This is a genomic window from Bilifractor sp. LCP21S3_F8, assembly GCF_052117805.1.
In the GTDB taxonomy this organism is placed as follows: domain Bacteria; phylum Bacillota; class Clostridia; order Lachnospirales; family Lachnospiraceae; genus Bilifractor.
Genome location: NZ_JBQKIK010000012.1, coordinates 1 through 81,222 on the forward strand (window position 1 = coordinate 1; position 81,222 = coordinate 81,222).

At 47.0% G+C, this 81,222-nt stretch carries 77 protein-coding genes and 4 pseudogenes; 9 read left to right on the forward strand and 72 right to left on the reverse strand.

The features are described 5' to 3' along the window. Positions 1-587: 587 nt before the first annotated feature. The 6 genes from radA to ACTQ3A_RS07155 form a co-directional block, all read right to left on the reverse strand. Complete coding sequence (gene radA / locus ACTQ3A_RS07130) at positions 588-1,991, reverse strand: DNA repair protein RadA (protein WP_441101049.1); 1,404 nt, start codon at positions 1,989-1,991, stop codon at positions 588-590. A gap of 183 nt (positions 1,992-2,174) precedes the next feature. Then, positions 2,175-2,588, reverse strand: a complete 414-nt coding sequence (locus ACTQ3A_RS07135) for an endosialidase (RefSeq protein WP_441101048.1) — start codon at positions 2,586-2,588, stop codon at positions 2,175-2,177. A gap of 195 nt (positions 2,589-2,783) precedes the next feature. Then, positions 2,784-5,357 carry an ATP-dependent Clp protease ATP-binding subunit gene (locus tag ACTQ3A_RS07140; protein ID WP_441101047.1) on the reverse strand — a complete coding sequence of 858 codons (2,574 nt, stop codon included), beginning with the start codon at positions 5,355-5,357 and terminating at the stop codon, positions 2,784-2,786. Between the two features lie 96 nt (positions 5,358-5,453). Next, a complete protein-coding gene (locus tag ACTQ3A_RS07145) occupies positions 5,454-5,960 on the reverse strand; it encodes an SEC-C metal-binding domain-containing protein (RefSeq protein WP_441101046.1) in 507 nt (168 codons plus the stop codon). Between the two features lie 137 nt (positions 5,961-6,097). Continuing rightward, a complete protein-coding gene (locus ACTQ3A_RS07150; protein ID WP_441101045.1) occupies positions 6,098-7,465 on the reverse strand; it encodes a hemolysin family protein in 1,368 nt (455 codons plus the stop codon). Positions 7,466-7,720: 255 nt separating this feature from the next. Next, positions 7,721-11,485, reverse strand: a complete 3,765-nt coding sequence (locus tag ACTQ3A_RS07155) for a phosphoribosylformylglycinamidine synthase (RefSeq protein WP_441101044.1) — start codon at positions 11,483-11,485, stop codon at positions 7,721-7,723. 345 nt (positions 11,486-11,830) lie between these two features. Here ACTQ3A_RS07155 and ACTQ3A_RS07160 point away from each other — a divergent pair, with 345 nt between their 5' ends. Continuing rightward, positions 11,831-12,673, forward strand: coding sequence for a glycerophosphodiester phosphodiesterase family protein (locus tag ACTQ3A_RS07160; protein ID WP_441101043.1), 843 nt, complete (start codon positions 11,831-11,833; stop codon positions 12,671-12,673). Positions 12,674-12,748: 75 nt separating this feature from the next. Then, the gene (locus ACTQ3A_RS07165) at positions 12,749-13,441 is read left to right on the forward strand and encodes a phosphatase PAP2 family protein (RefSeq protein ID WP_441101042.1); all 693 of its coding nucleotides are present in this window, start codon (positions 12,749-12,751) and stop codon (positions 13,439-13,441) included. 142 nt (positions 13,442-13,583) lie between these two features. Here the strand turns inward: ACTQ3A_RS07165 and ACTQ3A_RS07170 are convergent, their stop codons facing one another. From ACTQ3A_RS07170 to udp, 5 genes are all read right to left on the reverse strand, one after another. Further along, complete coding sequence (locus ACTQ3A_RS07170; protein ID WP_441101041.1) at positions 13,584-16,028, reverse strand: ATP-dependent helicase; 2,445 nt, start codon at positions 16,026-16,028, stop codon at positions 13,584-13,586. A gap of 45 nt (positions 16,029-16,073) precedes the next feature. Next, the gene (glf, locus tag ACTQ3A_RS07175; protein WP_441101040.1) at positions 16,074-17,174 is read right to left on the reverse strand and encodes a UDP-galactopyranose mutase; all 1,101 of its coding nucleotides are present in this window, start codon (positions 17,172-17,174) and stop codon (positions 16,074-16,076) included. Between the two features lie 121 nt (positions 17,175-17,295). Continuing rightward, complete coding sequence (locus ACTQ3A_RS07180) at positions 17,296-18,657, reverse strand: sodium-dependent transporter (protein WP_441101039.1); 1,362 nt, start codon at positions 18,655-18,657, stop codon at positions 17,296-17,298. A 223-nt stretch (positions 18,658-18,880) separates the two neighbouring features. Next, a complete protein-coding gene (locus ACTQ3A_RS07185) occupies positions 18,881-19,696 on the reverse strand; it encodes a purine-nucleoside phosphorylase (protein ID WP_441101038.1) in 816 nt (271 codons plus the stop codon). A 72-nt stretch (positions 19,697-19,768) separates the two neighbouring features. Further along, a complete protein-coding gene (udp, locus tag ACTQ3A_RS07190) occupies positions 19,769-20,551 on the reverse strand; it encodes a uridine phosphorylase (RefSeq protein WP_441101037.1) in 783 nt (260 codons plus the stop codon). 277 nt (positions 20,552-20,828) lie between these two features. Between udp and ACTQ3A_RS07195 the strand changes: the two genes are divergently transcribed. Beyond that, positions 20,829-21,317, forward strand: a complete 489-nt coding sequence (locus tag ACTQ3A_RS07195; protein WP_441101036.1) for a flavodoxin — start codon at positions 20,829-20,831, stop codon at positions 21,315-21,317. 420 nt (positions 21,318-21,737) lie between these two features. Here ACTQ3A_RS07195 and ACTQ3A_RS07200 read toward each other — a convergent pair whose 3' ends face one another. From ACTQ3A_RS07200 to ACTQ3A_RS07300, 21 genes are all read right to left on the reverse strand, one after another. Next, positions 21,738-22,382, reverse strand: coding sequence for an esterase (locus tag ACTQ3A_RS07200; RefSeq protein ID WP_441101035.1), 645 nt, complete (start codon positions 22,380-22,382; stop codon positions 21,738-21,740). Positions 22,383-22,442: 60 nt separating this feature from the next. Then, positions 22,443-23,240, reverse strand: a complete 798-nt coding sequence (locus tag ACTQ3A_RS07205) for a carbon-nitrogen hydrolase family protein (protein WP_441101034.1) — start codon at positions 23,238-23,240, stop codon at positions 22,443-22,445. Between the two features lie 22 nt (positions 23,241-23,262). Continuing rightward, positions 23,263-26,262 (reverse strand): EAL domain-containing protein, encoded by a 3,000-nt coding sequence (locus tag ACTQ3A_RS07210; RefSeq protein WP_441101033.1) that lies wholly within the window; start codon positions 26,260-26,262, stop codon positions 23,263-23,265. A 136-nt stretch (positions 26,263-26,398) separates the two neighbouring features. Next, entirely contained in the window at positions 26,399-27,496 is a 1,098-nt protein-coding gene (locus ACTQ3A_RS07215) for a GGDEF domain-containing protein (protein WP_441495274.1), read from the reverse strand. 213 nt (positions 27,497-27,709) lie between these two features. After that, positions 27,710-28,318 (reverse strand): sugar O-acetyltransferase, encoded by a 609-nt coding sequence (locus tag ACTQ3A_RS07220; RefSeq protein WP_441101031.1) that lies wholly within the window; start codon positions 28,316-28,318, stop codon positions 27,710-27,712. 166 nt (positions 28,319-28,484) lie between these two features. Continuing rightward, positions 28,485-28,883, reverse strand: a complete 399-nt coding sequence (locus tag ACTQ3A_RS07225; protein WP_441101030.1) for a VOC family protein — start codon at positions 28,881-28,883, stop codon at positions 28,485-28,487. A 421-nt stretch (positions 28,884-29,304) separates the two neighbouring features. Continuing rightward, entirely contained in the window at positions 29,305-30,645 is a 1,341-nt protein-coding gene (locus ACTQ3A_RS07230) for a glycoside hydrolase family 30 protein (RefSeq protein ID WP_441494854.1), read from the reverse strand. 35 nt (positions 30,646-30,680) lie between these two features. Then, positions 30,681-31,550 (reverse strand): carbohydrate ABC transporter permease, encoded by an 870-nt coding sequence (locus ACTQ3A_RS07235; RefSeq protein ID WP_441495275.1) that lies wholly within the window; start codon positions 31,548-31,550, stop codon positions 30,681-30,683. A gap of 35 nt (positions 31,551-31,585) precedes the next feature. Then, positions 31,586-32,482 carry a carbohydrate ABC transporter permease gene (locus ACTQ3A_RS07240; protein WP_441494852.1) on the reverse strand — a complete coding sequence of 299 codons (897 nt, stop codon included), beginning with the start codon at positions 32,480-32,482 and terminating at the stop codon, positions 31,586-31,588. Between the two features lie 146 nt (positions 32,483-32,628). Then, positions 32,629-33,903, reverse strand: coding sequence for an ABC transporter substrate-binding protein (locus tag ACTQ3A_RS07245; RefSeq protein ID WP_441494851.1), 1,275 nt, complete (start codon positions 33,901-33,903; stop codon positions 32,629-32,631). Between the two features lie 190 nt (positions 33,904-34,093). Then, entirely contained in the window at positions 34,094-34,219 is a 126-nt protein-coding gene (locus ACTQ3A_RS07250) for a hypothetical protein (protein WP_441495276.1), read from the reverse strand. Further along, complete coding sequence (locus ACTQ3A_RS07255; protein WP_441494850.1) at positions 34,216-35,697, reverse strand: AraC family transcriptional regulator; 1,482 nt, start codon at positions 35,695-35,697, stop codon at positions 34,216-34,218. Before ACTQ3A_RS07255 ends, ACTQ3A_RS07250 begins: the two co-directional genes overlap by 4 nt. 38 nt (positions 35,698-35,735) lie before the next feature. After that, positions 35,736-37,439 (reverse strand): sensor histidine kinase, encoded by a 1,704-nt coding sequence (locus ACTQ3A_RS07260; protein ID WP_441495277.1) that lies wholly within the window; start codon positions 37,437-37,439, stop codon positions 35,736-35,738. A gap of 55 nt (positions 37,440-37,494) precedes the next feature. Beyond that, positions 37,495-38,145, reverse strand: a complete 651-nt coding sequence (locus ACTQ3A_RS07265) for a YesL family protein (protein ID WP_441495278.1) — start codon at positions 38,143-38,145, stop codon at positions 37,495-37,497. A 1-nt stretch (position 38,146) separates the two neighbouring features. After that, on the reverse strand, positions 38,147-40,459 hold the full coding sequence (locus ACTQ3A_RS07270; RefSeq protein WP_441494847.1) for an alpha-L-rhamnosidase-related protein: 2,313 nt from the start codon (positions 40,457-40,459) through the stop codon (positions 38,147-38,149). A 372-nt stretch (positions 40,460-40,831) separates the two neighbouring features. Then, a complete protein-coding gene (locus ACTQ3A_RS07275) occupies positions 40,832-41,842 on the reverse strand; it encodes an NADP-dependent oxidoreductase (protein WP_441494846.1) in 1,011 nt (336 codons plus the stop codon). Then, positions 41,839-42,294: an Rrf2 family transcriptional regulator gene (locus ACTQ3A_RS07280; protein WP_441494845.1), complete on the reverse strand. Its 456-nt coding sequence runs from the start codon at positions 42,292-42,294 to the stop codon at positions 41,839-41,841. The genes ACTQ3A_RS07275 and ACTQ3A_RS07280 overlap by 4 nt, the downstream gene beginning before the upstream one ends. A gap of 2 nt (positions 42,295-42,296) precedes the next feature. After that, positions 42,297-43,109, reverse strand: coding sequence for a nitroreductase family protein (locus ACTQ3A_RS07285; protein WP_441494844.1), 813 nt, complete (start codon positions 43,107-43,109; stop codon positions 42,297-42,299). Between the two features lie 366 nt (positions 43,110-43,475). Further along, a complete protein-coding gene (locus ACTQ3A_RS07290; protein WP_441494843.1) occupies positions 43,476-44,789 on the reverse strand; it encodes an ABC transporter substrate-binding protein in 1,314 nt (437 codons plus the stop codon). Continuing rightward, the gene (locus ACTQ3A_RS07295; RefSeq protein ID WP_441494842.1) at positions 44,786-46,261 is read right to left on the reverse strand and encodes a GGDEF domain-containing protein; all 1,476 of its coding nucleotides are present in this window, start codon (positions 46,259-46,261) and stop codon (positions 44,786-44,788) included. Before ACTQ3A_RS07295 ends, ACTQ3A_RS07290 begins: the two co-directional genes overlap by 4 nt. 228 nt (positions 46,262-46,489) lie before the next feature. Continuing rightward, a complete protein-coding gene (locus ACTQ3A_RS07300) occupies positions 46,490-47,857 on the reverse strand; it encodes a diguanylate cyclase domain-containing protein (protein ID WP_441495279.1) in 1,368 nt (455 codons plus the stop codon). A gap of 432 nt (positions 47,858-48,289) precedes the next feature. On the opposite strand from ACTQ3A_RS07300, the gene ACTQ3A_RS07305 reads away from it, so the two are divergent. Then, positions 48,290-49,588 (forward strand): O-acetylhomoserine aminocarboxypropyltransferase/cysteine synthase family protein, encoded by a 1,299-nt coding sequence (locus ACTQ3A_RS07305; protein ID WP_441494840.1) that lies wholly within the window; start codon positions 48,290-48,292, stop codon positions 49,586-49,588. 104 nt (positions 49,589-49,692) lie between these two features. On the opposite strand, the pseudogene ACTQ3A_RS07310 reads toward ACTQ3A_RS07305, so the two are convergent. The 5 genes and pseudogenes from ACTQ3A_RS07310 to ACTQ3A_RS07330 all read right to left on the reverse strand — a co-directional run. Beyond that, positions 49,693-50,397 (reverse strand): annotated as a pseudogene (locus tag ACTQ3A_RS07310) (reverse transcriptase domain-containing protein); the annotation flags it as partial. 98 nt (positions 50,398-50,495) lie between these two features. Then, entirely contained in the window at positions 50,496-51,506 is a 1,011-nt protein-coding gene (locus ACTQ3A_RS07315; protein WP_441495025.1) for a site-specific integrase, read from the reverse strand. Next, positions 51,493-51,663 carry a hypothetical protein gene (locus tag ACTQ3A_RS07320; RefSeq protein ID WP_441495024.1) on the reverse strand — a complete coding sequence of 57 codons (171 nt, stop codon included), beginning with the start codon at positions 51,661-51,663 and terminating at the stop codon, positions 51,493-51,495. Before ACTQ3A_RS07320 ends, ACTQ3A_RS07315 begins: the two co-directional genes overlap by 14 nt. Before the next feature lie 207 nt (positions 51,664-51,870). Continuing rightward, positions 51,871-52,473 carry a tyrosine-type recombinase/integrase gene (locus tag ACTQ3A_RS07325; RefSeq protein WP_441495023.1) on the reverse strand — a complete coding sequence of 201 codons (603 nt, stop codon included), beginning with the start codon at positions 52,471-52,473 and terminating at the stop codon, positions 51,871-51,873. Beyond that, positions 52,466-53,701, reverse strand: coding sequence for a site-specific integrase (locus tag ACTQ3A_RS07330; RefSeq protein WP_441495022.1), 1,236 nt, complete (start codon positions 53,699-53,701; stop codon positions 52,466-52,468). The genes ACTQ3A_RS07325 and ACTQ3A_RS07330 overlap by 8 nt, the downstream gene beginning before the upstream one ends. Before the next feature lie 148 nt (positions 53,702-53,849). Between ACTQ3A_RS07330 and ACTQ3A_RS07335 the strand changes: the two genes are divergently transcribed. Next, a complete protein-coding gene (locus ACTQ3A_RS07335) occupies positions 53,850-54,530 on the forward strand; it encodes a group II intron maturase-specific domain-containing protein (RefSeq protein ID WP_441495026.1) in 681 nt (226 codons plus the stop codon). 375 nt (positions 54,531-54,905) lie between these two features. On the opposite strand, the gene ACTQ3A_RS07340 is transcribed toward ACTQ3A_RS07335, so the two are convergent. The 9 genes from ACTQ3A_RS07340 to ACTQ3A_RS07380 all read right to left on the reverse strand — a co-directional run bounded on the left by ACTQ3A_RS07340 (position 54,906) and on the right by ACTQ3A_RS07380 (position 60,174). Then, a complete protein-coding gene (locus ACTQ3A_RS07340) occupies positions 54,906-55,187 on the reverse strand; it encodes a type II toxin-antitoxin system YafQ family toxin (protein ID WP_441101016.1) in 282 nt (93 codons plus the stop codon). Beyond that, the gene (locus tag ACTQ3A_RS07345) at positions 55,188-55,460 is read right to left on the reverse strand and encodes a type II toxin-antitoxin system RelB/DinJ family antitoxin (protein ID WP_441101015.1); all 273 of its coding nucleotides are present in this window, start codon (positions 55,458-55,460) and stop codon (positions 55,188-55,190) included. A gap of 207 nt (positions 55,461-55,667) precedes the next feature. Then, complete coding sequence (locus ACTQ3A_RS07350) at positions 55,668-55,898, reverse strand: hypothetical protein (protein ID WP_441101014.1); 231 nt, start codon at positions 55,896-55,898, stop codon at positions 55,668-55,670. Beyond that, positions 55,867-56,022 (reverse strand): hypothetical protein, encoded by a 156-nt coding sequence (locus ACTQ3A_RS07355; RefSeq protein WP_441101013.1) that lies wholly within the window; start codon positions 56,020-56,022, stop codon positions 55,867-55,869. The genes ACTQ3A_RS07350 and ACTQ3A_RS07355 overlap by 32 nt, the downstream gene beginning before the upstream one ends. 39 nt (positions 56,023-56,061) lie before the next feature. After that, a complete protein-coding gene (locus tag ACTQ3A_RS07360; RefSeq protein WP_441101012.1) occupies positions 56,062-56,550 on the reverse strand; it encodes a nitroreductase family protein in 489 nt (162 codons plus the stop codon). A gap of 100 nt (positions 56,551-56,650) precedes the next feature. After that, positions 56,651-57,166, reverse strand: a complete 516-nt coding sequence (locus tag ACTQ3A_RS07365) for a pyridoxamine 5'-phosphate oxidase family protein (protein WP_441101011.1) — start codon at positions 57,164-57,166, stop codon at positions 56,651-56,653. A 674-nt stretch (positions 57,167-57,840) separates the two neighbouring features. Continuing rightward, positions 57,841-58,827 carry an NADH:flavin oxidoreductase gene (locus ACTQ3A_RS07370; RefSeq protein ID WP_441101010.1) on the reverse strand — a complete coding sequence of 329 codons (987 nt, stop codon included), beginning with the start codon at positions 58,825-58,827 and terminating at the stop codon, positions 57,841-57,843. A 21-nt stretch (positions 58,828-58,848) separates the two neighbouring features. Further along, positions 58,849-59,472, reverse strand: coding sequence for an MBL fold metallo-hydrolase (locus ACTQ3A_RS07375; protein WP_441495021.1), 624 nt, complete (start codon positions 59,470-59,472; stop codon positions 58,849-58,851). 3 nt (positions 59,473-59,475) lie between these two features. Further along, entirely contained in the window at positions 59,476-60,174 is a 699-nt protein-coding gene (locus ACTQ3A_RS07380) for a DsbA family oxidoreductase (RefSeq protein ID WP_441495020.1), read from the reverse strand. A gap of 117 nt (positions 60,175-60,291) precedes the next feature. Between ACTQ3A_RS07380 and ACTQ3A_RS07385 the strand changes: the two genes are divergently transcribed. Further along, complete coding sequence (locus tag ACTQ3A_RS07385; protein ID WP_441495019.1) at positions 60,292-60,900, forward strand: TetR/AcrR family transcriptional regulator; 609 nt, start codon at positions 60,292-60,294, stop codon at positions 60,898-60,900. Positions 60,901-61,097: 197 nt separating this feature from the next. Here the strand turns inward: ACTQ3A_RS07385 and ACTQ3A_RS07390 are convergent, their stop codons facing one another. The 16 genes and pseudogenes from ACTQ3A_RS07390 to ACTQ3A_RS07465 all read right to left on the reverse strand — a co-directional run bounded on the left by ACTQ3A_RS07390 (position 61,098) and on the right by ACTQ3A_RS07465 (position 70,070). After that, complete coding sequence (locus tag ACTQ3A_RS07390) at positions 61,098-61,793, reverse strand: DUF1648 domain-containing protein (protein WP_441495018.1); 696 nt, start codon at positions 61,791-61,793, stop codon at positions 61,098-61,100. Continuing rightward, positions 61,793-62,059 carry an autorepressor SdpR family transcription factor gene (locus tag ACTQ3A_RS07395; protein ID WP_441101005.1) on the reverse strand — a complete coding sequence of 89 codons (267 nt, stop codon included), beginning with the start codon at positions 62,057-62,059 and terminating at the stop codon, positions 61,793-61,795. Before ACTQ3A_RS07395 ends, ACTQ3A_RS07390 begins: the two co-directional genes overlap by 1 nt. A 158-nt stretch (positions 62,060-62,217) precedes the next feature. Next, positions 62,218-62,292: pseudogene (locus tag ACTQ3A_RS07400) on the reverse strand (helix-turn-helix transcriptional regulator); the annotation flags it as partial. After that, a complete protein-coding gene (locus ACTQ3A_RS07405; RefSeq protein ID WP_441495017.1) occupies positions 62,261-63,070 on the reverse strand; it encodes a DUF5131 family protein in 810 nt (269 codons plus the stop codon). The gene ACTQ3A_RS07405 and the pseudogene ACTQ3A_RS07400, both read right to left, overlap by 32 nt. Positions 63,071-63,095: 25 nt before the next feature. After that, entirely contained in the window at positions 63,096-63,632 is a 537-nt protein-coding gene (locus tag ACTQ3A_RS07410; RefSeq protein WP_441495016.1) for a 3'-5' exonuclease, read from the reverse strand. Positions 63,633-63,710: 78 nt separating this feature from the next. Then, entirely contained in the window at positions 63,711-64,139 is a 429-nt protein-coding gene (locus ACTQ3A_RS07415) for a helix-turn-helix domain-containing protein (protein WP_441495015.1), read from the reverse strand. Beyond that, a complete protein-coding gene (locus ACTQ3A_RS07420; protein WP_441495014.1) occupies positions 64,129-65,217 on the reverse strand; it encodes an acyltransferase family protein in 1,089 nt (362 codons plus the stop codon). The genes ACTQ3A_RS07415 and ACTQ3A_RS07420 overlap by 11 nt, the downstream gene beginning before the upstream one ends. 371 nt (positions 65,218-65,588) lie before the next feature. Next, on the reverse strand, positions 65,589-66,152 hold the full coding sequence (locus ACTQ3A_RS07425) for a DUF4298 domain-containing protein (protein WP_441101003.1): 564 nt from the start codon (positions 66,150-66,152) through the stop codon (positions 65,589-65,591). A 7-nt stretch (positions 66,153-66,159) separates the two neighbouring features. Further along, positions 66,160-66,477, reverse strand: a pseudogene (locus tag ACTQ3A_RS07430) (YaaA family protein); the annotation flags it as partial. After that, positions 66,474-66,563: pseudogene (locus ACTQ3A_RS07435) on the reverse strand (peroxiredoxin); the annotation flags it as partial. The pseudogenes ACTQ3A_RS07430 and ACTQ3A_RS07435, both read right to left, overlap by 4 nt. 101 nt (positions 66,564-66,664) lie before the next feature. Continuing rightward, positions 66,665-66,802, reverse strand: coding sequence for a hypothetical protein (locus ACTQ3A_RS07440; protein WP_441101002.1), 138 nt, complete (start codon positions 66,800-66,802; stop codon positions 66,665-66,667). A gap of 20 nt (positions 66,803-66,822) precedes the next feature. Beyond that, a complete protein-coding gene (locus ACTQ3A_RS07445; RefSeq protein ID WP_441495013.1) occupies positions 66,823-67,503 on the reverse strand; it encodes a DsbA family protein in 681 nt (226 codons plus the stop codon). Between the two features lie 31 nt (positions 67,504-67,534). Beyond that, complete coding sequence (locus tag ACTQ3A_RS07450; RefSeq protein ID WP_441495012.1) at positions 67,535-68,413, reverse strand: radical SAM protein; 879 nt, start codon at positions 68,411-68,413, stop codon at positions 67,535-67,537. A gap of 101 nt (positions 68,414-68,514) precedes the next feature. After that, a complete protein-coding gene (locus ACTQ3A_RS07455; RefSeq protein ID WP_044919614.1) occupies positions 68,515-68,829 on the reverse strand; it encodes an ArsR/SmtB family transcription factor in 315 nt (104 codons plus the stop codon). 254 nt (positions 68,830-69,083) lie between these two features. After that, a complete protein-coding gene (locus ACTQ3A_RS07460; protein ID WP_441495011.1) occupies positions 69,084-69,752 on the reverse strand; it encodes a B3/B4 domain-containing protein in 669 nt (222 codons plus the stop codon). A gap of 54 nt (positions 69,753-69,806) precedes the next feature. Then, the gene (locus ACTQ3A_RS07465; RefSeq protein WP_441495010.1) at positions 69,807-70,070 is read right to left on the reverse strand and encodes a helix-turn-helix domain-containing protein; all 264 of its coding nucleotides are present in this window, start codon (positions 70,068-70,070) and stop codon (positions 69,807-69,809) included. 379 nt (positions 70,071-70,449) lie between these two features. Between ACTQ3A_RS07465 and ACTQ3A_RS07470 the strand changes: the two genes are divergently transcribed. The 3 genes from ACTQ3A_RS07470 to ACTQ3A_RS07480 are packed head-to-tail and all read left to right on the forward strand — an operon-like array spanning position 70,450 to position 73,741. Next, a complete protein-coding gene (locus ACTQ3A_RS07470) occupies positions 70,450-70,989 on the forward strand; it encodes a nitroreductase (protein WP_441495009.1) in 540 nt (179 codons plus the stop codon). A gap of 59 nt (positions 70,990-71,048) precedes the next feature. Then, positions 71,049-72,410 carry an MATE family efflux transporter gene (locus ACTQ3A_RS07475; RefSeq protein WP_441495008.1) on the forward strand — a complete coding sequence of 454 codons (1,362 nt, stop codon included), beginning with the start codon at positions 71,049-71,051 and terminating at the stop codon, positions 72,408-72,410. Beyond that, complete coding sequence (locus ACTQ3A_RS07480) at positions 72,410-73,741, forward strand: MATE family efflux transporter (RefSeq protein WP_441476247.1); 1,332 nt, start codon at positions 72,410-72,412, stop codon at positions 73,739-73,741. Before ACTQ3A_RS07475 ends, ACTQ3A_RS07480 begins: the two co-directional genes overlap by 1 nt. 243 nt (positions 73,742-73,984) lie before the next feature. Here the strand turns inward: ACTQ3A_RS07480 and ACTQ3A_RS07485 are convergent, their stop codons facing one another. The 10 genes from ACTQ3A_RS07485 to ACTQ3A_RS07530 form a co-directional block, all read right to left on the reverse strand. After that, entirely contained in the window at positions 73,985-74,422 is a 438-nt protein-coding gene (locus ACTQ3A_RS07485; protein ID WP_441495007.1) for an Rrf2 family transcriptional regulator, read from the reverse strand. Between the two features lie 66 nt (positions 74,423-74,488). Then, positions 74,489-75,118, reverse strand: coding sequence for an NAD(P)-dependent oxidoreductase (locus ACTQ3A_RS07490; RefSeq protein ID WP_441495006.1), 630 nt, complete (start codon positions 75,116-75,118; stop codon positions 74,489-74,491). Between the two features lie 603 nt (positions 75,119-75,721). Next, positions 75,722-76,045, reverse strand: coding sequence for a hypothetical protein (locus ACTQ3A_RS07495; protein ID WP_004613237.1), 324 nt, complete (start codon positions 76,043-76,045; stop codon positions 75,722-75,724). Between the two features lie 122 nt (positions 76,046-76,167). Then, positions 76,168-76,692, reverse strand: coding sequence for a GNAT family N-acetyltransferase (locus tag ACTQ3A_RS07500; protein ID WP_090162423.1), 525 nt, complete (start codon positions 76,690-76,692; stop codon positions 76,168-76,170). A gap of 194 nt (positions 76,693-76,886) precedes the next feature. Continuing rightward, positions 76,887-77,153 carry a hypothetical protein gene (locus ACTQ3A_RS07505; RefSeq protein WP_441495005.1) on the reverse strand — a complete coding sequence of 89 codons (267 nt, stop codon included), beginning with the start codon at positions 77,151-77,153 and terminating at the stop codon, positions 76,887-76,889. Positions 77,154-77,732: 579 nt separating this feature from the next. Next, positions 77,733-78,641: a radical SAM mobile pair protein B gene (locus ACTQ3A_RS07510; protein WP_441495004.1), complete on the reverse strand. Its 909-nt coding sequence runs from the start codon at positions 78,639-78,641 to the stop codon at positions 77,733-77,735. Continuing rightward, positions 78,629-79,318, reverse strand: coding sequence for a radical SAM mobile pair protein A (locus tag ACTQ3A_RS07515; protein ID WP_441495003.1), 690 nt, complete (start codon positions 79,316-79,318; stop codon positions 78,629-78,631). Before ACTQ3A_RS07515 ends, ACTQ3A_RS07510 begins: the two co-directional genes overlap by 13 nt. Then, the gene (locus tag ACTQ3A_RS07520; protein ID WP_441495002.1) at positions 79,315-79,752 is read right to left on the reverse strand and encodes a radical SAM mobile pair system MarR family transcriptional regulator; all 438 of its coding nucleotides are present in this window, start codon (positions 79,750-79,752) and stop codon (positions 79,315-79,317) included. Before ACTQ3A_RS07520 ends, ACTQ3A_RS07515 begins: the two co-directional genes overlap by 4 nt. A gap of 135 nt (positions 79,753-79,887) precedes the next feature. Continuing rightward, the gene (locus ACTQ3A_RS07525; RefSeq protein WP_441495001.1) at positions 79,888-80,340 is read right to left on the reverse strand and encodes a GNAT family N-acetyltransferase; all 453 of its coding nucleotides are present in this window, start codon (positions 80,338-80,340) and stop codon (positions 79,888-79,890) included. A 413-nt stretch (positions 80,341-80,753) separates the two neighbouring features. Continuing rightward, on the reverse strand, positions 80,754-80,924 hold the full coding sequence (locus tag ACTQ3A_RS07530) for a hypothetical protein (protein WP_441495280.1): 171 nt from the start codon (positions 80,922-80,924) through the stop codon (positions 80,754-80,756). Between the last annotated feature and the right edge of the window lie 298 nt (positions 80,925-81,222).

Consider the following 81,222-nt stretch of genomic DNA (forward strand, 5'->3'; position numbering starts at 1 on the left):
AGCGTTCATCCTGAGCCAGGATCAAACTCTCATAAAAAAGATTGATTCGTTCAGAATTAACACTTGGCTAATTCATCCCTTTTTACTGTTTTAAAGGATCGTAATCAATTCGTTATCTCCCTGTGAACAGTTCGATAACCCGTTGAATACTTTCGATCGTTCAAACAAAAATTTTATAAAACTTCATTTGAATTTTCGAGGATGTGTTTTACTGTTCAGTTGTCAATGTTCATTCGTTTTCTATAACCAAATCGATTGTGTTGAAAATCTTTCAGCTCAATTCATTTTGGTTGAATTGTTTTGTCGCATCGCTGCAACGATGTATACTATATCATCATTGCGAATGTATGTCAACAACTTTTTTCATTTTTTTTGCGTCTTCTCAATTACAAAAGTAAATTCCATCTCGTAGTGGAATTTAACCCTTCCAAAACCCTCCGCATTTAAGGATGGAATCCTGCTATTGCGTATTGTAAAACTATCATCCTCCGCAAGACGGCCGGGCGACGCAAATTAAGATTTTCACAGAATCGTCGCCCTTCACAAGACAGCCGGGCGACGCAAATCAAGAATCACCTATCATATTTTCATGCTTTTTTGAGTGCATTGAGGTACCCGATGGCTTCCCCGATATTGGATACTGGTATCAGATTGATCGGTGAGCTTTCCCGGACTCCCGACAGAGCGCGCATACAGGATTTTGGAAGAATGACGGTCCGAAATCCCAATTTCTGGGCTTCACGGACTCTTTGTTCAGCCATTGCCACGGAACGGATTTCTCCGGAGAGGCCGACTTCGCCGAAGACTACCGTGTCTGCGGGGATGGCAATATCTCTTGCGCTCGACGCGATCGCGAGAAGAATGCCCAGATCTACAGCAGGTTCTGTCATTTTCACTCCGCCGGTGATATTCACATAGGCATCGCTTTGTGACAGATTGATGTGTACTCTTTTTTCCAGGACGGCCATAAGGAGATTTACGCGATTATAATCCGTTCCGTTTGCAGTTCGTCTCGGAAATCCGAAATTACTGCGACACACCAGCGCCTGAATCTCAATCATGATGGGGCGGGTACCTTCCATCGAACAGGCGACGACAGAGCCGGATGCGTCAGTCGGTCTGCCGTCCAGCATGTACTGCGAAGGGTTCGCCACCTCTTTGAGCCCCTCTGCGCGCATCTCAAATACGCCGATTTCGTTTGTCGAGCCGAAACGGTTCTTTGCCGCGCGGAGGATCCGGTAGGACTGACTTCTGTCTCCCTCAAAATAGAGCACGGTGTCTACCATGTGCTCCAGGACTCTGGGTCCGGCGACATTTCCCTCCTTCGTCATATGACCGACAATGAAAATCGGAATCAGCATGGTCTTCGCAATGCGGAGCAGCACCCCGGTCGATTCCCTGACCTGAGAGACATTCCCGGGCGATGACTGAATGTCCTCGTTGTACATCGTCTGAATGGAGTCAATGACAACCATGTCCGGCTTCTCATGCTCAATGACTCCCTCGATATCGGTAAGGTTTGTTTCGCACAACAGTTTGAGATTGTCGCTGAAAGTGCCAATGCGCACGGATCTCAGTTTGATCTGCTGCAGGGACTCTTCTCCCGACACATAGAGCACCCGGACGCCCTTTGCGGTGAGATGCTGACACACTTGAAGAAGCAGGGTCGATTTTCCAATACCCGGGTCTCCGCCGATCAGAATCAGCGATCCTTTTACGATACCGCCGCCAAGTACACGGTCCATCTCACCAATGTCTGTCCGGGTCCTCTGCCCGGATGAGACATCAATCTCCGAAAGTGATTTCGGTTTCAAGCGCTCGCTATTTCCTGCAGATGACAGCCCGGTGCTTCTTGTACCGGATTTCTTTGTCGAAACGAGTTCTTCCACAAACGTATTCCACTGGTGGCAGGAGGGACACTGACCCATCCATTTTGCGGATTCATATCCGCAGTTCTGGCAGAAATAAGCGCTCTTTTTGTCTTTGCTCATGTAAAATCTCCTGAAAAAGGCTCCGGAATCCTCCGGAGCCTGGTTTTTGTTCATATCAATTCCGCTTAACTTCGAGTCGGTTCGGACTTTCACTCAATCTTTACGTCCAAACAGGTTCGGACTTCATTCAATCTTCGCATTCACGCCTGTTCGAACTCATTCAATCTTTACGTTCAAGCAGGTTCAGACCTTTACAATCTTCACGCTTACAGATTTTCCTTCGCTGAGTTCAACACTGAAGGAGAGCTTTCCACCCATATTCGTGGTCATGTGTCCCACATTCACATCGTCGAGAAGAACCTGATATTCTGTATTCTCAGCGGCGCCAACCGTGATTTCTGCGTCTTCCGGTCCTTCCACAGAGAAGGAGATCTCCTGATCTGTGATCTTGAGATTTCTTACCGCAGTGCCGGGAACCGATTCATATACAAAGGTTTCGTTGCATTCCAGTTTTGTGATTTCCCGGTAGGTTTTTACTTTGTACAGATTGCCCTTGAATTCAAAATCTCCCAGCTTTTTCTTTGCGTCCAGCTCATAATTGCCAAAGCTCAGTGTTCCGTCATTTTCTGCGCGAAGCAGTTCCTTAACGACAGCCATTTTTTTGTACTCCTTCTGCTATAGAATATTCGTGTATCTGACTGACAGATACTTTCGGCGGTCCGCCTCCCCTTCTAACGCGGATGACGTGCCCGCCATTTAATCTTTGCAAATATTATACGATATTCGTGTTTTTTTCTCAACAGGCAGGATTGTGAAATTGTGATATACCGGCAGTTCGCTGTCCTTCGGCAATCATTTTTTCTGTGTCCGGAAGATAATCTTGTCATCCCGGCAGCTCACCGAGACGTGGTCTCCGCTCCGGATCGAGCCTTTTAGAATCTCCTCCGCAAGTGGATCCTCGATCCTGGTCTGGATGGCGCGTCTGAGCGGTCTTGCTCCGTATTTGCTGTTATAGCTTTTCTCAATGAGGCTATCCTTTGCCGACGCGGTGACAGTCAGACGAATGTTCATCTGATCGCTGCAGCGCCGGATCAGATCTCCGAGGAGAATATCGACGATCCGATGCATCTCCTTCTTGCCGAGGGAGTGGAACACCAGAATCTCATCGATACGGTTCAGAAACTCCGGACGGAACATCTGACGGATCTCATCCATGACCTGATCCTTCATATCGCTGTAATTCCGTTCTTCATTGTCCTCTGATAAAAATCCAAGATGCTTCGGCTGCACTATCCGGTTTGCGCCGGCATTCGAGGTCATGATGATGATGGTCTCCTTGAAGCTCACATTTCTTCCCTGCGCGTCGGTGATGTGTCCGTCGTCCAGCACCTGAAGAAGAATGTTGAAGACATCCGGATGTGCTTTTTCGATCTCATCGAAGAGGATGACACTGTACGGGTGACGGCGCACTTTTTCTGAGAGCTGTCCGCCTTCATCGTACCCGACATAACCGGGCGGTGACCCGATCAGCTTGGATACGCTGTGCTTCTCCATGTACTCAGACATATCCACACGGATCATGGCGTCCTCACTTCCGAAGATTGCTTCCGCCAATGCCTTGGACAGCTCCGTCTTGCCGACACCGGTCGGACCCAGGAACAGGAACGAGCCGATCGGGCGATTCGGATCCTTCAGGCCGACCCTGCCTCTCCGGATTGCCCGCGAAACGGCAGACACTGCCTCATCCTGTCCGATGACACGCTTGTGCAGAATACTTTCGAGTCTCGCCAGCTTTCTGGATTCCGATTCCGCGATTTTCGAAACCGGAATCCTGGTCCACATGGATACTGTTTTTGCGACGTCCTCTGCGGTAACCTGTTTTCTTCTGCCGGACCCCTTCTTCTCACTTTTTTCCAGACAGCTCTCCAGTGTATTCTGCAGTTTCTGAACCCGGGAGGCGCTTGCGAAATCGTTTTTCCGGATAAAATCTTCCTTGATGCGACGCATCTCAAGGATGCGGTCTTCCACAGACGCCCGGTCTGCGGCGGTCCGGGTAAGCTTTTGTACGCTCTGCTCGAGTTCGTCTACAGACTCTGACCCGACCCCGGCTTCGTCTGACGCAGTCCCCGGTTCATTCGCGGAGTCTGTTCTGCCATCGGCAGCTTCTGCCGCGCGTCTGAAGTCTCCCAGCTGGACGCTCGCGGACGCCTCATCGATAAGATCGATCGCCTTGTCCGGCTGGAAGCGGTCGTTAATATAACGGGTGCTGAGGCGCACGGCCGCGTCCAGTGCCTCGTCCTGTATCCTTACGCCGTGGTGTGCTTCATAGAGCGGGCGGATTTCCCGAAGGATCTGAAGGGTTTGCTCCGAAGTGGGTTCCTCAACGGTGACCGGCTGAAATCTTCGTTCCAGCGCGGCATCCTTTTCAATGCGCTTACGGTATTCCTCCGTAGTAGTCGCGCCGATCAGCTGAATCTCACCCCTTGCCAGGGACGGCTTCAGAATGTTTGACGCATCCAGAGCTCCTTCTGCTCCTCCCGCGCCAATAATCGTATGGATTTCATCGATGAAGAGCAGAATGTTACGGTCTGCGGTTACTTCTCCGATCACCTTCTTGATGCGTTCCTCAAATTCACCTCTGTACTTGGAACCCGCAACCATGGAAGAAAGGTCCAGTGTGACCAGGCGTTTTTCCGCCATAGCGTCCGGGACATTTCCCTCAGCGATTCTCTGAGCAAGGCCTTCAACAATTGCAGTCTTTCCCACACCCGGTTCACCGATCAGGCACGGGTTGTTCTTTTTCCGGCGGCTGAGGATCTCGATGACACGGGTGATTTCCCGCTCTCTACCGATCACAGGATCAAGGATGTGCTCCCGTGCCATTGCCGTGAGATCTCTGCTGTAACGATCCAGTGTCGGTGTTTTGCCGCTCTGCTCACCGGATTCCGAACGGATATCGTCGACTTCGCTCTGCATCTGTTCCTCCGTCAGTCCGGCGGTTTTCATCAGAGCCAGATAGAGCTTCTGCATATTCACGATTTCCGTGGAATGAAGCAGCTTGTAGGCGACAGAGTCGGAATCCCGGAGGATCGCCATCATGATGTGAGTGGTTCCTGCCAGCCGATGGCCCTCTCTGCCGGCAATCCGGACTGCCTCATCGAGTATCTTCTGTGCTTTTACCGTGAATTCCGGCTTGTAGCACACCGGAGAGTCCTCCGCCGGTACAATCATGGAGCTGATGAATTTGTTCAGAATTTCTTCCGTCACTCCAAAGCTTTTGAGCACAGCTGCCGCGGTGCTGTTCTTTGTCCTGACAAGCCCGAAAAGGATATGTTCGGTTCCAATGTAGGACTGGCTGTTGTCCGTTGCCATTTTTTTCGCAAGGGATAGAGCTGTGCGCGCATTCGATGTAAACTGATTGTTCATATTGTTATCTCTTTTTCACTTCTTTTCTCATCAGGTTTTCCGAACTTGATTTGAAAAAAGCCCGGGGATGCTTGTTCCCGGGCTGATCATTTCGGATTATTTGTTTCTGCCGTGACAGTATTTGTATTTCTTGCCGCTTCCGCAGGGGCAGGGATCGTTGCGGCCGATTTTCTTCGGCTTCACAATAGTGCCGGACTTCTTCTGTTCGAGATAGAGAGCTTTCTTCTTTTCCGCGGAAAAAATCAGGTCCCACTCCGGCAGGTTGTATAACCAGTCTGCCTTTGCGTCAACCATGTTCTTGTAGAGCTTTTCCTTGTCGAAGCCAAGGTTTACCTCGGTGTCCTCTGTCATGGTTTCAATCGGATTCGGCACCTTCAGGGAATCGTTGATCCCGTCCAGAAATCCGGTCATCGTCATAACGTCGATCTTGTATCTATCCGCAAGCTCCTTGACCGTACCCTTTACTACCTCATTCGGGTTCGTCAGAAGCTTCTCATATATTCCCTTCTCAACAAGGAAATAATCCTGCCAGAACTTCTGAAGTTCATTCTTATTTGTCTCTTTATTGTAGGCAATTGCCTGCCAATCCTGTAATAAGGCCATTTCAAAATACCATCCTTCTGTTTTCTAAATGCCGCGCGGCTGTCTTCGGATCCGCCCCAAACGATAGGATGCCGCAAGCATTCTAAAACAGTATAGATGAATCCGCATAGAATTTCAAGTCTGGAAACTTCTCGTTCTCATTTCTGCTTTGTCTGTGGACTTTTTTCTTCCTCTTCGGAAGCATCCCCGGTGTTTTCCATCCGTTCCGGCAGCAGCGTCACAAGGGTATTCTCGATCCTGTGATCCTGAATACGGTACACGCGGATATGCATGGCGTCCGTATCCAGCTCGAAATGGCTTCCGTCCTCGGGGACGTAACCGAGGCGGCCCAGAATATAGCCTCCGAAGGTGTCGTAGTCCTCGTCTGGAAGATTTCTGCCAAGGGCCTGATTCACCTCATCGAGGGATGCGCCGCCCTGGATTCGCCAGGTTGTCGGAGAAATCTTGATGATGTCGTCCGGTTCATCCGTCTCGTCGTCTTCCGTAAGATCCCCTACCAGAACCTCGAGCAGATCCTTCATGGTGATCACGCCGTCCATTCCGCCATATTCGTCCAAAACGATGGCGAAGTAATTGCCTGTGGTCTTCATGTGCTGAAACATAACATCCGCCTTGACCGAACCGGGTACGAAATAGGCAGGATCGACCGCGCGGGCCATAATTTCCTCCTGTGTTGCGCCGCGAAGGCGGAAATAATCCTTCGCATCCAGAACGCCAAGTACATTATCCGGAGTTTCCCGCACAACCGGGAACTGGTCGTGACGGCTCTCGTGAATGGTTTTCTCCCACTCCTCGAGCGGATCCTCCTCATACAGGCAGGCGACATCCTTCCTGTGTGTGCAGATCTCATCAACAGAGATGTCATCGAACTCGAAGACATTGCGGATCATCTCCTGCTCATCCGAATTGATGTTGCCGTGCATGGTTCCCCGGTCTACCATCATCTTGATTTCGTCCTCCGTCACATTCATTCTCAGACTCGCAGGATCGATCCCGTTGAGCCTGAGGATTCCGTTTGAGATGCCTGAGATGATTTCCGTTAACGGGAAAAAAATCACGCCGAAGAAGCGATACCATCCGGCCAGATCACACGCGGTCCTGGCCGTTTTTCTTCCGGCAAATGCCTTGGGAAGAATATTTGTCAGAATCATCAGAATGGCAGTGAACACAAGGACACAGATCACTGTGACGGCTGCCCGGGCAGCGCCATCGCCTACGCTTATTCCCAGTGCTCCGCAGAGCTTATCCAGGCAGACTGCGGTCAGCGCAGCTGAGCTCCCCACGATACAGAGCATATTCAGTGTGTGAATCGAAGTGAGAAATCTTCCGGAATTTCCCTTCAATTTCTGAAGATAGGGAACCGCCGTATTTTCTTCTTCCTTCAATTCATCAATCTGTGTGTCTGTCAACGCAAGTACGGCTGTCTCACAGGCGGTAAATACTGCCGAAAGCGCAATCATCAGGATCGTCAGGATAACGTACCATATCCAGGGACCACTGTCCATTCGTTATTTCCTCCAAATCAATCGTTCATAAGTTGTATAAAAAAGCATTGCCGTATGTCAAACGAGATAAAACACGCTGCGCGAGTTTTATCTCGCTATCGCGACGCTCGCCGCACACGAATACTTCGCATTCGGCTGCGGCTCACTGTTCGCGTAAACAAAGAGGCTTCCGAACCGGAAGCCTCTGATCCGAAATCACCCGATGAAATTTCAAACCTGAAACCATCTGATGAAATTTGAAAATTCCAAAGTGTATTATCTGAAGTAATTTACACCGGATTCAAAAAGCTTCATGTCTTTTTCACCGTAGATGTTGACGGATACCCCGTCTCCGCGGCGTTCCGCATGGCACATCTTGCCGTATACGCGTCCGTCCGGGCTGGTGATTCCCTCAATGTTGAAGTAGGAGCCGTTAATGTTCCAGTATTCATCATCGGTGAAGTTCCCATCGAGATCACAGTATCTGGTGGCAATCTGACCGTTCTCCTGAAGTCTGCGGATCCACTCGGAGTTCGCCGCGAATCTTCCTTCTCCGTGAGAAGCAGGCATCGTGTAAATGCCTCCCAGCTCTGTTCCGGCAAGCCATGGGGATTTATTGGACACAACCTTGACATATGCCATCTTGGAAATATGCCGATGAATGGTGTTGAAGGTCAGCGTCGGCGAGTCCTCCTTCTGACCGGTAATCTCGCCGTTCGGTACAAGACCGAGCTTGATCAGTGCCTGGAAGCCGTTGCAGATGCCCAGAGCAAGTCCATCTCTCTTCTGCAGGAGGTCATTTACCGCTTCCTTTATGCTTGCGTTCTGGAAAGCAGTCGCGAAGAACTTGGCAGATCCATCCGGCTCATCTCCGGCAGAGAAACCACCCGGGAACATGATGATCTGGGACTGTTCAATCGCCTTGCGGAACTCCTCCACAGAATCCACGATATCTGTTGCGCTCAGATTGCGGAATACCTTTGTGATGGTTCTGGCTCCGGCCGCCTCGAAGACTCTCGCGCTGTCGTACTCGCAGTTGGTTCCCGGGAATACAGGGATGAATACGGTTGGCTGCGCGAGCTTGTGGCCGCACACATAGATGCTGTCTGCTTTGAATAATCCCTTGTCCTCAACGCCGGTATCCTTTGCGGGAACGCCGGAAACGGTCTTGAACACGCCGCTCAATGTCCCGTTCCACGCGTTCAGAGCATCGTCCATGGAAATGGAGGTATTGCTGTAACGGAATACTCCGTCGCCATTTACCTCACCGATAACCGTGTAAGAAGAAGCAAGCTTACCGACCTGATCGGAAGGTACCTCAAGGATAAGGTCTCCGAGATACGGGCTGAAAAGGTCTCTCGCATCCACACTGTGATCAATGGTAACGCCGAGCTTATTACCGAACGCCATCTTGCTTACCGCGACAGCAATTCCGCTTCTCTCGACAACGTAGGCAGCCTTGACCCGTCCCGCCTCGGTGTCTTCATGTACCCTGCTGTACAGATCCATAACCTGATCATAGACCGGCAGCTCGTACTGATTCTTCGGAATGCGGATCCAGACCAGCTTGTCTCCCGGGGTCTTCAGTTCCGGTGTGATCACATCCTTCAGTTCCGCGACATCTACCGCGAAGGACACAAGCGTCGGCGGAACATCGATGTCATTGAAGGTACCGGACATGCTGTCCTTGCCGCCGATGGAAGCAAGACCGTACTCGATCTGCGCCTCATACGCGCCGAGAAGAGCCGCAAACGGCTGGCTCCATCTTTCCGGATCTTCTGTCATTCTGCGGAAGTATTCCTGGAAGGTGAAATGAATCTTGTGGAAATCACCGCCTGCCGCGACAATTTTCGCGATAGACTGTGTCACAGCGTAAACTGCTCCGTGATACGGGCTCCAGCTTGACACATAGGGATCGAAGCCATAGGCCATCATGGTGACGGTATTGGTCTTCAGATCCGGAACAGGAACCTTGGCGATCATGCTCTGCGTCTCGGTCAGCTGATATTTTCCTCCGTAAGGCATCAGAACGCTCGCGGCGCCGATCGAGGAATCGAACATCTCGACCAGACCCTTCTGAGAGCATGCATTCAGATCCTTGAGAGAATCCAGCCATTTTACCTTTACGTCGTCAATATCTCCGCTTCTCTTAAGAACGCTGTCTGCTTTATTCGGAATATCGACCTTTACATCGGTCTCCTGATGCGCGCCGTTGGTATCCAGGAAGGCGCGGGACAGATCCGTGATGGTCTTTCCTCTCCAGTTCATCACAAGGCGCGGCTCTTCCGTAACGACAGCGACCTTAACCGCCTCGAGATTCTCTTCGTGTGCGTACTTCAGGAACTGATCCGCATCCTTCGGAGATACTACCACTGCCATCCGCTCCTGGGATTCGGAGATTGCCAGCTCTGTGCCGTCAAGACCCGCATACTTCTTCGGAACCTTATCCAGGTCGATCCGGAGTCCGGGAGCAAGTTCACCGATGGCAACGGAAACACCGCCTGCGCCAAAGTCGTTGCACTTCTTGATGATGTGACTGACCTCCGGGCGGCGGAACATTCTCTGCAGCTTCCGCTCTGTCGGCGCATTACCTTTCTGGACCTCTGCACCGCAGGTCTCAAGGGACTGTGTGGTATGAATCTTGGAGGATCCCGTCGCTCCGCCGATTCCGTCACGGCCGGTTCTGCCTCCGAGCAGAATGATGATGTCGCCCGGGTCCGAATTCAGCCTCTGCACCGCTCTTCTCGGAGCCGCGCCCATCACCGCGCCGATCTCCATACGCTTCGCCACGTAATTCGGGTGGTAGATTTCCTTGACATAGCCGGTTGCAAGACCAATCTGGTTTCCGTAGGAGCTGTAGCCGTGCGCAGCCTGTCTCGTCAGCGTCTTCTGCGGAAGTTTGCCCTTCATGGTTTCAGAAACCGGAACGGTCGGGTCCGCCGCTCCAGTGACACGCATCGCCTGATACACATAGGTTCTTCCGGAAAGCGGATCACGGATCGCGCCGCCCAGACAGGTCGCAGCGCCGCCGAAGGGTTCAATCTCTGTCGGATGGTTGTGCGTCTCATTCTTGAAATTGATGAGCCACTCCTCATACTTTCCGTCTACATCGACCGGAACGATGATGCTGCAGGCATTGATCTCATCAGATTCCTCCTGATCGGTCAGCTTTCCATCCGCCTTCAGCTTCTTTGCTGCAAGGCATGCCAGATCCATCAGGCAGATATATTTTCCGTTTCTTCCTTTATAAAGGACGTCAAAATCATGACGATACCGGTTGTAGCTGTCCTCAATCGGAGCCCTGTAATCACCGTCACCGAAGGCAATGTTCTTCAGCTCGGTCGAGAATGTGGTGTGACGGCAATGATCGGACCAGTAGGTATCCAGCACGCGAATCTCGGTAACGGTCGGGTTTCTCTTCTCATCGTTCGCGAAATAATCCTGAATGAATTTGAAATCCTTGAAGGTCATCGCCAGGTTGAGGGACTGATAGAGATCCTGCAGCGCGTTCTCGTCCATCTCGATAAATCCGTCAAATACCTTCACATCTGCCGGCTCTTCAAAGCTCATCACGAGGGTTTCCGGCTTCTCGGCGGCACTTTCACGGGAATCAACCGGATTGATGCAGTGTCCCTTGATCACCTCCATGTCCTTGTCGCTCACATCTCCGTCAATGACATAGGTGGTGGCAGTGCGGATAATCGGCTGCTCATCGCCCTTCAGGAACTGTACACATTGCACGGCGGAATCTGCTCTCTGGTCGAACTGGCCGGGAAGGTATTCCACGGAGAATACATGGGCGTTCTCCGCCTTCGGAAAATCCTCTTTGTACAGAGTATCAACCGGCGGCTCGGCAAATACGACATGGCATGCCTTCTCGAATACCTCGTCGCTGATGTTCTCGACATCATACCGGATAAGGATTCTGACATCGTTCACACCGGAAACGCCCATATAATGACGGATCTCGTGGCTTAATTCCTTCGCCTGACCGGCAAATTCCGGTTTTTTCTCAACATATACACGTCTTACCTGGCTCATTCTTGCTGTCCTTTCCTATTTCTGAAAGTATAGACTGTTACGGCATCTGTATGGAAGGTCTTCATAAAGCCGGATTTTCCCGTCCCTGAAGGCCGATCCGCATATTCAGATACAGAATAACACAGTTTTACCGACAAGTAAAATCAAAAACAGGCGATCTGCCGGCCAATTTTTTTCATAAAAAATTCATCTTCTTCTCACCAACACGTTAAAACTTAATAAAATTTTATTATTTCATCTTTACAGAACGGGTCTTTCGAAGCAAAATATAGCTTGTCAATCAGAGTCCTGATACGTGACATTGAAATACGTCACATTGAAAAATACAGATTTTGGAGTTGGAATATGGTAATACATGCAGTTCTGCTTGCACTCGGCATAGTGGTTGGATTGTTTCTGTTCTATCTTTGGGGTATTCATCCGAGAATCGATGGAAAGAGAAAACAGAAAACGCTGGATCTGGCAAGATGGGATTTTGCCCACCGCGGCCTGTGGGATATGACGCAGAACATCCCGGAGAATTCGCTCCCCGCATTTGCGCGGGCGGCTGACCAGGGATACGCGATTGAGCTTGACGTGCATCTGACGAAAGACAAGAAACTCGTCGTTTTTCACGATGACTCCCTGATGCGTGTCTGTCATGTCCGGGGAACCTGTGAACGGATGAATGCGGAGGATCTCATGAAGCTTTCTCTTTCCTTCACTGAGCATCACATGCCGCTTCTGGAAGATGTCCTGCGCCTGGTAAATGGAAGGGTCCCGCTTCTGATTGAGCTGAAACTTCCTTCGGTCAGCACGGAACTCTGCTGCTATGTGTATGATCTTCTCAAGGATTATCAGGGTCCCTGCCTGATTGAGTCTTTCAATCCTCTGGGCCTTAGAAAATACAAGCAGCTGGATCCTGACGCGATTGTCGGCCAGCTTTCCGGTAAATACACGGCAAAAGACAGGCTGAATCCGCTGATCGCCCTTCTTTCCTCTTCGCTTCTGGTTAATGCGCTCAGCAGACCTGACTTTGTCGCTTATAACTTCCGCACGTCTGATGCTTTTGGTTTTTATCTGAATCAGAACCTGTTCCGGATTCCTGTTTTTGCCTGGACGGTGAGAACTTCCGAGGAATTTCGGAAATGCAGACATGCCTATGACGGAATCATTTTTGAAAAATTCCTGCCGGCTGAAATTGCATGATGAAAATTGAGGGTAAAATCAATGATTGAAGAACCGGGATACCTCAATGCCCTGAATGATTAAGGAGGATTTTTTATGCTGACATCTGTAGCGGCGTTTTTCCGATCCAGAAAACAGTTCTGGATTCTTCCCGCCTATGCGGTCTTCTATTCTCTTGTATTTCGTTATCTGGAGAAAACCATCCGGAATCCGGGAAGCTATCATCTGATCTACTGCCCGCTCGACCGGTATATACCTTTTATTGAATATTTTGTTGTGTTCTACTTTTCCTGGTTTGTATTCATGTTTCTTGTGTTCGGATTTTTCACCGCAATCAACCGGGATGTAACGGAATATCACCGCTTCCTCCTCTATCTTTTCTCGGGAATGACTATTTTCCTGATCGTCTCGGCGATCTATCCGAACGGGCTGGATATCCGTCCCGCAGCGCTTCCGAATCACAACATCTTCAGCCGGATGGTCGCAAGGCTGTATCAGATGGATACACCCACCAATGTTTTCCCGAGTATCCACGTATACAATTCCCTCTCCGCTGCCCTGGCAGTCAATAACTGCAAGATGCTGAAGAATTACAAGGGCCTCCGGATCGGAACCTTTACGCTGGCTTTTCTGATCATTCTCTCCACAATGTTTCTGAAGCAGCATTCCGTATACGATGTCGCCGGGGGAATCTTCATGAGCATTATTCTGTATCGTCTGATTTACCAACCGGCAGAAGCTGCGGAACCGCAGGCAGAGGCTGACAGCTTTGCCACTTCCGGGAGGTAACCGGTCTCAGGCAGCCGGCATCAGCCCGGTTCCCTATCAGCCGGGTTTGAATCCTGTCTGGTATTAAATTCTATTCAGAATAAATTTTCTACAGGATCGGGTTCCATGAATTCTATAAATCCAGAAATGACAAAGGCGGATATCAGATATCCGCCTTTACTTTCTTTAATTTGGCGAAGGATGCAAACATCCTCTTGATGCCGAAGTTTTCAAAATCGACCGTCACCTCGTAGTCTCTCGGCCCGTCCTTGATCTCTTTCACTGTTCCGATTCCGAACTTCACATGTCTGACCGTGTCTCCGGTCTGATAATCCAGATGATCCGGCTTTGATACCCGGAATTCTTCCAGGCGGAACCGGCCCTTCGCGTTCTTTCCGCCCGGGCGGGATACGGACGGATTCCGGTATCCGGAGCTGCCATAACCGGAGCTGCCGTAGCCGGACGCACCGAACCGGTTTTTCTCTGCTCCGGATGAGCCGTATCCGCTTCCGGATACTCCGCCCGACGTGCCATATCTGTTCCCGGATACTGTACTGCCCGACGTGCCATATCCGCCTCCTGTCCGGTCATATCCGCTTTCCTGTCTGCCCATGCCCATGATATCATCAAAGGACAGCTTCGGAGGATTCAGGAAATTCCGGGTGTCTGTCGTCTCCCGCTCCAGCTCGATATATTCCCGCGGGATTTCCCTCACGAATCGCGATGCCTTCAGGAACTGCGGCTCGCCTCTCACCATCCGCATGCGGACCGCCGTCATCGTGAGATCCTTTCTGGCCCGTGTGATTCCTACATAGCACAGGCGGCGCTCCTCTTCCATTTCCTCCGTGTCATGTTCACTGATCGAAAGGTAGCTCGGGAAGGTATTTTCCTCCATTCCGGCCATGTAGACATTGTCAAATTCCAGCCCCTTCGCGCTGTGCAGCGTCATCAGGAGCACATAATCGCTGTCCTCCTCTACGCTGTCGATGTCTGCCACGAGTGAGACCTGCTGCAGAAAATCCGAGAGCGAGGGTGTCTCCGCTGAGTTCGTGTAATCCTCCGTCTTTGAAATCAATTCATTGATGTTCTCGATGCGGGCCTTAGCCTCATCGTCTCCCTGCGCCTCCAGCTCCGCGACATAACCCGTCTCCGAGATGATCAGCTCGAGGATTTCGCGGACAGTGTAGCCGTCCGCGTTCAGGCTCCGGTATTTTTCAATCAGATTTGTGAATCCGCGAATCTTTCCCGCGGCACGTGACATGCCCGGGATCCGGTCCACCTCCAGAAGAGCGTCGTAGAAGCCGATGTTCTTCTCCTGTGCGTACTGCTCCACCTTACCGATGGAGGTCTGCCCGATTCCCCGCTTCGGGATGTTGATGATCCGTTCGACGGCGAGGTCATCGCTGCCGTTATCTACCGTCTTCAGATAAGAAAGCAGATCCTTGATCTCCCTGCGGGCATAGAAATTGATGGCACCGACAATCTTGTACGGGATATTCCGGGCGATAAATTTTTCCTCGAAGATACGGGACATCGCGTTAGTCCGGTACAGGACCGCAAAATCATGATACGCCATTCCATCCCGGCTGCATTTGCTGCTGATGTCGCGGGCAATATACTCTGCCTCCTGATATCCGTCGTCAAACTCACGAAAATGGATCTTTGATCCCTCTGTGTTCTCGGTCCAGAGCTTTTTCTTCTTTCGGCCGACGTTGTGAGCGATTACTTCGTTCGCCGCATTCAGGATGTTCTGCGTAGACCGGTAGTTCTGCTCCAGTCGGATCACCTTCGCGCCGGGATATTCCTTTTCGAAGTTGAGAATATTGCGTATGTTTGCTCCCCGGAACTTATAGATGGACTGGTCATCATCGCCGACTACACAGAGGTTGCGGTACCGCGAGGCCAGAAGCTTCACAAAAAGGAACTGAACGGTATTGGTATCCTGGTACTCGTCGATCATGATGTACCGGAATTTTTCCTGATAATAGGACAGGACATCCGGCTCCCGGCGGAACAGTTCGACGGTCAGTACCAGAAGATCATCAAAATCCAGCGCGTTATTCTCCTTCAGCCGCTTCTGGTAGGCATAATAGCATCTCGCATACTGCTTTTCGACCCATCCGGACGCATTTTTCTCATATTCCTCCGGTCCGATCATCTCGTTTTTTGCCGAGGAAATCTGACGAAGAATCGCCTTCTCCTTATAGACCTTCGGATCCAGCTCCAGCAGGCGGATTACCTCCTTCATGACCTGTCTGCTGTCATCCGTGTCATAGATGGTGAAGTTATTCTCGTAGCCGATAAGATTGATGTATCTCCTCAAAATCCTGCAGCAGGTGGAATGAAAGGTGGAAATCCAGATGCTCTCGGATCCGGCCGTCACCAGCTGATCGACGCGCTCCCGCATCTCTCCCGCCGCCTTGTTCGTGAAGGTGATCGCCATGATATTCCACGGGCTCACCTGTCTCTGGGAAATGAGGTACGCGACCCGACAGGTCAGCGTCCGTGTTTTTCCGGAGCCTGCGCCCGCCAGAATCAGAAGCGGCCCTTCCGTCGTTGTGACCGCCTCCCGCTGCGGGGCGTTTAAACTGCTCAATATGTCATTCATGAATCAATTCCTGTCTTTATTTTTGCGAAATTCCTCATCTGCGTTTTACGCAAATTCCTTTCCGGTTGCCTCGAGAGCCGCGGCAATGACCTTATCCATGTCGTAATACTTGTACTGCCCCAGCCGGCCGCCGAAGATCACGCCGGTCTCCTTGTCCGCCAGTGTCCGGTACTTCTGATACAGACTGTTGTTCTCCTCATTGTTCACCGGGTAGTACGGCTCCATGCCTACCCTCCACTCGGAGGAGTATTCACGGGAGATGACGGTCTTCGGCTGTGTCCCGAATTCAAAATGCTTGTGCTCAATAATTCTGGTATAGGGCACATCCCGGTCCGTATAATTCACCACAGCGTTGCCCTGGTAGTTCTCCTCGTCCAGAACCTCTGTCTCAAAGCGGACACTCCGGTACTGAAGCGGTCCGTAGCAGTAATCAAAATATTCATCGATCATTCCGGTGAACACGGTCTTCGCCGCGATATCCGGGTTGCTCTTCCGGAACTCGAAATAATCAGTTCCGGTCATGACATCACTGCCCTCAAGCATCTTCTCGATGATCTGCGTATAGCCTCCCATGGGAATGCCCTGGAAACGGTCGTTGAAATAGTTGTTGTTGTAGGTGAAGCGGCACGGGAGCCGGCGGATGATGAAGGCGGGAAGCTCGGTGCAGGGACGTCCCCACTGCTTTTCCGTGTAGCCCTTCACCAGCTTCTCATAGACATCTGTTCCGACAAGAGAAAGCGCCTGCTCCTCCAGATTCTTCGGCTCAGTGATGTGCAGACTCGCGATCTGCTCCGCGATTTTATCCTTTGCCTCCTGCGGCGTGCGGATATTCCACATCCGGCTGAAGGTATTCATATTAAACGGAAGGTTGTAGAGCTCATCCTTATAGACAGCAATCGGGGAATTGATATAGTTGTTGAATTCGGCGAACTGACTGATATATTCCCAGATCTGCCTGTCCGAGGTGTGAAAAATATGCGCGCCGTATTTGTGAACGTTGATTCCCTCAATCTCTTCCGTGAAAATATTTCCGCCGATGTGATCTCTTTTGTCAATCGCCAGACAGTGGAATCCCCTCTTCGTCGCCTCATGGGCAAAAACAGCACCGAACAGACCTGTTCCGACAATCAGATAATCATATTTCATTTTCCTATCCCTCCTGCAATTACTAATATATTTTTGTAACGATTCCGCACGTACAGATCTTTCAGATCATCATGGCGCCCATCTGCGAATTCAGTCATCCGATTCAGCGCGTACAGATCATTCAGATCGTCATGGCGCCCATCGTTGACAGAATCGAGCTTACCAGAATGGCAAGAATCCCGATCGGACAGAGATACCGGATCAGTACATAAAAGAACTTTTTCAGATGGAAGGTCACATTGTTCTGCTCGACCTCCTCGATCAACGCCTGCGGCTTGATGATGTAACCCACAAAAATGCAGGTCAGGAGCGCGAGTACAGGCATCAGGATGCTGTTGCTCACAAAATCCAGAAGATCCAGAATCGACATACCAAAGATCTTAAAGGAAGAAAAAGCGCCGTATCCGAGAGAGCAGACGGTTCCGATGATCATGCAGTATACCGTCATGATGACTGTCGTCTTCGTTCGTCTCCATCCGGTGCGGTCCATGACATTCGAAACAACCGCTTCCAGAAGGGAGATCGATGAGGTAAGCGCCGCAAAAAGTGTGAGCGCAAAAAACATCAGACCGATAAATCTCCCACCCGGGAAGGCATCAAACACCTTCGGCAGTGTGATAAACATCAGGCCGGGTCCTGCGTTCAGCATGGATTCATCACCACCCGAGAAAATGTATACCGACGGAACAATGATCATGCCCGCGAGGATCGCCACAAAAGAATCGAAAAATTCAATCTGGAATACCGATGTCTCGAGATTGTCTTCCTTCTTCATATACGAGCCGTACGTCACCATGATGCCCATGGCGATGGACAGGGAGTAAAAGAGCTGTCCCAGAGCACCGAGAATCATTTTTCCACTGAGCCTGGATACGTCCGGCTTCAGGTAATAGCGAAGACCCGCCGCAGCGTCCGGCCTTGTGACCACATAGACCGCGATGATGACGATCAGGGCCAGCAGAACCGGCATCAGAATCACGCTTGCCTTTTCGATTCCCTTGTCAACACCGAGGAATACAACCACAGCAGTCAATCCCAGAAAAACCGCCATCCAGAGGATCGGCTGCGCGGTAGTACTGATGTAGCTGCTGAAAAATCCGTCGTTCGCGGCTTCCATGTTCTGACCGGTAAGAAATACAGCAAAATATTTCGTGACCCAGCCGCCAATCGTGCAGTAGTACGGCGTGATGATCATCGGGATAATCATGCCGAGGATTCCGCAGATGTTGCTTTTTTGTCCCAGCTTCCGGAAAGCTCCGATAGAGCTCTGTCTGGTTTTTCTTCCGATCGCGATTTCGGCCAGAAGAAGTGCAAAACCGAACGTCACTGCCAGAATCACATAGGTTAAAAGAAAAATGCCGCCGCCATATTTCGCGGCCAGATACGGAAATCTCCAGAGATTTCCGAGACCGACCGCGGATGACGCCGCCGCCAGCACGAAGCCGATTTTGCTTGAAAATGCCGAACGCTGTTTTGTGTCCATCTTTTATACCGCCTTCACTTAAGATGTAGTCTTAGACATCTGCCGCAGACCAGAATGAATCTTCATGAATCTTCGTCTGCCAAAACAGATGGGTAAAAGTATAGCACAAAACTTTATGCGGCGCTATCCGCATCGCAGTGGATTTCATTTTTCTTTATCACTACGCCGCGTAAAACCTCTGCCGAGCTTTCTCGTCTTGGGTCGTTTACCAATGCGATCGTTATTACACCTTCTTCACGATGGCTGTGATCAGCCTGCTGAACTGATCCGCCACCCGATCTGCCGTTTCCTGCACCTCCCTGTGCGAAAGCGGTTTATCGGATATTCCGGCAGCCATGTTGGTGATGCAGGAAATTCCGCATATTTCCATGCCCATATGCCTTGCCGCGACCGCCTCACAGGCAGTACTCATTCCCACGGCATCGCCGCCCCACGCTCTGCACAATCTTACCTCTGCAGGCGTCTCATATGCCGGCCCGGTGAACTGCACATAAACGCCCTCACGAAGCCCGATTCCCAGATTTTCTGCCTCCATCCGGATGATTTCCTGCATGCGTCGGCTGTAAATCTCACTCATATCGGGGAATCTCGGACCGAGCTGATCCGGATTTTCACCGATCAGCGGGCTCGGAACCGCCGTCGCAATCTGATCCGTAATCATCATCAGATCCCCGGGCCGGAAATCAGGATTGACGCCGCCCGCCGCATTCGTCAGAATCAGCTTCTTCGCCCCCAGCAGGCCCATCAGCCTGACAGGGAGTACTACATCCGTCATCGGGTAGCCCTCATAATAATGTACTCTTCCCTGCATGATCACAACGGGGATATCCTGAATCCACCCGAAAACAAATCTTCCCTTGTGTCCGGCGACCGTTGAAACCGGGAAGCCTTCGATTTCCGAATAATTAATGATCTCAGATATCCGCACATGATCTGCGTATTCCCCGAGACCGGAACCGAGAACCAGGGCTGTATCCGGCACAAAATCTGTCTTGCTCCGGACACAGGCAAGACATTTTTCAAGTTTTTCCATAATCATCATTCGCCTCCCGATTTTTCTTTTCCCTACTGATCTTTGTGCTTTTTTCTGTTTCTGCAAGAATCCGGACCGCTATCTTCTCTCCCTGTCTTTCCGGATTAGATTCCGGACGGCACCGACTGCGGTCCGCACCGCCTGATCCGTATCCAGAACAACCGGATTCTCAAGTCCCAGCTTCTCCCTCTCCTGATTCGCGATTACCAGAAAGCAGGCGCCCGCCCTGGCCCGCAGCTTGCCGGCACAGATAAACAGTGCCGCCGACTCCATCTCGGACGCGAGACAGCCCATCATCTTCCATGCATTCCATTTCTGAATCAGCTCATAACCGGCCGGCATCTTCTCCGGCTCGTGCTGTCCGTAAAAAGCATCCTTACTCTGCACAACACCGTAATGGCATCGAAATCCCTGCTCCTGTGCTGCGCTGACCAGGGCATTGGTCACATCAAGATCCGGTACCGCAGGATATTCGATCGGCGCATATTCCCTGGTGGTGCCTTCCATCCGCACCGCTCCTGTCGCGATGACGATATCTCCGCTTTTGACATCCGTCTGTATGCCTCCGCAGGTGCCGGTCCTCACAAAGGTATCCGCGCCGCAGCGGTACAGCTCCTCCATTGCGATCGCCGCCGACGGCCCGCCAATTCCGGTCGATGTTACACTGACCTTTTCACCGTCCAGATATCCGGTGTATGTCGTAAACTCCCGATTCTCTGCAATCTTCTCGGGTTTATCCAGATATTGCGCAATTTTTTCACAACGCTTCGGATCACCGGGCATAATGACATAGCGTCCCACCTCGCCCCTGCAGGTCTGAATGTGATACTGCCTCTCCGGATCCTTCGAATAATTCTTCAATGAAAAAACCTCCCTTCCGGATGATCATTACCTGATGCTATTTTACAACAAATCCATATCTCTGCGGGCAGAAAATGCAGCGCTGTGCGCCTGTTATTGAACAAAAAGCGCTTCCTGAAATCTGTTTCACTTTATGTCACGATGCGTTATAATGATAAACAGGTCCTGCAGTATTATAGATGCTGAATTGCAATGGTTTTCCGACTGCGGAGCCCGGCCGTTATGTTAATCGAAACAGAAAGAACATCTTACAGATGGTGAGAAGGAGGATTTTTGTATGAGCAAGACTTTAGTCGCATATTTTTCCGTAAGTAATACAACCAAAGCAGTTGCGGAGAAGATCGCGGAAGAGGAAAAAGCAGATATCTTCGCGATTGTTCCTGAGAAGCCTTACACAAAGGAGGATCTGAACTGGAAGGACAAGCAGGCAAGATCTACGGTTGAGATGGCGGATCCGAACTGTCATCCCGCTATGGCTGAGAAGACTCCGGATCTCAGTGCGTACAAGACGGTCATCCTCGGATTCCCGATCTGGTGGGGAAGAGAGCCAAGTATTGTAGACACCTTCCTGACCTCCGCCGATTTCGCGGGAAAGATCATCATTCCGTTCTGCACCTCCGGTGGAAGCGGCATGGGAAGAACATGTGAGCGAATTCAGAACATCGTCGGCAAGGATGCAAAAGTCATGGAGGGACGCCGTGTCGGCGGAGAAGTCTCCATGGAAGATCTGAAGCTCTGGTTTGACGGTTTCCAGGAGTGGAACTGAGTTCTCCCATCGTTCTGACAGCCCTGCGTCAAGTGGGCCATAAGCCCTATCCGCTTACCGGGTGTTTGAAGCTGAATGCAGTCACACCGCTTGCGTCAAATGGGTGGTGAGCCCTATCCGCACACCCCAGGGCGTGAAGCTGTATGAGTGATAAACGAGATAAAACACGCTGCGCGAGTTTTATCTCGCTATCGCGACGCTCGCCGCACACGAATACTTCGCATTCGGCTGCGGCTCACTGTTCGCGTAAATGAACAGCTCGCCGTGCGCGTCCAGATGGGCGTGTGCGGCGAGCTGTCGTTATGGTTGTCCGGAAAACCGGGAAAGTTCAATTCTTCTGGCTGTCTGGGTTCGGAAAACCCGGAAAGCTCAATTCTTCTGGTTATCTGTGCCCGGAAAGAACCGGCATCGCATCCGCTATCAGGGATGCGTCATCACCCAGGAAAATGCCTTCGCCGTTCTCCCATCCGAATCCCGGAAGTGATTTCCCTCATTCCACTCCAGGGTACAGGAAATCTTCTGGCTTTGAAGGATCTCATATGTCTCACGGATTCTGTCTCCCACAGTTGCCATGACCGCATTGCGGGTCCGCTCCTCCCTGTCTCCGAGGCTCAGATACACCGATTTGCTCTGAATTTTGTGCTCTCTCATGTAACCGGTGAACCCCGGAAACCACACGGAGGGAGACGCGGCGGCAGCTCCGCAGAACCGGTCCGACTGACAGGCCGCCCACAGGGCAAACAGTCCGGCGAGAGAATATCCTCCGATGTAGTAATTTCTTCTGCCGGAATCGTTTCTGCTGCCGTCTTCACAGTACTTTATGATTTCTTTCAGTGTCACGCACGCCCCGTCGCCAAAGGCTTCCTTTCCAAATACCGCCGGCGCCTTCCATGGAGACAGATCCCTGTTCCAGTCATCCACCAGAAAGGCGGTCAGCCTGAAATCCTTTCCGGTATCCGCATGAATCAGCCTGATTTCATTTTCAATCAAAGCCAGATCATGATCATCCACCGGCTGAAGAAGGATATTTTCTGCCGTACCGTCTCCATATTCAAATATCTTCATAAATTAAATCCTTTCCGGCTTTGCAGCCGGGAGCGAACGATGCCCCAGCAGTCTTTTGGGTTACGCATAGTGCTCCGGCCTTCGAAGCGAGAGGTACGGACGCGTCTTTCGTTGCGCAGCACATCCCGCAAGGTCTGTCTCCGCGATCAGCAGTTCTTCCTGATCTCCCGCCAGTGTCGTCAGGTTTCCGTCAAAATCTGACACAAGGGATTCCCCGGAGAATTCCATCTGTCCTTCCGTGCCACACCGGTTGCACATTGCTATATTGACAATATTCTGAAACGCCTGCGTCCGGATCTCCCAGCGAAACATCTCAGCCGGCTCAGCCTTCGTATTCGCTGTGGGGATCAGAATCAGCTCCGCGCCGCGGAGCGCCTCTGTGCGTATGCTCTCGGGATAGTGCCGGTCAAAACACACAACGATACCGATTTTTCCAAACCGGGTGTCAAAAACGGAAAAACCGTCATCCGAAGGCGTATAGTAATCCTGCTCATAGAACTGCTCACACTCGGCGATATGTACCATTTTCTGCGTTCCAAGGATCGTTCCCCCGTCATCGATCAGAAAGCTCATATCATACCGATGTCCGTTTTCCTCCACATAAAAATTCGGTGACGCGTAGATGCCGTTTTTCCGGCAGACATCACAGAATTCCCGGATATATCTGCTGTCCCGTGACAAAAGATACGCGGAAGCGTCTCGAGACGGGTACTGCGGGAAGAAGGGTGAAAGCTGAATTTCCGGGTAGCAGATCAGATCCGCGCCTTCTGCTGCCGCCCTCTCCGCAAGCCGCACTGACTTTTGAAAATTATCTTCCATATCTGCTGTTGTCTTCATCTGTGCAAGCGCAATCTTCATTTATTTTCTCCTGATCACAGCCTTATATCGTGCAGCCCTGGTTTTTTCCGTGGTGTTTTGCCAGATACATGGCCTTGTCCGCATTGTTGATCATAGTCTGGCAGTCTTTTCCATCACTCGTGATGCCGATGCATGCAGTCAGTGGTATTTCGACGTTCCCGTACTTTACGCAAGCCTTACGAATTTCACTTAGCAGATCGGATGACAGTTTCGAGAGATCTGTCCCGGGATCTCTGACCAGACCCACGAACTCATCTCCTCCATACCGATAGAAATCAATCTTTCTCGAAACGCCGAAATTCAGGAGCAGACTGCCGAGCGCACGCAGACATCTGTCTCCCGCGGCGTGCCCGTAACTGTCGTTAATGTCCTTAAAGTTGTCAAGATCAAGCATGATCGCCGCTGCGATTTCCCTCGGCTGTTCTTTTTCATCCTTTTCAAGAAATTCATTCAGGCTGAGACGGCTGTACAGACCGGTCAGATGATCATACCGCCTGTCGCGGTCCGCCTTTGAGTACATCTCCATTGCCATCCTGACCTGCTTCTGCAGAAGCTCCTTCTCCTGTTTTCCGTGAAGACGCTCGATCTCCAGCTCCTGAATATGTTTTGCCTCCCTGGAAATATCCACGCCGTATAGGATACTTTCAATATGGCCGTTCGAAGGGTTGTCAATCAGATGGGTGGTGATTCTGGACCAGCGGATTGATCTGTCATCGTAGTAGGATTCAGTCTCGTGCACGATCTGATGCTGATTGTTCTGATAGGCTTTCAGCTGCGCATCCCTGCAGAAAATCCGGAAGAATTCCTCCTGTCCCTCCGGCGTGGGCACAAAGGAACCGATCCTTTGAATCAAACTGTCGACATTTTCCATGTTCTGCATATTCCTGGCATTCTGGGCGTGTCCGCCGGAGCTAATCCACCTGTCCGCAGTCAGATCCATGTGAAAAACGCCCTGTCCGTCCGGAAGCGCCTCGAGAATGGAGCGGATCTGACCGGTATACCTGGTCTGCGCGGCTTTCGTTTCTGTGATGTTTCTTCCGTATTCCATGAAGACCCTTCTGCCGTTCCAGGTTGTGAACCGCGCCTTCAGCCGGAAGATATGCTCACCGTCATCCGTCTCGATTTCCTTCTCTGTCTCATCTCCCATCTGCTTCATCGGGCAATGCCCGCACGGCGCGTTCAGCCCCAGCATGTACTCGTAGCACTTTCTTCCCTGATACGGTTCGTCGGGATGACCGGATATATTCAGTGTCATCTCATTGGCGAAGACCATGGAGTAATCCTCCGGATGACACACCTGAATAAACTGACCGGAGTGATCGACAAGGTCCAGAAGATTGTAACTGTCTACCTGCTGTCCGGCAGTTTCGCTCACCTGGGAATTCGGAGAATCCATCTGGTCAAGCGTCTCCTGATAGGAGATTAACAGATTACGGAAATTCTCCTCGCTCATCGGGCGATAGAAATAGTACCCCTGGATATAATCGCAGCCGGCTTTCCGAAGAAAATCCGCCTGGCTTACATTTTCTACGCCTTCCGCGACAACCAACGCACCTGCCTTGTGACATACATCAATGATTGCGGTAATAATACTGCGTGTAACCGGCTGGCTCTCGATCCGGTCGATGAAGGTCTTGTCAATCTTGATGATATCAATCGGGAAATTGCCGATCATGCCAAGCGAGGAATAACCCGCTCCGAAATCATCCATCAGAACTTTTGCCCCGTTCTTCCGGAACTGGGAAAGGTAATAAGCGCAGTTTTCCTTCAGAACCGCCACGGAGGTTTCCGTCACCTCATAATTGATCATACCGTCCGGAAGCCGGCTCTGCATCCGGTAGCTGAAGATGTCGTTTATCATCTGATCATTGTAAAAATCCTGCCGGGACAGATTGATGGAAACAGGAACATACTTCAGGCCCTTTTCCTGCATGAATTTCTGGAATTGATATACCTTGCCAAGCACAAAATGGTCGAGCTGTGAAACCAGACCGTTTTTCTCCAGTTCCGGTATAAAGTCACCAGGTGATATCACTCCCATCTCCGGATGTTTCCAGCGCACCAGAGCCTCCGCGGAACTGATCCTCCCATCCGAGCATCGAACAACCGGCTGAAAATAAACCTTCAGCTCATCTCTCAGCAGGCTGTCCTGAAAGCTGGACAGAATTCCGGCGCGGTTCACATACCTCTTCCGCATTTCCAGATCAAAGATCGCGAAGTTTCCCGTCTCGCGATGGTCTGACGCTTCTTTTGCCAGAATTGTACGATCCACCATCTTTGTGACGGACTCTTCGCGCGAATCAATCGGATAGATTCCGCAGCGCAGATGCAGATTTACACTCTGCAGATCATTTGTCCACTGCAGATTCAGAAGCTCATCCAGACGATTGAGATCCAGCACATTCTTTTTTACCAGAAAAATAAACCAGTCTGATTCCAGACGCGCGGAAACGGACGGGCAGAGCCAGCTGTTCTTCAGCGTCTGAAAAACATACAGAAGAATCTGGTCACCACATGAAATCCCGAAGGTCTCGTTCATCGCCTTGAAATTCCGAAGGTCAAACATGATCATTGCATACTTGCGCGGATCATCCCGAAGGAAAATCTGTTCCGTCTCCCGGATGAATCCCTTCCGCGAGAACCCTTCAGTCAGAGAATCAAAATATTCATGTTCCAGAAGCCTGGTCAACTCTGCGCGGGATTGTGGAAGTCTTGCGGATATTGTCTCACTCTCGCCCACAGTACTGAGAACCAGCGCATGACCGGTGCTTCCATCCTGAAGAGTCATATTCACGGCATCAACCGTCTCATATATGCCCCTGATCGGGTCAAGATATGTCTGCGGCCCGTAGATATGGTTTGCCACAGGACATGGGGGACATGGCTCATCCAGATTCATGAGGCATTTGTAGCACTTTTTCCCTACTTCCAGCCCCGGATACAACTCAAGAATCGTATCGTTGCAGCTGATTACATTGTAATTATTGTCGATGACATATACACCGGAAGACTTATTACTCATATTGTTTCTTATTCTAACCCGTTTCTAACCCGTAATTTTTTCGCGGGAGCCGCAATTGATGACCCCGCATGAATACCTGTGTCCTGTTACCGAATTCCTGATGATCTGATTCACACTGAATGTACTGCGCCGTAAATCACCGTCCGCGCCTGGCTGAAAATTTGATTTGATACATCTTACGGTCCGCCACTGCGATAAACGTCTTCGGTCCGTCTGATCCGTTCCACACGGATGTGCCGGCACTGAAGGTGATCGGACATGGCATCTTCCTCTCCTCCGCCAGCATTTTTGTTTTTTCCCTGATTGCAATCAAATCCCGTTCAATCTCGGAGCTGTCATCCGAACAGAGAATAATCGCGAATTCATCTCCTCCGTAACGGTAAAGGATCGATCGGTTTCTGGCGCCTTTCATGCACGTCGTGATGGCATCTCCGATGATGGTGAGAGCAATGTCTCCGGTATCATGTCCAAAGCGGTCATTTATGGATTTGAAATTATTCAGATCAATCATTGTAAAAGAAAGCTCCTGACCGGGCCGAAGGTTTTTCATCATCGATGTAATGTTGTGGATAATCATTCTCCGGTTTTTCAGCCCCGTCAGCGGGTCCAGATATATGAGATACTCCATCGAATTCACATAGATAATGACCGCAGAGACGCTCAGAACCGGACAGAGCACCGGGATCTCCGGCACAAAAAACTGAACGAAAGCAGCACCCAGCGGAATCAGCGGGTATGTACCGTAAAAAATATAGATACCTCTGACGGCGAAATTATCTCTTCGGAACGCATCCAGATATGACCGTATCATCGAGACGATATCGTAGGCAAAGCAGATCGCATAGATCAGAAGATACGCACGTCCCCTCCGGTAGATTCCATCAGCATCTATATAGAACAGAACTTTCAGGAACAGATTCAGAATGATCAGTACAATGAATAAAAATACGGGAATGAAGGCAAGACCAATTTTCCCGGGATTCCGGATCACTGCGGAATCCCTGCAGGATTCAAAGTACAGAAAAGCCTCACACGTTATCACGACAATCGCAATGAAGTAAATGCTCTTAAAAAAAACCGCAAGACTATCTGTGTATTCCCTGTTACGATTCATCATCAACAGTGAGGAAGCATCCGACAGAAAAAGAACGATATGCCACGTCAGCAGCCTTCGAAAATACATCTGCCCCTTAATTCTGCTGTTCAGAATCAGTTTCAGGATCAGCACAAACATGATAGTCGAACCGAAAACATTGATTTCCAGATATAGCAGGCGAAAAAGGCTCGAGATTTGCAGCATGAAGAATCCTTCCTTCGAAAACGTTTTGACGTGTGACAATTACAGAAAGAGGCATCTGCGCAGACCGCCGGTAACGCAGAACGCCCCTTTTTCTAATCGTTAAGTATACTATCGACCATATGATTATACAATAGCCATATGAGAATATCAGAATTCCGGACGCGCCTTCATCCGGTCTACATCTGTAATTTTCCGGATCACCCGGCAGGGCACACCCACAGCAAGTGAATCCGGCGGAATATCTCTGGTCACGACGCTTCCAGCGCCGATTACGCATCCCTCCCCGATCGTAACTCCTCCGCAGACAGTAACGTTACCCGCAAGCCAGCAGTTGCTGCCGATGTTGATCGGCTTTGCGTATTCACTGTCCGTCACTGTTCCGTCCTGCTTGACGTAAGGATTTCTTTCCTGCCAGCGAAATGGATGCACGGGCGTGAGAAGAGAGACACCAGGTCCGAAAAAGACATTGTCTCCGATGGTCACCGGACAGCAGTCCAGGCACGTGAAGTTGAAATTGGCATAGAAATTTTTCCCGACAGAGGTAAAGCAGCCATAATCGAACTGAACCGGCCCCTGCAGAAAGAAGGAATCCCCGGAAATTCCAAGCTCATGCAAAATTTCCGTACGCCTCTTATCTGTCTCGGGAAGCCCGTTATACTCCAGGCAAAGACGATGCGCCTTTGTCCGAAGAGCGGACAGTTCTTCATCCGACGGATCGTACAATTCTCCCGCCAGCATTTTTTCCTTTTCACTCATCATTGTCTGCTCCTAATATTAATTACAGGCAATTGCCTGCTATTTTTTCTTCAGGCAATTACCTGTGATTCTGCTTTTCTTCCGGTGATTGTCCGTTATCCCGTTTTTCTTCAGGCAACTGCCTGTCATCTCATTTCTTTTCCGATATTATATGACCTGTCTTCTTTTATCGCTCCTGGAAAATCTCAATCGACTCTCCGGCCTTCCCTCTGACAAAAGCCACCCGGATATTCATCTTCGGTTCCGTGTCAAGAACCAGATCCGCAGGCTCGGAATCAATCGGCAGCCCTTCCTTCCGGAAAAGTTCAACCGCCTCATCTGCGCTCTCAACCGTCAGCGCCAGATGACCGATCACGCCATCTCCGCGCTTCTGCTCCGCATTGTCCCACAGCTCAATCGTGCCTGTTCCGGTATCGATCATCGCCATATTTCCCAGTCCATCCACGTAACATCCGGCTGTTTTTCGGAAGCCAAGAACATTGCAGTAAAAGTCAATAACCTCGTCCATTTCCTTTTTTCCATGACAATTCAATGCAACATGATTCATACCTGTGATTGTACTCAAAGCTCTTCTCCTTGTTCTAGAAACATAATCGATTCGTTGTTCATGAAATGAAATGATTCATTGTTCTTCAAGTCCTTGAAGTGCAAGGATCCACTGCTGAAACTTAAGGAATCATCCGCTTTTTATTATAGTTTTTCAAAACGGTCCGGTCAATCTTATCCTTGCAGCAATCAGCCTGTTCATAGCCTTCCAGCAATCAGCCTGTTCACTGCCCAGAGCAAGTTTCGTATAGGATGCCCGCCTGGCCAACGATATAAAACACGCTGCGCGAGTTTTATCTCGCTATCGCGACGCTCGCCGCACCCGTATACTTCGCATTCGGCTGCGGCTCACTGTTCGCGTAAATATAAAAAGGCTCTGGCAATTGTCTCCAGAGCCCGATAATATATATTATATCTTCATAGAATTCATCGTACTTGTATTATTCATTGATCAGCCCTGATGTAATGGAAAAGGGAAAAAGTGTGAGCTTTGCCTCCCTTCCCTCTGCCCGAAGCGTAACAGGCATCCGATTACCGGACTTATTGAGCAGAATAACCGCTATTCTGCCATCCGGTCGCCTGCAGGCAGTTACATCAACCTCCTCTGAGAACTTTGTTGTCTCCAGAATCCTCGACCCATGTACGATTTTTCCTGAAAAATGTTCTATGTGCTTCGCAATCATCTGCGGCAACAGCGTTCTGTTCCTTCTGTGAAAAAGGAATGGCGCCAGACAATAGTTTCCTACATAATTAGGCCCTCCCCTCTCATCCAGCAGAATGTTCCAATCATAAAAAGCGCATATGCCATGATTCAGATCTCCGATGATTTCATGGGACAGCCGTATGGCGTTCATATCGTCATCGTCAGCGTCAAATTTGCTGAATTCAATACAGCTTTCTGAGAGAATCAATTCTTTATCCGGCCACTTTTGTCTGCACAGATCCAAAGCATCAAAATGATCTCCGCTGTACCAGTGAAAAGCAGCACCCGCGATCATGCCCCTGGTCTCTTCGTCTATAATATCCCTCATCCACTCATATACTCTCTCTTTATTATGATCCCAGATATAGATTTTCACATCCGTCAGACCATGTTTCCGCATCGCGGGATACATGAAATCTCTCAGAAATTCCTTTTCTTCCTCTGCGGTAAAAATACAGGAATCCCAGGTCTGCACTGCTTTTGGTTCATTCTGCAGAGACATGCGCGTAACCGTAAATCCCCTTCTCCTGAATTCCTGAATATAGCGGCACAGATATTCGGCCCAGAGTTTCCGGTATTCCGGTCTCAGTCTGCCTCCATGAATACGCTGATGATTTGTCTTCATAAACGCAGGAGGGGACCAGGGGGAGAGCATCAGCAACGGGGACCTGCCCATAAAGAAACGGATATCCTCCAGCATCGGAAGGATGTATTTTTCCGTGCGGGCCATGGAAAAGCTGCTAAGATTGCTATCGGATGGATCAGACATCGCTTCATACTGTTCCAGAGAAAAATCGCAGCTGTCAACAGGGACTCTCAGGATCCCATAATTCATCCGATCCGGGGAAAAACAGGCAGTCAGAAACGCTTCCTTCTGACTCTTATCCATTAAAGAATATACATAGGCAGCAGACTCAGTGACCGCACCGCCAAATCCATCAAAGATCTGTTTTTCATTCTCCGGATAGATATTCACCACATGATTTTCAATTCCGGAATCCTCCTGCATCTCTACAACCTGATGTAAAGGTTTGTTCATGCTGTTCCTGTCATAAGTAGTCGTGATTTCCAATCGCATGATATCCTCCATGAATAATCATAAAATTCCTGTCTTCAGCCTTTTACTGCACCACCGGTCAGTCCTTGCACAATCTGCGAGCTGAATGCAAAATAGAGAATGATTATCGGGATCAGTGTGATAACGACAGCTGCCATAGACTCACTCATATATCTGGTGAACTGACCGATGTACCGATAAATCGCAAGTGTCAGTGTAGTGACATTTTTATTACCCAGCAGTACCATTGGCATGTAGAAGTCATTCCACTGACCAATAGCGGTTATCAATCCCATCGTAAACATGACCGGTTTCGTTATCGGAAGAATGATCTGGAAAAATACGCGCAGGTCACTGCAGCCATCCAGTCTTGCCGACTCTTCCAGAGCAGTCGGAATGGCTCGGAAGAATTTCTGGAAAATCAGGCATGACATGGAAATGCCGGAGATATATACGAGGATCAGGCCAGACAATTTATTCAGCAGTCCAAGATTGCGCAAAAGTATGAACAGCGGCAGGATAGAAACCTGAATGGGAACCATCATACCAATCATAAAGTACGCAGAAAGAATCTTTTTTCCTTTGAATTGATATCTTGCGATTCCATAAGCAGCCATTGAAGACAGGAGAATGCATCCCACCGTCCCGCAGGCAGTCACAATCACGCTATTAAAGAAATACCTCAGAAAATCGCCCTTTTTAATAATTGCATCATAGGACGCGAATGAAATTGCTCTCGGCAATCCCGCGAAGTTTGTAACCAGATCTGACTTTGTCTTTAAAGAGTCCAAGATCGTTACACCAAGCACAAAAATTGTAATACAGGTGTAGAGTATTAATATTACTGAGCAGATGCTTCTTCCGACCTTCGCTCTTGTAGAATATACACCGTGGGCGCCTTCGGAGAAATCCATCTTTTTCTTCATCCTGACTTTCACTTTTCTCTCTCCTTTCTGCCAAGTTAGGTATCATATTCAAACTTAGACAGCACCTTGTTCTGAACCAGGGTTACGGCCATCATGACAATAAACATGACAACAACGATTGCCGCGCCAAACCCAAGATCAGATTTTCCGTTCAGCCCGCTTCCGAAAGTATATCTGTAGAACACAAGGTTGGCAAAATCCAGAGATCCGTTAATGCCTCCATTGATGCCACCCAGTATATAAGGCAGATCGAAAATGGCCAGCGCCCAGATGGTACTCATGGTGATATTGGAAGCACAGGACGGAAGGGACAGCGGAAACAGAATATACCAGAATCTTTGCCATTCGGTACAACCGTCAATACGGGAAGCTTCCATAACCTCTTCCGGGATGTCCATAAAGTTTGCGTAAAATATCATAATGCCCGAACCGGAGCCCTGCCAGAGGATAAGCATTACAAGAAGTTTAAATGCCATCTTCTCATCGCCGAACCATGCTGCCGGCTGCCCTCCGATTGCCTTTAAAAATTCATTCAATAAGCCAATGTTGGGATTAAACAGCAGTGTTGCAAAGAAAGACACAATGGTTGTAGAAATAACATACGGCAGGAACACCATGAATTTCAGGTACTTGTGAGCAGGAATCCGGATGAATAGCAGGTATGCCACAAGGTACTGGAAAGGTGTGATAATCAGCCACACACAGAGCAGATATTTCAGGTTATTCTTCAAGGCGTTGAAAAATTCCGGTGCAAATCTGGGATCTGTAAAAACAGTTACAAAGTTTTTGAATCCTATGAAATTCAGATTCCCCATTCCTGTCCAGTCTGTCAGCGACATACCGAAAACGACTACGATCGGAAGAGCTACAAAGATACTGTACAGAATAAACGCCGGTGTTATAAAAAACAGATAATTTCTGTTCTTCTTCATAATCGGACTCCTTTACTGTAAGGATAAAATACGGATACACGGGAACTCCATCTTGCATGGAACAGCTTCTGAACGCCCGGATCAAGAATGGGCAGACCAGAAGCTGTCCGAAGGTTTCCCTTTTATATTTTCGTTTTCTGAACGAATCATTTCATGACTGCTGCAATCTCATCCATGAACTGATCAACGGTAAGTCCGCCGTCAAATACTTTTGTAAAATCTGAGTCCCATATTGTGGAAGCCTCTCCCTTATCCGAATAACTGCTCAAAACATTCTGCCAGCTTCTGTAGGTATTCTCCTGTCCGCCTGCAGAAATTTCCTTCGCGATTTCGGTCGATGACTCAATTTCAGGAGTGCCGGAAACAGCGCCCTGTGACTGTACCCATATCGTCTGTGCTTCTTTTGTCGCGCAGAAATTGACAAATGCAACAGCCGCTTCTTTGTTTTCCGTTGCCGCGTTCACCGAAAATCCATTCGACGCAGTTCCTACAAGGCCTTTTGTGCCGTCCTCAGCCGGGATGGTGAATGCGCCAAGATTCAGATCCGGATTATTCTCCTGAATGGTAGCTGCATCCCAGGAGCCTGCTATATCCATAGCCGCACTTCCCGATGTAAAGGCAAGAATTTGTGCCGCGTTATCCGTGACACCTGTCCAGTTATCGCCAAAGTAACCATCCTTTGCCCAGTCAACCATCTTCTGCATTGCTTCTCTGGCAGGCTTTTCTGTTCCCTTGCTGGAATAGTCCTCCAGTCCCTTTGTATAATCAGGGTCATAGGCTGCGAGTAAGGGCTCGTAGACAAACAGCATGGACCATGGATCATGAGCCATGGAAATCGGCGTTATACCCGCCTTTTTGATAGACGCGAGAAGGCTTTCAAATTCCGAGAACTTCGTTGGAACCTTCCACCCATTCTCTTTAAACATGTCTTTATTATAGAATACGGTGCGGGTATCCAGCGTCATCCACGGTACGGAGTATTGCTTTCCATCAATTGTCGCCAGCTCCTTCGCACTGTCGGAAATGAAGGAATAATCTACATCGTTGCTCAGGTCAAGACATGCTCCGTTGCTCACCAGATCAGGCATGTTGCTCGTTGCCGTGCCGTTGGTCCAGAAAACATCTGGTCCGGATCCGGACTGAATTGCCGTATTTAACAGAGAATAATAATCTCCGTCAGCTTTAATCTCATAGTCAACCTCTACATTGGGATATTCCTTATTGAAGGCTTCAATTATTTTTTCCAGAGATTCTTCATAAGGATAGTCATGCTCCCAGACGGTAATCGCTCCGCTGACTTCTCCATTTCCCTCTGAAGACGAGCCGCCGGACACCGATCCGGAAGAAGCTGTTGATGCTGCTCCGCATCCAGTCATCATAAGTGTAGCTGCAGATAATAATGCAATGATTTTTTTATTCATTTTTCTCCTCCACTCCTGCAATACTCATCGTTTCTTTTCGTTTGATTGCCTGTTGTTATTTGTTATCTGTATTTTACTTTTACGCGTCATGACAAACAATCGACAATATTCCAGGAGTGATTCACTATTTTTCAATTCAAAAAAATATCTTCGTTCAAAATCTTATAACTTGTTCAATTTCTACTAAAGCTCAGATGATGGTATATCTGTATGTGTTTTTCTGCATCAATATTTCTTCTTTTTTCCCGATCTTCAGCCTGCAGACAGAAGAAACGCTCCGATGGGATTCTTTCCCATCCGGAGCGTTTCTTCTCATCTTCTGTATTCACTGACCGTTTTCCCTGTCGTTTTCTTGAAAACCCGGATCAAATAATTGGAATTGGAAAAACCAGTTTGTTCTGCGATCTGTTCCAATGACAGATGTCGGTTTCGAAGGAGGATTTTAACCCGTTCGATTCTTTGTTCATTCAAATACTGAACGAGGGTTTCTCCCGTTCTTTCCTTGAATTTTTTGGTAAAAGAGGGGACGCTCATGCAGCATTTTTCTGCCAGATCCACAAGATTTATTTTTTCATCCAGATGCTCTTCTATATAAGCCAGTGCCTCTGAGATTTCATCCCGCTCGATGGCCCGGACCGCCTGTTCTCTGCACTCTGCCACCATTTTAATAAGCTGCTCACGAAGTTCTGTGACATTTCCCGTATTGGTTACGATCGAGAAAATCCGGGAATCCAGATTCTGTTTTTCATCCGGAGAACGCCCCTGAAGATTATAATCCAGTGCCCTGTCCAAAAACCTGCTCAAGGCCTGCATAAGCTGACCCTTCATTTTCACGGGTTCAACCCGGCAGAAAGCGGCTTTTTTCAGATATAAATCCAGTTCAGCAGAAAAGATCTCCATGCTTTGATCGGAAAGGAAGCTATTGTAAGAGAAATCATTGACCACAAAAGGCTCTCCGCCATCATGATAAAAAAATATCTGAACATCCGGTTCATAATAGTACCTTTGAACTGCGGTAATCGCCTCCTGATATCGATTTCTCATCTCCTTGAGGTCATGCATTTCACTGCTGATTCCAAATAGCAGCCTGCCGCTGACATAATGTCTCGCACTCCTGATTAATGTGCTTATATTTTCGGAAATATGACGATTTCTCTCACTTTCCGTCTGGTTCCTGTCGACCTTGAACAAAATGAAGGGATCTTTGTCATATGGCAGAAACATCGTACCCATATTATATCGCCGTACCAGTCCGTCCAGAAGATGATAGAACATATTGGCATCTATAGACGGACTCTTTATATCTCCTGACATATCTACACAATATGTCCGGAATACCCCGACGCGGAATATCTCCTCCCCCGTCATCTCACTCATTACACTGTCATCCACATCTCTGGAAACCTCTTCTGTTCTATTCTTCCCATGTTTCGCGTAAACTTTTCTAATTTCTGACAGCAGTATCGGGCCCGATATCTTGTGCTTGAGAAGATATGCGTCCGTTCCTCTGGATATTGCCTCCTGTGCATATGAAAAATCATCGTGACAGCTGAGGATGATAACGCCTGATGCAAGATTAGCGGAACGTATAACCTCGATGAAATCCAGCCCGTTCATATCCGCCATCTCGATGTCTGTGATGACGATATCCACCGGTGTTTTCCGCAGAAACGGAATTGCCTCCTCCGGACCGCTGAAAACATTCACTACCATAACATCCTCTTTGCCATCTATCAAAGACTGTATACCGATTCCGGCAAGCATTTCATCATCTACTATAATTACCTTTATCATTTCACATCACCCGCAGATATTTCTTCTTTCCCTTTTTGTTAATCTGCATCATCCACAGGAATTGCAGGTAGCAGATAAATAACCGTTGTCCCTTTTCCCGGAGTGCTGTCTATCTTCATATAGTATTCATCTCCGAATTCCAGACGGATGATCTCCTCGATATTGTGAATTCCGATATTGGTATGATTCGACTTCTTCTCCGGTTTTCTGCGCCAGGCTTCAACGTCAAATCCCACGCCATGATCCACCAAGGTTATGTGTAAATGATTATCCTTCCAGACATGTAATTCTATGTTTGTATTGCGTATTTTACCGCGATTCAGTCCGTGGACAATAGCATTTTCAACCATAGGCTGCAGCAGAAGCTTCGGAACTCTCAGATTTTCCACTCCTTCCTGAACATCAAGTTTCAGATTAAAATTCATGAAACGGGCGCTCTGAATCACTGCATAATTTTTCACAAGATCAAGCTCATCCTGAAGCTTATACTTCCCATCATCAACCTTCGCGGCATTCATAAAAATACTGATCAGAGATTCCGTCAGATTCTGAATCTGATCCTGCTGATTCAGAACAGCCAGCCACTTGATGGTATTTAATGCATTATAGATAAAATGCGGTGTCAGTTGGGATGTCAGTGTCTTGATCTGCTGCTTGGTCTTTTCTTCCTGTTCTTCTCTGTAAGCAGCCATCAGATCCGCTATACGCAGCTTCATATTATTATAGTGAATGGAAAGGCTTTCAAATTCCTGAATCCCTTCAACCTGAAACTCGCTGTTTTGCAGCTGTCCCTGCGCATAATCGTCCATATTTTTCTTCAGCAGTTCCAGCGGATTGAAAATGTACCTTTGCATGGAATGGTACATGAGTATCATAAAGCCAAAATAGGTAAGAGATACCAGAAAGAACGGCAACAGAACAAGAAGGATTTTTTTATCCATGATGGCTGAATCAATCAGACAAACGCTGTACCACCCCACATCCATAAGATTATAGGACGCAAGAATTTCTTTTCCCTTCTCTGTCTGAATCGTCTGATATTCCTGCTTTTTCCCGGGATCAATGACATCAACATTGAGACTGTCCCCCAGGTGTCCCGGCTCTGAAGCATACAAAATCTTCCCATGGCTGTCAGTAAGATACCAGGTAGAATAATCCTCAGACAGATCGCCTAAGGCATCCGATACGATCCGGTCGCTAAGAAGCATATAAAGAATACCAACATTCTTTCTGTTCTTTCCATTCAGGGCTCTGGCCATGATAAATAAATTTTTGTCCGGTCCACGGTAATACTGGTTGGAGGTATACCACATGCATCTGCCTCCAGCCTTCAGGATTTCATCCTGTTTGCCTTTCATGGATGCAATCACCGCAGAATGATCCCCGCCACTATGATAGGTATTGGTTCCTGTTACGATATACGCTGCAAGCACTCCTGTATTTGCATATTTCATTGCTTCCAGCTGTCCTGTCAACGTCTGCCTTTCCTGATCAGTCAGTTTTTCATTCTTTTCCAGATAATCAATGCACCCCGTATAGTATATCGCCATAGAGTCATTTTCGCGCTCAACGATATTTCTGTGAATGACAGAGGCGGCTGCTGTCAGTGTACCGATAGTATCCTGCCCGAGTGTCTGCATGATATAATGCTGAAACAGACCAATTACCATACCGGCAAGCACAATATAAGGGGTAAAAATAAACAGGGTAAAAGACACTAGGACTTTTCCCCTGATTCCCATTTTTTTAAAGACTTTGTTCCATGTTTTAATCAAGATCTTCCCCTTCGAAAGGTTGTTATTGTTCCTGATGATAATCCGGATCTGCCTCTTCCAGAGGTTTAAACAATCTGATAATGATTTTGTCAGACAGATAAGCCGGCAGCGAAAAACCGCACAGCAAAAGTGCAAGAACAGCGGCCTGCGAGAACTGTGCCAGGAACAGTATAAGCAGTAACGGAAGAACGTAAATTGCAGCCAGCACGAAAGTATAGGGCAATTTTGCGATCGCCAGTCTGATCGAAAAGAGCAGATATCCCTTCACACTGTTGCTGAAGTATGCTGCTGCGGAAAAAATATAGACCAGTAAAATAAGCAGCCCTGTCAATACGATACTTATTATAACACGCATAGCCGGTGCCCAGAAAAAATTCTGTCTGGAAAAGATATAAATGTCGACAGCGCTGGTCAAGCCCAGAAGCAGAATCCCGAGCCAGATTGTCGTTGATTTTCGAAAATTGCTTTTAAAAGCGTGAAAATAGCCGGACAGAATATTCGGTTCGTCTCCCCTGAGTAAGGCAATAAGCATGCTGTGCATTGCTGTCGCTGCAGCCCCGATTGTAAAGACCGGTATGCTGCAGACCAGAAAAAGCAGATTCAGCGATACCACATACATAATTTTAGTCAAAGCCTTCTGAAGCGTCCCGTCATAACTCAGAAAATGTTTCATCTCAGTTTTTCTGCAGCCCCTTTCTGTCGATTTCAATTTTCATACCCTCCGGTCCTGTACACGAGAAGCTTCCGTTTCCCAGGGTACTCCAGCGAACATGAATCATTCCTGCAGGTGTTTTTACACTTCCCTCCGCTCCGGTCAGATACCCTGCAACCGGAGCAACTCTGGCTGATGCATATCCCGGCTCGGCAGGCCTCACACCCAGAGTAACACATGGCAGCTCATAGAGAATCAGCGAGCCCCATCCGTGACAATCACTCCTTGCCGTGACATCATCTTCCACACAAGTACTGGCGCCCATTTCCAGCATCCTTCTCCAGATATTCCAGTACTGATCCGTTCTCTGATACAGTCCTGTCAGCTCCAGCGCACGGAAAAGATAATATGCCATAGCTACAGAACACTGTGCGTACCTTTCCGGATGATCCATCGTTTCAATCAAATTGATTTTTGCCTGGTCAGATTTTCCGGTCCCCGTCAGGATGGCAAATACCTGCGGATGCTGGCTGTACTTTTCCACACCCGGCCCATCCTGAATCATTCCGTTCTTACCTGTGCAATACCGCAGAACCGCCGTCTGCACAGCATTTTTTTCCTTTGTATATGCCCGGGCCTGCTCGTGATGACCTATCCATTCCGCAAGGTCCGCAGCTTTTTCAAGGCCATAAATGTACAGAAGACTTTCCATTGTTATGGGGCCTTCAAGTATTGCGTCAGGTACTCCTGTTGTTGCGTTCCATTCTGGTGTCCAGTCTATAAAGGACCAGGCCGCGCCATGACCATTGAGTCCACCAAGCTTACCCACATATCCCCCGGGTGTCAGATGCCTGTGAAAATAAAGCAGAATTCCTTCCACACATGGCATATGATTCCGTATGAATTCCTTATCGCCGAAATACATCATGTGATCATGAAGCATGCAGATGTAATAAATGGAAAATCCAGGTATAAGATTCGGTCCGAAATTGGGATATGAACAATTCAACTGCCCGTCATATCTCTGCGATCTTCTGAAATCATCGATACACTTGCGTGCCAGCCGGTCGTCTCCTGTTGTTGCATAAGTATAGAGGATCTCCAATCTGGAATCCATGGCATACTGGAGCTGCTCGTAAAAAGGACAATCCTCATATGTCTCATGCATACAATTCCGCAGTGTTCTCTCACTGATATCCCAGATTTTTTCAAGAGAAGGGTCGCTTGTGTGAATTCCATGAAATTCATCCAGCGGGTATGCTGTTTTCGTATAGCAGAAGTTCTGAATTTCAAGCGGCTCTTTCCCTGTTTCTATCTCTATACGGATGAAACGGAAAGTCCTGAACCAGAATGGATCATATATTTCCGGTCTTTCATCTATTCCGGATCCTTCCACATGATACACATCAGAGAAGCCCTGCAGCACTCCGCCTGCCGGATCTATCCTTTGGTTCTTGCTTAAACCGCCCGCCTTATCTCTGTGCATATAGCACTCCGAATACAGCAGACGGATCACGGATCCTCGCCCTCCTGTAAGCATCAGATGAATATATCCGGTTTCTTCAACATCTGACGTAATTTCTACCACTTCTCTCGTATCGGATGGGATCCTGACTGCATTTCTTCCTTCCAGCATCGCATCCCAGGTATCTGCGCCGGACATTGATTGCCGTATCGCGCTGACATGATGAAATTTCTTCTGTTCCAGTGTCAGATACGGAATTGTTCTTGCGTGAAGATTTCCGGGACTGACAGCATATGGAATATTTCTGACAGTTATAGCCCAAGGCCAGGAACTGTCATCATACACACTATCCCTCCACCCCTGCAAATCTCTTTCTGGTCTTCTGTCCTCGAAGATCTGTAAGGGCGCAAAAACCGGATCTTCCGACACGATAGAAAATCCCCTGTCCATCTGTCCTTTCCAATCCTCGCCTGCACAGACGTCATAATGCTTTCCCTCTGTATCAAGAATCACACCTCTGACATAAAGCCCTGGATGCTCCGTGCGAAAGATCCCGTGATTTCCTTTCAGATGGATCAGAGGATAACGGAGAACTTCTACGGCTAGTACATTCCTGCCTTGATGCAGGTAAGGAAGTAAATCCGGTTCATCGTAGTACCAGATCTGAGCATCTCCCCTGCTCGGCCCGCATACAACCAGTCTTCCGTTTACATACAATTTATACCTGGAATCCGCAGAAATTCTCAGCTCTGCTCGTGCCGGTGAAAATTCCAGATCTATTGTTTTTCTGAACAGTACCAGTACGGCCTTGTCGTTATTGTCTGCGGGCCATTCTCTGCACCAGATCCAGTTCCTGATATCCTGACTCATAGCATGCCTCCCTGAAAATACCTCTGTTATAGTTAGGAGTATATGGTTCGCCGCCTCTCGTGGAAAGTCAGTCTTCGTTGACGGTGATTCACAATCTGATCAGATCAATGATCCCCGCATGTGAAACCATTCAAAATATGCTAATCTGATTCAATTTTTGATTGGCGGATCTATGATCCGGCAACGAGATAAAACACGCTGCGCGAGTTTTATCTCGCTATCGCGACGCTCGCCGCACACGAATACTTCGCATTCGGCTGCGGCTCACTGTTCGCGTAAATAGAAAAGGCTCCGGCAGTCATCACCAGAGCCAAATACATTTCGAATTAATCACACAATTCATCGGACAAGGATAATATTTCCTGATACCTGTTACTGTTCACCGATCTTCAGGATCGTCTTGCCTTTTGATTTTCCCTGTTTCACCTTGTTGAGTGCCGCGTTGACCTCGTCTAAAGCAAATACGGTATCAATGGAAGTCTCCAGCGGGTGTTCACGGTCAAACAGTCTGCCGATCCTGTCCAGCTGGCTGCCGTCCTCGTGCACAAACAGAAAATCATAGGTCTGTTTTTTGGCTGCCGCCATGCGGTCATACCTGCTGCCTGCCAGCTGAAAGAGGATCCGCTTGAAGAACGGCATGCCGCTTCTTCTGGCAAATCGACCGTTTGGCAGTCCGCGCAGAGAAACCAGATTTCCGCCTTCCTTCAGAACCTTGAATTCATTTGGAAGCTCACGATCGCCGAGGGTATCCAGAACATGATCTACATCCGAGAGAACATCTGCATAGTTTTCCTTCCTGTAGTCAATAAATTTCTCTGCCCCGAGCTTTCTGACACGCTCCTCATTGTCACCGCTTCCATTTGTATAAACGTGCAGTCCAAGGCTTTTGGCCACCGGTATGGCCATTGCGCCGAGGCTTCCCGTCCCTCCGGAAATAAAAACAGATTCCCCGGCACGCACATTCATGATATCAAACGCCTGCATCGCTGTCAGCGCCGTCAGCGGGACCGTCGCCGCCTCCTCAAAGGAAAGATATTCCGGGATCGAAGCCACTGCCGATTCTTTCAAAGCGGCATACTCCGCAAAGGCACCGATCTTCTTCAACGGCATTCTGCCGTAGACACGATCCCCGGGTTGGAACCGGGAAGCGTTCTTCCCCGTTTTCTCCACGATCCCGGCAAATTCATTGCCCATCACCAGAGGCATCGCATAGGGAACGATCAGCTTTACCTCGCCGCGGATGATCATATTATCCAGCGGATTGACTGCCGCTGCGATAATCTTCACCAGAATCTCATCCTCTTCCGAGACCGGCGTCGGAATTTCACGGATATTCAGGTCCGTACCTTTTTTATCGTAATGTGTCAAAACAGCAGCCTTCATTTTATCGATTCCTCCGATTTCTCTGTACGGTGCTCCACAATGTACCTGCTCATATCCGTGATACAGTCTTCAAGTGTCATGCTCTGCAGCCGGTTCTCCACATCCCTCTCCATGCCCCGGAACATACTTCCCAGAACCGGACGAATATTGTGTCCGACGATACAGGCATCGTTTGGATTCTGATGAAGATCGAACAGATGGAGAGAATCTGTTTCCATTACTGCCTTGTAAATGTCTAGCAGGGAGATCTGCTCCGGTTTCTGCCGCAGACGGAACCCGCTGATCCCGCGGTGGCCCTCAATAATCCCCGCCTTGCTAAGCCTGGTCGTCAGCTTTCTGATGTAGCTTGGATTAGTTCCGACGCTCACTGCAATCTGATCCGAATTCATCGGGCTCTCCGATTCCGAGATCAGAATCAACGCATGGATGGCAGATGAAAATTTTGTATCCATACTTATTTCTCCAGTTCGTAGGTGGCGATATATTCTGTGTTCTCCGGTGCTGCAATTCCGGGATCGGACTGTATAAATCTGCCGCCCAGTCCGGCCTCCTTTGCAGCGATATCAAAATGACAGAGGGCGATTCCCAGGTCAACCTTCTGAATATCTCCTGTGGATTCTCTGTCGTAGCCCTTCGTTTTTGCTTCGTAGAAGTGTACTCTGCCTTCCTCAGTCACCGCTCTCCACGGCTGCTTGTTTGTCGCAGAAGGTGCCAGGCGCACCAGTTCAAGAGGGCCTGTCCACTTACCGGCATTCTCTTCCCTGAGAGGATGCTGAAAATCTCCTTCAAAGAAAAGCTCTTCAACCGGCAGCCGGTGATCTGATTTCATTCCCTTTCGCATCAGGTTCTCCCGGATTGAGCGCTTCTGTGCGGCATAGCCCAGCGGTGTCACCGCGGGCATGACTTCATTTTCTCCGAGATTTATTGCTTTTTCAAATGCCTTGCGGTCAATGGTTGCTGCCAGCCATACTGTTCCAAGCCCCAGAGACGTCGCATACAGAACAAGCTTTTCAAAGGAATAGCCGAATGCAATCTCCGCGTTTTTCTGTTTCTGATATTTCCCGGCCACATAGGTATCTGCGCCTACAATCACCGGACTGCTGACTCCGTCCTTTTCCGTATTCAGAATGGAGAATGTAATCGGAACGCCGAACGGATTATCATCCTGCTCCAGATATTCCCGGACCTGCTGCATAATCTGCTCAGGAATCTTTTTCTCTTCGTAGGTTCTTACGCTGATTCTCTTTTTGATTGTCTCTGTATTCATGATTACCTCTTCTTCCTTCGCGCTGTGTGCTGAATTCCAGTAGATTTGTATTTGTATCTGTTGCAGATACATTATCATGTGCAGTTCAATCTGTCAAGGTTTCTTGTCTGAATTATTTTCTCCTCCCTCGGAAGCTGTATGCGAAAAAAAACGTGGAGAGGGAGATAAAAAGGATATTTAATCGAAATCATCTGTGTGCGGAAACGATCCGGATCAGCCAAAACAAACGAGGGGTACAAAAGCGAGATAAAACACGCTGCGCGAGTTTTATCTCGCTATCGCGACGCTCGCCGCACACGAATACTTCGCATTCGGCTGCGGCTCACTGTTCGCGTAAATAAAGATGCGGCCGGAAAAGCAGCCGCATCAGTCTTCACTATCAAGTATGGTCTTCCATTGATCAATAAGTTCCTTTGAGCAGGTGTTCAGATCCGCGACGCCGTACACATATTTCGCGGCTTCGTCATTGAAGGCATCTATGATATCCATATTTTCATTCGACGGTCCCATCGTCTCGAAGCGATTCAGATTGCGCAAGACATAATTTCCGGCCTCGGCGTCATAATCATTCAGAGACCCGTTTTCACGCAGGATACTTCGCGCTTTTTCACTGACCGGAATTCCCTTCTCGGTTCCCTGCAGCAGAACCATATCTTTATCATTGACCAGAAAGTTCAGAAGTTCAGCAGATTGCCTGGGATGCTTTGTGTTTTTGCTGATGGCATACATCGTGGCTGGTTTCACGTACCATCCGTAAAGTGCCTCATTTGCAGAGGTAATGGGTGGATTGGCCATCACAGGTGATATTCCTTTGTCCTGCAGCTGACTGCAGTAATTGTCTGCGTCACTTGCCCAGATGCCAACGCCCGCACAGGTTCCGTTGCTGAAATCCGTGTCTGTGCTCTTACCATTCAGGCAGATCACCTGATTGTCATAGAGATCCTTGTAAAAATCCAACAGCTTACCCGCATCATCGGTTCCTCCGGTATATTTTCCGTCCTGGTCAAAAAGAGTCTTCCCGGTTGTCTGCTCATAGCGCGCAATCACAGAAAGAAATAGGTGCTTATCGCTCAGGTGAAGGGGATAGCAGCCGTCCTTGCTCATAATGGACGCTGCATGAAACAGATCATCCCAGGTCTCAGGAGCTTTCAATCCGTATTTATTGAGAATGTCCGGATTGTAGTAAAAGACCACAGCGTTATAGGCGATCGGGATGGCGTTCAGTACGCCGTTCGATGTGCCATAGCTCAGATCTTTTTTGCTGTAGTTGTCGAGATCAATGTAATCCGAGAGAGCATTCAGATCATAATAGCCGGAGCCGTCAGCGGAGTACTCACGGATCCAGTTATAATTGATCTGCATCACATCAGGCGCTTTGCCCGAGAGCATGTAAATTCGATTTCGTCTCTCATACCCATTCCAGACATTATAGGAGCAGTTGACCTCGATCTGCGGATATTTTTCCTGAAATACATCGATACCTTTCAGCGTATACAGATGCCTGTCGTCGTTTCCCCACCAGCCGAAGGTGATGGCGGTGTTTTTTTTCGTGTTTTTTATGACGGTATGGCTCTCCGGTTTATATACGATATAATAATAGCTGAAGCCAAAGAAAAACAGGAGAAGGAGAATCCCGATGATAAAACGGAATGCGTTATGCTTTTTCGCAAATTTCATCATATCGTGTCACTTCCCTTGTCTTCGAAATAATCCTGGCCTTTTCCGTTCTTCTTTCCCGTGTAGAGGAGCGTGTCAGCCCTGCTGAAAACCCTTTCAAAATCGCGGTCATCACTGTGCACAATCGCCGTACCGCTGCAGAAAGAAAGACCGTCGGCGGCATAATCCCTGCCGAGACTCTCCTGGAAGCGAGACCGCAAAGCATCGGTATATTTCCTGAGTTCTTCCCGGGCACCTTCCTCATCTACGATATCCATGCAGCCGAAAACCCCGAACTCATCGCCGCCGAGTCTGCCGAGTATAAACTCAGATCCGTAGGTTTCAGACAGAAGTCTGGAAAAGCGGCGTAGGACATTGTCTCCTTCCAGATGGCCGTGCTGATCGTTGATCGATTTGAAATTATCCAGATCAAAGATGGAAAAACTCATGATTTTATCCGCGGGCATTTCCTGAACGAAGCGGTTTGCCATTCTGTGAAATTCTTCGTTGTTGTACAAACCGGTCATGCGGTCATGGTGGGCCTCTTCCTGCAGCGAATCAACATAATGATTCGCTGTGACATTGATCCGGCTTGTTTCTATTATGCCGAAGATGAGGATCAGACCAACAACGGCAAGAATGACAAGGATGGTGGTCTCCATGAAACGGTTGTTGTCCTGTACAATCAGGCTCACGGGGACTGTGCAGATCACACGCCATCCATTGCTGCATTCATCGCTGGTGATCAGCGCCTTGTCCGCCATCACGCTGCCGTTTCTGAGGCTGCCGAGGTACGACACGGTGGATGCCGGAAGCTCTGTTCCAATTTCGTCGCTATCATTCGAATAAAGGATCCGGTTATCGTTGTTGACCAGAGATACATTCATGCCTTTCAGCTGCTCTGGAATCTGAAACACATTCTTCAATTCACGGGAGTAGAAGGAGATCAGGATGACACTGTACTTATTGAAACGTTCGAAGTAGTAGATGTGTTCGATGTCGTCCTTCAATCCGAAATACCAGGTACTGTGCTCATCATTCTGCTTCAGGATATTACTGAAGGCCTCATACATTCCGCCGTCAGCGTACATATTCTTCGTGACCTTCGACAGTGATCCGATGACTTCATCATCACTGTAGATAATGGCAAAATCTGCATAGTTGTCCAGCAGACTCAGATCTGTAATGTTGTCATTGATTTCATTGGAAATCTGAAGCTGCGTATACGGATCAGCGTTTTTCTCCGTTGGGTTGTAGGTATAATTAGTACTGTTGGAAAAAAGAAGCGCGGAAGCCTTCTCAACCTTGGTCAGATAAGAATCAATGTTCAATTCCATCTGACGGTTGCTGGCGCTGATCAGACTGGCAGCATTCTCCCGCATGAAAATATTTGATCTTCCCGTGAGAAGCAGAACAATATACAACGAGATCCCCAGGATCAGCGTTGAAAAAAGAATAATGGTACGAAGTTGTGTTTTCTTAAATTCATTACCCATATCTACAAAACTGTTAAGTTCAAAAGTGTGTATGCTGATAGGTATGCTGAATATCAAAAAATAATAAAAATATATTATCACTGAAAATGACGGGTGTCAATTTATGCAAATTCAGCCGGAGCATTACACACAACGTGTGTATACCCCGGCGACATATTCACCGACCAATCGCCGCCATTCAGGGGAGCATTACAAACAACGCGTCTATACCCCGGCTGCACTCTCCCTTCAATCCGGATTTCTCCTGTCAAATTCCTGCTGCTCGTAATACTGCTTCTTCTCCTCGTACATGTGGTGGTCCGCAATGCGTAGGGCTTCCTCGATTTTACTGCTGTCAGGGCACCAGAAGCAGCCAATGGAGAGCAGATGCGGCATTGTCCGGCAGTATCCGGCTGCCAGCTTTTCTTTTTTCTCTGTAAACACTTCTTCCCGGATCCCGGGAAGGATGACAACGAATTCATCGCCGCCCGCGCGGTAGACATGCCTTCTTCCAAAATTTTCCCCAAGAAGATCCGCGGCGCTCTGCAATGCCTGATCGCCGGCTTCATGCCCCTGCTCATCGTTGATGATTTTAAGACCATTGACATCTGCATACACAAGACCGGTCGGAATGTTCTGCTCTGCCAGCGCATTCATCCTGGCAATCATCGCGTTGCGGTTGAAGACATTTGTCAGGGTATCCATGTGGCTGAGCCGGTTCAGATCCTCCATCAGCCGGTGATTGACGATCTTGGCACCGATAAAATACGAGATCGAATTCAGAACGAGCTGCGTATTGATCAGATCACTCTTCTCATAGTTGTCCGCGCCGAGATATCCAATGAGCTTTCCTCTGTTGTAAAACGGCGCAGCCGCAAGGCATCGGATTCCCTGACGCCTGAGGTTTTCATAGTCAATGGGATCATCCGCCCTGAGTTCCTCGATGTCCGCGATGACAACACTATCGCTTTTCTCCAGATATTTCTCCCATCCGCTCAGATATCCGTCATAGTCCAGATTCTGAAGCGTATCCATCTCCGGCTCCACGCCCGGAGCACACCATTCAAAGGTATTGCTCGCGGTAATTCCATCCGTCTCCAGAACATACAGCCGGTCCGGGTGAATGTACCGGCTCAGATCCTCCAGCGCGTGATTCATGCCTGCCTCAAAGTCTTCTTCATTGTTCAGAAGCTTGGAAATGCGCAGGATGATGCTGTCGGTTTTCGTCACCCTCCTGGTCTTTCGCACGCTCTCATCGACATCAGTGAAGATAAAGGCGACGGCATTCTCTGTCGTGGCGGGGCCCACGGTAAAGTCCAGCCAGCGACCTATCTCCTTAGAGTACACACAGGCATGAACCGGCAGTTTCTTCTCCCTTGCCTCCTGACAATACGGCATCCACGAGACTCCCTCGGGATAGATGTCCAGAAAGTTCCGGCCGATCAGGTTCTCCCTTCGAAAGCCTGCCATACGGCAGTAAGCTTCATTGACATACAGATATCTCGTATTTACCACAGTGGCGGCGGTGTCATAGATCAGAGTGAATACCGCAAAGGGTACCGGTATGTCCTGATCAAGATCCAAAAGCGGGATATCCCTCATTATCGTTTCTCTCATCTGCTGCTATCAGACACATGCTTCTCGATGTGCCTATACTCCTCCTGTATAGAACAACAGAAAGCTGACATTTGCAATACGCATGGATGTACCGATGTATGTATCGATGGATATACCGATGGATGTACCGATGGATGTATCGAAGAATGTACCGATGGATGTATCGATGGATGCATGCGTACCATGGCGTCAATTTCTGTTGGTAATACTTATATTGTAACACAATACATAAATCTTCATACACTTTTTTTCTTCTTCAGGATCCACTCCCGGACGCGAGATGTATCGTTTTCTTTTATGAGATGTCCCCATAGGAAAGAATATTTTGTCTCCTGCGGTTCTTATGCTATACTGATACATATTTCCCTATTGTTTACAGGGGAATGTCCGGAAACCTGATTCACGAACGAATAATAAAGAGAGGAAAAAACGATGGCAGACTTTCATATGGAAACCAAATGCGTTCAGTCCGGCTACCGCCCGAAAAACGGTGAACCCAGAGAGGTTCCTATCATTCAGAGCACAACCTTCAAATACGATACCAGCGCAGACATGGGAAAGCTGTTTGACCTGGAGGCATCCGGCTATTTCTACAGCAGACTGCAGAACCCCACAAATGACTACGTAGCCGCAAAAATTGCGGATATGGAGGGCGGAACCGCTGCGATGCTGACCTCTTCGGGACAGGCAGCCAACTTTTTTGCCGTATTCAACATTGCCACTGCGGGCGATCATGTGGTGGCGTCTTCCTCCATTTACGGAGGAACCTATAACCTGTTTCATGTCACCATGCGTAAAATGGGAATCGATTTTACCTTTGTCAGCCCGGACTGCACGGAAGACGAATTAAACGCGGCATTCCGGCCGAACACCAGGGCTGTCTTCGGTGAAACGATTGCGAATCCCGCGCTGACCGTATTTGACTTCGAAAAATTTTCAAAAGCGGCACATGCACATGGCGTACCCCTGATTATAGATAATACCTTTGCCACACCGGTAAACTGCCGCCCGTTCCAATGGGGAGCAGACATTGTCACCCACTCTACCACAAAATACATGGACGGACATGGTTCCTGTGTGGGCGGCGCCATTGTAGACTCCGGGAGCTTTGACTGGATGGCTCATGCGGAAAAATTTCCAGGACTGACCACACCGGACGACAGCTATCATGGAATTGTATATGCGGAAAAATTTGGAAAAGAGGGGGCCTTTATTACCAAGGCAACCGCACAGCTGATGCGGGATTTCGGCGCCATACCAAGTCCCTACAGCTCCTATATTCTGAACCTCGGCCTGGAAAGCCTGCACTGCCGCATGAAACAGCACTGCGCCAACGGACTGGCTGTCGCAAGATTTCTGTCTGAAAGTGATATGGTGGAGCAGGTAAGCTACCCGTCCCTGCCCGGAGACCCGTACTACAGCCGCGCCCAAAAATACATGAACGGCGGGGACACCTGCGGCGTCGTTTCTTTCCGCATAAAAGGCAGCCGCACCGATGCAGAAGCCTTTATGAAGCATTTGAAAATATTTGCGATTGAGACTCACGTTGCGGATGCACGTTCCTGCTGTCTCCATCCCGCAAGCTCCACACACCGGCAGCTGACCGACCAGGAGCTTCTGGATGCCGGAATCAGCTCCAATCTGATCCGTATGAGCTGCGGACTGGAAAACACAGAGGATCTGGTGCAGGATATTGCACAGGCTCTGGACGCTGTAAAGGCCTCCCGGTGATCCCGGCTGCAGTCTTCGAGATATAAAGCACGAATCGAGTAGGAGGCGGTGACTAACCGCCGTCCTCTCACAACACCGTACGTACCGTTCGGTATACGGCGCTTTCAATAGTTGACATACACAGACTGATAGGCCGTGGCTAAATCATAAAAGCCACTGTTTATCAGTCTTTCTTTTGTCATAGCCATATTGACTGCGACTGTATGCGTGGTAAACCAATGGCCGCGCCGACTGTTACCAGCCATGTACGCTAAGTCCTCGGGTACACCCATCTTAATCAGATTTCGCACCTTTGTCTTGGGTTTCTTCCATTGTTTCCATATACACATACGTATTCTGTGATAGAGCCATTTGTTGATTTCATCTATGTTGTTCTTCATGCTTGCTATACCATAGTAGTTAAGCCATCCTCTCGCATATACCTTGATTTTCGCAAGGCTCGGCTTGATGGACCGTACAGACTTACGGGAAGATAAATCTTTCAGTTTTGACTTGAACTTCTTCCATGACTTTGGATGAACCCTGACATAAATGCCACTACCGTTCCTTCCCAATGCAAAGCCAAGAAATTTAAAATTTCGGATTGCAAACACGCTGACAGTACGGCTTTTCTCTCGATTAACCGTTAGCTTCAGTTTCTTCTCGAGATATTTCGTACTGCTTTCCAAGAGTCTTTCTGATGCTCTTTTGCTTTTCGCAAGAAGAACGATGTCATCTGCATATCTTATGCAGGGCACACCTCTTTTCAGAAACTCTTGGTCAAACTCATTGAGGTAGATATTCGCAAGAAGCGGAGATAGATTTCCACCCTATGCAAAGCAGAATACTATGCAAAGAAAGAGCCCGCTTTCCTTATAATAAAAGATTTTGTTTTGATTTACTTTGCATAGTATTCTGTTTGTTGATACTACAGCTCAGACAACCATTCCATTAGATCACTGTTTTCATTCCAGTCCGGTAGGTTAGAATCTACCAAATCTGGATAAGCGTTTTCTAATGCTTTACGTTTAAGTTCTGCATCGGCACGTGCATAAATTTCAGTGGTCTTGATATCACTATGCCCCAAAAAGTCACGGATATAAATCAGATTTACACCTGCCTGCAGCAGATGGACAGCCTTAGAATGACGGAGCATATGGCACCTTACTTTCTCCGGCACTTTGTCAGATGATTCATGTGCCATAACAGCATATTTATTAATGATATAGGACACTCCTTCTTTCGTCAGTTTATTATGCTGTTTATTCGTAAAAAGCGGATAGCTGGTTTTATGCGCCAGGTTAAGCTTGTTCTCGGAGATATATTTTTCTACCAGTACGGCTGTATTCTTCATAATGGGAACTCTACGTGTTTTATTGCCTTTTCCGGTAAGTATCAATACTGGATTGCTCCCTGAGATAAAATCTTTCACTGTAAGGTCTATGATCTCCTGGACTCTGGCACCACTGTCATACATCAGGCTCATTAATGTAAGATCTCTCCGTCCCTGGGCGGTAGATTTATCCGGCTGCTCCAGCAGAACTTTGATACCTTCTGGAGACAGATGTTCTACCATTGACTGCCGTCTCTTTTTTACCGGGATGGCAAGCACTTTCTGATAATGATAGAGGGATTCCGGTGATTCTGACTGTGCGTAACGAAAAAAGGAATGGATGGCAGTCAGCCTCAGGTTCCTTGTGGAAATGGAACATTTCCTTTCTGTTTCCAACCAGTTTAAAAACCGCTCAATCAGTTCAGAAGACAGTTTTTTCATGGTAAGTTTTTCAGTTGGAATTGCTTCTTCTTTCTCACAAAAAAGAATGAGCAGCTTAAAAGTATCCCGGTAGGATTTGATAGTGTTCCTGCTGACATTTTTCTGGATAGGAAGATAGTCAGAAAGGAAAGCAGTAAGGTGTATGGAGAAATCAGTCGGGTTCATAGGATGAGTCCTCCATTTCCGGAATGATGTCCTTATAGCACTTTTCCAGTTTCATCCGGATATCCGGAAAGATATCTGCTGTCCATCTGAGATAGTATGCCGTTTCATTGAAGGTCTGGTGTCCCAGGTAGGTACGCATCATTGGAATTAATACCAAAAGATCCCGATCCTGTTCAGCCCATTCTTTCAGGCGGTAAATGCAGTACGCATGCCGAAAATCGTGGACTCTTGGGCCATCACCAGTATGTGAGATACCTGCCTTCCAGAGAAAACGCCGGAAGTTTTTATAAATATTTCCTATGGTCATTGGTTTTCCGCCATAGCCTGGGAATAAATATCCATCAGGATCTGGAAAAGGATGGACCTATTCAGCATATGTCCGAAGTCTCAGTGTAATGGATTCCGGCATTGGGACCAAACGACTGTTATGATTCTTTGAATCACAGATGGACAACACGCCTTGATGCAGATCTACATCCCCAACTGTCAGCAGCCGTGCTTCAGAGCAGCGCAGCCCACAGGAAAGAAGCAGTCTGAAAAACTCCGGCATGATCAGGTGCCGATAAGGAACGTTTGAACAGTAGTGACATTTATCCGTCTCTGCAAAGAATCTTTTCAGTTCGTCTGGAGTATAAATGTGCGGTACATACTGTTGTCCTTTCGGATAGTAATTCTTTGGAAGTATCCATGTCTTGATCCCGATGCTGTCCAGGTACTTTGAGAACTGGCGTATAACAGAAGCACGGGAACAATGGTTCGCAGCTGTTTCATGCATTGTTTTGCAGCACCAGCCGACCACAGCTTCTTTAGAAAGTATATCTGTTTCTGGGTAATGTACTGCAAGGTAATTATCAAATCGTTTGAGGATGCCTGGTTCTGAGTTGTATTTATACCCGACAGAACGTTTGAGTGAGATGAAATCCTGCATTTCTTTCTTTAATGGTCCTGTAAAAACTGGTTCAGCCAAGACGGATCACCTCCTCGAAATCCAGCGGGCATTCCGCCAGACGTGCCATATCTACTTTGAGATATACAGCAGTGGAATTCGTATCCAAGTGACCGATAATGTCAGAGATCACCGGAAGTGGGGTATCTTTTTCAAGAAGCACACTTGCCATAGTGTGGCGCAGGCTGTGCATTCCACGACGTTTGCCGGATACTGGGATATGAGCTTTTACCATATATGCTTTTATCAGCTGGTTCAGATGGTCATCTTTTGAAAAAGGCAAAAATGGAGCCATGTGCCGAACGAAAATGTAGGGACTATCAACTTTTGGTCTTCCATATTTCAGGTAGTCGATCACAGCCCATCCAACATCCGGCACAAGAGGAAGCTCCATAGGTTGTTTTGTTTTTGACTGGACGAAACAGAGTTTCTTCTCTGCCCAGTTAAAGTTTTCAAAACAAAGGCCTTTGATATCGGCACAACGAAGGCCTAGCCGGCATGCAATAAGTATGATAGCATAATCCCTTTTCCCTTTAGGGCTTCCGCGGTCAATGGCTTCAATGAGCTGCTTTAATTCCTCATGCGTCCATGCAGAAGGAATGGCTGTCTGCTTATGGGCTTTTACCATTGGCATTTTGGCAGCAAAATCAACCACGATAATGTCTTCTTGATAAAGGAAACGGAAGAAAGCACGTAAGGAACAGATATGTTGTTCTACTGTCTTGTAGGTGAATCCTGCTAATGTGCGGATATATGCATAAATGACCTCCAGAGTAACAGCACTGAAATCCACCATCCCATGAGCAGTCAGATAGTCCATCATGTAGGAAGACTGCTTCACATAGTGGTCTAAAGTTATCTTGGAATATCCATTCTTCACACAATACTCCTGAAAACGTTGCCTCATCTCTAAAAAGAAAGGTTCGGTCAGGATTTCTTTGTGTTTCAGGTAACGCCGAAGCACAGCATGATGAAGCTGAAAATCACCTACCATGCGTATAACACGTAGTTCCTGTGTTTCTGCCTGTGGCAGTGTTCTCCCAAAATCATCCTGTGTGATGCCGAAGAATTCCTGGACGAAGTCTATGCCGAGTTGTTCTGTGTAGTAGTATTCACCGCGATCTTCTGCATAGGCCATCAGCTGGTTCCAGCGTCTGCGGTAAAAGACCATACTTCCTTCGGTGTAACCAAGCCGTAGAAGTTCCTGTTCCAGTTCAGAAATCAGGTCTGGTAAGTATTTTTTGTCCATAAAAGTACCTCCGATATGATATTTTTTGAGAATTGCTCTCATAAATATCTTCGGAGACTATGCAAAGTAAAGCAAGAAAAGATGATGTAAAATAAGGAAATTTGGAGCTTTACTTTGCATAGTAACTTTCTTTGCATAGGGCGGACCTCTGAGTCCATTACTCGGAAATATAATGCTAAACGAGCTGGATAAAGAACTGGAACGCCGCGGGCACAAGTTTGTCAGATACGCGGATGACTGCATGATCTTCTGCAAATCCCGGAAAAGCGCGGAACGCACGCTGGGAAATATCGTCCCATTCATCACAGGGAAACTATTTCTGAAAGTCAATCTCCAGAAGACGACAGTGGCACACATCAGCAGGGTGAAATATCTGGGCTATGGGTTTTACCGATTCAAAGGGAAATGCAGGCTCAGATTACACCCGAGGTCGAAAGCCAAAATGCAGAAGAAACTCAGAGAACTGACGTGCAGAGGCAATCGGTGGTGCAATCCGGAGAGGGAGCAGAAGCTGCGGGACTATGTCCGCGGCTGGATGAATTACTTCCGATATGCGGATATGAGGGCACTGATGGCAAAGACAGATGAGTGGCTTCGCAGAAGAATCCGGGCGGTGTACTGGAAACAGTGGAAGCGGGTGAGAACCCGCTACCGGATTTTCAGGGCATTGCATTTAGAGGAATGGCGTGCACATGAACTGGCAAACTGTCGTAAAGGCACATGGCGGGCGGCACAAATGCTCCGCTCTGTGCTGACAAATAAAATACTGGAAAAGCTGGGCTATCCGTCCATGCTCTCCCAGTATTTGAAAGTAGCTGAAAACTTATGAACCGCCGTGTACCGAACGGTACGCACGGTGGTGTGAGAGGACGAAAGTCTCCACTGGAGACTTTCTCCTACTCGATTAAAAGATGCTCGATGACAGCCTCATTTCTGTGGATGAATTCTACAAATTAACCACCATCAATCGAGAAACTTTCTATGGTTTTCTATGGAGAAATGCTTATAAAGAACAGAAAGAGACAACAACAAAACCGCAGACGCTATAAGAGTGCACCAAGACACCCCTCCGGCTGCATGGATATGACATCATACCTTGCGATAAGGAAAACGTGACACGTGAGGAGAAACAGAAGCCGTCATGGAAAGATCCACGGGAAGCGCGGTGACAGATAAAAAGGCCGCCCATTGCAGACGGTCATTGTTACATGTTAAAGAGATCTGCATGGCTTCCAGTGTCTACCAGTGTCAGTGTAAGGATGTCGTTCTCTATCAGATAGATGAGAAGCCAGTCCGGCTGAATGTGACATTCACGGAAGCCTTTTAGCATCCCCTTCAGTTCGTGGTCATGGTACTTCTCATCCAGTGCTTTACCCTGACGTAAAGTGTTGATGACGTCATCAAGAAGAGAAAGATCCAGCCCACGCTTCTTCATCAGCTTATAGCTTTTCTTATAAGCGGAAGTATATTTGACAGTTAAGATCATTCAGGCTTCAAGAGCTTTCTTAAGAGCTTCCATGCTGGTGTATCCCGGGACGTCAGGGTCACGGGAAATACGCTTTGCTTCATCGGCAGCGCCAATCAATTCTTTAGAGTACTGCGGAATCTCCACCTTGAAAGGAAGTCCACCTCTCAAGATGCACTGTCGTAAAAAAATATTAACGGCGCTGGACATATCCATGCCAAGTTCATTGAAGAGTTCATTGGCCTGATTTTTAACACTGGAATCAATACGAATCTGAGTTGGAACTGTAGACATATAAATCATCCCCTTTCATCTCGAATTATATTACATACAGTTTACGTTGTCAATCAATATAGCAGCAATAGTTGTCTTAGGGGCGGGATAAATCCCTGAAAGCAAATTGCTAAAAGACCGGCGCCCCTAACGCGTACTTTCCCGATGGTCTCATTTTTCAGAGGGAAACTCTGTTTAGGCAGTTTCAAAACCGCCAAGCTGGGAATATTATTTTTCGAGCAGCGCAAGGCCGTGGCTTTGCACATTACCGTTTACGGCGGCATAGATCCAATCTGCAACGCTGACGTCGTCCTCTTCAATCTCAGCCAGCACCTCTCTACCATATTTTTCTATCATTCGTGCGATGAATGCAGCACACTTCTCCATATTCCGACGACTCACTGCATCCAGCTTGGCACGCCGCTCTTCATTTCTCTGTCTGATTTCTTCCTCTGTCATTTCCGGTAAACCTCCCATGTTTTTTGGGAAGGTTTGAATAACCAATCTTGTCCGAAGTCAGCTTGTATATCTGCACCAGAACATCGATAAAGCTCTCAAAGTCAAGTTGCTGTTCTTGAGTCATATTAAGCCCTTCATCATTCCCATCAATACTTAATACACTTTACTGTTTTATAGTTAAAATCTCTTCTAACGGAAGACGCGTTGATGCAAGCCCGTTCAGATTGTCTTCCGACGCATAACCCAAAGCAATTCCCATAATGATCTCTTCATCATCCGATACAGAAAGAAGCGGACGAAGTTCCGCAGGGAACTTGACGATCTCATAAGCCGGGATCGAATCCACACCATGATCCTTTGCCGCCAGCATCAAAGACATACCAAAGGCTCCAAGATCGTAAATCGGCCATCCCGTATGGTCTTTCTCAAGGGTCAGATAAACCAACGCCGGAGCATCAAACAGCTTTTCGTTCATATTCAGAAAATGTACAATGTCCGGATCTCCAGTATAATCTGCAATGTAGCTCATAAAATCTGCCATGTTCTTCTGGCTGCGTTCTGAAAAATTGGTTCGATGGCCTGTCGGCATATCCGGCGATCCCTTAATCTTATCCGCATACTTCGCAATCCAGATCTTCTTAATTTTTCTCATGGTTCCGTATGATATTATGATGGTTATTTCTTGTCCTGCTCTATCTGGGCATCCTTGATTCTGTAGTAGTCTTCCATCTTCAGATTCAAGTGCACATTAATTAATGACACCTCCTCCATATCTGCCTGCTGCCAAATTCGTCTTTCTTGAAATCTGAATTCAGGCAGGTGATCTCTATCGGTATGATCTTCAAAAGCCACATAGGCTCTTTAAGTTTCTTCAATGCTTGCAGCGGTATCTTTCTGAACTCCGCGACATTCTTATATTCATCGGAGAACGGCTCGACTAACTCCACTGTTCCTTCGATCTGCAGTGACCTAAGTTCGCCAAAGGAAGCACTCGTCTCGAAGACCGTTGCCGCAATATGCTTATTCTCCTTCAAGGCTTTGAACTTGAGCCCGCCTTCGGTGAAGATCCAAAGTGCTCCCGCATACCAACTGTACTCAAGCGGCGTGCAGCGAATAAAATCCTTCGTGGCCGTTGCCAGGGCAAGAACCTTATGGGATGATAAGAACTCGTCTATCCAGCTATACAGAGCATCATCATCTAGCTTCTTTTCGATTTCATCTTTTCGAGTCCAGAAGGACTCAGCTTGTGCGTACTGTTCGTCAGTCATTTATTCTTCCTCTTTCCCTGATCGTTGTTCTGAGAAATATATTGATTGCCGCGGTCATGTTCAGACCCAGCTCGGAAAAAATCCTGTCGGCCTGGTCTTTTATTTACGCGAACAGTGAGCCGCAGCCGAATGCGAAGTATTCGTGTGCGGCGAGCGTCGCGATAGCGAGATAAAACTCGCGCAGCGTGTTTTATCGCGTTTCTTTCTCGGTTCTGATATTCAAATCCGCAGTCGGCATAATATTCATCTCCATTCTGTCTATATAATATGCGTTTACTCGTCGACTATCAATACATTGTCATTATATATTGTGCGATCTCCTATAATACCACCTTTACAAGTTGTGATTGAATGCTACATTCTATAAGTTCCATTTCACAAGAAGCCATGACTGAAACTCGACAACCATCTCAAACCCGGGCTCCCGATTGATATCGGGGCATAATCCCGCATACGCAAAAATGTCCCTAAACCATGATGGCTTAGAGACATTTTTACGTGCGCCTGGCGGCACACGTATAAAAAGACCTCTCACTCTATTTGCCGTTGAGTGAGAGGTCTGATAACCCTTGTATTCAATTTATTTGAAAATTATTTTTTCAAATAAAGACAAGAACAGTACTTTCCAACCTCCAAAAGAGGAGAGACACATTTTTCATTCCTTTTTAGCTGTATCACAACGCATCTGCCCAATGCGGATTTTTCAGTAATTCGCGTCCAACTCCAATCAGATCAGCAGCTCCAGATTTCAGGAGCTTTTCTGCATCATCTTTTGTCTTGACGCCTCCTGTCAGCATGACGGGGATGGTTACGGCTTTCTTGATAGCAGAAGACATATCCTGAAAATATCCCGGCTCAGTATGCCCTTTTCTTGAATAACGACACATCCCGCCAGAAACATTGATCATATCCACGCCTGCTTTTTCCAGCACCTTTGCTGCATATACACTGTCTTCGATTGTACTTCCTCCGTCCATATAATCGCAGCCGCCCAAACGGACGGAGATGGGGTAGTTATTACCAACGGCATCTCTGACAGCCTCAATTACTTCTCTGTGCAACCTTAATCTGTTGTCCAAAGTGCCACCATACTCATCATTTCTGTGATTTGTCAACGGCGAATAAAACTGATTCAGCAGGTAAGCGTGCGCGGAATGAATCTCAATACCGTCATACCCGGATTCTTTTGCCCGCACCGCCGCTTTTGCGAAGCATTCCACAATTTCGGCAATCTGCCTCTTTGTCAACTCGTCCGGAGCAGTTCCGTCGCCCATCATCGGAGTTGACGGAAGGACTATTCTGCTTGCCGAAACAGCTTTCAGACCAGTCACGGAACTAGGTGCGGCGGAACCGGCATGATTAAGTTGAACCATAGCTTTTGTCCCGCTTTGATGAATGACATCGGTCAGCTTTCGCAAGCCGTCTATATCATCATCACTTGAAATGGAGAGTTGCTTTGCTTTTGCCTTTCCCTGCTTCATAATATAGCTGTGTTCGGTGATGATCATTCCGAGATTCCCGCTCTTTGCCCTTTCCCCGTAATAATCCAACATCGTATCCGTAACTTTCCCATCCTCCGTACTTTGATAAGTGGCAATCGGGGGCATAATGATTCGGCTGTTCAGTTCCATCGTGCCAACCTGTATTGACTGTTTTATCATGATAAAGTACCATCCTTTCTTTTATCTGTATCTTTGCTTTTCGAGCCCTACCGTTGTTTGAGCCGAGTGCCCCGAACAAAGAACCGTCTCGTTTGGCAGGGAAAAAATTTTGTTGATGATACTGTTTTGTAAATCTATCAGATTCCCGCCCGGATATTGATAGTTCCCAATGCTTCCCTTGAAAATCGTGTCTCCCACAAATGCAACGTGATCATTGGAGGAGTAGTAGGTGACGGAATCCGTCGTGTGTCCCGGCGTATAGATTACGTGCAGGAAAAAAGACGGGTTTGCTTCCAGCGTGATATTGTCCCCATCATCTATAAATGTTGCATCTCGTATCGTAATCGGAGGTCCGCAGAGAGCCGACAGATTTTTTCTGGCATCCAGCAGATAATCGTTCGCTGTTCGATAGGCGAGTACGGGAAGATTTAATACACGGCGGAGTTCGTTTACCGCTCCGGTATGATCAAAATGCCCATGTGTAAGCAGTATTTTTTCGATTTCCCAGCCGTTTTCGTTGATAAGCTCAAGCAGTCCTGCAGCTTGTGCGCCGGGATCAATTAAAAAGCCATGCTGTGTTTTATCGTCAATGTAAAAGAAGCAATTTTCTTCAAAATATCCTTTTACCGGAACCTCTATAATCATAGCTCAACCAATCCTGCAGCCATCCGGACCGCAGGTCATTCCTTGTTCCATGCCAGCCTCCGTCTCCTGCTCCAATGCTTTTTGAAGCGTGGCCTTCATGCCCTCTACACTCTGTGCGCCGGAAATTCCATACTTTCCTACTACAAAAAACGGAACCGCGTGGATGCCATTTTGGAAAGCCTCATTCTCGTCTAAAATCACTTCATCCCGGTACTTGTCTGAATCCAGGACTTCTCTGACCTCTGCTGCGTCCAGTCCGCACGCTTCACCGATACTCTGGAGAAGCGCTTTGTCCGCAAGTTCTTTGTTGTCGGTAAAATATGCTTTGAACAGTGCAGAGATAATACGCTCTGTCAGTGCCGGATTTCCTTTGCTCTGGGCCAGTTTCGTCAGGCGATGTGCATCCATTGTATTTGTAAAAAGCGTAGAGGCGTACTGGAAATCAAGTCCCTCAGCAATTCCCATCTGAGAGATGTTTTCAATTTGCCTTCCAGCAGCCTCAAACGAGATTCCGTATTTATCAGCAAAACGTGTCTGCGTGTCGCTGACTGCGTGTTCCCCTGCGGAAGGGTCTAACTGGAAGGCTTTCATTTCAAGCTGCACATTTTTCATTTCAGGGATAGATTCGATCGCTTTCCTTAGACGCGCCTCACCGATATAGCAGTAGGGACAAGCGTAGTCTGACCAATACGTAATTTTCATCGATGCAAACTCCTTTCAAATAATCGAACGTGTTATATTTGCTTCTGCTTGCAATTGTACTGAACATGTTCTATTATGTCAATAGTCAAAATGAACTTGTTCTAAAAGGAGAATGACATGGCAAAAAAATGTGGGCGGCCTGCGAAAAGCGCAGATCAAGCAGACAGCAAACAAAAAATCATAGATACAACCATAGACCTGATCCGAAAAAATGGAGCGGATGATATCACCGTGAGAAATGTGTGTGCGACGGCAGATCTTTCCATCGGAACTTTTTACCATTATTTCAGAGACAAAGATGACCTGCTGATGTACTTTGTCCGTGAGACCTCCTTTGAAAGCTGTTCTCTGAAAACACCCCTCAATAGGATCGGTGACCGCATTTCAGAACTGTATATGCTCCTTATAAACCGATATATGGAATTCGGCCTTGACTTTATGAAGTGTTTTTATACTGCCGGAAATCGTTCGCTTTCAGCGTATATGTCGGAAGTTGAAGGACAATTTGAGCCGGATACCGTGATGGCCCGCAGCGAACGGGAAATAACGGCGGCGCAGGCTCAGGGAATTATCAAAAAAAGTGCAAATATCCATGAAATATGTATGGACATCTGCACAATCGTTAAAGGCTGTATTTTGGAATGGTGCCTGATGGAAGGAAATATGAATATAAATAGTGCTCTGCAACGGATTATAAATCTGTATATCCAGAGTTACCTGAATTAGAGATTTTAGGAAACGTGGTAGTCAATTGCGCTCCCTGCCGATCTGAGCATCTTCAGTCCGCCAAAGGAAGTGCTGTACCGCATGATCCTTCCACAGCACCCGCAAATCACCCTGCCTACAAATGACCACCTCCCTCCGGACATGAAAAGAGAGCCGCTGTTACACGACTCTCGGATATTTATAGTGCTTGTATTTACTTATCTGCCAGCGGCAATTTCCTCTTTGTAAATTTTATGCGCATATATCAATGTTGCAATCGTAATTATTATTCCAACCACAAGTGTAGCCATCACTGCAGCAAATGAGCTTCTCATAATAATAGCCGCTACTATTGTAAACACTCCTTCAAACATCAATGTTACGGCTCCAAAGAAATTCGTTTTTCTCCACGTGTTGTCATTATACATACTCCAGCTCACTCTCACTCCAACCGTACCATTAATGCGTGTTTTTGACATGAAATTGCCTAGTATAAGAAATCCCAAGCCCATTAAAATGCATGCCACTCTTCCAATATCAACATATTGCTTTTCAGCACCTGACACAGCCTCAGTATATGAACCATATAAAATAAAGCCCTGCATCACTGTAAACATTACAGACATACACAAACCAACAATACTAAGCACTTTTGCGTTTGATTTTGCACCAGCAATTTCTTTTTCATCCTGGGACTTGTCAGCTTTATTCTCATAATATCTCGTAAACAAGGTCCAGAATAATGACATTGTCAGAATAATGACCGGGAATAACAAGTTCTCATACTTCGATCCCCAGCGATCTATATTTCCTGCCATGTCATAATGCATCGGAACATTATCCGGCATAAACTGTAAAACGATTGCCGTACCAGCTAAAGAAACAAAAGAAATAATCCACATGATTTTTTTCATCACTTGCCACCTCCGAATTGTCCTATCCACAGGATCAACTCATCAAAAACGGATGTATTGATCTCGTAGTAGATAAAGTTCTTCTGCTTATATTCCATGATCAGGTCAGCACCTTTAAGCAGTTTCAGATGATAAGACAATGCCGCTGGCGTTATTCCAAGCTGTTCTGCGATTTCTCCGGCATTCATCCGACCATTTTTCAGCATTACGAGTATGTCTCTGCGTTGCTTGTCAGCTAACACTTTGAAAATATTAGTATCGCTCATAACTCACGCTCACTCAAAATCTATTTCAAAATATTTTTAAATTCCATGGTCAGTATAAATCCGAAACCATATTTCTGTCAACAATTATTTCAAAATATTTTTAAAAAGAATAGAGCCATATTTGCTATGACTCTCTTCCAAACTTTTCAATTCCTCAATTATTCTTCCCAGAACAACTCATCTAATGTTGTGTCCAAAGCTTTACATATCGCGATGCACAAATTTATTGTTGGTTCTCTTAAATACTTTCTTCAGTTCATCAATATTAATCTCGCATACAATCGCATCATTGGGTTCTGTTAGTGCCTTGTAAAGAGCTCTTGCAGGTGTGCTTCCGGGAAAAAGTGCGGCTGAGAACAGGACGTTGCTGTCAATAAATACCTTCATCCTCAATCCAAACGTTACATCATACGCTACGCATTCATCCCTCAGCGACTTTACCCATTCATAATGACACGGGCGGGCACCTCCGTAGTTTTCTCCGTCACAAAGAACCTGTTCGATCTGACACGCAGGGAGATATTTTCTAATGCTCACCGGACCGATATAGGGAGCACACATGATCCCTTTGTGCTTAAACGGCAGCTCCAGCAGGATCGGGATCCGTTCATCAGCTCTCTTCTGATTCTCACAGGTAACATTAAACATTACGTTTTCCCAGCCATCACCCCAGTTCCACGGAAGATGGTCTGCCACGCGTTCCGGCCGTTTTGTCAGCAGAAAGAACTTCACATCAGATCTTTGACGAATAATCTGCCAGGCTTCATCGCGCCAGGGATCTGCTTCTTCCAGAAAGAAATCTGAAGTCATACAAACCCGGATCATTTCTCCACTTTTCACCTTAAATGTTCCGTCACGGTATTTGGAAAGCGGATATTTAAACCCTGTTTTTGTCCTGTATATTTCAGATCCGTCCTTATCTCTCAGAGAATCCAGATAATACATGTAGCAGTTCTGGCAGCCCTCACTGCACTTTCTGCAGCCATGCCACGGGTTCCATATATCGTGCAATGGAGGTCACCTCACTTTCTCAAAACTATTTATTGAACGAGCATGTTCTGATAAACTGCCGTATATCCGCTCCACCTTCCAGATATCGAAGCAATATTTCCGCACATGCACGACTGTCGCTGTCTGCCTTATGGTGATCAAGACAGATACCATAATAGTCGCATAAGACATTCAGCTTATGACTCATACCCGGCAAAATCCGTCTGCCCATTTGTACTGTGCAAATATATCGGGCATATGGTTTCCACTTTATATCGTAATCGCACAGGCATTTTTTAAGCACATTCATATCAAATACAGCGTTATGTGCCACCAAAAGTCCGCACGACATCAATGGCTCTATTTTTGTCCAGAGCTCAGGAAAAGTCGGTGCATTCCTCACCGTCTCACTACCGATTCCTGTAAGCTGTGTATTGAATTGATCAAAGTAAGTTTCCGGATTAACCAGAGAATAAAACTCATCTGTGATCACCCCATCCTCTATCATGGTAATACCGATCGCGCTTATCCGATTGCACATACGGTTCGGCGTTTCAACATCAAAAACGGTAAATCCAGCCATATCCAAATCTCCTACTTTTTCAGTTCTTCACTCAGCGAATGCGGCACTCCGCGTGGACCGCGATTTCCCTGTCATTTATTACTCTACATATTTTCCATTTCTAACAGCATCAGCAAAGGCTAAGAAACTTTCTGATTTCATGATAGCAAGACCTTGTCTTTCATCACCAAGTACCACAAGCTGATCTCCGGGTGAAATCTCAAATATCCTTCTTGCCTTGGCAGGGATTACAATCTGACCTTTAGCACCTACAGTTACCATTCCGAAAAGATGTTTCCCTTTTGGCGGAAGTGCCATACCCATGCTGTCCTCCGATTCATAATTAGCAAGATCATCAAGCGACACTTCAAATATTTCCGCAAGAATTTTACACTTATCTAAGTCAGGAACAGTTTCTCCGGTTTCCCACTTTGCTACAGATTGGCGAGAAACACCGATTTTCTCAGCAATATCTTCCTGTGTCATTTTTTTAATTTTTCTAAGAGTTACCAGATTGTCATGAAACATCGTTTTTTCTCTCTTTCTTTATTCCGAGTACCGCCCATCTGAAGAAAGGAATCCTTGATATCACGGCATTCAAAGCATATGCTGCTACAAATCCGGCAATCAGGCTGATGGTATAAACCATTGTTGCCGGAAGATTCCCGGGTTTCCCCAGAAGCAAAGCAACTGTTGATATCCCAAGATAATGGAATACATATAGCCCGAAATTATTTTTGCTCATCCATGCCGTAAAAGCATTTTGCTTATCAGCATACTTTGATGCACCGCTAAGAATCGCCATGCTCATAAGCCATCCAAATCCTGTAAATAGCACTGATTTGTTAATAGGAGCATCCGCATAGTTTTTACCAAAGTACACGGCACAAAATGAAATTCCCACACCTGCGGCAAGTACAAACAGCAATACAAAATACTTCTTCAGCGTCTCGATTACTTCATCATGTGAGAACACAAAATATCCAAGCATATATGCAACACCGTAATATCCGAACCTATATACCACAACAACCGGAGTATTAAAAATCTGCGCCGCTCCCCATATTACTACAGTCATCAAAAGTATTGCTATGATGTTAGCCTTTCCTCCCAGTTCCCACAGTCTATCCTTCTCGATTTTTCTAACGAGCAAAAGCACCATCGAGAACAGCCATAACAGCTGTATGTACCAAAGAACTCCGGTTCCGCTTAACGTCATGATAAAATACTTGATTACACCAGGTACTTCCTGCATAGAATCGAAAGCGTCGCTAATTGACATACTGACATATCCCTGGATGAACTGAAATACAAATAATCCTATAGTAGAAGGAATCAACAGTTTTCTTGTCCTGCTTTTTGCAAATTCCTTTGCGGTATGATTATCCAAATAATATCTGGAGCATATTCCTGATATAAGGAACAGCAGAAGCATAAACCACGGATAAACTGCATACAGGAAAATGTCATAATATTGCACATCAAGAGCAGTAATCTTTCCTAAGCCACCAAGAATATCTTCGCCATTATACATGTAAAGCACATGATAAATGACAACCAGAACTACGGTTACCCATCTGATATTGTCTAAGTAGTATCTTCTCATAAATGCCTCACTTTTGCAATTATTTTTAACATTATCGTAATTGTAAGGCAAAGAAATGTCCACCAACCAAACCGAACATTTACATAGGTGAAATGTTAAATTTGGTTGCGAATCTAAAACTCCTTCAACACAAAACTCACTTTAAACCCCTCTCAGAGAAAAAGCAAAAAATAAGACCCAGAAGATTTAACTCTTCTGAGCCTTATGCTCTGATTTTATAAACAGGATTCAATTATTATGGATCATGATGCTTTAATTTCCGGCCTCTGCGCGGATCGCTGCAGCAGTCCCGGAGGATTCCATCTCCTCCGCAAATTTACGTGCACTTCTGCCTTTTCCTGTATAGTACAGATTAACTGTGATAGCCATGATCAGTCCCCTTCCTCATCTGTTCTCCGTATTCCGATCCTCTCAAGCAGTTCTCGGTTGCGCTCCAGCATGTTCCAGATACCGTCCTCCGAGAGTACACCTCTCTTCAGCTTGTCCGGGAACTGCCCCGCTTCATCCGCCGCGAAGTCCGCTTTCCACTGCGGGCTCGTATAATAAGCTTCCAGCTTCTGTATCTCCGCCTGGAATGCTTCATATTCCTCGATCTTCTTTTCCAGGGCATCCATCTTCTGAATGGCATTATCCAAGATGTTTTCCATCCGGTAGACGTGCTGAGGCACGTTTTCGCCGACAAGGCGGTTCCGAAAGTGGCTCTTTTTCGCGTGATAACGGTTTACAATCTCATAATCCGGTATCCAGATCTGTGCCTCTTCGATCTGATCAAACACGAGCTGCAGAGCATCCTCCTCTGAAAGTCCTTCTTTTACCTGCTTCTTGTAGGCCTGAAACATCCACTCCGCAATTTTTTCTCTCTGCTTCTGCTTAAGCTGGCCGAAACTCTTATTCATTTGAAGCAGACGTCCGTCCACCATCTTATGCTTACTCATAACGCCATAATCTCCAGCGGCTTACCACTTCCCGGTACAAATCATCGGCCCAGAAGTCATAGAGATTCCTGTATCCCGCGACTCTTGCCTTAGCCTGCATTTCAAGCCGATACGGGACCACGCCGTCCATTGGTTTTACTACTCCGTAAAAACCCGAAAGTATTCGCAGATGCTCCTGTACATAATCAAACTGACCGTCCTCAAAGACGGCCGGAGCCATGTAGGTATACTGGATTCCATCATAGGCGATCAAGGCCGGCGTCAGGTTTCTGTGCAGATCTATATCGACCCGCATCTGTTTTGCTGGGGAGATAATTATCCTCATGCCAGTTCTTCTAGCATCTGTGCCGGGTTATCTGCCGCCTTTACTTTGTCGAAGGCCTTCATGACAATACCGTTCTCATCAATCAGATTTCAACATTATAACACTTCGATTAAAATGATTCCACTCTGTCACTCAACACAAAAACACCCCGCCGGAGCGGAGTGTCTGTCGCCTGATTTATGTTCAGTTATACCTCTATCTCGGTACCGTCCCGAAAGATGAAAATCATCTCCTTCCGGCGGCCTACTGTGACGAAATCCACCATGCGGTTTTTAAACTCCGTCTTGCTGATCGTGATTGGTTCAAATATTTTCGTCAGTTTCATAATGCTCTCCTTCAAATAGCTTATAAACAACCTGTACCGTCGATATTACAGGCAACGGGCGTATTGTATTCATCATTGAGGATCCCGCCCTTTTCCTTAATGATATTCAGATTTTTCTCTAAATCATTGAGGGTAATTGCACTTCCTTTTAAGTCATAATATTTCCCATTTATTTCAAGAAACAGCGTTGGGAAGGATGTGACTCCTATTTTTCTTGCCTCATAAAAGTCCGGATGGTACTTGCCCTCTTTAGAAATACGGATGAACTCCTCTGCGATCTTGTCTGCAGGAAGATCATAGGATTTGGCGATTGATTTGATCGTCTCCACATCAGAAAGTGATTTGCCATCCAAATAGAATGCTTCATGCATCTTTGACGCAAGATTAACATGTTCTCCTTTAGGTAAGAAGCTCCTGAGAACTCCAAATCCTATTGCAGCATCATTCGAGTCAGGAACCATACTTCCCGTCTCTAACAGGTTCAGATATGGCTTGCCGAATTCCACTCCAAACATATCCGCAATTCTTTTATTCGTATCACTCATATACGGAAATGCCGAAAGCGGATGACCATCCATAAATAATCCACCTGATAACGCCGTTACTTCCAATTCCGGATGTGCTTCAATAAACGGTTTAAGAATTGTTTCAAACCCATAGCACCATCCACAATAGCTGTCAAAAATATAATACACCTTCATCTAAATACCGCCTTTCTGATTTTTATCCTGGTCACAGGCTTCTCATGCTGTCTCTTCGCATCCGAAGCCGTTCCTCGCCCTGTTCATTTAATCCCTGTTTTAGCATCTCCAGTATCTTCTCTTTGTCCTCCGGAAGATGTCCAAATACCGGCATCATGTTGGAGACATTCGTTGCATCCAGCAGCGTGTGAATATCAAGCGTCTTCACAAAGGTATACAGTTCCTGTATCTTTTCTGTTTCTGTGGCTTCTACAAACTCACCCCTTCTTACTTCCTCCATAAGCGGTGTGTCAGGGAAGATGGAGAGTCCGGAAGCCAGCACCCTGACGGGCGACAGATGATTCAACACTTCTGCCGTTTTAATGGCATGCCCCATACCATAATCATGGCCTCCCAGCCCGTATAAGAAGATGACGGAATAATGCATTCCCGCCTCATCCATCTTGGAGAGCTGCTCCACGATATCACTGGCATGATAGCCCTTGTTCATCTTATCGAGAACAGCATCATCACCCGACTCGATCCCGAATACGATCATGTCGTATCCCATCTCTTTCAACGACTTCAGCTCACCTACAGACTTGTTCCTTACACTATCCACCCGGCCATATCCGCCGACGGAAACACCCCAGGGCAGGTATTCTTTTATCAGGTCCATGATTCTTTTAAGTCTGTCGTAGCTCAGCAGGAACGGGTCCGCTCCCTGCAGAAAAATCCGCTTTACCTTCCATCCGGAATCCCGGATCTCCTGAAGATCCTCCCGTATCTCACTCTCCGGAGATACGGAAAAAGGTGCTTCCTTGTAAAAGGTGCAAAAGCGGCACTTATTATGCGAACAACCCGACGTTACTTGTAAAAAACAGGAACCAGCCTCATAAGGCGGTCTGACGATTCCACATGAAAAATGCATACAAATTCCTCCTCGTTTCTATATATCCTTATGTCTCGCTTTGTCGATATGTAATGGTTTAAATTAAACGGGATCTTCATCCCGTCTAATCTATGCACAACTTAAATTTCGTGACCGAAGTAGTCTGCCAGCGCAGCGAGGGTCTCTTCATTCCGTCTGTAATATGTCCACTTTCCGTGCCTTTCGGAAAGAAGCAAGCCTGCTTTTTGCAGCATATCCAGATAATGAGATACGGTTGACTGTGATATCCCGGCTTTGTCGCGGATGCTTCCAACACACACACCGCCTTTCAGATCCACCACATCATCAAAATGTCCTCCCTGCGGCGGAAAGTTTTTCTCCGGTTCCTTCAACCACTCAATAATACTTAGCCGTGTTTCATTTGATAGTGCTTTAAAAATTTCAATCTTATCCATACGTTTATTATATCTAGCTTTCGCGATATGTCAATACTTGTAAGCAAAAAAACGGCTGATAGAGAAATATATCCTTTATACAGCTATTTTATATTTCTCTTTCAAATTATTCAACATACTGTACTTGATCATTCCCTCCAACTGCATTCTCCCGACTACTATCCCCGGAGCAATTCCCTGAGCTTTTGCAAATACCTTTTTCCATTTTGCTTATCCTTTCTTTTGTTTTTCATGTCTGATCAACAAATCCGACTTTATACAATCCAATGTTCTGCATTCTCTGCTCCGGCAAACCTTTCAAATGCATCTTCTGCATCACAGAGCAGTGTGTCGAGATCAATGTTGTTTTCAAAACAGTAAATTACAACAAGAATGTCCGTTGCAGAGTCAGTGACCATCGCCCTCGTAGAATCAGACATGGAGGACCCGAAGATTCCTTCATCATCCGCCAGCACAAGCATGTTCTCCATATCCAGAAAATCCTTGCCGATCCCTGTATAACCTTCGCCATGTTCCGCTTTGCGCAGCTTGATCGCACCATGAATCTGGCCGAGATCATATGACCCGACAGACAGGCCGCTTTTCACAGAAATCAGATTATTCACATCGACGACAGAATTGATGTGGTACAGTTCATCCCCACGGCGAACTCTGCGAATCAAAGCTTCAGATGAAACTCTATAGCGGCCCGGGTTTCTGCCAAAAGCCTTATAAGCCGAACGGCTGCCCTTTATGCCCGGAATCTCGCTCCACTCTTTTCCTTCCACGCAACTTCTCACCTTCGGCAGGACTTCCGCATTCATATAATCCCAGAAACGATCATCCGGCGCTTTCACATTTGCATGGAATCGTAAGATCCCAAGTCTGATCTCCGGATAGACGCTGAACAATTCCTTATCGATAGTCACATCATAATATTTCATACTGTCACTTCCGAAATTGAAATTATTTTAAAGTTTCGCACCTGTGTTCGCAGTTTACCCTGTATTGCCCTGCTTGTCAATATGAGAAGGCCTTTCGGCCTGTTTCAGGTCAAGCCGGAACTTAAACAGGCTTTCAATCAGCTTTGTTCTGATGTAGTCCTCCATATCAGAGTTATAATAGTCGTTCATCTTAGAGAAGTAGCGGATATATCCGGCATAGCGGTCAAGGACAGCCTGTATCGCTATTGGGTCGCCCTCTATGGCATCTGATAGAGCTTTCCTTGTATTGCTGAAGAATACACTTGGATCATCCGGCACCGCGAGTTTATCAACGAACAGACGATCTTTGCCACAATGTCAAGTGATGAATTCAATAAAAGTCAAAATCAAAGAGCAACATAACGTAATTCTATATTTTCTATCTTTCCTTACGCGATGATTGACTTGAGTTTCCGTAAACTGCAATAAAGAATAGATATGAAAGTTGTGTATATTCAACACAACAGATTTAGAGTTTCGTGAATAAGGCAGCGAAAACTCAAGAAGATTGACGCTTGACAGTTTCCTGAAAGTTCGCTACAATAACAAACGCAAAATTTAGTGGACTTTTCCGGATTCGATCATCTTTTTGCCACACAACTGTCTTGTGATAGTTGTGTGGTTTTTTTGTTGCCTGTATCTCGGAAGTATTAGCAGAATGGAGGACTATATCTTTATGGAAAAAAATTTTTTGTCTCTTATCAAGACGCGCCGTAGTGTACGGGCTTATAAATCGGAACCCGTCCCTTCCAAGGCTTTGGACGCTGTACTGGAAGCAGGGACTTACGCTCCTACCGGCGGAGGACATCAATCTCCAACCATCATTGCAATTACAGACCCCAAATATAGGCGGGAGATTGCAAAACTAAACGCAGAAGTGATGGGGAGCAACACAGACCCTTATTATGGCGCACCTGTCGTGATACTGGTTTTGGCAGATGGCTCCGCAAGCACCTTTGTTGAGGACGGAAGCTGCGTCCTTGAAAATATGATGCTCGCTGCCCATGCCCTTGGCCTGGGAACCGTATGGGTACATCGGGAACGTGAGATTTTTGACAGTGAAAGCGGCAAGGCTCTTCTGCGGGAGTGGAAGCTACCGGAAACCTTGCGTGGCGTCGGGGCGATTGCATTGGGTTATCCGGCCCAGGAAGCCGGTCAGCACGCAGCACGCAAACAAAACTATATTGTTCGGATTTAATGTTCCGCTGTCTGGCGCAATTTTTTTGCACCGGACAATTTGTGGAGAGGAGGGAAAGTATGCAGACCAATAATAAAATGGCGGTTGCTCCTGTTGGAAGGCTCATTTGGCAAATGTCGATACCGCCGCTAATCTCCATGTTCCTGCAATATTCCTATAATCTGATAGACAGTGCGTTTATAGCGCGGTTGAGTGAGAATGCACTAACGGCTGTTTCTCTGTCATTCCCGATTACAACACTGATGAATGCGGCGTCTATCTGGATCGGTGTCGGCGTGAATGTACTGATTGCAGGGTATCTTGGGGAGAAAAAGCAGGATGAGGCAAATACCACCGTCACACATGGATTGTTACTGGCCTTTGGAATTGGTGCTTTGCTCAATCTTCTGTCATTACTGATTATGAAACCCTACTTTGGGGCATTCACCAATAACGAAAAAATTTATCAGTTGAGTCTTGACTATATGAGCGTATGTTCGTTCATGCAAATTCCAAACATGGTGCATATCGCAATCCAGAAAATGATACAGGCTACTGGGAACATGGTTGCGCCTATGTGGTTCCAGATTGCAGGAGTGGTCGTTAATTTTGTATTTGACCCACTCCTAATTTTTGGTATTGGTGTTTTTCCAGCTATGGGAATCCGTGGCGCTGCGGTGGCTACTGTTGCGGGCTATTTGTTATCCATGATTTTGGCATTTGCCTTGCTGCTGGGCAAAAAGCAGAAAGTGCAGATAAAGATCAAAGGATTTCATTTGCAAAAGTGGCTGATTGGCCGTATTTTCACCCTTGGACTGCCGTCTTTTATTATGAATGCCCTTAGTTCTTTTATGGTGACTTTTGTAAACTTTTTTCTGGTCGCCTATTCCGATACGGCAATCGCTTTCTTCGGTGCGTATTTTAAGGTGCAGCAGTTGATTGTCATGACGGTCAACGGGCTGATCCAGGGCTGTCTTCCTATTATGCGGTTTAACTACGGTGCGGGAAACAGAGATAGGCTGCACTCTGCTTTCCGCTACGGAACCGCTTTGGTCTCCGGTATGATGATACTGGGAACATTGACCGTCATTCTCTTTCCGGCGCAGCTTTTGGGATTATTTACGGCGTCGGAAGCCATGCGCTCCTTTGGAATATCCGCTATGCGGATAATGGCGGCAAGCTATCTGTTTTGCGGCCTTTCCACCATGATTTCCACCTATTTTCAGGCCACAGAAAAAGTAGGCTTCAGCATGACAATCCAATTATGCAGGCAGATGCTTTTCCTTGTTCCCGCCTTATGGTGTCTGGACAGATTGTTCCATCTGAACGGGATCTGGCTTGCATTTCCGGTTGCTGAAACCGCCACTTTTCTCGTTGCGCTTGTGATGATGGCATGGCATCGCCGCAAAATATATCATAAGGTATTCCAAGGAGGAAAATGATGAATGACACTTTCATGAAAGAAAAACCGGTATTACCGCTGATTTTATCCATGACCCTGCCTATGGTTTTATCCATGCTGGTTAATTCTCTATACAACATTATCGACAGCTTTTTCGTCGCACAGATTAGCGAGGAAGCTATGACGGCGTTATCACTGGTTTACCCGGTTCAAAATTTTATCAATGCTGTTGGAATTGGATATGGCGTTGGAATCAACGCCGTAATCGCCTTTTATTTGGGTGCTGGGGATCATGAAAAAGCGGATCAGGCCGCCACGCAGGGACTTGTGCTTGCCGTGATTCATGGCGTTGTTATGACAGTCTGCTGTATTACGATCATGCCGGTTTTCCTGCGGATGTTCACTTCATCTGAAGCGGTCATTGAACTTGGCGTCCGCTATTCTGTCGTTGCGTTCGCCTTTACACTCATTGTTACCGTCAGCATGGTGTTTGAGAAATTGTTCCAGGCAGTAGGAAACATGAAAACGACCATGATAAGCCTGATGTGCGGTTGCATCACAAACATTGTCTTAGATCCCGTTCTGATTTTTGGCTATGGCCTATTCCCGGAAATGGGAATCGAAGGCGCTGCACTGGCAACCGGCATCGGGCAGACTCTGACACTTGCGATTTACCTTGTAGTCTATCTTGTGCGGCCAATTCGCGTGCATATTCGCAGGCAGTACATTCTGCCCAGCAAAAAGATGGTAATAAAGCTATACTCCATCGGCATTCCCGCAACCCTGAATCTTGCGCTTCCGTCTCTTTTGATTTCGGCGCTCAATGCGATTTTGGCGGCATATTCCGAAGTGTATATTCTGGTTTTAGGAATCTATTACAAATTGCAGACCTTTATCTATCTGCCAGCGAATGGCATTGTGCAGGGGATGCGCCCCCTGATTGGCTATAACTACGGCGCGGGGGAGCACAAACGGGTCAGCCAGATTTATCAGATCGTTTTGTGCATGAGTGGCATCATTATGGTGTTTGGGACAGTAATATGTCTGCTGATCCCCGGACAGTTGATGGGGCTGTTTACCCACACAAAAGCGACGATTCAGGCCGGGGAAACCGCCTTACGCATCATCGGGGCCGGGTTTATCGTCTCTGCGGTTTCTGTTACATCTTCCGGCGCATTGGAGGGACTTGGGAAAGGAACTCCCTCCTTACTGATTTCCCTTTGCCGGTATGTAGTGGTCATCATCCCGGCTGCGTTTTTACTCAGCAGGTTTTTCGGAGCGGTTGGCGTCTGGAATGCGTTTTGGATCACGGAAGCGATTACTGCGATCATTTCCCTTGTCATTTACCGCAAGGCAATCACAGGCCCGTGACGGCGGCCCGAAAGCCATGTACAACGTCCTTACTCCACCGCGACGGATAAATTCCTGCTTCAAAGTATCAGGAGCTGCTGATGTTCTGAAACAAACCGATGAGTTCCTGCTGTTACGCCGTCGGCAATGCGCTTTCGCAGATCCGAACGCGCGGTCGGGGAGGCGATGCCGCCGAAAAGATCGCGCTGTTTCCACCTCCCTCAATTCGCCGTTTGACACCATGATGGCTTAGAGACATTTTTACTATTCATTCTTTAGTTCATTTTGAATATCCGTCATCACATCGGCAAGGGTAATCTTTCTCATTTCATCTTCCATGCACCGCTGGACTCTTTTCAATTTTGAATCCATCGCCTTATGAATATTTCTGCCTATCGGACATTCCGGATTAGGATTCTCATGAAAGTGGAACAGTTCGTCATCTTTTACGCTGTCTACAGCCTTGTAAACATCATAGAAGGTGATCTGATCAGGAGTTTTTGTTAAAGATATCCCGCTTTTGCCCTGACTGATGCTTATAAGTCCCCCTTCTTTGAGGTTTCCCATGACGTTTCTGACGATGACGGGATTTACACCTATGCTGCTCGCCAGAATATTGCTGGTCACTTTTTCATCTTCGCCCAGATAATCTATAACCGCAAGAAGATGGACTCCTATTGTGAACTTACTTGAGATTTGCATAGCATCGCCTCCATCTTGTAATATATGAAATTACAGGAGAAAAGTCAATGCAGGTAACAAGAATCGTTATTCACTTACAACGCTGATTCTTTCTTTTATGTGCTTGCCGGATTCGATCTCATCGACCATGGCAACCGCATAATCGGCATAGGAGATCACGCTTTCTCCCTTGCTGTTGAGAACCAGTTCCTCGCCGCCCAGAATGTACTTTCCGGTTCTTTCGCCATCAGCCTGAAAATCTCCGGCAGGGCTGACATAAGTCCAATTCACATCGTCAAACTTACGAAGCTCCTCAAGTGCTTTTCCATGACCATTTACAACGGGCATAGCTGCTTCTGGGAATGGTGTCACATCAACAACTGTCTTGGTATGCTCAGGATTAACATAAAGGCTTCCTGCTCCACCTACGACCAGCAGGCGTGCATCGCTGCCGGAGAGCACTTTAGCCATATGAACGGTAGCCTCCGGGATGAGGTGAATGGCGTCGGGCGTCCAGTTGCCAAAAGCATCCACAACAACTTCAAACCCTTTTAGATCTTCGCTGGTAAGATCAAAGAGATCCTTTGTAATGGTCTTGGGCGCAACAGTCTTATTTTCTCCCCTTACGATAGCTGTAACATCCATACCACGACGTACAGCTTCTTCGACAACCAGCTTACCGGCTTTTCCGTTTGCTGCTACAACCGCAATCTTCATAATAGAATCCTCCTTAAATTTGATTCGTTCTAACATGTAATATCTGTAATTACATGTTTATCATAGCAGCGCCGGTCCAACCTGTCAATACATATGTTACATGTTTTTGCAGATTATTTACGCCGAATAAGAGAATCCGATTAATAGAGGGAGGACGGTACAGCATAATGTCTGTACCGTCCTCTGTTTGTATACTCCAGCGGTTATAGCATTTCCACAGCCACAACCCCCGATAATAGCAAAGTCACAGTCTCGCCTGACAAGAATTCATCAAAATAGCCTTCCCACAGCCACGCCAGACCAACTTTCACATTTTTTCTAAAAGAAAACGCGGCACCCGCCTCACCTCTCAGAAAGACGGATGCCGCAGAAATGGCTTAAACACAGGCTTTTCCAGCCCTCTTTCAATTTGTTCTTGTTAGCAGAACCACGGTCTTAACATGCAACGAGACAGTAGAAAAAATAATCATACTGGTTCATGCTGTCTGGGAATTGGTCAAGGTAGGGACATGCTGTTCGGGAATTTGTCAGAAATATGATGCTCCATTACCTTCAATGATATCAGCGACATTGCAAAACACATTGAACTGGAATTTGACTTTCCTATTTTCTTAAAATCTCATGTGGAGCTTCTATTTCATTTGCCAAGGTATGCTCTGTTAATTCTGACATCAATTTCAATTTTTTATTAATCAATGGTCGCATACAATTAGGAACATGTTCCTGATGCGCTCTGTGGATCGCTACACATTCCTTACAGTTTCCGTGATAACGACAGGCTTTCAGGCAAGGACAGTGATCTTTGTCTTTATACTCCTTACGAAATTCCGCTGCAAATTCTTCTTGCAGTCTCAGTCCCTCGACACGGTTTCCCTTATGAAATTCTACCATTGCATCCAGTTCTTTCTGGTTCCCTTCAATCTTCATGTTATTATAGCGCCTCCATTTCAACTATTCCTCATTTTCTGATAAATCCCGATTTTGCGTCATCCCGACAAACGGGAATTTGTTTGTACAATGTTCAAGATATAACTGTTATTATGCCTTGATTAGAGTACAAACTCATATAAGAGGAACTTCCTCGGTACTCCAATATCAACATATGTGATTTCAACCTTATCCACATACTTAAATCCAAACGACATATACATTTTCTGTGGAATATCATTTCCCTCTATGCAATCAAGACGAATTGATTTAAGGTTTCTTTCCCTTGCTGTGTCAATTGCGTGTTGAACTAACTGCTTCGAGTATCCATGACCTCCATATTCCGGAAGGACACGCAAGGCATGAAGAACTACTGTCTCGTTATCATTTGCATCAATAAGCCATTTAACTGCGTGATACGCCTCATCACGATCATGATTCATAATATACGCTGCAACAATTCGACCATCTTCAATACCGATAAACTGATTTCTCTCTTTGATTGCATCTTTGATCATTTCATCTGGAGGGAAACCACCTTTATCTCCCTCCGGCAGAAAATCTTTTCCGCTCAAAACTTTACACATACCGTCATAAAACTGTCGCAATTCTATAAAATTTTTCTCTTCTGCATATCTGATAATCATAGAAATCTATCCCTCCAACTTCTGATTTATATCTTGGTATACGTATCTTGTCTTCTTCCAAGTGGCTTTGAAATCAGTAGCAATTATATCCATTTCTCATCAACACCATTTCGTTACTTAGTATATCATGTTTGGAATTCGTGAAAAACAGAAAAGCCGTCCCGATAATCCGAGACGGCAAAATACTGACAATATTAAATTGTGATGTCTTCATGTGCACCGCTTATCACCGTGATGGTAAGCTTATCGGGAAAGATCTTGATCTCCTTGATAAAGTTTCGAACCAGTTTTTCATCATAAGCGAGCACCTTATCCTTGGACTTCTCGATGGATTCGCGGAGAGCCTTGATGCGTTCCTTATCCCGCTCTTCCACTGCCTGCCCAGCTTCAATCTCTGTCTTTCTACTTCTTAACTGCTGTACTCTTTCAGCAAGTCCTGTGATGTCCCGATGTGCTTTCACTCCGGCGGAGAATATCCTTCTGCAGGTCAGCGATCTCTTGGTTGATATCCTCTAATTCAGTAGCCGGATTTTCTCCGAGCAGATTCATCACTTCATTGCTGATAGCCTCGTACTTCAAAGAGGATTAACACGATGGGAGGCGGTGCAGATGATGATTCTGCATCGCCTTTTTTCTATTCCTGGTCAAATAGCCTTTCCACAGTCACAACCTCCGAAAATAGCAAAGCTACAGTCTCGCCAGTTAAAAATTCATCCAAATAGCCTTCCCACAGTCACGCCAGACCAACTTTCACATTTTTTCTAAAAGAAAATGCGGCACCCGCCTCTCTTCTCAGAAAGACGGATGCCGCAGAAATGGCTTAAACACGGGCTTTTTCTGCCCTCTGTCAATTTGTTCTTGTTAGCAGAGCCACGGTCTCAACATGCCCCGAGACAGTGAGGAACATAATCACGTAGGTTCTTGCTGTCTGGGAATTGGTCAAGGTAGGAACATGCTATTCGGAAATTGGTCGAAAATATGATGTTGCTCCATTACCTTAAATTATATCAGCATCATTGCAAAACACATTGAACTGGAAGTTAGCGATTTCTTTTTCCGGTATTCTCTGTCCCACGGATTTCCTCATGATAGAAATAATCTACGATCACCGGATGCCCCTGCAGGACTCTGCCATAAGGCATTTCATTATCCACAAAGGCACAATCATACTTCTTAGCCATTTCCTCAGCTTTTACTTCAAGTGCTTCAAAGTAGCTGCGGTTATGCTTGTTATAGATCTCGTCGTAAAGTGGTACCAGATCAGGATACTTTCCGGCGATATAATCCATAATTGTCTTTTTGAAACCGCCTCGAAGATTGAGATTTTCGAGCCAGAACAGATCGCACTGATCCTTTACCCGATCAAAGATTGCTTCAAAATCCGTGATACCGGGGAATACCGGGGATACGAAACAGACTGTACGGATACCTGCTTCATATACCTGCTTCATAGCAGAGATACGGCGCTCAATGCTCGAAGCAGAGTCCATATCATTCTTGAAATTTTCATCCAGTGTGTTGATCGACCATGAAACGGTTACACGTCCAAGCTTCTTCAGCAGATCAATATCCCGTACCACAAGATCCGACTTTGTGCAGATCAGAATATCTGCGTCACTGCCGATCAGCTGCTCCAGAAGTTTTCTGGTATTCCCGAATTGCTCCTCCTGTGGATTGTAGCCATCTGTCACAGAACCGATGACCACCCGCTGTCCGGCATATTTCTTCGGATTTTTAATTTCCGGCCAATGCTTCACATCAAGGAAAGTGCCCCATTCCTCCTTGTGCCCGGTAAAGCGCTTCATAAAAGAAGCATAGCAATACTTGCAGGCATGTGTACAGCCCACATAGGGATTGACCGAGTAACCACCTACCGGCAGACTAGACTTGGTCATGATGTTCTTTGTTTCCACCTCACGAATGAGGATTCCATTTATTACTTCTTCCATGATTTCTGTACCTCTAACACTTTATTAAATTCTTCCGGCATTTCCTGAATCATATTTTCATCCCCTATGATAAGGACAAGGTCTTCCTTCATAAACACCGGAATGCCGAGCCTATGTGCCTGGTCCGCCAGAGACCATGCCCATTCCGGCTCCGTATGAATCTTCCCGCTCTGAGCTCCGGTCATGGTGCCCACAACGATCCAATTGATTCCGGAAAGGTCAACTGTGCCGAGATCATCGAATAACGGCTCAAAGGTAACATGGTAATGTTTTGCTCTGACATTTTTCCGAAGGGCGTCGATACGCCACAGTTCTGCTTTCCTCGTCACCGTAACGCCAAACCATGCGTTTTCCAGATCGGTATCAAAATCCAGCAAATCCGGTCGCTTGGTAAGGAACAGGAACTGATGCTGTGGATTTTCACGGATCTTTGCAAATACCTCGTCTCTCCATTCCGGCTTCCATCCGGAGAGATCGCTCATCCCAGTAAGAAGAAAATTCTGCGGACGTTTCTTTTCCATCATCTTGAGCTTACCCGGAAAAAATTCAGGGTCAGCGAAGTCATCAATCATATGCCAGCGTTTCACGTTGTTGCGGGCATAACAATATGTACACCCCACTGTGCAGCCAATGACGATATTCATGTTCTGAATCTGATCTTTGATACAAATACTCATGACTTCTGCCACTCCTCAAGATTCTTTCTGATGCGGTCGAGGTATTCCTCAAACTGGGTAATTTCTTCCTCAGAAAAACCTTTGTAGTAAATACTGCCCATCTCATCAGATACAGAATCGTACTCGCCCTTTAAGGCATGTGCTTTCTCAGTCAGAAACAGGAGTGTTTTTCTTTTGTCCGTTTCAGACTGAACACGGCTTATCAGCCCTTGATTTTCCATTCTTTCCAGCATCGTAGTAAGAGATGTTATCGCTAATCCGCATTTAGTCGAGAGTGACCTGATTGAGATACCATCCTCCTGCCACAGCACATAAAGAATACGTCCCTGGGCTCCATTAAATTCATCAATATTCTTTTCACTAAGGATCTTCTCGAAAATCCGGTCTCCAAGCTGTTTTATTTTGGTGACAAGAAATCCTCCATTCATTTCCATACAAAAGCTCCTATATAGTAGTTTATTAAAAATATACTATATAGGAGCTTTATTGCCAAGAGTTTATATGTCTTAATAGGTAAATTCCGATTTGGCGACTTCCCGGTAAACTGGAATTTGCATATAGCTTCCCGTTTACAGCTTATACTGCATAAAGTTATCATTATGCACAAAGCCATATGCGGTATACAACTTCACACCCATTTCAGAAGCTGTAATCTGAACTGTGCCGCAGCCATATGATTTTGCCTCATTTACAACTCTATCAAGGAGTTCTTTCGCAATACCCCGCCGTCTGTATGCCGGATTCGTAAACATACTTGACAATAACCCTATTCTGCCAGAAGGACATCCAAAATACGGAGGCTTTTCCACAAACGACATACCGCTGGTTCCAATGATTGTATCTCCATCAAATGCTAACCATGAGACAAAAGTTCCGTCTGCCATATGTCTGCTGTAATAATCCATCAGAGCCGGCGCCAAATCGATATCCTCTTTAGCCCCTTCTTCTCTCAACTGCTCTATCCGCATTCGAATATATACTTCCAGATCAGAGGTAGTTAGCTTTTTATAAACGATTCCCATTTGTACCCCCCCCCCCAAAAAAAAATCCCGATTTATATCTTGGGATACGTATCTTGTCTTCTTACAAGCAGCTTTGAAATTAGTAGCAATTATATTCATTTCTCGTTAGCACAATTTCGTTACTTAGTATATCATGTTTGGAATTCGTGAAAAACAGAAAAGCCGTCCCGATAGTCCGAGACGGCAAAATACTGTCAATATTAAATTGTGATGTTTTCATGTGCACCGCCTATCACCGTGATGGTAGGCTTATCGGGAAAGATCTTGATCCCCTTGATAAAGTTTCGGACCAGCAGCTCATCATAAGCGAGCACCTTATCCTTTGACTTCTCGATGGATTCACGGAGGTTATTGATTCGTTCTTTATTCCGTTTCTCTGCTGTCCGCCCAGCTTCGATCTCTGTCTTTCTGCTTCATAGCTCATGCACCCTTTCAGCAAGCTCTGTGACATCCCAATGAGCTTTCACTCCGACAAGAATATCCTTCTGCAGGTCAGCGATCTCTTGGTTGATATCCTCTAATTCAGTAGCCGGATTTTCTCCGAGCATATTCATCACTTCGTTACTGATAGCCTCGTACTTCAAAGAGGATTAACACGATGGGAGGCGGTGCAGATGATGATTCTGCATCGCCTTTTTTCTATTCCTGGTCAAATAGCCTTTCCACAGTCACAACCTCCGAAAATAGCAAAGCTACAGTCTCGCCAGTTAAAAATTCATCCAAATAGCCTTCCCACAGTCACGCCAGACCAACTTTCACATTTTTTCTAAAAATCGCCGCCACCCGTGAAACGGGTGGTTCGGTCCGGGCTATAAGCCCGTGTTGCTAGGCCAGCGTCTCAAGGCGCTGGCTTTCACTTTATGGCTACGGGAAGTTTCTTTG

What these genes read in the sequence shown, in the direction of transcription:
- ACTQ3A_RS07495 (WP_004613237.1), bottom strand. Translation starts at nt 76,045, where the DNA reads ATGAAGATTGAAGGGAACCAGAAAGAACTGGATGCAATGGTAGAATTT.
- ACTQ3A_RS07525 (WP_441495001.1), bottom strand. Translation starts at nt 80,340, where the DNA reads ATGGGAATCGTTTATAAAAAGCTAACTACCTCTGATCTGGAAGTATAT.
- ACTQ3A_RS07155 (WP_441101044.1), bottom strand. Translation starts at nt 11,485, where the DNA reads ATGAGCCAGGTAAGACGTGTATATGTTGAGAAAAAACCGGAATTTGCC.
- ACTQ3A_RS07480 (WP_441476247.1), top strand. Translation starts at nt 72,410, where the DNA reads ATGAATGACACTTTCATGAAAGAAAAACCGGTATTACCGCTGATTTTA.
- ACTQ3A_RS07520 (WP_441495002.1), bottom strand. Translation starts at nt 79,752, where the DNA reads ATGGAAATGAATGGAGGATTTCTTGTCACCAAAATAAAACAGCTTGGA.
- ACTQ3A_RS07150 (WP_441101045.1), bottom strand. Translation starts at nt 7,465, where the DNA reads ATGGACAGTGGTCCCTGGATATGGTACGTTATCCTGACGATCCTGATG.
- ACTQ3A_RS07200 (WP_441101035.1), bottom strand. Translation starts at nt 22,382, where the DNA reads ATGAAGATATTTGAATATGGAGACGGTACGGCAGAAAATATCCTTCTT.
- ACTQ3A_RS07425 (WP_441101003.1), bottom strand. Translation starts at nt 66,152, where the DNA reads ATGAGTAAGCATAAGATGGTGGACGGACGTCTGCTTCAAATGAATAAG.
- ACTQ3A_RS07485 (WP_441495007.1), bottom strand. Translation starts at nt 74,422, where the DNA reads ATGCAAATCTCAAGTAAGTTCACAATAGGAGTCCATCTTCTTGCGGTT.
- ACTQ3A_RS07380 (WP_441495020.1), bottom strand. Translation starts at nt 60,174, where the DNA reads ATGAAAATTACGTATTGGTCAGACTACGCTTGTCCCTACTGCTATATC.
- ACTQ3A_RS07140 (WP_441101047.1), bottom strand. Translation starts at nt 5,357, where the DNA reads ATGAACAATCAGTTTACATCGAATGCGCGCACAGCTCTATCCCTTGCG.
- ACTQ3A_RS07265 (WP_441495278.1), bottom strand. Translation starts at nt 38,145, where the DNA reads ATGAAACATTTTCTGAGTTATGACGGGACGCTTCAGAAGGCTTTGACT.
- ACTQ3A_RS07240 (WP_441494852.1), bottom strand. Translation starts at nt 32,482, where the DNA reads ATGAAGAAGAACAGAAATTATCTGTTTTTTATAACACCGGCGTTTATT.
- glf (WP_441101040.1), bottom strand. Translation starts at nt 17,174, where the DNA reads ATGAAATATGATTATCTGATTGTCGGAACAGGTCTGTTCGGTGCTGTT.
- ACTQ3A_RS07235 (WP_441495275.1), bottom strand. Translation starts at nt 31,550, where the DNA reads ATGAAGAAAAAGATGGATTTCTCCGAAGGCGCCCACGGTGTATATTCT.
- ACTQ3A_RS07370 (WP_441101010.1), bottom strand. Translation starts at nt 58,827, where the DNA reads ATGATAAAACAGTCAATACAGGTTGGCACGATGGAACTGAACAGCCGA.
- ACTQ3A_RS07475 (WP_441495008.1), top strand. Translation starts at nt 71,049, where the DNA reads ATGCAGACCAATAATAAAATGGCGGTTGCTCCTGTTGGAAGGCTCATT.
- ACTQ3A_RS07350 (WP_441101014.1), bottom strand. Translation starts at nt 55,898, where the DNA reads ATGACAGAGGAAGAAATCAGACAGAGAAATGAAGAGCGGCGTGCCAAG.
- ACTQ3A_RS07135 (WP_441101048.1), bottom strand. Translation starts at nt 2,588, where the DNA reads ATGGCTGTCGTTAAGGAACTGCTTCGCGCAGAAAATGACGGAACACTG.
- ACTQ3A_RS07410 (WP_441495016.1), bottom strand. Translation starts at nt 63,632, where the DNA reads ATGGCTGGATTTACCGTTTTTGATGTTGAAACGCCGAACCGTATGTGC.
- ACTQ3A_RS07255 (WP_441494850.1), bottom strand. Translation starts at nt 35,697, where the DNA reads ATGATAAAGGTAATTATAGTAGATGATGAAATGCTTGCCGGAATCGGT.
- ACTQ3A_RS07230 (WP_441494854.1), bottom strand. Translation starts at nt 30,645, where the DNA reads ATGCGATTGGAAATCACGACTACTTATGACAGGAACAGCATGAACAAA.
- ACTQ3A_RS07290 (WP_441494843.1), bottom strand. Translation starts at nt 44,789, where the DNA reads ATGATGAAATTTGCGAAAAAGCATAACGCATTCCGTTTTATCATCGGG.
- ACTQ3A_RS07275 (WP_441494846.1), bottom strand. Translation starts at nt 41,842, where the DNA reads ATGAAGGCTGCTGTTTTGACACATTACGATAAAAAAGGTACGGACCTG.
- ACTQ3A_RS07280 (WP_441494845.1), bottom strand. Translation starts at nt 42,294, where the DNA reads ATGGATACAAAATTTTCATCTGCCATCCATGCGTTGATTCTGATCTCG.
- ACTQ3A_RS07285 (WP_441494844.1), bottom strand. Translation starts at nt 43,109, where the DNA reads ATGAATACAGAGACAATCAAAAAGAGAATCAGCGTAAGAACCTACGAA.
- radA (WP_441101049.1), bottom strand. Translation starts at nt 1,991, where the DNA reads ATGAGCAAAGACAAAAAGAGCGCTTATTTCTGCCAGAACTGCGGATAT.
- ACTQ3A_RS07305 (WP_441494840.1), top strand. Translation starts at nt 48,290, where the DNA reads ATGGCAGACTTTCATATGGAAACCAAATGCGTTCAGTCCGGCTACCGC.
- ACTQ3A_RS07165 (WP_441101042.1), top strand. Translation starts at nt 12,749, where the DNA reads ATGCTGACATCTGTAGCGGCGTTTTTCCGATCCAGAAAACAGTTCTGG.
- ACTQ3A_RS07270 (WP_441494847.1), bottom strand. Translation starts at nt 40,459, where the DNA reads ATGAGTCAGGATATCAGGAACTGGATCTGGTGCAGAGAATGGCCCGCA.
- ACTQ3A_RS07205 (WP_441101034.1), bottom strand. Translation starts at nt 23,240, where the DNA reads ATGAAGATTGCGCTTGCACAGATGAAGACAACAGCAGATATGGAAGAT.
- ACTQ3A_RS07145 (WP_441101046.1), bottom strand. Translation starts at nt 5,960, where the DNA reads ATGGCCTTATTACAGGATTGGCAGGCAATTGCCTACAATAAAGAGACA.
- ACTQ3A_RS07250 (WP_441495276.1), bottom strand. Translation starts at nt 34,219, where the DNA reads ATGAGAAGAAACGCTCCGGATGGGAAAGAATCCCATCGGAGCGTTTCT.
- ACTQ3A_RS07365 (WP_441101011.1), bottom strand. Translation starts at nt 57,166, where the DNA reads ATGACTGACGAACAGTACGCACAAGCTGAGTCCTTCTGGACTCGAAAA.
- ACTQ3A_RS07345 (WP_441101015.1), bottom strand. Translation starts at nt 55,460, where the DNA reads ATGTCTACAGTTCCAACTCAGATTCGTATTGATTCCAGTGTTAAAAAT.
- ACTQ3A_RS07245 (WP_441494851.1), bottom strand. Translation starts at nt 33,903, where the DNA reads ATGAATAAAAAAATCATTGCATTATTATCTGCAGCTACACTTATGATG.
- ACTQ3A_RS07510 (WP_441495004.1), bottom strand. Translation starts at nt 78,641, where the DNA reads ATGGAAGAAGTAATAAATGGAATCCTCATTCGTGAGGTGGAAACAAAG.
- ACTQ3A_RS07420 (WP_441495014.1), bottom strand. Translation starts at nt 65,217, where the DNA reads ATGAGAAGATACTACTTAGACAATATCAGATGGGTAACCGTAGTTCTG.
- ACTQ3A_RS07355 (WP_441101013.1), bottom strand. Translation starts at nt 56,022, where the DNA reads ATGACTCAAGAACAGCAACTTGACTTTGAGAGCTTTATCGATGTTCTG.
- ACTQ3A_RS07220 (WP_441101031.1), bottom strand. Translation starts at nt 28,318, where the DNA reads ATGAGTGAAAAGGAAAAAATGCTGGCGGGAGAATTGTACGATCCGTCG.
- ACTQ3A_RS07340 (WP_441101016.1), bottom strand. Translation starts at nt 55,187, where the DNA reads ATGATCTTAACTGTCAAATATACTTCCGCTTATAAGAAAAGCTATAAG.
- ACTQ3A_RS07390 (WP_441495018.1), bottom strand. Translation starts at nt 61,793, where the DNA reads ATGAAAAAAATCATGTGGATTATTTCTTTTGTTTCTTTAGCTGGTACG.
- ACTQ3A_RS07450 (WP_441495012.1), bottom strand. Translation starts at nt 68,413, where the DNA reads ATGCATTTTTCATGTGGAATCGTCAGACCGCCTTATGAGGCTGGTTCC.
- ACTQ3A_RS07455 (WP_044919614.1), bottom strand. Translation starts at nt 68,829, where the DNA reads ATGGATAAGATTGAAATTTTTAAAGCACTATCAAATGAAACACGGCTA.
- ACTQ3A_RS07490 (WP_441495006.1), bottom strand. Translation starts at nt 75,118, where the DNA reads ATGAAGATTGCGGTTGTAGCAGCAAACGGAAAAGCCGGTAAGCTGGTT.
- ACTQ3A_RS07500 (WP_090162423.1), bottom strand. Translation starts at nt 76,692, where the DNA reads ATGATTATCAGATATGCAGAAGAGAAAAATTTTATAGAATTGCGACAG.
- ACTQ3A_RS07180 (WP_441101039.1), bottom strand. Translation starts at nt 18,657, where the DNA reads ATGGACACAAAACAGCGTTCGGCATTTTCAAGCAAAATCGGCTTCGTG.
- ACTQ3A_RS07295 (WP_441494842.1), bottom strand. Translation starts at nt 46,261, where the DNA reads ATGGGTAATGAATTTAAGAAAACACAACTTCGTACCATTATTCTTTTT.
- ACTQ3A_RS07445 (WP_441495013.1), bottom strand. Translation starts at nt 67,503, where the DNA reads ATGAAGGTGTATTATATTTTTGACAGCTATTGTGGATGGTGCTATGGG.
- ACTQ3A_RS07185 (WP_441101038.1), bottom strand. Translation starts at nt 19,696, where the DNA reads ATGATTATGGAAAAACTTGAAAAATGTCTTGCCTGTGTCCGGAGCAAG.
- ACTQ3A_RS07360 (WP_441101012.1), bottom strand. Translation starts at nt 56,550, where the DNA reads ATGAGAAAAATTAAGAAGATCTGGATTGCGAAGTATGCGGATAAGATT.
- ACTQ3A_RS07210 (WP_441101033.1), bottom strand. Translation starts at nt 26,262, where the DNA reads ATGAGTAATAAGTCTTCCGGTGTATATGTCATCGACAATAATTACAAT.
- ACTQ3A_RS07170 (WP_441101041.1), bottom strand. Translation starts at nt 16,028, where the DNA reads ATGAATGACATATTGAGCAGTTTAAACGCCCCGCAGCGGGAGGCGGTC.
- ACTQ3A_RS07375 (WP_441495021.1), bottom strand. Translation starts at nt 59,472, where the DNA reads ATGATTATAGAGGTTCCGGTAAAAGGATATTTTGAAGAAAATTGCTTC.
- ACTQ3A_RS07315 (WP_441495025.1), bottom strand. Translation starts at nt 51,506, where the DNA reads ATGAACCCGACTGATTTCTCCATACACCTTACTGCTTTCCTTTCTGAC.
- ACTQ3A_RS07460 (WP_441495011.1), bottom strand. Translation starts at nt 69,752, where the DNA reads ATGAAATATTATGATGTGACTATCGATAAGGAATTGTTCAGCGTCTAT.
- ACTQ3A_RS07515 (WP_441495003.1), bottom strand. Translation starts at nt 79,318, where the DNA reads ATGAGTATTTGTATCAAAGATCAGATTCAGAACATGAATATCGTCATT.
- ACTQ3A_RS07260 (WP_441495277.1), bottom strand. Translation starts at nt 37,439, where the DNA reads ATGGGAATCAGGGGAAAAGTCCTAGTGTCTTTTACCCTGTTTATTTTT.
- ACTQ3A_RS07330 (WP_441495022.1), bottom strand. Translation starts at nt 53,701, where the DNA reads ATGGACAAAAAATACTTACCAGACCTGATTTCTGAACTGGAACAGGAA.
- ACTQ3A_RS07415 (WP_441495015.1), bottom strand. Translation starts at nt 64,139, where the DNA reads ATGTTTCATGACAATCTGGTAACTCTTAGAAAAATTAAAAAAATGACA.
- ACTQ3A_RS07385 (WP_441495019.1), top strand. Translation starts at nt 60,292, where the DNA reads ATGGCAAAAAAATGTGGGCGGCCTGCGAAAAGCGCAGATCAAGCAGAC.
- ACTQ3A_RS07215 (WP_441495274.1), bottom strand. Translation starts at nt 27,496, where the DNA reads ATGTTTGTGCTGATCCTGAAACTGATTCTGAACAGCAGAATTAAGGGG.
- ACTQ3A_RS07300 (WP_441495279.1), bottom strand. Translation starts at nt 47,857, where the DNA reads ATGAGAGAAACGATAATGAGGGATATCCCGCTTTTGGATCTTGATCAG.
- ACTQ3A_RS07470 (WP_441495009.1), top strand. Translation starts at nt 70,450, where the DNA reads ATGGAGGACTATATCTTTATGGAAAAAAATTTTTTGTCTCTTATCAAG.
- ACTQ3A_RS07160 (WP_441101043.1), top strand. Translation starts at nt 11,831, where the DNA reads ATGGTAATACATGCAGTTCTGCTTGCACTCGGCATAGTGGTTGGATTG.
- ACTQ3A_RS07195 (WP_441101036.1), top strand. Translation starts at nt 20,829, where the DNA reads ATGAGCAAGACTTTAGTCGCATATTTTTCCGTAAGTAATACAACCAAA.
- ACTQ3A_RS07440 (WP_441101002.1), bottom strand. Translation starts at nt 66,802, where the DNA reads ATGAAACTGACGAAAATATTTGAACCAATCACGATCAGCAAGACGGAG.
- ACTQ3A_RS07395 (WP_441101005.1), bottom strand. Translation starts at nt 62,059, where the DNA reads ATGAGCGATACTAATATTTTCAAAGTGTTAGCTGACAAGCAACGCAGA.